We start from the raw sequence: 115,343 nt of genomic DNA on the forward strand, positions 1-115,343 counted from the left end.
GGCATAGCCGGCACCGAGCCTGGCGTCGATCAGTTGCTCGGTCAGGCGCATACGTTCGCTGCTGTACAGCTTGAAAAAGCCCTGCCGGGCACCGTTCTGCAGGTTGATATTGGCCTTGGCATGGCCGTGCTCGGCAGCGATGCGGTAAAGCCACTCGACCTGCACATCCACCGCCGGGTCTTCCTTGAGCTGGTTGTTCTTCTGCAACCAGCGGGCGTAGTGGAACAACGTGTCGCTGTCCGCCGTGGGCGTCGGGAAGTCTTCATGTTTACAGGTGAAGGCCAGGTTGGCGCGAATCTGGGTAAGCGGGTCCACGGTGAAATCCTTTTGCGGAACAGTGACGGCGCTGCCGGAATCACAGCCAGCGAGCAGCAGACAGACGAGCAGAAACAGTCGGTACATCAATCCTTGTTCTCCAGCGTTGTCGGGTCATAGAAGAACTCGATGATGGGGGCATCGGGCACACCATTCCTCTTGTCGTTCTGAAGGGCTTTGTTTCTATTGAGGATCTCACCCCATTCGTCGAACGCCTGTTTCGGGTCATCCTGCGCCCCCTTCCCACGGGTATGCAGACTCCAGAGGCGCTGCCGCATGGGCTGAGTCACCTCGGCATTCTCGTGGGCGATATTCATCTCGCTGTCCACCTGCATGCTGCGGGTGTTGATATTGGCCGAGCCGTGGGTGGTGAAGACGTCATCGACGATCAGCAGCTTGGAGTGGATGTACACCGGCATCCAGGCACCAGCAGGAGAGTCGTTGGCCACCAGGGAGCAGATATGGACCTTCAGGCCGGGACGCTCCGCTGGGCGCTGGACCGGGTTCCGCTCGATGGCTTCGATTTCCTGTTCGAGTTCGATCTGGCGTAGACGCGCGCGCTCGTCGACCTCGCGCTGCGCGTCACGCGCTCTTTCACCCAAGTCTGTCCCGCTCAGGGCATCAGGTAGCGCTGTCGCCCACTCAATGACCTTGCGCTCGACGCGCTCAGACCAGGCAGGCTCGAACTTGGCGGCACGCTGTTTGGCCTGTTCGATACGACGCAGCTTGGTGACGCTGGGCATACCGTCTTCGCGGCCCAACAGTTCGAGCATGCGCTGGGTGTTGACGATGCCGGGGCCCACACCGTCCTTGTTGGCGTTGGTGACCACGAACAGGTGCAAGGCGCCATGAGTGCCGGGGTCTCGACCCTTGTTGGTCTGGACCTTGGCGACGTTCAGGATGGCCTCTGCCAGGGCCGGCCAGCGGAAGTACTGGTTTTCGATGTAGATGAACTGGGTGGCGTTGTTGATCGCCTGCAAGTAGAGCTGCTCAATATCGCGCTTGCCTTCCTGAGGTTGGGTGCGCAGAAGTTGGGCCATGGTCAACGCGTCTTCCTCGCCCAGCGGCAACTGCTGCGCGACTGTATCGGCGTTGCGCGATAGAAAGAGGTCTTCTCCGGTTTCCCGACGCCAGGAGGAGGCGAAATTGTGGTGCAGGTGTGCCAGTATCGGCCCGGTGACACGGCAGGAAATATCCTGGCGCGGCAGGCGACCGCGCGCACCTCGGTTGGGGAGAGGTCGGTCGGTGTAGGTACGCCCCCAGGCCGAGTGCTGGTCAGTGTCCCAATACTCGTCAAGCATGTTGTGGCCCATGACGAAACCGACGGCAAGCTCGGGGACTTCGTAATCGACAAGAACCGTCTTCTGGTGGTGGCTGGGGGCCCCAGCCATCATAGATATCGTCGTTTTGCTGAGGTCCGGGTCAAGGCTGTGCAGAGCCGCCTGATAGGCGATTTCGGCGCGTTGCAGCGGGTCGAAGCCACGGCTGACGAACACCGGGCAATCCTTGGTCCAAAACGTCGCCTCCAGACCCCAGGCGGAACACTCACGGAACCAGTGGCGGTCAAAGGCATATTGTTCGTCTGTGGCGGTTTGCCCCTCGCGGTCACCGATTCGCACCGTCCCCTTGCCCGGCAGGTTGGATTCCCCCGTCGCCTTTCCCGTCAAATTGAAAGGTGCTTCCCAACCCAGGATTCGCACACGCACCGGGTTTTTCTTGTCCTTTGCCTTGGCCATGAGCAGTTCGCCAATGCTTGGGTGCTCGCCATCACGAATGAAGTACATCGAGGGCTGAAAGCCCCAGCAAATGATGTCCACGGACTTCTTCGCATTGGCGATGGCTTTATGTACGGCGTGAAAGGCTTCCTCGCCATTGATCAAAGGCTTGTAGGTGGCAGGCAGGGGCCGGTATTCGGTGTCGAAGACGAACCAGGGGTTCATGCACATCACTTCCTGGGTGTGCTTCAGCGCCAGCGGGGCGACAATTTCGCGCGGCTTCATGAGGCTTCTCCTTTGCGCTTGTTCTTTTCTTCCAGTAGCCCGGCGTAGTCGTTGCGATGATCTGTGTGCGAAGCGGGCAGGCCGATCTCGGGATCGTCGCTGGCCGCGGGGTGATGGTTGAAGCCACGATTGGCCAAGTGCCCCTGCTCGGGATTGCGGTACTCCTCGGGCACTGGAATCTGGTAGGTGACGCCATTGGCCATCTCCAGCCGGTACTGGCGGGTAATCACCTGATGCTCGAAGGTCAGGAAGCCGGTTTGGTCCAGAACGCCCTGCTCAATTGGCGCACCATCAGCGAATAGGGTGTAAGGCATACCCGCCCAGTTTGATTGCAGCGCGCCGGGCGCTCGCGATATGCGGACCTTTATGCGCTGCGCGGATTCGAGCTTCGGATACTCGGGATGCGTAGCCAGCATGCTGGCCGGCCCTTGATGATCGAACTGCGCCGACTTGATCAGGTAGTCGCCCTGGGTGCCGGACTCGATACCGTGCTGGTCAAGGGCGATGTAGGTGCCAGCGGCGTTGAGGAGGATTTTCTTCTTCGCGGTGATATGGATTTCATCCTCGCTGCTGACGATGTCCAGCCCCATGCGCGCGAGAATTTCCATGCGGTCGTTCTGCGCCTGAATCTGCACCGCACCCTGGTTGGCGATGAGCTTCATGCCCAGCTTGCGCACGAACAGGCTCAGGCCTTCGCCCACGCCGATGAACAGGCGCTTGACCACGCTGATGTCGGCTTCGTTGCCGGCGTTGAGCATCAGATTGCGCTCGGCGGCCAGTTGCAGGTGCTGGCCGCTGGTCACGGCAATGCCCTGCGGGGCGCTGATCAGCGCCACCGCGGCTTGCAGGTTGTCCAGGCGTTCGCTGAGCAGGGTCAACTGCGCCTGAACATCCGCCGGGTCGGCTTTGGCGGTTTCAGCGTCGGCGGAGAGCTTCCGGATTTCATCGCCGGCCTGCTTGAGCCGAGCGACGGCTTCCTGCATGGCGAGTACTTGCCCCTGCGCTCCGGGCTGCACATCGGCACTGATGAACACACCCTTGCCGGCGCGCACCGAGCCCCAGCCATCGGTGCGCAGCTCGAAGCCTTCGCCGCGTTTCTGCTTCTTGGCATCCACCAGATGCCCCAGGTTGAGCTGGCTCTTGCCGGAGTACTCGGTGCTGACCTTGATGTGTTCCTGCCCGCGCGTGTCGTCCAGGCGAATTTTGTTGTTGGTGGGCGTTCTCAGTACGTTGCGCTTGTGGTTGTGGATGGTGACGTGGTCAGGCTCGAGGTTGGTGTGCAGGGCATGGGCGATGAACGGCCTATCCGGGTCGCCCTGCTCGAAGGCCACCGCCACTTCGGTGCCGGCCAGCAAGGGCATGTGCAAGCCGTAGGTGTCGCCGGCATAGGGCCGCGCCAGGCGCAGCCACATGCTCTCGCGGCCGGCTGGCCAGGTATCCCGGTCGAACAGGAAGTTGACGCGGTAGCGCCCTTGTCCATCGATATGGCTGTAGGGGTCGTTGCGCTGCGGGCTGGTGATGCGCGCGGGCACGGTGCCGGCGATGCGCGGCTTGCTCGGCACCGGCGGGCGGAAGGCGATGTGGCCGTCGGGGATGGCTTCGAAGCGGAGGTCGAAGCTGCGATCACGGGCAGCCGTGCAGTGGCTGCGGACGATCAGCGCGCCTTGGCTGAACGCTGCCGGTGCGCCGCCTGTCACCTTGAGCACCCAGCCGGGGGCCAGGGCGGCGTCGCTGCTGGCACCGCTCAGGCGGAGCTGGTCATTCAGGTAGCGCTCGTGGGCCAGCTGCGCGTAGAAGACGCCGCTCTCGGCGTGGTCTTCCTCATCGCCACGGGCATGGGGATCGCCGAGGCTCTGGTAGTGCTCGTCGGCGTAGTGGTAGGCCTCGCCGTAGGTGGTGGCGGCGCCACGCGTCAGGTCGGCCTGGCCGTCAAGGTTGGCGCCGGCATCGCGCGAGTAGTAGGCGCGGGTGCTGACCACTTGCTGGACGACCTGGTGGCTGGCCTGCAGGTCCCAGACGGCATCCTGGCCGGTGGCTTGCAGCCCGCTCAGGGGCCGCAGCGGCAGGCTGATATCACGTTGGTAGTGCATGGGCGAGTCCTTGAACTCGACCACGTCGATTCTCAAGCGCGCGTCCATGCTGAAGCTGAACCAGATGCCGCGCTCGGCGCAGAGCCGCTTGATGTAGGCCAGGTCCGACTCGCCGTACTGCAGCAGTTGGTCATGCTGCTTGTAGGTTCTGCCGAGGTCGATGAGAAAATCCTGCCCGCGCCAGCCATGTCGCCGCAGGATGGTTTCCACCACCTCGGGCACGCTCTGGTTCTGGTAGATGCGGTACTGGCAGGTCTTGTCCAGCAGCGACAGGCGCGGCTCCAGCCTGAGCTCGTAACGGGCTTCGTCCCTGGAGGCCGAAAGCCGCCGGAATCCTGTGATGACCCCGTGCAAGGTGCGCAGCGGCGCGAGCGCTGGCGGCGTGTAGCCGCGAATGATCAGCGCGGGCGGCGCTGCGTGCAGACTGAAGCTGGCCTCCTTGCCGAGCAGGGTGTCGGCGGCAATGTCGAGACTCGGGCTGGTCACCTCGATGGCGTAGCAGAAGGTCTCGCTGAGTGCCTCGGTGCCGGAAAACGCGAGCACGTCCAACGGGGCGCTCTGGTCAGCCACCGTGAGCCTATGCCGGCTGTGGTCGAAGAAGGGGCGTATCTCGCTGAGCATGGATCAGACCTCCGCGCGTTCGAGAGCCAAGGGCTCTTCGCTGAATGCCAGGGCGATGCCGTCGTCAGCGCTGTAACCCAGGCTGACGGCGGTGGCTTGGCGCTGGCTGGCTTGGCGCTGCAGCAGTTGCTGGCTCAGCACCGGCAGGATTTGCTGGTTGAGCAGGCTGTCGATGTTGCGCGCGCCGCTGTCGGGCAGCAGGCAGGCATCGACGATGGCCTGGTTGAGGCCATCGTCGATACGGCAGGTAATGCCGTAGGCGCTGCTATTGGCGATAGTCGATGCGCGCTATGACCTGAACTCCGGCCCAGCGACGCTTTGTAGGTGATAAAAACCCAGCGATATATAAGATTTTTCTTAAAGCTCGATCTTGTTGCGGTATCGCCAGAACTTACTGTCACTCGGGCGGATTTCTATACAGAGGTTGCGTTCATCACTGAGCTTGCACGGCTTATCACAAGGCGTGGCCCGGCAGATCTGGAGACCGGCCAACGCCGTGACGGGTATCTCTGGCAGGTGGCACGCCCCACTTGAATACCCGTTTTTTCATTGCTGCACCGGCACGCCGGAGGATGGTGTCGGACACAGACGCCGCGCAGACCTTGGCCTTGCTGGATGCTGGGACGTAAACAGGGTGCGCATATGAACGAAAAGCCCCGCTAACTGCGGGGCTTGTGCTTTTGATAGTCGCGGCTAAAGCCCCTCCCACAGGTCATCATGAACTCCGTGGGAGGGGCTTCAGCCGCGACAGTCACCTGCCCCGGATTGAATCCGGGCTAGCGCCGGGCCACCAGAAACAGACGCGGAAATGGCAGCAACACCCGACCATCGGCCTGCGCCGGATAGGCTTCGCTGATCGCCGCCTGATAACGCTCGAGGAAAGCAGCCTGCTGCTCGGCATCCAGCGGCTGCAGGAACGGCAGCAACGCCGTTGACTTGAACCACTGCACCACCGCCGTGGCATTGTCCAGCACATGGAAGTAGGTGGTACGCCAGATATCCAGTTCGCAGGCCTGGGCGCCGAGGATGTCGTAGTAGGCTTGCGCACTGTGCCGCTCGGCATGGCGCACCTCGCCGATTCGCGCAGCCCAAGGTCCTTCGGCGGCCACTTCACGGGCCAGGCGATGCGCCGGCTCCTGCAGGTTGTCCGGTGTCTGGGTCGCCAGCCAGCCACCCGGCGCCAGTTGCGCCAGCAACCTCGGGTAGAGCTGCGCGTGATCGGGCAGCCATTGCAGCGAGGCATTGGCCAGGATCAGCTGCGGTGCGCTGTCGGCCCGCCAGTGCTGGATATCCGCCAACTGGAAGCTAACCTGGGGCAGCCGCTGACGCGCTGCCCGCAGCATGTCTTCACTGCTGTCGATACCTATCACCCGCGCTTGTGGCGCATGAGATTGCAATACGGCAGTTGAATTACCGGGGCCGCAGCCCAGGTCGACAGCCAGCTCGAGGTCATCACGCGGCACCGCCGCCAGCAGATCATGCACAGGGCGGGTACGCTGGCGTTCGAACAGGGAATACTGCTGGGCGGACCAACTCATCGCATCACTCCTCGATTTCAATCATGGGCCGCAGGATAACAGGCTGACCGAACCCACAAGGTTTTCGCTGAAACCGGCAAGTTTCCGCTTTCGCCCGGCATGGACATGGCGGATATCCGCCACCCACTGTGCGACACGTCACACCCCTTTCCACACGCCAGACAGCCTTGGCGGAAGTTCGCCACACTGGCATAAGCCTTGCGATGGTAAGTCGCCAGCTTCGCTCAAGCCACGATAGCTACCAGGGACTGAGCGACCGCCAAAGTGACCAACACGACGTGGCCGAAAAGGCTCCGCAACCTGATAAGAAGAAAAGGAAGCAGTATGTTCAATACCCTTCGTGCCATGGCCGTGTGCGCCATGGCGTGCGCCTCTCTCAGCGCCACCAGCGCGCTGGCCGATGAACCTATCCTGATCAAGTTCTCGCACGTCGTGGCCGATGCCACTCCCAAGGGCCAGGGCGCGCTGCTGTTCAAGCAGCTGGTCGAGGAACGTCTGGCCGGCAAGGTGAAGGTCGAGGTCTACCCGAACTCCAGCCTCTACGGCGACGCCAACGAGCTGGAAGCGCTGCGCAACAACGATGTTCAGTTGCTGGCGCCGTCTCTGGCGAAGTTCGAGCAGTACACCAAGCAACTGCAGGTGTTCGACCTGCCGTTCCTGTTCGATGATCTGGATGCGGTCAACCGTTTCCAGAAACGCGCCAAGGGCCGCCAACTGCTGCGCTCGATGGAAGAGCACAATATTGTCGGCCTGGCTTACTGGCATAACGGCATGAAGCAGCTTTCCGCCACTCGCGCGCTGAACATGCCCGGGGATGCCAATGGTCTGAGCTTCCGCATTCAGCCCTCGGCGGTGCTGCAGGCACAATTCGGTCAGGTGGGCGCAAATAGTCAGAAACTGCCCTTCTCCGAAGTCTTCAAGGCGCTGCAGAGTGGCCAGGTGCAGGGGGCGGAAAATCCCTGGTCGAACATCTACAGCCAGAAGCTGCATGAAGTGCAGCCCTTCATCAGCGAAACCAACCATGGCGTGCTGGACTACATGCTGGTGAGCAATTCGCGCTTCTGGTACGGCATCCCGCATCAGATCCGCATGGAGCTGGAAGGCATCATCGATGAGGTCACCTACGCGGTGAACAAACAGGCCGAAGCCGCCAACCAGGCCGATCGCCAGCGCATCGTGGATTCCGGTCGCAGCCAGGTCATCAACCTGACGGCCGAGCAGCGTCAGGCCTGGCGCGATGCGATGCGTCCGGTATGGCAACAGTTCGAAGGGCAGATTGGCAGTGACGTGATCAAGGCGGCGCAGACGGTGAACCGCAAGCATCGCGAGTGACTCTCAGCCGGCATGGCGGAAAACCGCCGTGCCGGTTGCTTGCTCCCTTCACAGACTAAGGCGCCTGCTGCAGTCGCTCCACCTGCCAGCCGCCACCCAGGGCAGCGATCAACTGCACACTGGCCGTCAGTCGGCTACCGAGAAGCGTGAGGTTGCTGCGCTCGTTGTTCAGTGCGGTCGCCTGCACGGTGACCACGCTGTTGTAGTCGACGGTACCGGCACGGTACTGGTTCTCGATCAGGCGCAGCGACTCACGCGCCGCATCCAGCGCCTCCTGCTGCACCCCGCTCTCCTGCTCCAGCACGCGCAGCTGCACCAGGTAATCCTCCACCTCACGGAAGCTGTCCAGCACGGCCTGGCGGTATTGCGCCACGGTCTGGTCATAGGCGGCTTCGCTGCGCTCCAGCTCCGCACGTCGCGCGCCGCCGTCGAACAGGGTCAGTGCCAGTTGCGGGCCAAGCGACCAGAAGCGGTTTGGCACCTCGATCCAGTCGGCGAAGCTGCTGCCACGATAGCCACCGCCGGCCGAGATGCTCAGGTCGGGGAACCAGGCTGCCTCCGCCACGCCGATCTGCGCGTTGGCCGCCATCACCCGGCGTTCGGCAGCGGCAACGTCAGGGCGGCGTTCGAGCAACTGCGACGGCAGCGCCACGGGTACCTCGGGCAAAGCTGGCAGACTTTCGCGCGGTGCGATGGACAGCTCCGCCGGGCTGACGCCGACCAGCACGGCAATGGCATGTTCGAGCTGCGCGCGCTGCCACTCGAGATCGATGGCCTGCGCCTGCGTGCTCTTGAGCTGGGTGGTGGCCTGGCTCACGTCGGACCTGGGCACGATGCCGGCCCGATACTGGTTCTCGGTCAGGCGCAGCGAGCGCGCGTAGGCGGCCACTGTCGCGTCGAGCAAACGCTTCTGCTCATCGAGAATGCGCAGTTGCAGGTAGTTCTGCACCAACTCGCTCTGCAGACTCAGCCGCGCAGCGGCAAGGTCGGCGGCGCTGGCCTCGAATTCGGCGCGGCTGGCCTCCAGGCCCCGGCGCAGCTTGCCCCAGATATCCAGCTCCCAGGCTGCATTGAGGCTGAGGTCATAGCTCTTGGAAATGCTCGATGCTCCAGAACCGCTGACGGTGACGCCATCGGCGGTACGGAGGGTGCTGTCACCGCCGCCCTGCCCGGCTCGGGTCACCCCGGCGCTGCCGGACAGCGTTGGGTAGAAGCTGGCCCGCGCACCGCGCACCAGTGCGCGCGCCTGGCGGTACTGGGCCTCGGCTGCCGCCAGGTTCTGGTTGGACAGCTGCAGGCGCTCGGCCAGCGCATCGAGCTCGGCATCACCATACAGTGCCCACCAGTTGCCACGCTCCAGGGCGTCTGCCGGCGCGGCCGCCTTCCAGCCCTCGACCTGTTTGAACTGCACAGGTGCCGCCAGTTCGGGGCGCTGGTAATCAGGGCCCAGGGTGCAGCCGCCAAGCACGCCGGCCAGCAGCAAGGAGACGAGGGTTCGGGCGAAAGTAACTTGGTTCATAGCGGATTTTCCAACGAAGCATCGGTGCGCACGCCGCGCCAGCGGTTGACGCGATGGCGCAGGCGGTCGAAGTAGAGGTAGACCACCGGAGTGGTGTAGAGGGTCAGCATCTGGCTCAACACCAGGCCACCGACGATGGTGATACCCAGCGGCTGGCGCATTTCAGAACCCTCGGCACTGCCCAGCACCAGCGGCAAGGCGCCAAGAATCGCGGCCAGGGTAGTCATCATGATCGGCCGGAAACGCAGCAGGCAGGCCTGACGAATGGACTCCTGCGGGCTGAGGCGTTCGCCCCGCTCCAGTTGCAGGGCCAGATCGACCATCAGAATGGCGTTCTTCTTGACGATACCGATCAGCAGGAACAGCCCCAGCAGCGAAATCAGGCTGAACTCCATGCCGACCAGTTGCAGCGCGAGCAAGGCGCCAACCCCGGCAGACGGCAAGGTCGAGAGGATGGTCAGCGGGTGCACGTAGCTCTCGTAGAGCACGCCCAGCACGATGTACACCACCACCAGTGCCAGCAGGATCATCAGCGGCTGATTGCCCTGGGTCTGCTGGAACGCAGCGCCAGTGCCGCCCAGCATGCCCTGCACTTCGGTGGGCAGGCCGACCCGCGCCACGGCGGTCTCGATGGCGCGGCTGGCCTTATCCAGGCTGACGCCCTCGGCCAGGGAGAAGCCGATATTCTCGGCGGCGAACTGGCCCTGGTGGTTGACCCGATCCTCTTCCAGGCTGCGTTCCCAGCGGGCGAAGGTGGACAGCGGCACCCGAGCGCCATCGGCGGTGATCAGCTGAATCTGGTCCAGCGCCTCGGGATGCTGGGCGTAGCGCGGGTTGATCTCCATCACCACGCTGTACTGGTTCAGCGCCTCGTAGATGGTGGAAACCTGGCGCTGGCTGAAGGCGTTGTTGAGCACGGCGGTGATCATGCTCATCTCTACGCCCAGACGCTGCGCAGCCTCGCGGTCGACGACCAGGCGAATCTGCTGGGCGCCCTCGTTCTCGTTGGCGTCGATATCGGTCAGCTCGGGCAGCGCGCGCAACGCCTCACGCACCTCCGGCAGCCACGTCCGCAGGAGGTCGAGATCGCCCGAGAGCAGCATGTATTCGTTCTCCGAGCTGCGCCCCTCGCGCCCACCGATCTGCAGATCCTGATCCGGCATGAGGAACATGCGCCCACCGGGCACCTTCGGCACAGTGGCGCGCAGGCGATTGATGACCTGCTGCGACGACACGCCGCGCGCCTCCACCGGCTTCAGCCGCACGATCATGAAGGCGTTGTTGATTCCCCCCGAGCCACCGATAAAGCCCGCGACGCTTTCCACCGCCGGGTCGGCCAGTACGGCATTGCGGAAGATCTCCATCTTCGGCTGCATGACCTGGAACGACAGGCCGTCATCACCACGGATGAACCCGATCAATTGGCCGGTATCCTGCTGCGGCATGAAGGTCTTGGGGATGCTGACGAACAGGTAGACGTTCAGCGCGATGGTGGCCAGCAGGCTGATCACCATCAGCAGCGAATGGCGCAGCGCCCAGTCCAGCGAACGCCCGTAGACGGCCAGAATCCGTGCCTGCAGGCGGTCGCCCCATTGCTGCAGAGGTCCGCGTGGCTGTTCGTCCTCGGCCCTGAGCCAGCGCGCGCACAGCATCGGCGTCAAGGTCAGCGACACCAGCAGGGAAATCACCACCGCCACTGCCAGGGTGATGGAGAACTCGCGGAACAACCGTTCGACGATACCGCCCATGAACAGGATGGAGATGAACACCGCCACCAGCGACAGGTTCATCGACAGCAGGGTGAAGCCCACCTCGCGCGTGCCTTTGAAGGCCGCTGCCATCGGTTTCTCGCCGTTATGGATGTGCCGGGCGATGTTCTCCAGCACCACGATGGCATCGTCCACCACCAGCCCGGTGGCGATGATCAGCGCCATCAGCGACAGGTTGTTCAGCGAGAAGCCCAGCAGGTACATGGCGGCGAAACTGCCGATCAGCGACACCGGCACCGCCAGCGCCGGAATCAGCGCTGCGCGCCAGCGCCCGAGGAACGCCAGCACCACCAGGATCACCAGGCCCACGGCAATCAGCAGGGTCTGCTCGGCCTCATGCAGTGTGGCGCGGATCACCGGCGAGCGATCCATCGCCACCTCCAGTTCGACGCTGGCGGGGATCACTTCGCGCAGCGCCGGCAGCTCGGCGCGGATGTCGCTGATGGTCTGCAGGATATTCGCCCCGCTCTGCCGGTTGATCACCAGCAGCACCGCCTCCTTGTCGTTGTAGAAGCCGCTGTTGTAGCGGTCCTCGACGCCATCGGTAACCGTGGCTACATCGCCCAGGCGCACGGCGGCGCCGTCCTGGTAGCGGATGATCATCGGCAGGTAATCGGCGGCCTTGGCCAGCTGATCGCTGGCCTGCACCTGCCAGCGGCGCTGCGCATCCTCGACCGCGCCCTTGGGCCGCAGGGCGTTGCTGGCCGCGATGGTCTGGCGCACTTCGTCCAGCGCGATGCCATAGTGATCGAGCAGGCGCGGCTCCAGGGAAACCCGTACCGCCGGCAGCGAACTGCCACCGACCTGCACCTCGCCCACGCCACCGACCTGGGACAGCTTCTGCGCCAGGATGGTCGAGGCCACGTCGTACAGCTGGCCCTTGTTCAGCGTGGCACTGGTCAGCGACAGCACCATGATCGGTGCCTGCGACGGGTTGATCTTGCGATAGCTGGGCATGGTGCGCATGCCGCTGGGCAGCAGTTCGCGCGCCGCGTTGATCGCCGCCTGGACCTCGCGCGCGGCGGTGTTGATGTCCTTGTCCAGATCGAACTGGATCATGATCCGCGTGCTGCCCTGGCTGCTGCGGCTGTTCATCTGGCTGACCCCGGCGATCGAGCCGAGCGAGCGCTCCAGCGGCGTGGCCACGGTCGACGCCATGATCTGCGGGCTGGCACCTGGCAGGCTGGCCTGCACGGTGATGGTGGGGAAATCCATCTGTGGCAGCGGCGCCACCGGCAGCAGGCCGAAGCTGACGCCACCGAGCAGCATGATCGCCAGGCTCAGCAGCAGGGTCGCCACCGGGCGACGAATGAAAGGCGCGGAGAGGTTCATGCGTGATGGGCCCCGCCAAGGCTTCGCCAATCCTGTAGGAGCGGCTTCAGCCGCGAACAGGCCGACGCAGGAAATTCGCGGCTGAAGCCGCTCCCACGCCGGAGGCTCATACCGCCACCCCGGCGGCGCTGCGCCCGCTGACGCGCCGCGACAGGCGGTCGAAGTACAGGTAGATCACCGGCGTGGTGAACAGCGTCAGCACCTGACTGACCAGCAGGCCGCCGACCATCACCAGGCCCAGCGGCTGGCGCAGCTCGGCGCCGGAGCCCGAGGCGAGCATCAGCGGAATGGCGCCGAACAGCGCCGCCAGGGTGGTCATCAGGATCGGCCGAAAGCGCAGCAGCGCCGCCTGGTAGATCGCCGCCTCTGGCGCCATGCCCTGGTTGCGCTCGGCCTCGAGGGCGAAGTCGATCATCATGATCGCGTTCTTCTTGACGATGCCGATCAGCAGGATGATGCCGATGATGGCGATCAATCCCAGGTCGTTACCCGTCAGCAATAGCGCCAGCAGTGCCCCGACCCCCGCCGAAGGCAGGGTGGAAAGGATGGTGATCGGGTGGATGTAACTCTCGTAAAGCACACCGAGCACGATGTACATGGTGATGATGGCCGCCAGGATCAGCAGCAAGGTCGACGACAGCGATGCACGGAACGCTTCGGCAGCCCCCTGGAACTGGGTGTCGATGCCACCGGGCAGGCCGATTTCCTGCTCGACACGCTCGATCACGGCAACCGCCTCGCCCAGCGAGACGCCCGGCGCCAGGTTGAACGACAGGGTCACCGCCGGGAACTGACCGATATGGTTGATCAGCAGGCTGGCCGGGCGCTCCTCTATGTGCGCCAGGGACGACAATGGCACCTGCTGGCCGTCACCGGTGGCCACGTGAATCTGGCGCAGTGCGGCCAGGCCGATGCGCCCGCCATCGCGGCTTTCCAGCACCACGCGGTACTGGCTGGCCTGGGTGTAGATGGTGCTGATCTGGCGCTGGCCGAACGCGTCGTACAAGGCATCGTCGATGCTGCCAACGTTGATGCCCAGGCGCGCGGCGGCGTCGCGGTCGATGTCCAGGTACACCTGCAGACCACGGTTCTGCAGGTCGCTGGCCACGTCGGTCAGCTCCGGCTGCTCGCGCAGCGCTTCGACCAGACGCGGCGTCCAGGTTTCCAGCAACTGGCTGTCAGGCGACTCCAGGGTGAACTGGAACTGGGTGCGGCTGATGCGATCTTCGATGGTCAGGTCCTGCACCGGCTGCATGAACAGCTCGATACCGGGAATCTGCGCCAACTCCGGACGCAGACGCTCGATCACCTCACTGGCGGTGACATCGCGCTCGGCGTGGGTCTTCAGGTTGATCAGCAGGCGGCCGCTGTTGAGCGTCGGGTTGTCGCCGTCCACGCCAATCGAAGAGGACAGGCTTGCCACTGCCGGATCGCGCAGGATCACATCCGCCAGGCGCTGTTGACGCTCGCTCATGGCAGCAAAGGAGATCGACTGCGGGGCCTCGGAAATGCCCTGAATCACGCCGGTGTCCTGCACCGGGAAGAAGCCCTTGGGCACCGCCACATACAGCAGCACGGTCAGCCCCAGGGTCGCCACGGCCACCAACAGGGTCAGCGGCTGATGCTTGAGCACCCACTGCAACCACACGCCATAGCGCTCGATCATCGCATCGATGGCGCCACCGGCGGCACGATAGAAGCGCCCTTCCTGCTCGGGTTTCTCGGCCTTGAGCAGGCGCGCGCACATCATCGGCGTGAGAGTCAGCGACACCACCAGGGAAATCATGATGGCCACGGCCAGGGTGATGGCGAACTCGCGGAACAGGCGGCCGACCACATCGGCCATGAACAGCAACGGAATCAGTACGGCGATCAGCGACAGGGTCAGCGAGACCAGGGTGAAGCCGATCTGCCGGGCGCCCTTGAGCGCAGCGTTCAGCGGCGTCTCCCCCTCCTCCAGATGTCGGGCGATGTTCTCCAGCATGACGATGGCGTCGTCGACCACGAAACCGGTGGCGATGGTCAGCGCCATCAGCGTCAGGTTGTTGATGGTGAAGCCTGCCAGGTACATCACGCCGAAGGTGCCAATCAGCGACAGCGGCACGACGATGGACGGGATGATGGTCGCCGACAGCTTGCGCAGGAACAGGAACGTCACCATCACCACCAGGGCGATGGCCAGCAGCAGCTCGTGCTGCACGTCACGTACAGCGGCACGGATGGTCTGCGTACGGTCGGTCAGCACCTTGACCTCGACGCTAGCCGGCAGGCCTTCGGTCAGGTGCGGCAGCAGGGTCTGGATGCGATCGACCACGTCGATCACGTTGGCACCGGGTTGGCGCTGCACGTTGACCAGCACCGCCTGATTGCGGTTGGCCCAGGCAGCCAGGCGCTCGTTCTCGGCGCCATCGATGATCTCGGCGACATCCTTCAGACGCAGCGCCGAGCCGTTCTCGTAGTGGAGGATCAGCTCGCGGTATTCCTCGACGGATTTCAGCTGGTCGTTGGCATCGAGCTGGGATACCCGCGTGGGGCCATCGAAGTTACCCTTGGGCTGGTTGACGTTGCTGGCGGTGATCAGGCTGCGCACGTCGGCAAGGCTGAGCCCATAGGAAGCGAGTGCCTCCGGGTTGACGCGAATGCGCACCGCCGGACGCTGCCCGCCGGCCAGGGTCACCAGGCCGACACCGCTGGTTTGCGCCAGTTTCTGCGCCAGCCGGGTATCGACCAGATCGTTGACCTGCGGCAGCGGCATCGTCGCCGAACTTATCGCCAGGGTCAGTACCGGCGTGTCGGCCGGGTTGACCTTGTTGTACACCGGCGGCGCCGGCAGATCGCCGGGCAGCAGGTTGCTCGCCGCGTTGATCGCCGCCTGCACCTCCTGCTCGGCCACCGCCAGGGAAACGTCCAGGTTGAAGCGCAGGGTGATCACCGACGCGCCGCCCGAGCTGGTCGAGGACATCTGCTTGAGCCCGGCCATCTGCCCGAACTGGCGCTCCAGCGGCGCCGTCACGGCACTGGTCATCACATCCGGGCTGGCGCCGGGGTACAGGGTCAGCACGCGGATGGTCGGATAATCCACCTCCGGCAGCGCCGACACCGGCAGCAGGCGATAGGCGATCAGGCCGCTGAGGAAGATCGCCACCATCAACAGCGTGGTGGCGACCGGCCGCAGGATGAAGGGACGGGAGATGTTCATGCGTCGTTCCGCGCGGCGGCCCGGCTGGGCTCCCCCTGCCCTTCGCTGCCGGATTCCTGCACGGCAGTCGGGTCGACCACCTCCACTTCGCTGCCGTCACGCAGGCGGTCGGTACCTTCCATGACCAGCCGTTCGCCCTGCTGCACGCCCTCGTTGACCATGCTGCGTTCAGCATCGCTGGCCACGATGGTGACCGGGCGGATGCTCACCTTGTTATCGTCACCCACGACATAGACGAAGGTGCCCTGAGTGCCGAACTGCACCGCAGCGGACGGAATGATGGTGGCGGCCTCGCGGGTTTCAACGCGCAGACGCACGTTGACGAACTGATTGGGGAAGAGCATCTGCTCGGCGTTGTCGAAGCGCGCCTTGAGCTTGACCGTACCGGTGGTGGTGTCGATCTGGTTATCCAGGCTTTCCAGCACGCCTTCGGCCAGTTTCAGGCGCTCGCCACGGTCCCAGGCCTCGACGGCCAAAGTGGCGCCGTCGCGGCGGCGCTGCAGCACGGCAGGCAGGTCACCCTCGGGGATGGTGAAGATCACCGAGATGGGATCGGCCTGGGTTATCACCACCAGCGGCGTGGTATCACCGCTGCTGACCAGATTGCCGACATCCAGCTGGCGCAGCCCCAGACGACCGTCGATGGGGGCGCGAATCTGGGTGAAGTCGAGGTTGAGCTTGGCCGTGGCGACGTCGGCCTGGTTGCTCTGCAGGCTGCCACGGTACTGATTGACCAGCGCCTGCTGGGTGTCCAGGGTCTGCCTGGCGATGCTGTCTTCGTCGTACAGGCCCTTGTAGCGCTGCAGATCCAGCTCGGCATTCTTCAGCTGTGCCTGGTTTTCCTGCAGCGCCCCCTGCGCCTGCTGCAAGGCCACCTGATAAGGGCGTGGGTCGATCACCGCCAGCAGGTCGCCGGCCTTGACCTGCTGCCCCTCGTCGAACAGCACCTTGACCAGTTCCCCATCGACCCGCGAACGCACATTGACCGTGTTGTAGGACGTTACCGTGCCGAGTGCCTTGAGCTCGATGGCGAACTCACCCTGCCTGACCTCGGCCAGACGTACCGGCACCGGGCCCATGTCGCCGAAGCGACCACGGCCCATCTGCTGGCTTTCTGGCTCGCTCGGCCAGAACCACCACAGCAGCAGAAGCAAAATGGCGAGCAGCGTCAGGCCGATCAGCCATTGGCGGGAGGAATTCGAGGAGGAAGGGGAAGCATTCGACATGGCAGGCGCAATATCACTTTTGATGGGAGTCGGCACGATAAGCACTGGCCCGCGTCAAGCAAAGCCCATTTACCCGCTTTTTACCCTCCCCTTACGTTACTAAGTGTTTGTGTCCGCGATAAATTCTTGAGCTGGCAGTGCCCCGAAGGTTCGCCTGAGTACACAAATAAAAACGGCCTGCGAGGCAGGCCGTCCGTTTTTTTGCTTGCCGCTTACTTGAGCACGGCCAGGGCAGCTGCATAGTTCGGCTCGTCGGCGATTTCGCCGACCAGCTCGCTGTGCAGCACCTTGTCGTTTTCATCCAACACGACTACCGCACGAGCAGCCAGGCCGGTCAGCGGGCCGCTGGCAATGGCCACGCCGTAGTTCTTGAGGAAGTCGGCGCCACGCAGGGAAGACAGGTTGACCACGCTGTCCAGGCCTTCGGCACCGCAGAAGCGCGCCTGGGCGAATGGCAGATCGGCGGAGATGCACAGCACCACGGTGTTGTTCAGTTGGCCGGCCTCGGCGTTGAACTTGCGCACGGAGGTGGCGCAGGTCGGGGTGTCGACGCTGGGGAAGATGTTCAGCACCTTGCGCTTGCCGGCCAGGCTGGCCAGGGTGACGTCGCTCAGGTCACCAGCGACCAGGCTGAAGGCGGGCGCCTGTTGGCCGGCCTGCGGCAGTTGACCATCGACCTGCACCGGGTTGCCTTTGAGAGTGACTTGCGCCATGGGAGTTTCCTTATCGTTCAGGGAGTTGAAGGGCAAAAGTGTGACATGGGATTCGCCGAGGCGAAGGGTCCATCGAATGGCAGGTCACGGCCCGACCATGCGACCAGACTAGCGCAGAAGCGCCGGCGATACACCCGCAGCCGAGTAGGGATTTAGCAAGAGATCGCGCGATCATCAGAAATCCCGTCGATAGAACAGGTCGAGCGAACTGGCCAGGCCGCTGGCCGCTTCCAGATAAAGACGCCGGCTCAGCTCGTAACGCAAGGCGATGGTGTTGGCCGGCTCGAACACGCCTACGCCATAACGAAGACTGAGCCGCTCGGTGATATTGCCGCTGGCCACCACGCTGGTCGTCACGCCACTGCCCTCGGTGTCGAGCTGGAAATCCTGAATGCCCAGGCTGTTTGCCAGGCTGGTGGTGATGGAGCTGCTACCAGCCAGACCGAGCGCCAGCGCGGCCTGACCGAGCATGCTGTTGTCACCCGCACCTTGCCCCACAGGCCGGCCCAGCACCAGATAGGACAGCGCCTGCTCCTGGCTCATGGCCGGTTCGGCGAAGACCGTGGTACTGGGCCGCTCGGCACTGCCGGACAGGCGAATACCGGCCACCACCGTGTCAACCCGGCGAATCGCTTCCACATCGAGAAACGGCTGATCGATAGGTCCGGTGAACAACAGGCGCGCGCGCCGAATGGTCAGGCGCTGGCCGTAGGCGCTATAGCGCCCCTTGACCAGATCCAGCTCACCGCGGGTATCGAGGTTATCGCCGATGTGCACACGCCCACGCAGGTCGGCAGTCAGACCGAAACCGCTGAACGCCAGCTTGTCCTGCCCCACTTCGACATCGACATCCATGGCGATACCCAGGCCCTGCTCGACCTCGGGCACTTCACGCCCGACCACCCGCGCATCAGCGGAGACCTTGACGGTGGAAGGCGGCAGTTCACGTACGCTGATCAGGCCACGCGGCACACCCACCTTGCCGCTGACGGCCAGACGCTGGGCGCGCAGCTGCAATTGCAGATCGGGCTCGACTTCCAGCTCGGCATAGGGCTCGACCTTCACCGGCAAGCGCTGCCCCTGCACCGCCAGGTCACCGCTCAGCCCCTCGGCCCAGGTCAGTTCGCCACGCAGATTGCCACGCCCCTGCTCACCGCTGCGCCAGTCGCCGGAGAGCTGCACCTGCTCGCCCGCGATCAACGCCTGCAACTGCAGGTTCTCCAGGCTGATCGGCAGTTCGCTCCCGGACAGCTCGCCGCCATCCAGACGCAATTGGCCATTGATCTGGGGGTCCAGCAGATGGCCGGTTATGCTGCCGTTGCCCTGCAGTTTGCCTTCAAGCTTTTCCGCCATCGGCACGAAAGGACGCAGTACGGCCAGATCGAAACCACCAAGACGAAACTCACCGCTGACCGGCTTGCTCGCCGGGCGCGGATCGATCTGCGCTTGCAACACCAACTCACCCAGGCGGGCGCTGACGAAACGCAGTTGGCTTTCTACCCGTCGCGGGCGCAGCGTGCTGTCCAGACGCAGGCTGTCGTAAGGAAAATCCAGCCACTGCTCTTCATCCGGCTGACGAATACGCAGATTGCCAGCACCGGCATCGAGCACGACTTGGCCATTGGGGCCGCTCTCGGGTAGATCGACCTTGAGCTGACCATCCAGGCGCCCCTGCCAGGCGAAATCCTCAGGCAGCCAGGGTTGCAGGCTGGCCAGGGGGAAATTCTGCAGACGCCAGTCCAGGCTGGGCTGCGGCATCAGCCGTTGCTGCCCGCCGCACAGGCTGGCATCGCCGGCTTGCCAGCAATGCGCGCCGAGATTCAGGCGGCCGCTGGCCAGGCGCTCCAGCGTCGCAGCCTGCTGCAGTTGCCAGTCCTGGCCACCGCTCTGCACGCGACCACTGGCGATGCGCCCGCGCCAATCGCCCTGCTCGTTGAGGCTGCCGTCCAGGGCCAGGGCCAGTTGCAGCAGCGGGCCTTGCAACTCCACCTCCAGCGCCTGGCGGCGCTGATCGCCACGGCCATCGGCCTGCAAGCGCCCAAGATAGGTGTCGCCAATGCGGATACCGCGCACGTTCAAGGCGATGCGCGCCTGCTGACGGGCATCCAGCGTCGCGTCCAGTTGCAGGCGCCGCAGGCTGGGGTCACCAAAGGCCAGGCGCTCACCGCTCAGCGCAAGCTGGCCTTGCGGCGCCTGCAAGGTGCCGGCCAGGGACAGTTGGCCCTGCATCTGCCCTTGCAGACCGGGCCAGAGCCGTCCAAGACGCGGCAAGGCCAGCTCCAACTGCCCCCGCAGACGCGAATCCAGCGAGCCCTTGCCGCTGATCCGGTTGTCGCCCATGCGCACCAGCAGCCGCTCGAGCTGCCACTGCTCACCAGCGCCGGCACCCTTTATCTGCAATTGCGCCGGCTGGCCACGCAGGCGGCCATTGAGGTCGATATTGGCCGTGGCCTGTAGCGCACCGGCATTGAAGCTGCCCGAGCTGTTCAGCGGACCGGCGAGGCTGCCCGGCATCTGCGCCAGCCAGTAACCCGGGTCGAGGGCGCGAAGCTGCAGCATGGCCTGCCAGTCGAAACCTTCGGCAAAACCGACCTTGACCACACCCTCGGCGCGACCCTGGCCGGCCACCAGCTGCAGTTGCGGCAGACTGACCTGCTCGAGATCGCCACTGACCGGACTGCTCAGGCTGAAGTCCCCCGCCGGCCCCTGCAATTGCGCGGCGAAATTCCCCAGGTAATTGCCTTCGCTGTAGCTGACTTCGGCCTGAAGTTGCTGCAGTGCCACGGGCGGCGGCTGGTCCAGCGGGTACAAGCGCTGCCAGGGGAAGTCCAGCCAGTCGAGCGTGGCGTCGGCCTGAAACGCCTCGCTCCAGGCCAGCACTCCGGTGAGCTGCAGGTGCTGCTGATCCTCGGCCTCGATACGCAGCAATTCGATGTCCGCGCCCTTGGCATCGACCCGTCCGCGCAAGCTCAGCGGCATCGACGCCTGCTCGGCGGGCAGATTGGCGCTACCGTCGATTCGATAGCCGCTGCTCAGATCTCCCTTTGCCGACAAGGTCAGCGCCTGCAGGTGCAGCGTCTGCGGCAAGGCGCTGCTGGCCTGGAAATCCTGGCTGGTCAGGCGCAGTTCGGCGGGCAGATGCTCGGCCAGCGCCTGCACCTGCCCTTCGAGACGGGCGTCGAGATAGCCGCTGCTATCGGCCTCGACCTTCAAGCTGCGTTGCAATTCGCCGCCCACCTGCAGCGCCACCTGCCAGGCCTTGCCATCGACTTCCGGCAACTGCAGGCGGCCGCTCAGGGCCATCGGCCAATTGCCCTGCGGTGTCAGTTGACCGCTGACGTCCAGGCTCAGGTCATCGCGCTGCAAGGCCAGGCGCTGCAGCTCCATGCCCTGCTCGTTCCAACTGGCGATCAGTTGCAGATCGCTCAGTTGCGCCTGGCCGTCCAGACGCAGTTCGCCCAGCTGAATATCGCCCATCTGCAAGCGCAGTGGCAGTTTGAGATTCGGCAGGCTCAGCGGTTCGCTGCTCGGTTCACCGTTTGGCGGCAGGTTTAGTGCCGCCTGCTGCAGATGCAGACGCTCGACGCACAGCGTCAGACGCAACAGACAGGACGGCGACCAGGCCATATCCAGCTGCTGCAACTCCACACGCAGCTCGCCCTGCTGCCAGATCAGCGCATCCGCCTGCCAGGCACCGCCCAGGCGCCCGGCGAAGCTGTCGACCTGCAGGCCCGGCACCTGCGCCAGCAGCCAGCGGCTGCCCGCCTGGGTGCCGAGCAGCGTCCACAACAGGGCGACGACCACCAGCACCAGACACAACAGGCCGGCAGCCAGGCCTTTCAGCAGGCGCCGGGTCATAGCTCAGGCCCCATGGAGAAATGCAGGCGTACGCCGCCGTCGTCATCCAGCGCATGGGCGAGGTCCAGGCGCAGCGGGCCAACCGGCGAAACCCAACGCACGCCGAAGCCGACCCCGGTCTTCAAGGTGGGAATGTCCAGCGAATTGAAGGAATTGCCCTGGTCGATGAAGGTCGCCAGACGCCATTTGTCGGTGAGGCTGTACTGGTACTCGGCACTGGCGGCGAACAGGTAGCGGCCACCGATCTTGTCGCCCTGGTTATTCTCCGGCGACAGGCTCTGGTAGTCGTAGCCGCGCACACTCTGATCGCCACCGGCGAAGAAACGCAGCGACGGCGGTACGGCGGAGAACCCATTGGTTTCAGTACCGCCGAACTGCACCCGACCCAACAGGCGATGATTGTCGAATACGGTGGTCAGGCCCTTGAGCATCACATTGCCATGCAGCACATTGGCATCGGACAGCACGCCATCGACAGCGCCGCTCAGGTCGAACTGCACACGATAGCCCTGGTTCGGGTCGAGGCGGTTGTCGCTGTGCAGCAACGAATAGCTGACGCCCGGCATCAACAGGGTGCTCAGCCCTGAATCGTCACCCAGGCGATATTCCTCACGCTGCCATTTCACCGACAGCACGCGTTGCCAGCCACCGGGACGCTGGCTGTACCATTCCGGGCCGAGGGTGAGCAGCCGGCTCAGGCTGTCCTTGCTGGCCAGTTCTTCATATTGATAGCCGCCGGCCAGGCGCAGCTTGTCGGTCAGCGGCGGATCACCGGGAATGTCGTACCACAGACCGACGTTCTGCCGCGGGGCGGACAATTCGCTTTCAACCCCGTAGCTATGCCCCTGCGGATTGCGCCAGTGACGCGTCCAGTTGGCACGCAGGCGCGGCCCGACGTCGGTGGAAAATCCCAGCCCCAGCCCCATGCTGCGCGGCTCACGCACCTGCAGCGCCACCGCCACGGGAATGCGCAACTGGTCGGCCTGGGTCGGGATGGCATCGACCCGTACCGACTCGAAATAGCCGCTGGACTGCAGCGCCTGATACAGCTCGGCGATCAACTCGGAGTCGTAAGGTGTGTCCGCCTCGAACGGCACCATGCGCAGCAGCAACTCTTCATCGAACGGGAAGTCGCCGCTGAAGGCGATATCGCCCAGGCTGTAGCGCGGCCCGCTGACGAACACCAGTTCGATATCGGCAATCCCGGCCGGCGGATCGATTTCCAGGCGCTGCCGCGAGAATCGACCGTCGAAGAAGCCGTAGCGCGAGGCCTGATTCTGGATCAGCCGTTTGGCGTCTTCGTAACGTCCATGGTTGAGCGCCGAACCGGCTTTCAAGCGGCTGGCACTGGGGACGCGAAAGGCTGGCAGTTCCCTGGCCGGACCTTCGATGCGGATGTCGACGTTGCGCAGGCGAATGCGTTCGCCTGGCTCCACCTCGAGCACCAGGCGCGGCGTTTCGCCCTCCTCGATACGGCTACGAATGCGCGCCTGGTAATAGCCCAGGGCCTGAGCCGCCTTGTCGGCCTCGCTCTCGGCGATGCGACGCAAACGCCGCAACGACTGTGCATCGCGCCCGTCGAAGGCGCCGACATAACCTTCAATATTGGCCTTGAGAGCCGAATTGTTCGGGGTGATTCGTACGTCCAGCTCGCCCGCTGCGAAAGCGCCGGTACTGATCAGCAGCAGCGCCAGGCTGCACCGAAAATGTCCATATACACTCATGGCGGAGGATGCTACCACGGAGCAGAGCCCTTGCCAGAGCCGTTGCATGTGCGCCAGCCAGCCGGAGTTCAGGCGCTGGCTCTGACCACCGGTTGCGGGTTGGGGTGAAAGAACACGTGTTCGACCACCGGGCCAATGGCCAGCTCGCCGATTTCCTCGTAGCCCTGGCGCCGGTAGAACTCCAGATAGCGAGCATTGCCGGTGTCCAGCACTACGCCTTGCGAGCCGCTGTCCTGCGCGCACCAGTCATGCAGCGCTTCGAGCAACTGCTCGCCGCGATGTTGCCCCTGAAACTCGGGGTGAATACCCAGTAGCGGCAGCACGTGGTAAGGCCCGGGCGGCAGACTGGTAAGCACCGCATCGTGGTATTCGAGATAGCGCTTGGTGCAGCTGAAGCCGGTGCTCAGCAGCATGCGCAGACGCCAACCCCAGCTTTCGGTGATATCCAGGCGGCGCTGCGGTGGAGCGATCAGTGCCGCGCCGATCAGACGATCATCGATCAGCAGGCCGATGGCCGGCAGATCTTCGGCGAAGTGCCGCTGCACCAGTTCGCGAATCGTCGCGCGTACACGCTGATCAAAACCCGGTCGCTGCGCGTCGAACAGATAAGCGAAGGTCGGCTCATGACGATAGGCATGGTAGAGCAGCGAACGGACCTCGCGGGCGTAACCCCCATCGAGCATGCGCACTTCTGCTGGAGCGTTGTTGGGCATGGCGGACCTCTGTTGTTATGCGTTGTGGGTCAAGCGCGTTCCAGCCAACTTAGCACCAGCGCATGACACCCGCCAGGCGCTGGCCGCGAGCGCCGAGGATCGGCTAGCATCGCCGTTCAATCTGAAAGTCACGCAGCGACGTCCTCCTTGCACCCTTCGCCCTCCGGCAGAAGGTGGCGCGAAGCGCCGGATGAGGGAGGGCATGCTGCGCAGGCGTTCGTCATCCGGGGTGTCTCTCGTGGCATACCCGTCAGCCCAGGACCTGCTGCCCATGAAAATCGTCTCCTTCAATATCAACGGCCTGCGTGCGCGCCCTCATCAATTGCAAGCCTTGATCGAAAAACACCAGCCGGACGTGATCGGCCTGCAGGAAACCAAGGTGGCCGATGAGCAGTTCCCCGAAGCCGAGATCCGCCAGCTCGGCTACCACGTGCATTACCACGGCCAGAAAGGCCACTACGGTGTCGCCCTGCTCTCGCGCCAGGAGCCACTGAGCCTGCACAAGGGTTTTCCCGGCGATGCAGAAGATGCTCAGCGCCGCTTCATCTACGGCACCTTCGCCGATGCCAATGGCAACCCGGTCACCGTCATGAACGGCTATTTTCCGCAGGGCGAAAGCCGTGATCACCCGGTGAAATTCCCGGCCAAGCAGCGCTTCTACGCCGACCTGCAGCAATTGCTGGTGGAGCGCTTCGATCCACAGCAGGCGCTGGTGGTGATGGGCGATATCAACATCAGCCCGGAAGATTGCGACATCGGCATCGGCGAGCCCAATCGCCTGCGCTGGCTGAAAACCGGCAAGTGCAGCTTCCTGCCAGAAGAACGCGAGTGGCTGGCAACCCTCAAGAGCTGGGGCCTGGTGGACAGCTTCCGCCATCTCAACCCCGCCGTGAATGACCGCTTCAGCTGGTTCGACTACCGCAGCCGCGGTTTCGAGGACGAACCCAAGCGCGGCCTGCGCATCGACGTGATTCTCGCCAGCCAGCCGCTACAAGCGCGCCTCAAGGATGCCGGCATCGATTACGACCTGCGCGGTATGGACAAGCCATCGGACCATGCACCGATCTGGCTGGAACTGGCCTGAGACCGCACCCGTAACATGACTGCAATCTGACTGACTTAATCTGCGTGGCACTTTCTCTCACCCACTAGAAGGTGCCTGCCGCATGCCGCGCGCCCTGCCTGCCATCGATCGTGACCTCTGGGGTCGCACCCTGTCCCTGCTGCTGATCGGCTTCATCTGCTACGCCCTGCCCCTTTCCGTGTTCGCCGCCCTGCCCGCTTCCCAGGGTAACCAACCGGTGCTGCGCATCCAGGGCTCCAACACCATTGGTGCCAAGCTCGGCCCGGAGCTGGTCAAGGGGCTGTTCGAAGCCCAAGGCCTGCGCGATATCCGCAGTGAAGACGGCGCCCGGGAAAACGAGCAGCGCATCGTGGCCCGCCAGGCCGATGGTCGCAGCGTGATCGTCGAAGTGGCCGCCCATGGTTCCAGCACCGGCTTCGCCTCGCTGCACAATGGCAGCACCGACCTGGCCGCCTCGTCTCGCCCGATCAAGAACAGCGAGGCCGCCAACCTGGCGAACCTGGGCGATCTGCACAGCCCGCAGAGCGAACAGATCATCGCCATCGACGGCCTGGCGATCATCGTCCACCCCGGCAACCCGATCAGCGCCCTGAGCGTTGATCAGATCGCCCAGTTGTTCTCCGGCGAGATCAGCGACTGGGCCGCCCTTGGCGGCAAGCCTGGCAAGGTGCAGCCGTACGCACGCGACGACAACTCCGGCACCTACGACACTTTCAAGGAGCTGGTCCTGGCGCCTGGCGCACGGGCACTGGCCGCGAACGCCCGGCGCTTCGAGTCCAGCAACCAGCTCTCCGACCTGGTCAGCAGCGACCCTAACGGCATCGGTTTCATCGGCCTGCCCTACATTCGCCAGGCCAAGGCCGTCGCCGTGGCGGCAGGCGAGTCGCATCCGATGCTGCCGACTACCACGCTGATCGCCACCGAGGATTACCCGCTGGCTCGCCGCCTGTTCATCTACAACGATCCGCAACTGGAGAACCCCTGGGCCCGCGCATTGATCGACTTCGCTCACAGCCCTCGCGGCCAGGCGATCGTCGACAACACCGGCTTCATTGCCCAGACCGTCCAGGCGGTAAAGGTCGCCCCGCAAGCGCAGATGCCGGACGACTACCGCCAGCTCGCCGAGCAGGCGCAGCGTCTGTCGGTGAACTTTCGCTTTCAGGAAGGCAGCGCGACCCTGGACAACAAGGCCTATCGGGACCTGCAACGCGTAATGGACTACCTCAAGCAGCACGACAAGCTGAGGAACAAGGTGGCACTGGTCGGCTTCGGCGACCCCAAGAGTGATCCCGAGCGCGCCGAACTGCTCTCCAAGCTGCGGGCGATGGCCGTGCGCCGGGAACTGGCCAAGCAGGGTGTGCTGTTCCGCGAGATCACAGGCCTGGGCAGCGAGCTGCCGGTGGCGGCCAATGATCAGGACAGCGGCCGCATCCGCAATCGCCGCGTCGAGGTCTGGGTCTATTAGAAACGGGCGGTGTCTGCAACAGCTAACCCACGCTTGAGGCTTTCCGGATTAAACGCTAGTCTTCGCACCGCGTGACGCCGGGCCCCTCTGGCGGTGAGTTTCTCACCGTGATGTCGGAGTCACTGAGTGGATTTCTTTCAACTCAGGCAGACATAAGGGAGGGCTCATGGACGCTCTACTTGCCTTTTTGACATCCCCCATCTTCGGTACCCCCGGCTGGTTCTGGCTGGCTTTTCTGGTACTGATCATCGTATTGCTGGTGCTCGACCTCGGCGTGTTGCATCGCGATCAGCATGAAATCGAGATGCGCGAGAGCCTGCTGCTGTATTCGGGCTACTTCAGTGTCGGCGTCGCCTTTGGCGGCTGGATCTGGTGGCAGCTCGGCGGCACCAAGGCGATGGAGTACTACACCGGGTTCCTGGTGGAGCAATCGCTGTCGATGGACAACGTCTTCGTCATGGCGATGATCCTCGGCTACTTCAATATCCCGCGTAAATATCAGCATCGCGTACTGTTCTGGGGCATTCTCGGCGTGATCGTGCTGCGCGCGATCATGATCGGCCTGGGCACGGCTCTGGTGCAGCAGTTCGACTGGATTCTCTACATCTTCGGCGCTTTCCTGCTGTTCAGCGGCATCAAGATGCTGCGCAGTGGTGGTGACGAGGAGTCGCACCCGGACCTGGCGCAGAACCCGGTGATCCGCTTCGTGCGCAAGCACATTCGCGTCACCGACGAGCTGCACGAAGGCAAGTTCCTGGTACGCCTGAAGGACAAGGTCAGCGGTCAGCCGCTGCTGTACGCCACCCCGCTGCTGCTGGCGCTGGTGCTGATCGAGCTGGCCGACCTGGTGTTCGCGGTGGACAGCGTGCCAGCGGTACTGGCCATCTCGCAGGACCCGTTCATCGTCTACACCTCGAACATCTTCGCCATTCTCGGCCTGCGCGCGCTGTACTTCGCCCTGGCCGCACTGATGCACCGCTTCATCTACCTGAAGTACGCCCTGGCGCTGGTGCTGATGTATATCGGCGGCAAGATCTTCCTGCATGACCTGATCAAGGTTCCCGCCCTGCTCTCGCTGGGCGTCACCCTGGGACTGCTGGCAGGCGGGGTGATCCTGTCGCTGCTCAATACCCGCGACCAGAAAGCCCCGGAACACTGAGAAACGGCGTTTCCTGAGTGCGCCTGGAGCCGACCGAGCAGTAAAGTCGATGGCTCATGAACAAAGAGGCCCGCAGATCCGGGCCTCTTTGCTTTCAGCTGCGGGATCAGCGGCTGGGCACGTACTTGCCGATCTCGAACTTGCCGATGGCTGCGCGATGCACCTCGTCCGGGCCATCGGCCAGGCGCAGGGTACGCTGCATGGCGTACCAGTAGGCCAGCGGGAAGTCGTTGGAGACGCCCGCGCCGCCGTGCATCTGGATCGCACGATCGATCACCTTGAGCGCCACGTTGGGCGCCACCACCTTGATCTGGGCAATTTCGCTAGCGGCGATCTTGTTGCCCACGGTATCCATCATGTAAGCCGCGTTCAGGGTCAGCAGACGCGCCTGGTTGATCTCCATGCGCGAATCGGCGATGTGATCGATATTGCCACCCAGGCGCGCCAGCGGCTTGCCGAAGGCGGTGCGCGAAACGGCGCGCTTGCACATCAGCTCCAGGGCGCGCTCGGCCATGCCGATCGAGCGCATGCAGTGGTGGATACGGCCCGGGCCGAGACGACCCTGGGCGATCTCGAAACCACGCCCTTCGCCCAGCAGCACGCTCTCGTAAGGCACGCGCACGTTCTCGAACAGCACTTCGGCATGCCCATGCGGCGCATCGTCGTAACCGAATACCGGCAGCGGACGCAGCACGGTGACGCCCGGCGCATCCATCGGCACCAGAATCATCGAATGCTGCTGGTGACGCGGCGCATCCGGGTTGGTCAGGCCCATGAAGATCATTACCTTGCAGCGCGGGTCGCAGGCACCGGAGGTCCACCATTTGCGACCGTTGATCACCCACTCATCGCCCTCGCGGCGAGCATTGGCCTGCATGTTGGTGGCGTCGCTCGAGGCCACGCCCGGCTCGGTCATGGCAAAGGCGGAACGAATCTCGCCGGACAGCAGCGGCTCCAGCCATTGCTGCTTCTGCGCCTCGTTACCGTAGCGCACCAGCACTTCCATGTTGCCGGTATCCGGCGCGGCGCAGTTGAACGGCTCCGGGCCGATCAGCGAGCGACCCATGATCTCCGCCAGCGGTGCGTATTCGGTGTTGGTCAGGCCAGCGCCGTAGTCGGACTCGGGCAGAAACAGGTTCCACAGGCCTTCGGCTTTGGCCTTGTTCTTCAGCTCCTCCATGATCGCGGTCGGCTGCCAGCGATCACCCTCGGCCACCTGCTGCTCGAATACCGTTTCGGCCGGATAGACGTGCGCTTCCATGAATGCACTGACACGCTCACGCAGCTCTTGAACCTTCGGGGAATAGGCGAAATCCATGGAATTACCTGTTTGCAATAAAGGGTGAGAGGTTGTGGAAATGATGCTAGAACAGCGCTTAAGATTTATCTAACCTATTTTCAGCGTGTATGAACATTCATAACCTATATATGATCGATTGATATCGACGCCCCCTGGAGCACTGCCGGCATGAACCTGACCAAGGTGGATCTGAACCTCTTCATCGTCTTCGACGCCATCTACACCGAGGCCAACCTGACCCGTGCCGGGCAGATCGTCGGCATTACCCAACCTGCGGTTTCCAACGCCCTCGCCCGCCTGCGCGAAACCTTCAACGATCCGCTGTTCGTGCGTACCGCCCAGGGCATGGTGCCGACGCCGATGGCGCAGAACATCATCGGCCCGGTGCGCAACGCCCTGCAGTTGCTGCGCGTTTCCGTGCAGGAAAGCCGAACCTTCAACCCGCAGCAGGCCGGCAAGACCTACCGCATCAGCATGACCGACCTGTCGGAGCAGATCCTCCTGCCGCCGCTGTTCCAGCGCCTGCGTCGCCTGGCGCCGAGCGTGTGCATCGAGAGCTTCCTGGCCAAGCGCCGCGAAACCACCAAGGAACTGGCCGCCGGCCGTCTCGATTTTGCCGTCGACGCGCCACTCAATACCGACCCGCAGGTGCGTCACGTCAAGCTGCTGGATGATCGCTACGTCTGCGCCATGCGCCAGGGGCATCCACTGGCCAAGGAAAAGATCAGCCTCGACGAATACCTGTCGCTGAGTCACATCCATATCTCCAGCCGCCGCAGTGGCCTCGGCTATGTCGATCTGGCCCTGGGCAAGATGGGCATCCAGCGCAAGATTGCCCTGCGCTCGCAGCACTACCTGATGGCCGGTAGCGTGTTGCAGCACACCGACATGGTGATGACCGTGCCGGAGCGCTTCGCCCGCCGCCACAACCTGCATCATGTGGCCCTACCGGTCGGTGATGTACCGGCGCTGGAAACTCACCTGTACTGGCACGAAAGCACCGACCAGGACCCGGCCAACCGCTGGATGCGCGAGCAGATGATCGAGCTGGCACAGCAAGTCGCCGCGCAGGAGAAAAAGGCCGAGCAAGCTGCTACGGCCTGATAGTTCGCGACTGAACGCAAGAAGGCCCGCGTGTGCGGGCCTTCTCGTTGTTGCGGATTGAATCAGCGGGCGAGTTTGCTATCGATCGACAGCTTGCCGGCGCCTTCGAACACCAGCGCTACGCTGATGGCCAGCAGAGCCAGGGCGAACTCGTAACCGTTGTTGCTCATGAAGAAGCCGTTGGCGAAGTGCACGGTGAAGATGGCCACCAGCATGGTCACCGCCAGTACCACCGCAGCCGGACGCACCAGCAGACCGATGATCAGCGCCACGCCGCCGAAGAACTCGGCGCTACCAGCCGCCAACGCCATCAGGTAGCCCGGGGCCAGGCCGATGCTCTCCATCCACTGCGCCACGCCAGCCAGGCCATAACCACCGAACCAGCCAAACAGCTTCTGCGCGCCATGGGCGGCGAAGGTGATGCCGGCGACGATACGCAAAATGGTGATGCCGAAGCTGGCCTGGGTGGCGGTGACGTTCTTGATCAGGTTGTTCATTGCAGCGCTTCCTTCGTGTGTGGGGATTGATGGCGCAGAGAATAGCCAATTTATTCGATCAAAAAACAGCAAAATACCGCTAATAGATATCGAACGAACAAATATTTAGTTGGCCGTCAGACGCCGTCCCTGCGGTTCGAGCAGATAGCGCTCACGGTCATAAGCAAGGTAGTACTTATTCACCGCATTCACATAACTCACCACGCCCATGCCCATCTGCTCCATGGCCACACGTTCGACCTGGAAGAACCACTGATTGGGATTGAGGCCACGCCTGCGTGCCTCGGCGCGCAGGCTCTGCACCCGCTGCGGGCCCATGTTGTAGCCCGCCAGGATGAACGCCATGCGTTCGCGCTCGTTGAGCTGCGGGCTGTTGAAGAAGTTGCGGCGGATCATCGCCAGGTACTTGCTGCTGGCCTGGACATTACCCTCGAGGTTCTGGATGTTGCTCACCCCGACGCTACGCGCCGCCGCCGGGGTGATCTGCATCAGCCCGGTCGCGCCGCTGGCGCCGCGCGCCGACGGGTTCAACGTCGACTCCTTGAATGCCAGCGCAGCCAGCATCAGCCAATCGAAACCCTGCTGCTCGGCATGCTGCTGCAGCACCGGGCGCACCTTCTCCAGGCGCTGTCGTTCAGTGCGCCCCAGTGGCGAATGCACTTTGTACAGGCGGCGATAAACACGCTGAAACGCCACATCCTGGTCGGCCGGGCTCTCATAGCTGCTGAAGAAACGGTCGATGCTGGCACGCAGCATCGGCGCATCGGGGCGCACGAACCATTTCATGTCGCCATCGCGCGCCAGGATCAGATGTTTGTCGACGCGCAGCTTGGGCATCACCTTGGCCCAGCGCTCGGCTATCGGCAGCTCTACCGCCGTACGTTCGAAGATGCCGGCCTGGACCATTTCCAGTACGTCTTCGACCGCCAGGCTGGGGTCTACCCACTCGACCACGATGGGCGGCAGTTTGCGATCGGCCAGTTGCTGGTTGATCAACCGCAGCGCCTCTCCCACCGCACTGCCTGCGGGCAATGAAAGACTGCGCCCGGCCAGTTGTTCGAGGCTGCGGTAATGCCGGTTGCCCTGTTTCGACACCAACACCAATGGCACTTCCCGGCGAATCGCCGTGCTGGCACTGACATCGTGCCCGGTGCGCACATTGAGCAGTTCGCCGGGCGCGACCAGATCGCCCTCGCCGCGCTGCAATGCGCCAAGCAGCTGATCCTTGGCTTTGGGGATGATCTTCAGCCTGAGGCTGCGCCCATCGCGGGCATTGCGGTTGAGGTATTGCTCGAACGCGCGCAGGCGGTGGTACTCGACGCCGATGCTCTGGCCCTTGACCGAGCCCGAGCTGTTGCGACTCTGATTGACCAGCACCCGCAGTTCGCCACTGCTGCGAATCGTCGGCAGGTCGCGAGCACTGCGAGACTGGCTGCCGACCTCAGGCGGGCCGGCCACGCGCGCACTGACCGACAACGGCAGCGCAGCCAGCAGGCACAGGATCAGCAGCAATCGCGACATCGATTCTCCAGGGAAGGTGGTTGGCCGCCGAAGCCTCTTGGGGCACCTCTAAAAACTACCTCGGCTTTGGCTTCCTGCGTCGCTCTACCTCCTGCATCCATGCAGTCGTCGCCTACGTTCTTAGAGGCGCCCCTTGGTGGGCTGCTGTGCGCCGATGCGCGACAGACGGTTACCGACCGTGAACCCGCCAGACACGTTCGCAAGGTCGGCAGGGGCGCGGAGAGTGGCACAGCAGAACGCTGCAGCGCCACCCCACAACCTTGCATCAACCTTAAAAACAGCGAACAACTTATTGTTTTAAATCGACTTCCTGACGAACGGAGACCATCTGCTATTCTGCCCCATTCGCGTTCAACAGGTGGCACCATGCAACTCATCGATATTGCCGTCAATCTCACCCACCCCAGCCTCGCGGTGCAGGCCGAGGCGCTGCTCGAACGCGCCTATGCAGCCGGCGTGTGTCAGTTGGTGCTGACCGGCACCAGTCTGAACGAAAGCGAGGCGAGCCTCGCACTCTGCCGACAGCTGGATAGCAGCGGCCAGCGCCTGTTCAGCACCGCCGGGGTCCATCCGCACGATGCCAGTTCGTGGAACGGCGCCAGCAGCGATGCCCTCAAGGCGCTACTGGCGCAACCGCAAGTGCGCGCCGTGGGTGAATGTGGGCTGGACTTCGATCGTGATTTCTCGCCACGCCCGGCACAGGAAAAAGCCCTGGAAGAACAACTGGCACTTGCCGTCGAGTTGCAGATGCCGGTGTTTCTGCATGAACGCGAAGCCAGCCAGCGCCTGCTGGAGATCCTGCGCAACTATCGCGATCAGTTGCCCGCAGCGGTGGTGCACTGCTTCACTGGTGAGCGCGCTGCACTCTATGCCTACCTCGACCTCGACCTGCATATCGGCATCACCGGATGGGTCTGCGACGAACGTCGCGGTACGCACCTGCATCCGCTGCTCAAGGACATCCCCGGCGAGCGCCTGATGCTGGAGACCGATGCGCCCTTCCTGCTGCCGCGCAGTCTGCGACCCAAGCCCAGGAGCGGGCGGAACGAGCCCGCCTTTATCGGCGAGGTCCTGCGCGAGGTGGCGTTGCACCGCGGGCAAAGCGAAGAAACCCTGGCAGCGCAAACCACAGCCTGTGCCAGGAGGTTCTTCCAGATGCCGGCCATACGGGATGAAGCCACACCAGAGTATTGATTGACGTCAAGACTCTGGTTGCTTTCCACGGCATACTAATGGCACTTAGCCGGCAGTTGAAAAACTACCTACGTTGCCATTGCTGCGTTAAAAACAGGCTCACAGTCGCAGACTGAACGCGCTTTAGCGCGGCCCCGAAGGGGTGAGCGAAGCGAATCAAGTGCTCATTTACAGCACGTAAAGTCGGGCGCGACCCCGGTCGTTTTGACTCGCTGCGTTCGCCCTTCGGGCCAGCCTTCGGCTGTTACTCCCGCTGGTCGTAGCGCCTGTTTTTGCGGGGCCGCCATCGGTATTGCACTGGCTGCCTCGTCTACGTTTTTCAACGGCCTGCTAGCCAATAGTGAACGCAACGAGACGGACAATCACAGCATGGGCGCCTGGATCAGCGATCTTTCTCTCAAGTACAAGTTCTGGGCGGTCAATGCCGTGGCTTTGGTCATCAGCCTGATGCTGGTGCTGTTCGCCCTGCATACCGAGCAGCAGGCACGCAGTGCCGATGCCAGGCAGGCTGCGACCGAGCAGGCCCGCCTGTTCCAGCAGTGGCCGCAGCAGGCGCCATTGCCCGGCTCGAGCAACATCCAGGTGCTGCAAGGCAACGCCAGCCTGGCGGGCGCTCAAGGCGCCCCCGACGCCAGCGGCTGGCAGGCCGTGGAGCATGACGCGCGCCTTGGCGATTCCCCCGTGATCGGTGCCCAGCGCGTCACCCTCAGCGATGGGCGCACCCTGGCGATCATTGCGCGCGCGCCCAGCCTGCTCGACCTGTTCGCCCAGCACGCGCTGACCTATGCCGTCGCAGTCGCCGTGTTGATGCTGTTGCTGCTGGCTGCCTCGCAACTGCTGATCCGCTTTCTCTTGAGCCACCTCAACACCCTCAAGGATGTGATGCTGCAGGCCGAGCGCAGCGGTGACCTGTCCCTGCGCGTGCCACTGAACAGCCGTGACGAGGTCGGCCAGATGGCCGCCGCCTTCAATGCCATGCAAGCCGGCTATCAGCGTGTGGTCGGTACCGTCGGCCAGGTAGCCAGCGAACTGGACAGCAGTACCCGCGACATGGCCCAGCGCATGGGATCCGTACGCCAGGGCATGCTCAGCCAGCAGAGCGAAACCGATCAGGCCGCTACCGCGATCAACGAGATGTCGGCGACCGTTCAGCATATTGCCGATCACGCCGGCACCACCCGCGACCAGTCGCTCACTGCCGATCAGCTGGCCCGCGCCGGCCAGCAGGTGGTCGAACGGGTCGAGCAATCCATCGCGGCCCTGTCGCAAGGCGTGCGCCAGAGCGCTGCCAGCATCGAGCGCCTGGCTGAAGACAGCCAGCACATCAGCCGCGTGGTCGGCGTGATTCATGGAATTGCCGAGCAGACCAACCTGCTCGCCCTCAACGCCGCCATCGAGGCCGCTCGCGCCGGCGAAATGGGTCGCGGCTTCGCCGTGGTCGCCGACGAAGTGCGCAACCTGGCCAAACGCGTGCAGGACTCCACCGACGAAATCACCCAGATGATCGGCAACCTGCAGGGCGGCACCCGCGACGCGGTGGAGTTCATGCGCGAAAGCTCGGAGAACGCCAACCACTGCGTACAACTGGCGCAAGAAGCCGGCGAATCGCTGGCGGCGATCACCGCTGCCGTGGCACTGATGCGCGACAGCAATACGCAGATCGCCGTGGCCGCCACGCAGCAGAGCCAGGTGGCCGAAGAGATGAGCCGCTCGGTGGTGGGCATCCGTGACGTCACTGAACGGACCGTCGGGCAAACCCTCGAGTCGGCCGCCACCAGTCAGCAACTCGCTCAGTTGGCAGGCGAGCTGAACAAGGCCATCCGCCAGTTGCGCCTATAACGGCGCCGTTTAGACATAAGCCTATCTGCGCCATAGCCAGGAGCAATTCGCTCTGTATGGGCGGCGCTCCTAGACTCGCTTCATCGAGTCGAGGAGCGTGCCATGAGCAAACGTCACCCCAACCTGCTGGCCTGGCAATGGCGCCATTACGCCAGCCAGCATCGGCATCCCACCAATCTGCTGCTGCACCTGATCGCCGTGCCGCTCTTTCTGCTGTCGCTGATACTGCTGCTGATCGGCCTGTGGCATCTGCGGTTCGTGCCGTTGGCACTGGGCAGCATCGGCCTGATCGCCGCCCTGGCGCTGCAAGCTCACGGCCACAGACTGGAACAACAACCCGCTGAGCCCTTCGCCAGCAAGGGCGATGCGGTGAAGCGCCTACTGCTGGAGCAGTGCGTGACGTTCCCGCGCTTTCTTTTCAGCGGCGCGTGGTGGCGCGCCTGGCGCCAACACCGGCGCCACTGAATCAGGCAAAGACGGTCACGGTCTGCCGGCTCAAGGCGATCAGCTCGCCTGCAGGTGTCCACATCGCCGCCGCCACATGCCCGTAACCGTCGCGGGCATGTTCGATGTCCGCGCGATACAGGCACCAGTCTTCACTGTTGAGGGTGTGTAGCGGCTGGACGAACTCGATGGTCCAGGTCAGCGAGCTGCCCGGCGCAGGGCTTTTCAGATACGGCAATACCGCTGGCGGCCAGGCATCGACCAGTGCCAGCACATGCGCCTCGCTGAGCGCCTGTGGCTCGCGCTCACCGCGCAAGCGCACCCAGCCGCCCATCTGCCGCGAGGGCGTGTTGCTGAAGGGCATGCCGCCAATCCCCCAACGCATGGCCAGAAAGCGGGTGAACTCTGGCGTGACATTGCGCACGTAGTGCAACTCCTGGCACTGCTCGACCGGCGTGATCTGCGGCGCGGCAAGCGCCTCCACGGCAATCGCCGAAGAACGCGACGCGCCAAAGCTGCCCTGCACAACGGTCACCACCTGGCCATCCTGAACTGCACGCAGGGACATCTGGCTGACCGCCTTGCCCTCGCGCAGCACCTCGGCCAGGAAACTGACAGGAACATCCGGCGCCACTGGTCCGACGAAGGTGATGGCCAGCGAGCGCACCGGCCGCCCCTGCGGCACCTTGGCGCGCATGGCCTCGAACGCCAGCGCCGCCACCAGGCCGCCGAAACTGGCGCGGCCCTGCCCCCATTCAGCCGGAATCACCACGGCATCGGGATCGCGGCGCACCGCTTCGAGCATTTCGGAAAAGATCATACGCACCTCGGCATTCATCGATGGCGACGATCTTAGGGGATGCTGGCAACTGAACGATAGCCTGCAAGGGTGCCTATTCGGTCATATTTGCGGCGAAAATGTCGCCTTATTCCACATTGGGAAAATCGCCATACAGCGCCAACAGGGCTCCATCGGCACGTTGCTCGGCGGCCTGCTGAGCCTGCAGCCAGATTGCCCGGCAAGGGCTCAGCGACACCTGCGCATCGGCCTGCGCCAGCCATTGCAGGTGGTCATGCCAGTCGCCCAAGGCGCTTTGCGCTCGTTTGAGCCTGAGCTGCGCCGCCTTGCTCAGGCGACTTTGTGCCGGATAGGTTTCAGCGGCGTAACGCACACGCTTGATCAGCAGGCGCAGGCGATGGCGGTCATGCGCCGGATCGCGCAACGCGCGGGCCAGCTGTCGCTGCTGGCGTCGCAAACGACGCCGGATGCGCTTGTCAACGTCATTCAATTGGCCTTGCCTGGCTGCTTCACGCCAATTCGCCGGCCAGCCGTCGAGCAACAGCATCAGGTCGGCCAACTCACGGCTGCTGGCAATGGCAGCGTAACCTGCGGCGCGCTGCGCCTCATCGGCAGGCGCCAGATGCACCAGGCCCAGACGCGCCAGCTCGGCCACCAACACCTCACGGTCACGCAGCGGTCCGCTGAGGCGCCCCAGCACTGCGGCGCCCTGCTCCAGTGCATCCACAGCCGGCAGACCGCGCAGCGGACGCAACAGGCTGCGCAATTGCCGCAGGGCAATGCGCAGGTCGTGCAATGCCTCGGTGTCGGTGCAGTCGGCCAGTCGCGCCTGACAGGCATATATCCGCACCTGCAGAGCCAGGACACGCTCCAAACAATGTTCGATGAAATCGCTCATGCTCGCTCCTCTCAAACGGCGATGCGCCCAGGCCGATAGCCCTCTCACGTACTCACACAAGTGGCCCAAAGGCCGTTGAAAAACCACCTGCCAACGGTCGCTAACGCGACAGACGCCAGGGCAATGCGCTGCGCAACTCACTCAAGGCCTGCCGCAGAGCGTCACGCGAACCGGGCTCGCCGGCATAGCGCTGCTGCTCGAAGCAACGGGCAAATGTCTCGATCTGCGCCGCCTGCTCAGGCAACTGCCGCGCCGCGCGCAACGCAAAGGAGCGTGCGCCCTCACCCGCTTCTAGGCGCACGTCATGGCGCGCCAGCAGCCGCTCGAACCGGCGAAAAGCCTGGCGTTGCGGATCAGGTCGTTGCTGCCAGGGCTTGAGCAAGCACAGCGCCAGCAGGCCAATCAGAAGGCTTCCAGTGCCCACCAGAGCGAGCGCCAGACGCTGCCAGTCGAAGCTGCCGAACCAGTTCTGCAGCAGTTTCAGCTGCTGCTCGCCCTGGTAACCCAGCACCCAGCGCTGCCAGCCGTAATTGAGGTTCTCCCAGCTCATGCGCAGCTGATTGAGCCAGGCCAGCTCACGGTAGCGCAGCGGCGAGAAGGGCTGGTCATCGAGAAAGCCATCCTCCTCGGTCAGGGCCTCTTCCAGACCTTGTTCGATACGTTCCGGCGCGACCTGAAAGGTCGGATCGACGCTGCGCCAGCCTTGCCCCGGCTGCCAGTACTCGACCCAGGCATGGGCGTCGAACTGGCGTACCTGGACGTAGTTGCCACTGGGATTGAGCTCGCCGCCCTGATAACCGGCGACCACCCGCGCGGGAATACCTGCGGCCCGCAGCACGAAGGTCATGGCGCCGGCATAGTGCGCGCAGAAACCGCGCCGGGTGTTGAACAGGAAGTCGTCGATGCTGTCGCTACCCAGAGGCTGCGGGCGCAGGGTGTAGACGTACGGTTCACGGTTGAAATGCTGCAGCACTGCCGCCACCAGCGCGTCGCTCTGTGGATACTGCGCCTTCAGTTCAGCCGCCCAGGCGCGACTGCGCGGGTCGCCCTGCTGAGGCAATTGCAACGCCTGACGAATACCTGGCGGTTCGGCCTGCGCCTGCCGCGCGGCCTCTGGCCAGGAGCGCACCTGGTACAGCAGTGGCCGATCTACCGGTCTTAGCCGTTGCCAACGGAAGTCGTTCATCATCCGCCCGCTGTCCTGCGCCATCTCGCCGACATCCAGGGCGTACAGCCAGCGCTTGCCGCTGGGCTGCATGATGATGCTGTAGTCGAGCGGCGCGCCGGCCTTGCTCCACTGCGGAGCGACGGGCACATCAGCGTAGCCGGACTGCGACCAGCGCCTGCCATCGAAGCGCTCCAGCGTCAGAGCACGCCAGTACAGTTGCCCTCTTGGCGGCACTTCACTCTCGAAACTGGCGCGAAAGGCCAGTGCCGAGGAACGACTGAGCTCGGCGATATCAGCCGGCTCCATGCTGTCCGACAGCCCGGTGACGCCCTTGTCGCTGGGCAGTGGCAGCGACCACAGCGGCCCCATGCGCGGAAAGAACACGAACAGCACAAGCATCAGCGGCACCGCTTGCAGGACCAGGCCACCAGCCAGGCGCAGAGGCGGCCAGGGGCGCTCAGCAAAACCACTGTGCTGCAGGCCGACCAGCGCGGTCAGCAACGCCGTGACCGGCAGCAGGCTGTAGAGCGCGGCCAGAATGCCGTCCTCGAACAGATACGCGGTCACCACGCAGAAGAAACCCAGGAAGATCAGCACCAGCGCATCACGCCGCGTGCGCATCTCCAGCAGCTTGAGGGTGAAGGTAGCGATCAGCAGCACCGACGCTGCATCCAGCCCCACCAGGGTGCCGCGCGAAAGCAGGATGCCCGCCAGCACCAGCAGCACCAGGCCACCCTTGGCCCAGCCATTGGGATAGCGTGCACGCATGCGAAAGATCTGCACGCGCCAGCCGGCAGCGCCCAGCCATAGCGCGATCATCCACAGCGGCAGATGCACCAGATGCGGCACGATCACCAGCACCTGGGCGACCAGCAACCAGGTCAGGGCAATTCTCGGGATACCCGGCAGGCTGCTCATGCGCGCGCTCCGAACAACGCCAACGCGCGCAGGCAGGCATCGCGATGACCTTCACCATAATCCGGGGCGATCACCTGCCCGGGCAATTGCAGGCCGAACGCCTGTTGCCGCTCGGTGAACTGCAGCACCCAATGGCAGAGCAGCGACAGACGCATTTCGCTGTCGCCCCCCAGGCTGTCGAAGTCCAGCCACAGATCGCGGCCGCTGAGCATGGCGAAATCCTTGACCAGCAGGCCCTGGCCACGTGAATAGGCCTTCCAGTCCAGACGCCGTTTCGAGTCGCCTGGCTGATACTCGCGCAGGCCCTGGAAATCATCGGCGCCCTGGCCGCGGGCACGCATGCCCTCTTCCTCCTCGTCGCCCAGGCCCGCCGACAACGGCAACGCCCCCTCCAGCGGCCGCGGGTAGACCAGCACCGCCTGATCCAGATCGACCCAGCTCCAGGCCACCAGCAAGCCCAGCGGGAAACGACTCTCCACCCGTAGGCGCTCGGGCCGTAGCCAGCCACGCCGCACGGCTGGCTGGCTCAGTTCCACTTCGGTCTGCCCCTGGCGCGGCACGTCGCGCACCACCAGATCAGAGGGTGGCCAGCCCAGCGCCACGGCCTGGCGCTCACGCTCGGGGCTCTCCAGGCGTACGCGAAAACGCGCATGTTCGCCGACGAACACCGCACCACCACCACCGGCCTTGAGCACCAGCCCGGCCAGGTTGCGGTAGGTATGCAAGATGGTGACGACGAACACCGATACCAACAGGAAGGTCAGGCCGTAGGCCAGGCTGTTCTGGTAATTGATGCCCACCAGCAGCATCAGCAGCAGGGCCACGGCAAAGACCGCCCCTACCCGGCTGGGCAGAATGAAAATGCGCCGCTGATTCAGGCGCACGCTGGCCGCTGGCGGAATACGCCTGGCCAGCCAGCGCCGCCAGAGCGGCTTCAGCGCTGCACGCATCAGAGCGCCGGCACTTCGCGCAGCAGCCATTGCACCAGACTGCCGCCACCGTGACCGGTGGGGTCGGCGCGCTCGCGCAGGCGATGCCCCACCACCGACGGCAGCACTGCTTGCACGTCTTCGGGAATGACGTAATCACGCTCGGCCAGCAAGGCCCAGGCCCGTGCAGCAGCCAGCAACGCCAGACTGGCGCGCGGCGACAAGCCCCAGGCGAACTGCGGCTGGCTGCGCGTCGCCTCGACCAGGCGCAGCACATAGTCGATCAGCGCATCGCTGGCACGCACCTTGGGCACTTGCGCCTGCAGGCGGGCCAGTTCGGCATGGTCGAGAATGGATTCCATGCGCGGCAACAGATCGCGTCGGGCATCGCCCAGCAACAACGCCCGTTCCGCAGCTTGCGCCGGATAGCCCAGCGACAGGCGCATGAGAAAACGATCGAGCTGGGATTCGGGCAAGGCGAAGGTGCCGCCACTGCTGACCGGGTTCTGCGTGGCGATGACGAAGAATGGCTCGGGCAGCGGCCGGGTCGCGCCCTCGATGGTCACCTGCCCCTCTTCCATGGCCTCGAGCAGCGCGCTCTGACTCTTCGGCGTGGCACGGTTGATTTCATCGGCCAACACCAGCTCGGCGAAAATCGGCCCCGGATGAAAGACGAACTGCCCGCTGTCCTTGTCGAACACCGAGGTGCCAAGAATGTCGCCCGGCAGCAGATCAGAGGTGAACTGGATGCGCTGGAAGCTCAGCCCCAGCACACGTGCCAGGGCATGGCTGAGGGTGGTCTTGCCCATGCCCGGCAGGTCTTCGATCAACAGGTGACCACGCGCCAGCAGGCAGGTCAGCGCGAGGCGCACCTGCGCCTCTTTGCCCAGCAAGACCTGATTGACCGAGTCGAGACAGGTGTCCAGTTTGGTTCGCATCGTTCGCTCCTTATGCAGAACGCCGATGCTACTGGGGCGCCGGGGCGTGGCATAGCGCTATGCAAAGTTTGCTCACGAAACTGTGAGGGCAGACGCTATGTCAGGCGAAAGTGCCCTGCCATACCCTGCAGCTCACGCCCCAGCTCAGCCAGCTGGATACTCGAGGCAGCGGTTTCGTCCATGGCCGTGGCTGACTGATCGGCGATATCGCGGATCGAGGTGACGCTGCGGTTGATTTCCTCGGCCACGGCGGTTTGCTGCTCGGCTGCCGCAGCGATCTGCTGGTTCATCTCCGAGATAAGGCCCACCGCCTCGGCAATGGCCGCCAAGGCGCCTTCGGTCTGGTTGGCGTCGCCAACCGTCAGGTTCACCAGGCTGGCGCTCTGCTCCATGTCGGTCACGGCGCGGCGGCTGCCTTCACGCAAGGCCGCGATCAGCGACTCGATTTCCGCCGTGGATTGCTGAGTGCGCTTTGCCAGTGCCCGTACCTCATCGGCGACCACCGCGAATCCACGCCCCTGCTCTCCCGCGCGCGCCGCTTCGATGGCCGCGTTGAGCGCCAGCAGGTTGGTTTGCTCGGCAACGCTCTTGATCACGTCGAGTACGGCATCGATGCGCTGAGTGTCCTGACTCAGGCGCTGAATGCTCTCGGTAGTGGCGTCCATGGCGCGCGCCAGTTGCTCGATACGCTGCAGGGTCTGGCGCACCACCTGACTGCCCGCACCGACACGCTGGTCAGCGCGCTCGGTGGAAGCCGCTGCGGCCTCGGCATTGCGCGCCACCTCGTGCACCGTGGCCGTCATCTGGCTCATGGCGGTGGCGACCTGATCGGTCTCCAGCTTCTGCCCATTGACGCCCTGGCGCGTCTGCTCGGCGGTTGTCGAAAGGCTCTGGGCGGAGCTGGATATCTGCGCCACACCGCCCTGCAGGCGGCCAACCATATCTCTCAGGTTGGCGGACATGCCGTGCATGGCAGCCAGCAGTTGACCGATTTCATCGCGCCGATCCTGTTCGATGTGCACGCTGAGGTCACCACTGGCGATGGATTCGGCGAGGCCGATCACCCGTTTGAGCGGACGCACGATGGCCAGACTGATCATGATCGCCGCGCCAAGACCGAACAGCAGCGCCAGGGCCGCTGCCACGATGATCAGACCGCTGCTGGCCTGGCGCTCGGCGCGCATGACCTGACGTTGCGTGTCCAGCGCCAGCTCGACTTGCTGCAGCAGTTGCTCGACCTGGGCGACCAGTTGGCCGTAAACCTGTTTCTGTTGCTGCAACTGGGTGGCGTATTCCTTCAGGCGCTCGTTGAAGGAGTCGACGTTGACCACCACCTCGCCGAGCACCGCAGCATAACCGGGGTCGTCCAGCGCATCGCGCAACTCGGCAGCCATGGCTTGCGCCTCACCGGCCTGGGCAATCTCCGCCTGCTCACTGCTATCGCTGCGCCGGCTGGCCTCCAGGCGCTGGCGAGCCTGATCCAGCGCCTGCAGCAGCAACTGATGAATCTTGCCGACCTTGCCAGCCTGCAGAACCGAATCGCCGCCCTGCTCGCCCTGGGTACTCTTGAGCAGGTCGACGCCGTCTTCCGCCAGCCCTTCCTGCAGCAGGTCCAGACTGTTGGCCGCGCTGACCACCAGCCAGTCGGCGGCCTGCAGAGACAGCTGCATGTTGTCGGTGAGTTCAACGTAGCGGGCAAAGGCGCTGCGGTAGTCGGCCAGCGCAGGCTCGACCTGCGCCAGAATCGCGGCCGTGTCGCTGTCGAGCTCACCTTGCAGTGCCTGCCCGGTCTGCAAAATGCTCTCAGCCTGTTCGGCCAGGCGCTCGGCGTGCTGACCGTCGCCACTCAGCGCGAACGTCTGCTCGCTCTGGCGCATGCGCAGCACCTGCTCGCCGAGCGCACTCATGCGCTGCTGCAGCTCGGCGCCAGCACTCACTTCACGCAAGGCCAGCAAACCGGTAACAGCCACCAGAGCGGTCAGCATCAATACCAGAGCAAAACCCGTCATCAACTTGCTGGTCGTGCTCAGACTGGCCAGCCGCTTGCTCAATGAGCCCCCCATGACATCCCCCTGCCTACTGCAGCCAGCCCTAACAGGCTGTTGAAAAACCACCTCGGCTTTGGCTTCCTGCGTCGCTCTACCTCCTGCATCCATGCAGTCGTGCGTTGGCAATACTGCCTCGCCTACGTTTTTCAACGGCCTGACAATTCTGGAACATAAGAGCGCAACGCTACTGGCGACAAGCCAGCAGGCAGCAAGATGACCGGGAGAGTTAACTGGACGTCGTTTTCAGAACGGGTTCAGGGCCGCTGCATCTGGAAAAGATCCCGTGTGCGGCAATAGGCGCTGCCACCGAGGCGACCCACCAGGTCGAGTTTGAGCGGGTCGATGCGCCCCTGCTGGTTGAGCACTGCGTCATCGATATGCGCCAGCAACACTTCGGCGAAGATCAGATGGCAGTTGGGTCGTTGCGCCGGATAGGGCTGGATTTGCGCCACACGGCATTCGAAGGTCACCGGTGCGCCGACGACACGCGGCACGTCGATGCGCTCGCACGGCTGGCTGGCGATGCCACAGTGGGCGAACTCGCTGACTTCATGAGGCAGGATCGCGGCGCTGGCGTTCATCGCCTCGGCCTGTGCGAAGCTGACCAGTTGAATCGCCAGTTCGCCGCTGGCCTGGGCATTGCGCAGGCTGTCCTTGAGGCTGCCATCGTCGCGGGTGTTGACGTTGACCAGCAAGGTCGGCGGGTTGTCACTGATCACCTGAAAGAAGCTGAACGGCGCCAGGTTCGCCACGCCGTCGGCGGAACGGGTGGAGACCCAGGCGATGGGCCGTGGGGTGACACTGGAAGCCAGCCAGCGATAAGCCTCGAGCGGGCTCAGATCGGAAAAGTCGAGCTGCATCAACGCCCCGCTCGCGATTCGCGGATGTAGAAGCGCGCACGCTCGGCCTTGCTGGTGCAGCCTTCATAGGCTTCGAACTGCTGCTGAGTCTTGGCAGCGGTGAGCAGCGAAAGTGCCTTGGAATAGCTCACGGTACCGGCGAAGCCTTCGGCCTCGGCGATGCTCAGCTCTTTCCATGCGGCATCCAGTTGATTGGCACAGGTATCACGGTAGACGGTCTTGCCGGCGCAGCCGGTGAGCACCACCGCAAGCAGCGGCAAACAGATCCAGTGTTTCATCGACCACACTCCTCGAACGGATATGACTACGTGTAGCAGGTTGTTGAAAACGTAGGCGAGGCAGCCAGCGCAATACCGATGGCGGCCCCGCAAAAACAGGCGCTACGACCAGCGGGAGTATCAGCCGAAGGCTGGCCCGAAGGGCGAACGCAGCGAGTCAAAACGACCGGGGTCGCGCCCGACTTTACGTGCTGTAAATGAGCACTTGATTCGCTTCGCTCCCCCCTCGGGGCCGCGCTAAAGCGCGTTCAGTCTGCGACTGTGAGCCTGTTTTTAACGCAGCATTGGCAACGCAGGTAGTTTTCAACGCCCCGCTAGGCCCAGTGTATGACGCTACGGCAGAAGGAAAGTGCCCGCCTCACCCGCCGTTTCGCTTACGCAGGTATTGCACCACAGCCTGCTGCTCCCCGGCGAACTCAATTCGCCCGGATTTGCTCTCGCGCTGGAACACGTACATGGGATCGTAGTACTCGACCAGCAAGGCTTCGATCCAGCCGCGATGGGTATCCACCTGGCCATCGACCTGCTGCTCCTGCAGCGCCTGCTCCATGATAGTTGCCAGGCGCTGATAGCGCTCGCCACCCAGGCGACGGGTGATATTGGCCAGGCTCTCGCGCAAGCGTGCGGCGAACGCGGTGAAGCCCTCCTCGGCCCCCTGGGCTGCAACGAACTCGGCACACAACTCGACCACGTAGGCCTGCAGAATACGCTCCACGCGATTGGCCAGGCTGTCCTCCAACCACACCAGAGGATGATGCTGCATCGCCTGATACAGCGGCAATGGCAATGAACAGCGGCCGATCAGACGCGACTCGTCTTCCAGCACGAACTGCTGCAGCCCCGCGGCACGGCGCTTGAGCAGATCGATGGCCAGGGCATTCTCGAAATCGATCTGCTCGGGCTGGCCAGTGGCGCGCTTGCCGAAGCTGGAGCCTCGGTGATTGGCGTGCGCTTCCAGGTCCAGGCTGTTGCTCAACTGGCTGATCACCTCGGTCTTGCCGGTGCCGGTCATCCCGCCCACCAGCACGAAATCGCACGCTTGCACGGCCTCCTCGGTGGTCTGCAGCAGGAAGGTGCGCATGGCCTTGTAGCCACCGACCACGCGCGGGTAGTCGATGCCCGCCTCGCTTTTCAGCCATTGCTGGACGATCTGCGAACGCAGGCCACCGCGAAAGCAGTACAGGTAACCGTCAGGATTGGCCTTGGCAAAGGCGGCCCAGGCCTCGATACGCTCGGCCTTGGTATGGCCGCTGACCAGTTGATGGCCCAGTTCGATGGCCGCCTGCTGACCTTGCTGCTTGTAGCAAGTGCCGACCTTCTGTCGCTCGAGATCGGTCATCAGCGGAAGATTGATCACGCCGGGGAAGGCGCCTTTATGGAACTCGACCGGTGCACGGGTATCCATCATCGCCCGGTCATGCAGGAACAGATCGCGGTAGTCGGTGCAGTTGTCGCGCATCAGAGCACCTCGACCGCGTAACGCTGTCGCTCGACCATCTCACCGATGGGCGCCAGATTCAGCCCCAATTCGGCGGCCACGGCGAGGAACTCGGCCTCACCTTCCGGTGCCACGGCAATCAGCAGGCCACCGCTGGTCTGAGGATCACACAGCAGCAGCTTGGCCAGCTCGGGCAGCGGCGCGATCTTGTCAGCGTAACTGTCGAAATTGCGCAAGGTGCCACCCGGTATGCAGCCTTGTTCAAGATAGTGCTCGACACTCTGCAGACGCGGCACCCTGGCGAACTCGACGCGAGCACTCAGGCCGCTGCCATCGGCCATTTCCACCAGGTGGCCAAGCAGGCCGAAGCCGGTGACGTCGGTCATCGCGCGCACGCCGGCAAGCTTGCCGAAGCGGCTGCCCGGCTTGTTCAGGGTGCACATCCAGTCACGCGCCAGACCGATGTCCGTATCACGCAGCTTGGCCTTCTTCTCTGCCGTGGTGAGGATGCCGATGCCAAGGGGCTTGGTCAGGTACAGCTGGCAACCCGCCGTGGCGGTGTCGTTGCGCTTCATGTTGGTTTTGGCCACCAGACCGGTCACGGCCAGGCCGAAAATCGGCTCCGGCGCATCGATCGAGTGACCGCCCGCCAGCGGGATACCGGCTTCATCGCACACGGTGCGGCCACCGCGAATCACCTCTCGGGCAATTTCTGGGGCCAGCACGTTGACCGGCCAGCCAAGGATGGCGATGGCCATCAACGGATCACCGCCCATGGCGTAGATGTCGCTGATGGCGTTGGTCGCGGCGATACGCCCGAAATCGTAAGGGTCGTCGACGATCGGCATGAAGAAGTCGGTGGTGGAGACCACGCCGCGCTCTTCATCGATGGCATACACCGCTGCGTCATCGCGCGAGGCGTTGCCGACCCAGAGTCTGGGGTCGAGATTCTGCGCGCCGCTGCCGGCGAGAATCACCTCGAGCACCTTCGGCGAAATCTTGCAGCCGCAGCCGGCGCCGTGGCTGTACTGGGTCAAACGAATGGGGTCGCTCATGGTTTTTCTCTCACCGCGATAACTGGCGGCGGATTCTAGCAAAGACTGCCTTGGCTCAGCTCGATTGCACGAGTAAGGTCGAAGCTTCACTGGGGGAATTCGTCAATGAGCAAGAAAGTGGCGCTGGTGCTGGGCTCGGGAGGTGCGCGCGGCTATGCGCACATCGGTGTGATCGAGGAATTGCAGGAGCGCGGTTACGAAATCGGCTGCATCGCCGGCTGCTCGATGGGCGCTGTGGTCGGCGGCATCTTTGCCGCAGGCAAGCTGCGCGAATACCGCGAATGGACGGAAAGTCTGGATTATCTCGACGTGTTGCGCCTGCTCGATGTCAGCTTCCGCCTCGGCGCCATCCGTGGCGAGCGGGTATTCGGGCGCATTCAGGAAATCGTTGGCGAGGTGGACATCGAAAACCTCGCCATCCCCTTCACCGCCGTCGCCACCGACCTGACCAACCAGCAGGAAATCTGGTTCCAGGAAGGCTGCCTGCACCAGGCGATGCGCGCCTCGGCGGCGATTCCCAGCCTGTTCACGCCGGTCATCCAGGGCAAGCGCATGCTGGTCGACGGCGGCCTGCTCAATCCGCTGCCGATCGTGCCGGTGGTTTCCAGCCACTGCGACCTGATCATCGCGGTCAACCTCAATGCCACCAACCAGAATCACTATCAGTTGCCGGTAATCGAGCGCCCTGCGGCCCTCAAGGGTCGCATCGACCAGTTGATGACGTCGCTCGGCTCGCGCCTGCCCAGTTTTCGCCGCAAGAGCGAGGACGAAAGCCTGTTGCTCGCCGAGCAGCAGCGGCTCGCCGATGACATCAGCCCGGCCGCGGCGCCCAGCCACAAAGACGATGATGAACCCGCGCCGAAATCCGCCAGCGGCTCACGGGTAGCCGAATTCAGCGGGCCAGCTTCGCTGCTGGAGTTGGTCAACCAGAGCTTCGAGGTGATGCAGACGTCATTGGCGCAGTACAAGATCGCTGGCTACCCGCCGGACATCCTGATCAACGTGCCCAAGCGCGTCTGCCGCTTCTTCGAGTTCTACAAGGCGCCGGAGCTGATCATGCTGGGTCGGCAGATCGCTCGCGACACCCTCGACAAGTACGAAAGCGAACGCGGCTGATCAGCCGCGTGGCTCCTCGCCTGGCAGCGGTTTGTCCACTGCCGCTTCGGCCGCTGGCGTCTTGTCCGTCACCCAATCGCTGAGCAGGCTGTAAGCCACCGCCAGCAGCGTCGGGCCAAGGAACAGGCCCATGAAACCGAACGCCAGGATGCCGCCGAACACGCCGAGCAGCACCACCACCAGCGGCAGGTTGCCGCCACGGCTGATCAGGTAGGGTTTGAGGATGTTGTCCACCCCGCTGATGATGAAGAAGCCCCAGACACCGAGGAAGATCGCCATGCCGATCTCCCCCTGCCACACCAGCCAGGCCACGGCGGGGCCCCAGATCAGCGGCGGGATCATGATGAAGCTGAAGGCGAAGGTCAGCAGGCCCAGCACCAGCGCCCCCGGCACCCCGGCGATGACGAAACCGATGTAAGCCAGCACGGCCTGCGCGGCGGCGGTGCCGATCACGCCGTTGACCACACGCTGCACGGTGCCGGCAACCAGCTCCAGATAATGATCGGCACGCTCGCCGATCAGCCGCTCCAGCAGGCTGTGCACGAACACCGCCAGGCGCGGGCCATCACGGTAGAAGAAGAACACCAGCACCAGGCTCAGGGCCAGCTCGACCATACCCGCACCGATCTTCGCGCTACGCGCCACCAGCCAGTTGCCGACCTGGCCCAGGTAGGGCCGCAGCGTGTCGAAGAAGGCAGCGCCCTGCTGGTCGATGGTGCGCCACAGCTCCACCAGGCGATCACCGACCAGCGGAATGCTGGCCAGCCAGCTCGGCGGTGGCGGCAGGCCCTCGACCTGCAGATCCTTGACCAGGGCGTTGGCATCCTTGATGTGGTCAGCCAGGTTGAAGCCCAGCCAGACCAGCGGCACCGCGACCATGACCACCCAGACCCCCGTCAGGATGCCCGCCGCCAGCGACAGGCGCCCATTGAGCAATTGCGTCAGCAGGCGCATCAGCGGCCAACTGGCAAAGGCCAGCACGGCGGCCCAGAACAGCGCCGACCAGAACGGTGCCAGCACCCAGAGGCTGGCAGCCAGCAGGCCGAGCAGAAGAATCTGCACCAGCAGACGATCATTAGTGGCCATCAAGCGAAACTCCCTTCGACGAAACGACAAAGCGCCCTTACGGGCGCTCTGCGACAGGCGATTGCGAATGCTAGCTTAACGCAACAAACGCACACTCAGTGTTTCATCCGAGCGCTCACCCAACTCCAGGCGCGCTTCGCGCACGCGCTGCTCGATCAACGCCTCGCGCCAGGCCTCGGCCTGGCTGCCGGCAAGGCTGACACGCAAGGTGCTGTCGAGATTCAGGCTGCGCGCCAGCACCTGCACCCAGGCGCTGTCGGCCCTGGCTTCGTCGGGCAGTTTCAGTTGCCCATCGCTGCGCAACTGACGCAGCAAGGTCGCCGGCGTCGGCAGCAATACGCCCAGAGGGGCTTCGGCGTCCAGTTGCTCGGCATGCAGGTAAGCACGGCGATTACCACGGGTGATGCTGTAAAGCGCCAGCAGGCTTTCGTGATTCGGCTCGGCGAGGCGCAATAGCGCATAGGCCTGCTGGTCATCGGAGCCATACAGCGTGGCATTGCCGAATACCGAGTTGGCCCACAGGCTGCTCGCGCCGCACTCACGGCCCTGGCACCAGTAGAGCAGTTCGGCGCCCTGCTCCAGCAAAGTCTCCCGCGCCGCCGTGAATACCTGATCGGCACTGTGGGTGCGCGGCAGTTCATAGGTCACCACACTGTGCTGGCCTTGCACCAGAATTTCCCGCTCATAGCGCAACCGCCCGCTGATGCGGCGAATGGAGCCTTGCGGGTAGATACGCTCGACATCGGCCGCTTCCTTGAACGCGACGATGTGACTGGCGGGAAAACGTGGCAATACCTCGAGGTCGCGACTGCCAGGTAGATCGGCCGCCAGTGCGACACCGCTGCAGACCGTGGCAAGCACCGCAGAAAGAAACTGCACAGGCCCCTTCATGAGGTGGCAGTCCACTGAAGAAACACGGCGGGTGAGCTTGCTGTACAGCGAGTGGCGACTTTTAACGGGTCGATCATGCGATCCTCCATGGCAGACCGCCACACCTTTCCCCAGGGCCGCAGGCAAGTCAAGGCAAGCGCAGGAATGGATTGAAACAATCCGCTACGAGCTGCGCGCCGGTTTCATCATCCAGATGCAGGTGATGCCCACCGGGCAGACGGTGTACCTCGAACGGCAATTCCTGCAGCAGGGTCCGCACGGCCGACTGCGCCCCCATCATGCCCTGCTCCGCCAATACCAGACTGACCGGGCACTGCAGCGCACGAACGAACGCCTGCGCATGCGCCCAGCTCAGGCGCAGCGGCGACGGCAAGGTCAGGCGACTGTCGGTGCGCCAGGTGTAGCCGCCCGGCACCGGCATCAGGCCACGCTGCGCCAGCAACTCGGCCGCCTCACGGCTGACCGCGCCGACGCCCTTCATACGCGCTTCGACAGCGCGCGCCATTTCGGCGTACACCGGTTTGCGCTTGTCATTCAGTGCCTGCCTGGCCCGCAGCGCCTCACCGAGCTTGTGTGGCGCCTGTTCGGCTTCACCGGTATAGGGAACCAGGCCGTCGATCAGGGCGAGGCGCGCGATCCGCTCGGGCATCGCCCCCGCCAGCAACACCGCAGTGATCGCGCCCATGGAGTGGCCGAGAATGGAGAAACGCTCCCAGCCAAACTGCTCGGCGACCTGCAGCACGTCAAAGGCATAATCCCACAGCGCGTAACCGGCGCCAGCCGAACGATGCTCGGAATGACCATGACCGGCAAAATCCAGGGCGACGATGCGCAGCCCCTCGAGTTTCGGCGCCAGGCGCGCGAAGCTCGCCGCGTTATCCAGCCAGCCGTGCAGCGCCAGAACCGGCACACCGTCCTCTGGGCCGTAGAGATGAGCCGCCAACTCGATATGCGGCAGGCTCAGGCGAACTTCCTCGAAATCCATGCTCATGCACCTTGCTCCTGGCTACCAGCCCAGCGGGTGAACAGCTGACGCAGCAGATCGGCAGTGACCTGCGGACGTTCCAGAGGGAACATATGGCCGCCAGGCAGGTTGTGATATTCCGCGCGCGGCATGCGCCGCAGCAGGCGCGCATGATGCGGCAACACCACCCGACTGTGGCGACCGCGCACCATGGCCAGCGGCACCGCCAGCTGCTGTGGCAGCCCTGGTGAGGTGTGCGGCACGCTGCGATAGATACTGATCTCGGTGGCCGGATCGAATTTCAGGCGCAATCCCTGCTCGCTCAGTTGCAGACCATGACTGACATAGGCGTCCAGGCACTCGGGATCGAAACGCCGAAACAGGCTCTTGCCGGCGAAATAGTCTCGCGCCTCGACGAGATCGACAAAGGCTTCACGGCGCCCAAGCGTGCGGCCGGCTGGCGTGATGCGGTCGATGAAGCCAAAACGCTTGGCGGCGCGAATCACCATGCGGTCGGCCAGGGTCAGCACCGGCGAATCGAGCATCACCACCCCACGGTACAGCTCGGGACGAAGCAAGGCGGCGTGATAATGCAATACGCCGCCGAGCGAATGGCCGACGCCCCAGACCGGCTCGTCGCCGCCTTCGAGGTGATGGATCAGCTCATCGACCAGATTCGACCAGTTGTCATTGACCGGAAAACGCGGGTCATGGCCGTGCTGTTCCAGGTGTCGAATCTGGAAATCCGGCGCCAGCGCGGCGAACAGCTTGCCGTAGGTGGCGGACGGAAAGCCGTTGGCATGAGCGAAGAAGATCGGCTGCGGCATCATGGAACTCGAAAAGGCGAATAAGCCCGGATTCTCCGGCAGCCGTGAACCGGCGGCAATGACCGTAACGGCCATTGATTGCGGCGCAATGGCCAGGGCTATAGCAGCAGACGTCCAACGATGCTGGCAGCCACCAGCAGAAATACCAGGCCGCAGAGGAAGTCGATGGTCGGCGCCACCTGCAGCAACCGCTGGCGCATCAGCGGCCGGCTCAGGGTCAGCCCCAGCAGGCCGAACCAGAACAGGCTCAGGCCGAACAGCAGCGCGGCGCAGGCCACCTTGCCGGGGAGCGACATGTCGGCGGGTACCAGGCTGCTGAGCAATGCCAGGAAGAATACCAGCGCCTTGGGGTTGCCCAGATTGGTGAACACGCCGCGCAACCAGGGGCCGAAGATCGAGGGCGTCAGCTCGCCATCCAGGCGCCTCGGGCCAGCACTGCCGCGCCACCAGGCACGCACCGCGCCGATCCCCAGCCAGCCCAGGTAGAGTGCGCCGCCGATCTGCACCAGATCGAACAACCACTGGGTACGACTGAGCAGCAGAGCCACGCCGCTGAGCACCAGCGTGCCATGCAAAAGAATGCCGCAGGCCAGGCCCAGCGCGCTAAGAAGGCCCGCACGCTGGCCCTGATGCAGCGCGGTACGCACCACCAGCGCCACATCGGGGCCGGGGCTGACAAGCGCCACCGCGAACACGGCGGCCAGCGACAGCAAGACGGATGTCTCCTGCATGGTGATCTCCAGGAAATGAAAAGGGTGAGACAGGCGGCTGAATCAGCCCTGACGCAAGCGCGCCGGTGGCAGACCGTAAGTGCGGCGAAACAGCCGCGAGAAATGCGCCTGATCGTAGAAGCCCAGCCGTAAGGCAATCTCGCTCAGAGGCTCACCTGCCAACAGCAGCGGCAACGCCCGCTGCAGACGCAGCTGGGTCAGCCACTGATGCGGCGGCAAGCCGGTGTGCTGGCGGAAACGCCGCAATGCCTGCCAGGGACTCATGGCACAGAAAGCAGCGATTTCCTCCAGCGTGGGCGGATCGTCCAGGCGGCTCTCCAGCCAATCGCGCAGACGCTGCCAGGTCTGCTGATCGAAGACGCGATGTGGCTCGCTGACACGCAAGGTCGAGCCCATCTCCAATAGATGAGCCAGCGCCTGCCAGAGCGCCTCTTCCTGGGCCAGTCTCGAGCCGCCCAGCATCGCCGCATGAAAGCGTTGCAGGTGCTGCGACAGCAGCGGGTGACGCAGACTGCTGGTGGTCAGGCGTGGTGCGCCCTGACGGCCGTCGCTCAGGGTACGACTGGCTTCATCCAGCCAGGAGGGATCGAACGCCATCACCCGGATGCGGTAACTCTGGCCGTCCAGGCAGGCGCCGTCATGAATCCCTTCCGGCGCCATCAGCAGCACGTCCCCCGCCCCGACATGCCGGCGCTCACCGCCATAGGCGTAGCGATGCTGCCCCTGAATCAGCAGGCCGACGTGGTACTCCAGATGAAAGTGCCGGGGAAAGGCGAAGCGGCGGTACTCGGCATCGATCAGACGAACGCCGGGCAAGCTGCTTTGAATATGAGTGATCTGGTCCATGGCGCGTACTGTAGCGCCACGGACCGGGCAAATCTTGGATGAAATTGCAGGCAGAAACTTAAAGTTTCGGGGGCTGATCACCCAGGGCAACGATGGCCATGGTCAGCCGCGAGATGCAGCTGACCTTGCCGTCATCACCGCTGAGGCGAATGTCCCAGACATGAGTGGTACGACCCAGATGCACCGGCCGCGCCACTGCATGCACACGCCCGCTGCGCAAACCGCGCAGATGGTTGGCATTGACCTCCAGACCGACGCAGTAGAAACGGCTGCTGTCGATGCACAGGTAGCTGGCGGTGGAGCCGAGGGTTTCCGCCAGCACCACCGAGGCGCCACCGTGCAGCAGGCCGTAGGGCTGGTGGGTACGCGAGTCGATCACCATGCTGGCGCTGAGCGATTCGTCGTCGAAGGCTTCGAAACGAATGTCCAGTACCTCGCCAATGCTGTTTTTCAGGGTCGTGTTGAGTGCATCGATATCAGGCGTTCGTTGCCACAGTCCCATGCAAGCGCTCCTTGTGCGTTGAAGACAGGGCCGGTCAGCCCGGCCCATTCAGGCTCAATCGTGCCAGAGCACGGCTTCGCTGCGCTGCTGCCACTCGGCGAAGCGCCCGCCGTAGGTGCCCTCGATCACCGCACGTTTGATTTTCAGGGTCGGCGTCAGGAAACCGTTCTCCACTGCCCAGACCTCCTTGACCAGTACCAGGCCTTGCAACCGCTCATGATGATCCAGACGGCCATTGACGTCGGCGAGCAAGGCCTTGAGGCTGTTTTCCAGTTCATCGCGGCTGTCGTTGGCCGCCTCCTGGCGCCCCACATCGGACAGCACGCAAAGGGCTATGGGTTGCGGCAGGCCGTCGCCGACCACGCAGACCTGCTCGATACGCGAGTGCTCACCGATGCGGTTTTCGATTGGCGCCGGCGCCACGTACTTGCCCTTGCTGGTCTTGAAGATTTCCTTGATGCGGCCGGTGAGGCGCAGGTTGCCTTCGGCGTCCTGCTCGCCCTTGTCGCCGGTACGCAGGAAACCATCGTCCGTCAGCGTCTCGGCGGTCTTGATGGGGTCCTTGTAGTAACCCTGCATGGTCGCGCCGCTGCGCACCAGGACTTCGCCATCCTCGCCGATGCGCACCTCGACGCCCGGATTGTTCTGACCGATCCAGCCCTGCTTGAACTTGCCCGGCAGACAGACGTGGGAATAACCACAGTTCTCGGTCATGCCATAGACCTCCTGGATCTCCATACCCAGGCGGCGATACCAGTTGAGCAGTGTCTCGGGCACCGGCGCGGCGCCGGACAGCGCATAGCGAATGGCGTCCAGACCCAGGCCTGCGAGTACCTTGCGACCGATGAAGCGGCCGATGATCGGCAGCCGCAGCAGACGGTCGAGCTTCTGCGCCGGCATCTTGCTGTACACACCCATCTGGAATTTGGTCCAGATGCGCGGCACACCGAACATCACCGTCGGCCGCGCGCGCTTGAGGTCTTCGAGGAAGGTATCCAGGCTCTCGGCAAAGAAGATCGTCTGCCCGGCATAGAGCGAAGCCAGTTCGACGAACATGCGCTCGGCCACATGGCACAGCGGCAGGTAGGAGATCAGTCGATCCTCCTCGCCCACCCCGAACAGCTTGATGGCGTTGCTGGCGGCGAAACCGAAATTGGAGAAGTTGTGCATCACGCCCTTGGGCGTGCCGGTAGTGCCGGAGGTGTAGATGATGGTGGCCAGCTGGTTGGCTGCGGGCTTGGGATCGTCCTGAATCGGTGCGCTGCGCTGCAGGTCATCCCAGCTGTAGTCGAAGCTGCCCTGCGGATGCAGCGGCAGGCTCACGGTCGGCAGCCCCTGCGGCAGGCCCGGGGCCATCGAAGCCCAGTCATCGAGCTTGCCGACGAAGGCCAGGGCTGCCTCGGAATGCTCCAGCACCTGGTGCATGGAATCGGCGGTGAGGTTGGGATACAGCGGTACCGACACGTAGCCCGCCATCCAGATCGCCAGATCGGCAACGATCCAGTGCGCGCAGTTCTTGGAGATGATGGCGATGCGACTACCCTGCGGCAGCTCGCGGCTACGCAACCAGCTGGCTGCACGACGAGCCTGTTCGCCCACATCGGCCCAGCTCAGCTCCAGCAGCTGGCCGCCGCCCAGAGGTTGCACCATGTAGCGTTTGTTCGGGTGCCTTGCTTCACGTTCGTAAAACAGCTCGAGCGGCAAACGGATTGCATCAGCCACAGGGCTTCCTCCTTTGTTGTTTTTGTAGGAATCAACCAAGCACTTGCTTGGTTGAATATTCCATGCAGACAAAAGAGGCGCAAGTTAAGAAATGTTTCTCGCCTGGACACATGTGCAGGTGTCAGCGCTACATCGGGCGGGGCGCCGACGCGGCGCCACAGCATGATGAATCAGCGAGGGTGGATCAGCGCCAGCAGCTCCATCAGCCCGGCAGCCGGGATATCGCCTTCCAGTTCAGCCAGACTGGCGGTACGCATGGGCAGCGGCTCCTGCCGATGACCGTGCACCAGCAGACCACCCAGCGCGCCGATCAGCGGTTGATGGCTGACCAGCAGTACCTCGGCACGCTCACGCTCATCGAGATACTTCAGGGCATCACGCGGATCGCTGTCCGGCGTCAGCCAGGCCACGGTGTTTATCTTGCCGGTGAACCCCAGCTCGCTGCGGACCAGCTCGGCCGTCTGCTGGGCACGCACGTAGGGGCTGGCGACGATGGCGGTCAAGGGCCGGCCGGCGAGCTGAGCGGCGGCCTGCTGCACTTCCTTGCGACCATGAGCGGTCAGCTCGCGGGCAGCATCACTGGCTGCCTGCGGCTCGGCCTCGCCATGGCGCAGCAGCCATAGCCTCACAGCTTGGGCTCCTCGTCGCGCACAGGGTGCGGCGCCGGCGGGATGCTGTGCGCGGTTTCGCCTTCGGGCGCACGCGGCGTCGGCCAATCGGCAAACGGCCAGGGCTTTTCATCGGTATTGAAGGTGCCGAAACGACCGATCTGCGCCAGGTACTGGCTGAGGCTGTCGCCAAAGCCCAGCAGGCTGGCATTCGGCGCCCCGTAGAACAGGCGGTAACCCAGTTGCAGCAGCACCACGGCGCCAAGCAGCAGCTCGGCCAGTTGCCAGACGATGACGAAAATCACCATCCACAGAATGCGCAGCAGAATCGACTCTCGCTCCAGTTCCTGCTTTTCATCGCTCATGACTCACTCTCCTTGATTGGCTGCAGGGTTCAGAAACCCGCAGTGGGGATGAAATCGACGTCGGTCTTGGGTTCACCGAGCATCAGCAATTCGATGACCTGAGCCAGCGTACGCCCCTCGAAGAGGATGGCATGCAGACCAGCGACCAGCGGCATGTAGACGTCCAGCTCTTCGGCACGGGCCTTGAGTACCTTGAGCGTATTGACCCCTTCGGCGACTTCGCCAAGGCGCTGCACCGCGTCTTCCAGGCTGAGGCCTTCGCCCAGGGCGAAGCCGACCTGATAGTTGCGGCTCTTGGGTGACGAACAGGTGACGATCAGGTCGCCGACACCCGCGAGGCCGAGAAAGGTCATCGGGTTGGCACCGAGCTTGACCGCGAAACGGGTCATTTCCGCCAGGGCGCGAGTGATCAGCATGCTCTTGGTGTTCTCGCCCATGCCCAGCGCCGCCGCCATGCCGGACATGATGGCGTAGACGTTCTTCAACGCGCCGCCGAGCTCGACGCCAAAGCGGTCGGCACTGGCGTAGACACGGAAGGTTCTGCCATGCAGAGCCTGCTGCACGCGCAGGCACAGCTCCTCGTCTTCACTGGCGATCACCGTCGCGGTCAGCGCGTGATCGGCCACTTCCTTGGCCAGATTCGGCCCGGACAGCACGCCGATACGCGCGTCGGGGGCGATCTCCTCGAGAATCTGGCTCATCAGCTTGAAGGTCTTGGCTTCGATGCCCTTGGTGGTACTGATCAGCATCTTGCCCGCCAACTGTGTCGCCACCGGTTGCAAGGCATCGCGCAGGGCACTGGAGGGCAGCGCCACCAGCACCAGCTCGGCCTGCTGCAGCACGCCGCTCAGGTCACTGGTCGGCTCGATACCGCTGTGCAGCTTGACGCCCTTCAGGTAGCGCGGGTTCTCGCCGCTCTGACGCATTTGCTCGGCCTGCTCGGGGTCACGCATCCACTGCAGGACGCGCTGGCCGTTCTCCGCCAGCAGATTGGCCAGGGCGGTACCGAAGCTGCCGCCGCCGAGTACGGCAATGGGTTGGAGCTGTGTCATAGGTCTTCCGAATGAGGCCATTCGTGATGGCGGTCCGCAGGCATTATACGGAGCCGAGAGTACCCGGCCAGGGCAAAAGTTCAGTGCATACCATCTACAGAGAGGGGCAAACGAGAATTACCGCAGAGTGCAGGCGCCTGACGCTGGCAAAGCGCGTTGGGTCGGTTAACATGCCGGATTGACCATAATTGCCAAGGACGATTCGTGCCCACAGGCAGCCCCTTGCCCCCGCCCTGCCCCTCTCGTCAGGCAGCAGCGCCGCTTTCCAGGGACGGTAGAACCATGAACCAGCGTCGCGGCTGGAACATTCACACCCGCACCCAGCTGATCAGCGTTGGCCCCGCCCTGCTGCTGACCCTGCTGCTGACCGGTTTTCTCACCTTCACCCGCCTGCAGGACCTGCGCCTGGAGCAGGGTCATATCGGCCAGTTGATTGCCAATCAACTGGCGCCAGCCACCGAATACGGCGTGCTCAACGACAACCTCAGTACCCTGGAAAGCCTGCTGCGCGCCACCCTCGGCACCCCCGACGTGCGTTTCGTTGAAGTACGCGACCGCGACGACAACATTCTGGTGTATGTCGAACGGCCCAAGGAACAAGGCCATAGCACGCCGCAGGTCGAGGTGTTCCAGGCACCGATTCGCCTGCAGGGCCAACCTGCGCGCACGCACGTGCTGCCACCTTTGGGCAAGACACTCGGCGACGGCTACCTGGGCCGGGTGGTGGTGGGCATGTCCAACGACACCTTCAATACGCGCCAGCAAGAGATACTGTTCAAGGCCGGTATTCTGTCGCTGTTGGCGCTACTGCTGACCTTTCTCCTCGCCAGACGCCTGGCCAGGCGTCTGGCGCAGCCGCTGAGTGCCATGGGGCAGGCCCTGGAGCGCATCCAGAGCGGCGACTATCAGCCCTCGCTGATCGAGCGCGGCAATGACGAACTGACCGACCTTGCCCGGCATATCAACAACCTCGCCTGCGCCCTCGAGCAGAGCGGTCGCGAGCAGCAACAGGCGATTGGCGAACTGATCCAGGCACGCGAGGAATCCGAACAGGCCAACCGGGCCAAGTCTGACTTCCTGGCCATGATGAGCCATGAACTGCGCACGCCCATGAACGGCGTGCTGGGCATGCTGCAACTGCTGGAAACCACCAGCCTGAACGACGAACAGAATGAATACGCCGCATTGGCCACCGAGTCCACCGAGCACCTGCTCAAGGTGATCAACGACATCCTCGATTTCTCGCGGATAGAACGTGGCGCCCTAGAGCTAGAAGCCATTCCCTTCAGCCTGCTGGAGCTGCTGCAAGGCTCGGTGCAGGTATTCCAGCACAGTGCTCAGCAACGCGGCCTGCAACTGCTGCTGGAAACCCAGCCAGGCCTGGAGCAGATGGAGATGCGCGGCGACCCCACGCGCATCCGGCAGATTCTGGTCAATCTGATCGGCAACGCACTGAAGTTCACCGAAGAAGGCCAGATTCGCGTGGAAACCCGCTGGCAGAAGCTGGATGACCAGGTGCTGTGGTTCACCTGCGCCGTACGCGACAGCGGCATCGGCATCGACGACGAGCGCCTGGAGCATATGTTCGATGCCTTCCAGCAGGCGGACACCTCGATTTCCCGCCGCTACGGCGGCACCGGCCTCGGCCTGCCGATCGCCCGCACCCTGGCCGAACGCATGGGCGGCACCCTGCGCGCGGAAAGCCAGCTGGGCGCGGGCTCGGTGTTCACCCTGGAAATACCGCTGCCCTTTCTGGCCCGCAACGAACCCGCACCACGCAGTGACAACCAGAACCTGGGCAGCGGCGACGGTCAGGCGGTGTTGCTGGTGGAGGACAATCCGGTCAACCAGACGGTCATCGAGGCCATGTTGCGCAGCCTGGGTTATCAGGTCAGTCTGGTCGGCGATGGTCAGCAGGCCGTACAGAACTGCTGCCGACACGAATACGCCGCTATCCTGATGGACTGCAGGCTGCCCCTGATGGACGGTTACGAGGCAACGCGGCAGATCCGCCAGTTCCAGCAATACCAACAGGTGCCGATCATCGCCCTGACCGCCAACGCCCTGCAGGGTGACCGCGAAGCCTGTCTGGAGGCGGGAATGAACGATTACCTGGCAAAACCGTTCAAACGAGCAGATCTGCAACGCATTCTGCTGCGCTGGCTGCCAGCCCGACCATAGGCGAGTGGCGCCCGTGACAAGGTGGCGTTACAAGGGGAAACTGCTGTGCCTGTGACAATGTAGAGCCGGCAGAGTACAACTGTACTCAGTGCGCTGTGACTTTCACCACAACGCAACAGTCTATGACTAGGCTGCCGGCAGACGCCTATGCAGGCGTGGCCGGCCAGGACGATTCGCCCAGCCTTAGAAGCGTGGGGACAATTGAGGAGCTCGCATGACAAGACAAAACGCCTACACCCGGGAAGATCTGCTCGCCTGCAGCCGCGGCGAACTGTTCGGCCCGGGGAACGCGCAACTGCCCGCCCCAAACATGCTGATGATCGATCGCATCGCTCACATCAGCGAAACCGGCGGCAAGTACGGCAAGGGCGAAATCGTCGCTGAGCTCGATATCAATCCGGACCTGTGGTTCTTCGGCTGCCACTTCGAGGGCGATCCGGTCATGCCGGGCTGCCTCGGTCTCGACGCCATGTGGCAGTTGGTCGGTTTCTACCTCGGCTGGCAAGGCAACCCGGGCCGCGGTCGTGCCCTGGGCAGCGGCGAAGTGAAATTCTTCGGTCAGGTACTGCCGACCGCCAAGAAGGTCACCTACAACATTCACATCAAGCGCACCATCAGCCGTTCGCTGATCCTCGGCATCGCCGATGGCACCGTGGCCGTCGACGGTCGCGAAATTTATAGCGCCGAAGGCCTGCGCGTCGGCCTGTTCACCTCCACCGACAGTTTCTGAAGGACTTGCACATGCGTCGTGTAGTGATCACCGGTCTGGGCATCGTTTCCTGCCTGGGCAATGACAAAGAAGCCGTTGCCGGCAGCCTTCGCGCGGGCAAATCAGGCATCCGTTTCAACCCCTCCTACGCCGAAATGGGCCTGCGTAGTCATGTCTCCGGTTCGGTCAACCTGAACCTGGAAGAGCTGATCGACCGCAAACTGCTGCGCTTCATGGGCGACGCTGCGGCCTTTGCCTATCTGTCGATGGAACAGGCGATCAAGGATTCCGGCCTCAGCGAAGAGCAGATTTCCAATCCGCGCACCGGCCTGATCGCCGGTTCCGGTGGCGCTTCCACCGTCAACCAGATGGAAGCCATCGATACCCTGCGCGAAAAAGGCGTCAAGCGCATCGGCCCATACCGCGTGACCCGCACCATGGGCAGCACCGTATCGGCGTGCCTGGCGACTCCGTTCAAGATCAAGGGCGTCAACTTCTCCATCTCCTCGGCCTGCGCCACCAGCGCGCATTGCATCGGCCAGGCCATGGAGCAGATCCAGCTGGGCAAACAGGACGTGGTCTTCGCCGGCGGCGGCGAAGAAGAGCACTGGAGCCAGAGCTGCCTGTTCGACGCCATGGGCGCCCTCTCCACCCAGTACAACGAAACCCCGGAAAAGGCCTCGCGCGCCTACGACGCCAAGCGTGACGGTTTCGTCATCGCCGGTGGTGGCGGCATGGTCGTGGTCGAGGAGCTGGAACACGCTCTGGCTCGCGGCGCCAAGATCTACGCGGAAATCGTCGGCTACGGCGCCACCAGCGACGGCTACGACATGGTCGCCCCGAGCGGCGAAGGTGCGATCCGCTGCATGCAGCAAGCGCTGGCCACCGTCGACACCCCGATCGACTACCTCAACACCCACGGCACCTCGACGCCGGTTGGCGACGTTGCGGAAATCAAAGGTGTGCGCGCCGTGTTCGGCGACAAGGCTCCGGCCATCAGCTCGACCAAGAGCCTGTCCGGCCACAGCCTCGGCGCTGCCGGCGTGCAGGAAGCGATCTACTGCATGCTGATGATGGAAGGCAACTTCATCGCCGCTTCGGCCAATATCGACGAGCTCGACCCGGAAGTCGCCGACATGCCGATCCAGCTCACCACCGTCGAGAACGCCAAGCTCGATACCGTGATGAGCAACAGCTTCGGCTTCGGTGGCACCAACGCCACCCTGGTGCTCAAGCGCTGGACTGGCAAGTAACAGCTGTCGCGGTAAAGAAAACGGCGCCTTCGGGCGCCGTTTTCGTTCGTGCTTCTTTCTCCCTTCCCCCACTGGCGGGAGAAGGGCTGGCCGCGCCTCAGACCTTGAAGCGCGCGACCAGGTTGTTCAGATCGATCGCCAGGCGCGACAGCTCCTGGCTGGCCGCGCTGGTCTGGTTGGCACCCGCCGAACTCTGCAGCGAAAGATCGCGAATATTGACCAGATTGCGATCCACTTCCCTCGCTACCTGAGCCTGCTCTTCCGACGCGCTGGCAATCACCAGGTTGCGTTCGTTGATCGAGGAAATGGCCTGAGTGATCAGCTCCAGTGCCGTCCCCGCCGCCTGGGCTACCTCAAGAGTGGAACGAGCGCGACTGTTGCTGCTCTGCATCGAGCCGACCGCCTGATCGGTGCCACTTTGAATGGCGCCGATCATCTGCTCGATCTCCTGGGTGGATTGCTGAGTGCGATGCGCCAGCGCGCGCACCTCGTCAGCCACCACGGCGAAGCCGCGCCCTGCATCACCGGCCCGCGCCGCCTCGATGGCCGCGTTGAGGGCCAGCAGGTTGGTCTGCTCGGCGATGGAGCGGATCACGTCGAGCACCTTGCTGATCTCACGCACTCGCTCGGCCAACTTCTCGACCTCCCCCGCAGTGCCGTTCACGTCATCGGCCAACTGACTGATCGAGCTCACGGTCTGGCGCACCTGCTCGCGCCCCTGCAGCGCCGTGGCATTGGATTCGCGCGATGCCTCGGAGGTGCTCACCGCATTGCGCGCGACCTCTTCGACCGCCGCAGTCATCTCGTTGACTGCCGTAGCGGCCTGCTCGATCTCGGTGTTCTGCTGATGCAGGCCGCGAGTCGAATCTTCGGTCACCGCATGTAGCTCTTCGGATGCCGATGCCAGTTGATTGGACGAGTCGGCGATGCTCTGGATAGTGCCGCGCAGACTCTGCTGCATGCTTTTCAGGGCGCTGAGCAAGCGCGCGGGCTCGTCGCTACCTTCAGCATGAATCACCTGCGTCAGATCGCCAGATGCCACCACCTCGGCCACCCGCACCGCTTCACTCAGCGGCGCGACAATGCTGCGCGTCAACAGCATCGCCAGCACGATGGTAGCCAGGGTCGCCAGAATCATCATGGCGATGACCCAGATACGTGCCGACTCCGCCACCTGCCTGGCCGATTCGCCTGCTGCCACAGCGCTCACACGATTCATCTCGATCAGCTTGGCGAGGCCCTGCATCATGGCATCGGCGTGCTCGTTGAGCACGCCGCCAGCCACCTCGATGGCTGCATCGAAATCACCCTGGCGTAGCGACTCCACGATTCGAGTCTGCTCCTGCAGGTATGCCGCCTCGGAGCGCTTGAACTCGTCGTAGATGCCGCGCTCCTCGGTGCTGGAAATCAGCGGCTCATAGGCCTCCTGACTCTTGGCAAGGGAGGCGCGTACGTCTTCAACCAGCCGCAGATTGGCCTGCACGTCTGCCGAATCGCGATTAAGCATCGAGCGCAAGGTAATGGCACGCAAACGCAAGATATTCTTGGACACATCGCCAATGGCCAAGACGCTTGGCAGCCAATTGTCATTGACCTCGTCGGACCGCTCGCGCATTTCGCCCATCTGCATCAATGAAAATACTCCAAGCAGCACGACCAGCAGAGCGACCAGTCCGAACCCCAGAGCCGCCCGGGGGGCGATAGAAAGATTACGCAGCGACATTTTTGAAGCTCCCATTGCGCGCAGAAATCGAGACATCCTCAGCCATACCTGGCCGAGGATCGGGTGAGATTGCGCTGATCCCTGACGGCTTATCGGCCTTGTGTCCGCGCGCTTTATAAGGAAAAGAAAATATTCTGTCGGCGCAATGCCTTGGCCATTGGCTGATCGACGAACCAGCGCCAGTACTGAACGCGCGACGCTTCATCCCGCTGCTTCTGCCCGTCACAGGCGCGCTGGCACCGACGAAAGCCCATGCATTGGCACGCCGTCAGCCCTGAAACAGGCTGGGTATGGGCAGGCGCTGCCGGCCACGACGTGCGGCCATGCAACGGAGTACGGTGAGGCGCTTGCGTCGCGCCTCAGCAAGGCATGCTGCAACGCCTGGCGATGACCTGGGCGCGTTGCATCCTGTTGGATAAGGGGCACGAATTTGCTTGCTGAAGCCCGTAGAGGCCATCGCCCTGCTTGATCGGGAGAAACGCCGGCAACGCAAATGTGGCGCCCGCGCGCCTTGGCGCACCTTGGGCAATTGAATCGGCACGCTAGCGCTATGCCCGACGCTTACCAGCGTCAGGCATGGCTGCATGCGCTGAACGATCCATGGGGTGTACTGCGGTCATGAAAGCCAGCCACCGATCTGGATAGACAGTGCGGCGAAAATGGCCATCGCGCCGATGATCAGCGCACCATAAAGCGCTGTTCGGCCAGTTTGCGATCGCCCTGATAGACGATGAAATGCCACTCACCGGGCACCACTTCGTGGTGTTCGGTGAATTCGAAAGCCATCACGTCCTGCGGGGCACCGACTACCAGCTTCTGCTGCACTTCGAACTTGTCATGGCGCTGACCATCCGGGGTGACCACACCCGGGGTGAGATACAGCAGCGTCAGCGGCGTATCACCCTCGCGCTTGTCGGCCAGGCTGTAGCGCATGCCGAACTTGGTGCCGAGCTTGGCGGGAATCTGCTCGGTACGCTGGATTTCCTGGTTGCTGCGAGTCAATACCCGCTCGCCGGGCTGATAGTCCTGATACTGGCTGCTGAAGATGCCGTATTCCACTGGCCCATCGACACGGACGTCAGCCTGGCTCAGACCTGCCCAGGCGAATAGACCGGCCATCATGGCCACTCGGGTGTAATGCATGGTGCGCTCCTCGTTGAGATGAGCGCGAGCCTATGACACCCGGGTGACAGCCTGATGACAACCGCGCTAAGGGGCATGCCTCCCTCATCCGGCGCCAAGCGCCAGCCTCTCCCGGAAGGAGAAGGGCATGGAAGGTCGTCACTACGGACTACCAGGCTATCGATCCAACTCGGCCTGCACCTTGCGCGGCAGCACGGAGAGGAAGTTGTCACGCGCCACCTTGTGCGCCACGTCTTCTGGCAAGGCGTCGAGGAAAGGGTCGAAACCCTTCATGTACTCGCCCAGGCTACCGAAGCGGCCGACCACATCCGAGCCCAGCATGAAGCGCTCCGGGTAACTGCTGACCAGATGCACCCACTGCGGATCAGGCGTGCCGTTTTCGTCCAGCAGATAGGGTCGCAGCATGGTCCAGGACAGATCGATATACAGGTTCGGGTATTGGCCGAGCATGCGCTCCAGAGTCTCCAGGAGGAAGTCGAGCTTCTCCTGATGACGATGAATCTCGGCACTGGTCCCAGCATGCGCCCAGATGAAACGCACATGCGGATGATTGCGCAGCGGCGCCTCGATCTCTTCCAGATAAAGCGGATTGCGCTCGCGCTTGGAAGTGATGTTCGAATGCAACATCACCGGCAGGTCATATCCGGCAGCCAGATGGAAAACCCGCGCCAGCGCCTCGTTGTTGGCGCGCGGTGCGCTGCCATGAATCAGCGCGGTGAGATCGTCGTGACGGGTGAAGACCTCACCGATGCCCTGCCACAGGCCGGGATCGAGCTCCAGCATGCGGCGGATATGGGCATCGGCGTTCTTGTCGTTGGGGTTGAAGCCGGAAAGAAAGGGATGAAAGCGTTTGCGCTGCTCGGCGGGCAGACGCTTGTAGGCGGCAGCGATGAACACGTCGGTAGCGCTGTACCAATAGGCATTGGCGTCATCACCGGCGTAATAACGCGGGCGCCTGGGCTCGTCCTCATCCCATTTCTTGGCCACCGGAATGCCGGAGAACATCACATGATCGACGTTGTTTTCCGCCATCTTCTCCAGCAGTTCGTCCATGCCGGCACTTTCCTGGAAGAAGTCCACGTAATGCAGGTGAGCGTCGCTGTAACGGTATTCGCGGGCCTGGGCGCTGCAGGCGACAGCGGCGCTGAGCGCGAGTATCCATGGCATCGTTCGAGATGTGAGCAAGGCGAGTCCTCCTGACGGTACGAGCAGCATAGACCGCCGACCCGCCAGGCAAGTTCGGCGAGCAGTCGCGCGCCTCGATGGAGCGTGCAATCTGCCTACGCACCACGTCAGCGCATCGCCAGCGCGCCAGCAGCCCGGGACGGCAATGGACACGGCCACCAATGATGGCACCTCGCTTGCAGTGCTCGAGACAGACCAGACAGGGGAATCATCATGTTGCAGTTGCTGCGCAAGCCAGCCCGCAAGGCCCAGGACGAGGCCGCATTGGACGCTCTGTTCCAACAGCACGACCTCACCATTCGCCTCCCGGAACACTATCACTGGATGACACGCCTGAACGACTTCAGCGCAGGTCTCCAGCAACGCATTCGTGCCAGCCTCGGCGCCGCCGTCGGCATCGCCGCGCATGCGCCACAACTGGCGCGCATTGCCGCTGCCAACCAGCAAAGCGGGCAAACGCTGGCACAGTCCTCGGAGTTGATCGCCAGCGCCAGCGAGCAGGTCACCACCACGCTGGACGCCGAACTGGTGCCCGGTGCCGGCGAAGTCGCGCGCTTGTCCGCCGAGGTATCCGCCACCCTCAACCAATGCCAGCAAAGTGGCCAGGCGGTGTTGCGCCAGGTCGAAGTGATCGATTCCAGCGAGGCGCAACTGGCTCAGGTGATCCAGCAACTGGCCGGACAGCTCGATGAAGTGAGCAAGGTCATCGGCGTGATTGCCAGCATCTCCCAGCAGACCAACCTGCTCGCCCTGAACGCCGCCATCGAGGCCGCACGCGCGGGTGAACATGGTCGCGGCTTCGCCGTGGTCGCCGAGGAAGTGCGGCGTCTGGCTGGCCATACCACCGATGCCACCGGCCAGGTCAGTGGCATCATCGAGCGCTTTCGCGAAGGCATGCAGCAGCTCGGCGATGCCGGCCAGCACATGAACCAGGCGGTGGCCGACGGCCGCACCGGTATTCTCGCCGTCAGCGGCGGGCTGGACAGTACCCGCCAGGCCATGGACCGCTTGGACGCTCAGGTCGGCCAGATCGCCGCAGGCACGGAGCAGATCGGCCAGGCCGTGCGCTCGATCAATGGCGATGTACAGAACATCGCCCAGGTCGCCAGTGAACTGCTCGGCAAGGCCGGCCAGGTGCTGCATCACAGCAAGGCCGTGCGCGAAGACGGTGATCGCCTGCTCGCAGGGCTCGGCGACTTTCGCCTGGAAATTCACGCCGCCGTGCGCGCCAGCGTCGAGCAACTGGCGACACGCCCCGAGCTGATCAGCGACATGACAGCAGCCGAACGACTGCTTGCCGATACGCTGGCGCGCGACAGCCGTTTCGAGCTGTTCTACCTGGTAGACAGCCGCGGCGTGCAGATTTCCGAGAACGTCTTCGCCGCCGATGTGGCGCACGGCGAGGATGCCAGCTGTCGCGGTCACGACTGGAGCCAGCGCCCCTGGTTCAGCGCCGTGGCCGAGCGAATGGAAAGCCATATCACCCAGGTCTACCGCTCCTCGGCGACGGACGATTTCTGCTTTACCGTTTCGGTTCCCGTTGTCGATCGACGCGGCCAACTGCTGCGTGTGCTGGGAGCGGACGTGAGGCTCTCGGCGCTGGTGTGATCGGTGCCGACTGGGCTAGGCTGGCCGCTGTCGATTCGTCACACCTCAAGGGAAGTGCCATGATCCGCATTCACAACAACAAGGGCCTGCAGCAGCAGATCGAAATCGGTTCGCACCTGCTCATCGGCGACGTCTCGCCCGAGCAGGGCGGGGATGGCGCCGGACCGGAACCGCACGACCTGTTCGACGCGGCCCTCGGTACCTGCAAGGCCATGACCCTGCTGCTCTATGCACGCCAACGCGGCCTGCCGCTGGAAGGTATCGACGTGCAGATCGAGCGTGACGACAGCGAGGAGCGCCAGGGCAACTACCGCCTGATCGTCGATCTGGCGCTCAAGGGACCATTGGACGAGACCCAGCGCCAGCAACTGCTGCGCGTGGCGGACAAATGCCCGATCCACAAGCTGATGACCACCACCGACATCCAGGTCGAGACCCGCCTGGCGGGAGCCCAGGCATGAGTGAACTGCAGCTGATTCGCCCGCGCGCCGAGGACATTTCCGGCCAGCCGATCCTGCGTCCCCTGCCCTCGGCACGCGTTCGCAGCATCGGCCCCTTCGTGTTCTTCGATCACATGCTGGAGCATGACTACCCGGCCGGCAAAGGCATCAACATCGCCCAACATCCGCATATCGGCCTGTCCACCCTCACCTACCTGTTCGAGGGCCAGTTGCAGCACAAGGACAGCCTGGGTTCGGATCAACTGGTGGGGCCCGGCGATGTCAGCTGGATGACCGCAGGGCGCGCCGTCGCTCATGTCGAGCGTACGCCGCCCGAGCAGCTCGGGCAGAACAAGCGAGCCCACGGTCTGCAGGTCTGGCTGGCCTTGCCGGAAGCCGAGGAACAGTGCGAACCGGCTTACAGCCATCACCCCGCAGCGAAGCTACCCCGCAGCGAAGCCATGGGCGTGCAGATCACCCTGATCGCCGGCCGTGGCTTGTGCCTCGAATCGCCCGTGCCGGTTCGCTCGCCGACCCTCTATGCCGAACTGCGCCTGGCCGCCGGTGCCAACCTGCTGATACCCGCCGAACACAGCGAACGAGCGCTGTACCTCATCGATGGCGAAGCGGAGCTGGATGGCGAGCCCCTGCCCCGGCATACCATGGCGGTCATCCCGACAGGCGAAACGCCCGTGCTCAGCGCCTGCGGCGAATGCCACCTGGCCCTGATCGGCGGCGAGCCCATCGGCCCACGACGGATCAACTGGAACTTCGTCGCCACGACGCCGGAGCTGATCGACCAGGCGCGCCAGCGCTGGGCTGCAGGCGACTGGCCGCAGGTGCCAGGTGAAACCACGCGCATCGAACTGCCGCGCTGAGACTGCTGTTCAAACACAGGCGCTGAAAGGCGCCTGCCGCTCGCCAAGGATTGCCATCTTGCCCCTGCATCGCTCCCTCGCTGGCCTGCTGCTGTTGCCCACGCTGGCACTGGCCGCTCTACCCCATTTCGAACCCGAGCCCGGGCGGCATGCCCAGGTACAACAGCAAGGCGAACGCTATTTTCTGCAGCAACCCGACGGTAGCCGCCTGGAACTGAGCATCCCCGAAGGCAACGACGCAGAAGCGCCGAGCTTTGCCGTCGAGGACTACGACTTCGACGGCCACCCGGATCTGGCGATCAGCGTGCCGGCCGGGATGGTCAACTCCGCCTACCAGGTTTACCTCTACCGCCCGCTCCTACAACGCTTCGAGTGGTTAGAGATGGCGCCGACGCTGATGGAACGCGTCAATTGCTCATGGCTGTCGGAGCTGCAGCCCAACAATGAGGAGCGGGCGCTCTACAGCCACTGCCGCAGCGGGCCACGCTGGTACTACGACGCCTACCGCTTCGATGAGTCCGGAGCCCCCTGGCTGTACAAGACGCTGCAGGTGCGCCACGACTACGATCCGCATGCACCTGTATTTTTCCCGGTGTTCGAGAAGACGTTCGACCCTCAGGGCCGGATCATCGCCAGTCGCGCACTCGACGACGATGATCAGCCACTCACCTGGACGGTGCCCGCTGCGCGCCTTTACCTCCACGCACACCCGGACGCGACCAGCCGGAGCAAGGCCTACCTGATCGCAGGGGACGTCTGCGAAGTCCTGGATCAACAGGGGCGCTGGCTACAGATTCGCTACGTCTCGCGCAAGGGTCCATTGGAGCGCTGGGTTTCACTCGATCAAGCCTATGCCCAGGCTCAACCCTGAATACACAGCAACCCCTTCGCAGTTTTTTGTTACCTGTGCGTGATCCAGAAACTCAGTAGCCGGGTATAAGCTGCATGCGGATTTTTCAGGCCAACGGATGACCCATGGCAGATCGCGAGTTCGATTACGAAAGCACCCTGGAAGCCTGCGCACGCGGCGACGAACGTGCCTTCCAGACGCTCTACCGGCAAGAGGCCGGGCAATTGCTCGGCCTGGCCATCAGCATGCTGGGCCGGCGTGACGTTGCCGAGGATTGCCTGCACGACGCCTTCGTGCGCATCTGGCAGCACGCCGCGCGCTATCGGCGCGAACTGGGCAGCGGCCGCGCCTGGGTGCACAGCATCTTGCGCTACCGCGTGCTCAATGCCTTGCGCAGTGGCAACCGGCATGCCGAGGTGGACGATGACTTCATCGAACGCGTGCTGGACGACAGCCCGCAGGCCGAAGCGCAGGCGCTGGAGCAATCCGAACAGCGCCTGCTGCGTCGCTGCCTGCAGCGTCTGGAAAAGCCGCGCCGCCATCCGATTCTGCTGGCGTTCTACCGGGGTCTGACACACGAGCAGATCGCCAGCCGCCTGAGCACACCGCTGGGCACCATCAAAGGCCGTATCCGCGCCGGCCTGCGCGCGCTGCAGGAGTGTCTGCAAGCATGATTACGCACGATCCCGAAGAACGCCGTGCCCTGATTGGCGAGTACCTGCTCGGCCTGCTCGACGAACACGAAGCGGCCGAGGTGCGCCAACTGCTCGAAGAGGATGAGAGTGCCGCCCGTATGGCCCTGGAATGGGAACGGCACTTTCTCGAACTGAGCGACCGGCTACCGGCACATGCACCCTCCCCGGCACTCTGGGCACGCATTCGGCAGAGCCTGGGTCTACTCGACGAGCCTCGCTCGAGCCCGCTGGCCAACTGGTGGAACAGCCTGCTGACCTGGCGCCTGACTGCCGCCGCGCTGGCCGTTGCCCTTTTGCTTGCCGTGCTGATGCCGCTGTTGCGCGCCCCGGATATCGCTGGCGAACGCTTTACCGTGGTGCTGCAGCAGCCGGGCGAAGCGGCCAAGCCGGGTTGGGTGATCCAGGTCGGTAGCGATGGCACGCTCTCGCTCGATCCGCTGGTCGCCGATCAGGTCCCAGAAGGCCGCGCCTTGCAATTCTGGACGCTGATCGACCCAGCCGACGGTCCACGTTCGCTGGGTCTGGTCGAAGCCGGCCAGCCACTGCGCCTGCCTGCCGAGCAGATCGGCGCCGTACAGGCCGGGCAGTTGTTCGAGCTGACCCTCGAACCTGAAGGCGGCTCGCCATACAACCGACCTAGTGGTCCGGTGCTTTACATCGGTCGCGCCGTGCTGGCCAGCGCCAACTGAGTGGGTTGCCGGCCGCAAGGCCGGCAACCTTTGCAGCAGCCGATCACCCTCCGAAAAATATTTTCATCCGCCGACATCCAACGCCGTTCCTCGCGGGTATAGCTCACAGGTGTTTCGTCGAGGCACCTGCGAAACCGGCCAACCGGCTTCGTCTCGATGCTGAAACCTTTATGAGGAACAACCATGAAACGCATCACTACCCTTTGCACTGCCAGCCTGCTGACCCTGAGCGCAGGTGCCGCCAGCGCCACCGAACTGCTCGCACTGGGCGCCGATGGCAAGTTGTTCAAGGTCGATGTTGCCAGCCTCAAGGTCACCGCCAGCATGGCCGTCAGCGGCGCCAGCGACCTGCGCGGCCTGGATGTGCGCCCGGCCAGCGGCCAGGTCTACCTCCTCGGCGGCACCGATCAGCTTTACACCCTGGACGCAGTCAGCGGTAAGGCCACTGCAGGCAGCAAGCTGCAAACCGCGTTGCCAGGCAGCGGCCAGGCCGTGGTCGACTTCAACCCGGTGGCCGACCGCCTGCGCCTGATGAGCCCGGACGGCACCAACCTGCGGGTAAATGTCGATAGCGGTGAAGCGGCCGTGGACGGCAAGCTTGCCTATGCCACCGACGGTCCCTACGCCGGCAAGCAGGCACAAGTCGTTGCAGGCGCCTACACCAACTCCTATGCCGGCACGAAGAGCACCGCGCTGTACAACATCGACCTGGCCAGCAGCAGCCTGATACTGCAGAACCCACCAAACGATGGCGTGCAGCAACTGGTCGGCAAGGTCGCCGATGGCCTCGAAGCGGCCGCCATGGACATCGCCAGCGATGGCATGGGTGGCAACATGGCCTATGTACTGACCGGCAAGACCCTGCACCAGCTGGATCTGGCCAGTGGCAAGCCCACCACCCTGGGCGACGTCGCCGACCTGCCGGACGGCATCATTGATATCGCCGTACTGCCCGCGAAGTAAGATGAAAAAAGGCTGCGCCCACTGGACGCAGCCTTTCGTTCAACGCGCGCGCAAAACAGGCGTCACTGCTCGGCGAATACCTCATCGAACAGATCGTTCATCGCCTTGAATGCCCGCGCGGCGACCACCGGGTGGTATTCGTTGCGCCCCGGCACGTTGGCCTTGGGATTGGTGAACGAGTGCACGGCGCCGCCGTAGCTGACCAGTTGCCAGTCGGTCTTGGCCGCCTTCATCTCGGCGACGAAGCCGTCGACCTGCGCCTGCGGTACAGCGGGGTCATCGGCCCCATGCAGCACCAGTACTGGCGCCTTGATGTTCTTGGCATCTGCCGGGTTGGGCGTATCCAGATTGCCGTGGAAGGATACGAAGCCTTTCAGCGGCGCCCCGGAACGGGCGAGTTCCAGCACCGTGCCTCCACCGAAGCAGAAGCCGATGGCGCCCAGCTTGCTGAGGTCCAGTGCCACTTCGCCGTTCTGCGCCTTGAGCACCTCGACTGCAGCCTGAGCACGCTTGCGCATCAGCGGGCGATCTGCGCGCACGGCAGTGGCCGCAGCCCCCGCCTCTTCGGCATTACCGGGACGGATGGATTTGCCGTACATGTCGGCGAGAAACACCACGTACTTGTCGCCCGCCGCACGCGCGGCCTTGGCTACGGTATCGTCGTTCACGCCCATCCAGTTGGGAACGGCGAGCAGCCCGGGGCGCGGCGTGGTGACCGAATCGTCATAGACCAGTACGCCTTCGAAGGCTTCGCCATCGATTTCGTACGCAACGGTCTTGGTCACGACGGCCGCCTCGGCAAGACCGGCGAATGCGGCGCACAACAGGGGAACCAGTGTCTTCTTCTGCATGGTGAGGCCTGCCCTTGGCATTGGTAGGCCCCTGACAATAGCCTCACCGTCGACAATCACCAAGTCGAGATGGGGCGGATTTCAGACAGGAGGTTTCAAGCGGCTGGTTGTTCGGCCCAGCGTTCCTTGATCTGCAGAATCTCGGGCAGGCAAGCGATGAACAGCTCGACCAGGCGTGGATCGAAGTGGCGCCCACTCTGTTCACGCAGGAAAACGACCGCATCCTCCACGGACCAGGCCTGCTTGTAAGGACGCACGCTGGTCAGCGCATCGAACACGTCAGCGATGGCGACGATGCGGCCTTCCAGGGGAATCTCCTCGCCACTCAGACCGTTCGGATAACCGCTGCCATCCCACTTCTCATGGTGCGACAGGGCAATGCGCTGCGCCGTGCGCAGCAGCCCCGAGCTGTGCTCGCCGATGATCCGTGCACCAATCTCCACGTGCTGGCGCATCACCTGCCATTCCGCATCGTCCAGCTTGCCCGGCTTGCGCAACACCGCGTCGGGAATACCGATCTTGCCGACATCGTGCATGGGCGCCGCATTGAGCAGTTCCTCGGCCGCGCTTTCGCTGAAGCCGGCGGCCAGCGCCAGCACCTTGGAGAAATGGCTCATGCGAATGACGTGCAGGCCGGTCTCGTTGTCCTTGTACTCGGCAGCCATGCCCAGGCGCTGGACGATCTGCAGGCGGGTCTGCTTGAGCTCATCGACACGTACCAGCGACAGATGAGTGCGCACCCGAGCACGCACGATGGGCGGACTGACGGGCTTGGTGATGTAGTCCACCGCGCCAACCTCGAAACCGCGCGCCTCATCCTCGACATCGCCCAGAGCGGTCACGAAGATCACCGGAATCGTCTTCAGCCGAGGACTGCCCTTGAGCTGCTCGCATACCTGGTAGCCGGTCATGCCCGGCATCATGACATCGAGCAGGATCAGGTCGGGCCGTTCACGCTCGGCCATTTCCAGCGCGCGCGCGCCCTCCTTGGCGAACAGCAGGCGATAGTCCTCCTGCAGGATATGGCGCAGCACCTGCAGGTTGGTGGGTTCGTCATCGACCAGCAGCAACAGCGGACGCGTATCGGCAGCCAGAGTCATGATGGGGTCGTTTCCTCGCCTTGCAGTTGTAGCAACAGTTGATCGAGCACCCGCAGGGCCTGATCGAAATCGAAGTCATCCAGCGCCTGACGCATATCGTTCAGAGCGGCGCCATAGGCCGTACCCCTGGCGGCCTGCTCCATCATGGCAAGGCTTTCATCATCCAGGCCGCCTCGCTGCAACGCCCGTCGCAGCTGACCGGCCTGTTCACGCAGCGAGCGCAGGTCGACAGCCGAGCGTTCAGCCGAAGATACGGCCTCCGGCACCTGCGGCACCACCTCCCTGACGGTCAGAAGAGCCTGCTCGAGTTCCGCGATCAGTGCAGGCAAGGCTTGCTCGTCCTGCGCCTGAAACGCCCGCTCGACCAACTGCCCCAAACCGGCCAGGCTGCCCATCGCCAGATTGCCGGCGGCACCGTGCAGTCGATGCGCGAGCGCCTCACCCTCGTGCCAGTCGCGCGCCGCCAGCAGTTGGCTGAGGCGCGCCGCCAGATCATGCTGTTCGGCAATGAAGGTATTGATCGCCTGCGCCATGCGTAACGGCCCGCCCCACAGGCTGCTGCCACGGACCCAGTCGAACAGGCCATCGTCGGCAACACGGGTGGCACTGACCACTGCGCTGGGTACATCGGTCAGCCCGAGCAGTCGGGCGATTTCCCAGAGCAGCGCGTTGACATCCAGTGGCTTCGAAGCAAAGCCATTCATGCCCGAGTCCAGCGCTGCCTGACGATCCTGGTCGAGCACGCTGGCGGTCAGCGCAATGATCGGAGTCGGCTCGCGTACCGCGGCGGCTTCCAACTGACGAATCCGCCGCGAGGCTTCCAGGCCGTCGACACCCGGCATCTGCACATCCATCAGGATCAGATCGAAACGTTGCTCGGTGAAAGCCTGCAGCGCGCCTGCACCATCGGCGACGCAGTGCACGCGATGGCCGAAATGCTCCAGGGTCAGTTGCAGCAGTTCGAGGTTCTGCGGCACGTCATCGGCCGCAAGAATGTTCAACTGCCCCAGCTCAGGCAGCACGGCACGTTGCTGCGAGGCCAGACGCTTGCCGGCACGCAGCGGCAACTCGACGCTGAAGCAGCTGCCCTGCCCTTCGGTGCTTTCGACCCGCAAGCGCCCCCCCATCAACTCGACCAGTTGCCGGGAAATGGTGGTGCCGAGGCCGGTACCGCCAAAGCGCCGGCTCATCGAGGCATCAGCCTGAGCGAAAGGCTCGAAAATCTTCTCCAGCCGGTCGGCTGCGATACCGATGCCGGTGTCCTTCACCGCCAGGCGCATTGCGCCCGGCTCACCCGTCACTTTCAGGCGAACCTCGCCGTGCAGGGTGAACTTGACCGCATTGCCGAGCAGATTGATCAGGACCTGTTGCAAACGCAGCGGGTCGCCGCAGAAGAACTCGTTGATCGTTGCCGGGTAATCCAGATGCAGCTGCAGGCCTTTGCTCTCGGCCGTCAGCCGCTGCGTCGCGAGCACCTGCTCGCACAGCTCGCGCAGGGAGAAATCCAGTTGTTCCAGTTCGATGGCACCACGGTCGAGCTTGGCCGTGTCGAGGATGTCATTGAGCAAACCCAACAACGAACGCAACGAATGCTGCACGGTGCTCAGATGGCGACGTTGCTCGCTGGAAAGCGGCGTTTCCAGCAGCAGGTCGGTAAACCCGATGATGGCATTCATCGGCGTGCGAATTTCATGGCTCATATTGGCCAGGAAGCTGCTGCGCGCGGCAGCGGCGGCTTCTGCGCGATCACGGGCAGCCCGCAGATCCTGTTCCATGACGCGGCGCGGGGTCAGGTCGGTCGCCAACTTGACGACCTTGAACGGCTTGCCGTCGGTATCGAGGATCGGGTTGTAGCTGGCCTGAATCCAGACTTCCCGTCCACCCTTGGCGAAGCGGTGGTATTCACCTGCACGAAAATGACCTGCACGCAGATCCATCCAGCCCTGGCGATAAGCATCGCTTGCCACCACTTGAGGATCGCAGAACATGCCGTGGTGGCGCCCTACCACCTCCTCCTTGGCATAACCAAACAACGCCAGGGCATTGTCGTTGATGTCGAGGATATTGCCGTCGAGGTCGAACTCGATCAGCGCCATCGCCTTGCTGATCGCAGTGACCTTGCCTTCATATTCGGCATTGCGTCGCTTGGTTTCGGTCTGGTCGAGCAATACGCCATCGATCCAGCGCGGCATACCGCTTTCATCGCAAACCGCACTGCCACTCTCCCAGATCCAGTGCTCCGCGCCATCGCGGTCGAACAAGCGGTATTCGACAACGTAGTTGCGGCCTTGCTCGATGGCCTGCATCACCTCGTCGGCGACTCGCTGATAGTCGTCCGGGTGATACATATCGGCAATCGAACAGCGACCACTGATGAAATCCTCTGCACTCCAACCGGTGAGGGGCTGCACCGCATCGCTGATGAAGATCATGGTCCAGTCTTGATCCAGCGTGCAGCGGAACGACACCCCGGGAATGTTGCTGATCAACGAGCGGTACTGCTGCTCGCTGTCACGCCGGGCCTTCTCCATGGCATGTCTTTCGCTGATATCGGCGACGAATACCACGAACAGCGGACGACTCCCTGAGTGGGTAATGCCAACGCTGATGCGTACCGATTTCTCGTTGCCGTCACGGGTCAGGCACATCAGTTCCTGCTCACCGGCCGGCATCGTCAGGCGACCTGTCCTGAGGTAATCGGCCAGCAGGACTTCGACCTGCTCAATGTAGCGAGCCGGCATCAGTGAGCGCATGTGCATGCCCACCAGCTCATGCGGCGTCCAGCCAAACAGACGCGAGACAGCGCGATTGGCCGAGCGCAACGTGCCGGTGTGATCGACGGTGATGATGGCATCCAGAGCCGTATCGAAGATCGAGCGCAGATGCTGCTCGCTGGCCTTGAGCTGAAGACTCATGCGCCGGTAGCGCAGCAGCGTATTGACCGCTACCACGAAGACCGTCAGCGCGACGGTCAGCAGCGTGATGGCAATGGCGATATAACCACTGTCGACCACTGCCATTGGCGCCTCGAACTCCGGCGTGCCGACGAAACGCGCCGCCGCCATGCCGGTGTAGTGCATGCCACTGATCGCCAGGCCCATCACCAGGGCGCTGAGCGCAAGCGCCCAGAGCGTCGGCAAACGCCCTTCCAGACCGAAGCGCACCCACAACGCCAGAATGGCCAGGGCAACGGCAACGACGATGGACAGGCCGAACATCCAGGGGTCATAGCGCAGCAGTGGCGCCATCTGCATCGCCGCCATACCGCTGTAGTGCATGGCACCGATACCGGCTCCGACCAGCACCCCGCCCACACACAGTTGCACAATGCTCAGGTCACGCCGCGCCAGCAGGCTCAGCGCGACCCAGGAAGCAGCCAGGCTCGGCAGCATCGACAACAGCGTGATGCCCAGATCGAATTGCACCGCCGCGCACAGCTCGAAGGCAAGCATGCCGAGAAAATGCATGGACCAGATGCCACCGCCAAGGGCGAGCGATCCGGTGAGAATGGTGATTTGCCTGGCAACCGGATGCGAACTGTCACGTGCTTCACCGGCCAGTTGCAGCGCCATGCCGGCGGCGAACACGGCAATGGCCAGCGACAGCAGCACCAGGGAAGTGTCGTAACGACTGAGCACAAGGACACTCGGGTCCGCACCCATCAAGAAGAACAACTCGAAAATCGACATACCACCCCAAGGCACTGCAGAACGCCAGCCAATTGCCAGCATCTGAAACGACAGGGTCGCACTTGTCAATCAAAGCCGATCTATCGCGCCCATAGAAAAGCCCGCCGAAGCGGGCTTGTTCTGAAGCCAGATCAATCAGGCGGAGAGTTCCACCAATAGCTTGTTCAGGCGCTGCACGTAAGCGGCAGGGTCTTTCAGACTGTCACCGGCGGCCAACGCAGCCTGGTCGAAGAGAATGTGCGACAGATCGGTGAAGCGATCCTCGTCCGGCTCGGCATCCAGGCGTTCGATCAGCGGATGCGCGGGGTTGAACTCGAAGATCGGCTTGGCATCCGGCACCTTCTGCCCGCTGGCCTCGAGAATCTGGCGCATCTGCAGACCGAGATCCTGCTCACCGATGGCGAGAATCGCCGGTGAATCGGTCAGGCGATGCGACACGCGAACCTCGGCGACCTGCTCGCCCAGCGCCCCCTTGAGGCGCTCGATCAGCCCCTCCTTGGCCTTGGCGACTTCTTCCTGAGCCTTCTTGTCCTCTTCCGAGTCCAGTTCACCCAGATTCAGGTCACCACGGGCCACATCGACGAACTGCTTGCCGTCGAACTCGGTCAGGTAGCTCATCAGCCACTCGTCGATGCGATCGGTGAGCAGCAGCACCTCGATGCCCTTCTTGCGGAAGACTTCCAGGTGCGGGCTGTTCTTGATCTGTGCATAGCTTTCGCCCGTGAGGAAGTAGATCTTGTCCTGACCTTCCTTGATGCGACCCAGGTAGTCGGCGAGCGAAACCGCTTGCTCGTCGCCTTCGCCGGCGGTGGAGGCGAAACGCAGCAGACCGGCGATCTTCTCCTTGTTGGCGAAGTCTTCGGCCGGGCCTTCCTTGAGCACCTGGCCAAAGGCCTTCCAGAAGGTCTTGTAGTCGTCCGGCTTGTCCTTGGCCAGCTTCTCCAGCATGTCCAGCACACGCTTGGTCAGTGCCGATTTCATCGAGTCGATGACCGGGCCGGACTGCAGGATCTCGCGGGAGACGTTCAGTGACAGGTCGTTGGAGTCGACCACACCTTTGATGAAGCGCAGGTACAACGGCAGGAACTGATCGGCCTGATCCATGATGAATACGCGCTGCACATAGAGCTTGAGGCCCTTGGGCGCTTCGCGGTGGTACAGGTCGAACGGCGCACGCCCCGGCACGTAGAGCAGCGAGCTGTACTCCAGCTTGCCTTCGACCTTGTTGTGGCTCCAGCTCAGCGGGTTCTCGAAGTCGTGGCCGACGTGCTTGTAGAACTCCTGGTACTCCTCGTCCTTGATCTCGGTACGCGGACGGGTCCACAGGGCGCTGGCGCGGTTGACGGTTTCCCACTCGACCTCAGCAGGCTTGTCTTCACCCTGATGCTCTTTCGGCAGTTCGATCGGCAGCGCGATGTGATCCGAGTACTTCTTGACGATGTTGCGCAGGCGCCAGCCGTCGGCGAACTCTTCTTCGCCGCTTTTCAGGTGCAGAACGATGCGCGTGCCACGCTCGGCTTTCTCGACGGTCGCGACCTCGAACTCACCCTCGCCTTTCGAGGACCAGTACACGCCTTCGCTGGCCGGGCTACCGGCTCGGCGGCTGAACACCTCGACCTGATCGGCAACGATGAAGGCCGAATAGAAGCCCACACCGAACTGGCCGATCAGGTGCGAATCCTTCTTCTGGTCACCGGAGAGATTCTTCAGGAAGTCGGAAGTGCCGGACTTGGCGATGGTGCCCAGGTGCGCGATGACTTCCTCGCGGCTCATGCCGATACCGTTGTCTTCGAGGGTGACGGTCTTGGCATCCTTGTCGAAGGACAGGCGGATCTTCAGCTCGGCGCCACCTTCGAGCAGCTCGGGCTTGGCCAGCGCCTCGAAGCGCAGCTTGTCAGCGGCGTCGGAAGCGTTGGAGATCAACTCGCGCAGGAAGATTTCCTTGTTCGAGTACAGGGAATGGATCATCAGGTGAAGCAGTTGCTTCACCTCGGTCTGGAAGCCCAGGGTTTCTTTTTGAGTTTCCACACTCATGGTCTGCTAACTCCATCTGTAGGACAGGAACCGCTATCGCGGCGATGACCTACAGATGGGGCCTGCTGGATGAATTTCAAGGGCTTGGAGCAGGCGCATCATCGTCTCGGGCAGGTAAAACCTCCCGCTAGCCGAATATGGCGGGTTGCACCCGCCCTAAGGCTCCAGCAGTTCCAGGCGACCGATTTCCTCCGGCTTGAAACTGAAGCTGGCCTGGCCGCCGCCACTGCCCATCTGCTGACTGAGGCGAAGGCTGCCATCGTCATCGACACCAACGAAACGCCCCTCTACCGTGCCGCCACTGGCGCGGCTCAGGCGCATGCGGAGGTTGCGGTACTGCTCCGGGTTGCGCTGCAAACGTGCCAGGCTGAAACGCTGACGACGGTCGAGCGGACGACTGAGACGCTCCTCGACGGCCGTCACTTCAATTTGCTGTGCCGGTTGCCTGGCCGCAACGGAGGGCAATGCCGGGAAGTGATCGCCATCCACCATCCAGCCTTGTTCAGGGCGCTTGTGCAGACGAATTGGCAAGCGCTCACCACGCCCGTCGATCTGCGCGTCAACCTGCAATTCCAGGGTATCGCCCTCGAAGGTGAACACCGGCAGTTTCAACTCACGCACATCGCGCGTGGCGAAACGTCGTTGCAGATAGTCCTGCAGGACATGGACGATGGTGTCACTCGAGTCGTACCGGGCATCGACCTTGCCATCGACATAGCGCAGGCGATCACGATACAGCTCGACCCGGCCGCTCAGGCTGGTCTTGAAGCGTGGCGGCAGGACCAGGTGGAAATCACCGACCAGACGATTCGGTTCCTGCGGCTGCAGGTCCAGATGCAGGGTGTAGCCACGACTCAGGCGACGAGCCTCGGGCAGATCCTGCTCCGGCAACAGCCAGTTCAGCTCTACCTCTGGCAGGTTACCGCTGTCCTGGGGCAATACGTCGATACGCACCGGACCATCGACTGGCTGCGGCAGTCGGATGCTCAACTCGCGCAGGGCGAAGAAATCCAGGCCCTCGCGCAGCACCAACACCCCATCGATCAGCTCAGCCTGCTGCGGGCGAAACGGCTGGCCGTTGAGCTCACCGTCCAGATCGATGGCCAGCTCTGCCGGCACCTGCACCTCGGGCTTGAGCCAGTCCAGACGGACGATCGCCGCCAGACGCTCGGCATCCTTGCTGGCCAGCAAGGTCAAGCCCACCACCAGCGGGATGACGCCAAGCCCGATCAGCGTGACCGCGCTACACGCTCGCCGCCAGTGGCGTACCACGTAGATCAAGGTGATCGGCGGGATCAGACTGCCCCAGCCCCACAACAGACTGGTGGCGAACGCGCGCATGACCAGCCATACCAGACCGGCCAGCATCAGCACCAGGCCACCAATTATCAGCAACGCATCCATCTACAGGGTCCTTGTCATGATTTCGCTGCGCTGCCGATCCGCTCCGACTGCCGGGCAAGTCTCAAGAACTCAGGGCTCATCGACCTTGAAGTGGGCACGGGCGGTGGCAATCGGTTCGGTCTGCTTGGTCTGCCAGGCGGTGATCGCCACGTTGGCCACCCGACGCCCCTGCCGCCAGACCTGGCACTGCGCATAGGTGTCACGATAATGGCCGGCGCGCAGGTAATCTATCGAGAAGTCGATGATTTTGGGCAAATGTGGAATGCCCATGAACATCAACAGATGAAGCATGGCCGCATGCTCCATGAAACCAGCGATTACACCGCCATGTAACGCCGGCAGTACCGGGTTACCGATGCTGTCGCGGTTGGCTGGCAGACGAAAGACCATGTCATCGCCCAGACGCAGGCATTCGATGCCCAGCAGCTTGGCGTAGGGGATCAGGTTGATCAGCGAGTCATAATCGTTCTGCTGGTGCGCACGCGCCACCAGTTGCTCCAGGCTCAGCTCGCTCATGCACCACCGCCTTGCTGGATATTGCGCTTCAGCTCACCGCCGCCCTGCACTGCCTTGCCCATGCGCATGAAGGTACCAACCACGTGGGCAATCGGCTGCTCGGGGTCATCCTGATAGGCATAGCCGCGAGTGAAGATGATGTTGGGCGTGACCCGGTAACACTCGGCAAAGCCGAAGACGTCCTTGTCGGGCTCGGCCGGGTGCATGTAATCGATGCGCAGATCGAGTGTCGGGCAGATCTCGAATTCCGGCAGCACACAGACCGTGGAGATACCGCAGGTGGTGTCCATCAGCGTGGTAATGGCGCCACCGTGGATCACACCAGTGTCCGGGTTGCCGACAATATGCGGCGCGTACGGCAAGCGCAGCGTCAGTCCTTTGCCATCGGCCGACTCGACACTCATGCCCAGCACCTGACAATGACGCAATGCTGCCAGAAACCGCTGCGCCCGCTCCTCGATCGACTGCTCACTCATCACACTGCCGCTCTGCCGCAAAAAAGGCTGCGCATGATAGCGCCTTGCTCCCGGACTCACACCCGTCCGGGGCTTGCTCTCAAGTCCAGGGGAACTTATTGGCATCGCCGACATTCGAAGTGACTGTGTGCTCTGGGGTCAGCCCAGCCACTTATAACTCTCACACATGGAGTGATGACCGTGAACAAACCTCTGACTTATGCCCTGCTGCTTGCCACTGCCCTGGGTCTCGCCGCCTGCGAGAAAACCCCGGAAGACAAGATGGAGTCGGCCAAGGAGTCAGTCTCCGAAGCGATGGAGAACCTGGGCGATGCAGCCAAAGACACTGGCGATGCTATCGAACAGAAGACCAACGAAGCCTTGGGTAATGAACCTACCACTGGCGAAAAAATTGAGGATGCGGCCAGCGATGCGGCCGACGCCATCGAGGATGCCGGCGACGAAGCCAAAGACGCAGTCGACGGCCAGTAACCTCCGCTGAAATGAAAGAAGGCCCGCATTGCGGGCCTTCTTTCATTTCAGCGCCGGGCTGATCATCAGCAGCAGGCTACAGGCCAGGCCCACCACCCAGACCAGGCTGCGCTGCCAGTGCAGATCCCACCAGTAGAACAGCAGGTACAGCACGCGGCTGACGACGAAGGTGACGGCCAGAATGTCGACCAGAAAGCCGTAAGTCTGCGTGGTGTGCGCCATCAGCACACCTGCCGCGAACAGTGGGAAAGCCTCGATGCTGTTCAGATGCGCTGCCAGGGCACGCGCGCCGAAACCCGTCAGACGCGCCTGCTGGGCGCGTGGGTGATGGTTGTCGTAACGACCACCGCCCTCCTTGGCCATGGCCTTGGCCACCGGGGCCTTGGCGATGAAGATCAACAAGGCGCTGATAAAGACGCACCAGAACGGCAGGCTCATTCACTCTTCTCCTTGGCCACCTCGGCGGCCGGCGTTGGGGTATACACCATCACTTCCAGCACATCCGAGTGGAACTCGCGGCGATACAGCACCACGACCACGCCAGCAGTCACCAGCATGAAGAACCAGGGGTTGATGAACCAGGCCAGGGTTGCCATACCAAAATAGTAGGCGCGCAAACCGAAGTTGAACTGGTTGGCGGCCATCGAGATCACCCGCGCTGTGCGCTCTGCGAAAGCCTTGCGCTCCTGCTCGGTGACATGCCGCTCACCCACCATTGGCGCCGAGCCCACCAGCACCGCTGCGAAGTTGTACTGGCGCATACACCAGCTGAAGGTGAAGAAGGCATAGACGAAGATGATGCCCAGGCACAGCAGCTTGATCTCGGATAAACCACGACTGGCCTGCTGCACGAAAGGAATGTCGGCCAGCAGCGACAGGGCGCGGTCGGAAGCGCCCAGCACGGTGAGGATACCGGCCAGGATAATCAGCGTGCTGGAGGCAAAGAACGAGGCGTTGCGCTCGAGGTTGCCGATCACGTTGGCATCGGCAATGCGATTGTCACGCAGCAGCATGCGGCGCATCCAGTCTTCACGGTACAGGTGCAGGACGCTGGCCAGACAGGGCGTGGTTCGCGCCTTCAAGGAGGCATAGCGGGTGTAGCCGCCCCAGCACAGAACGAACCACAGAGCGGCCAGAAAATGAGGCAGATACGGATAGCTGTTGAGCATGCCAACTCCTTGCAAGACTGCTGCGGATTATAGCCAGGCTGCCTCTTTCCTTGTTCGACAAAAAAGGTTCTTCGCATTTTCGTGGGGCGGATACGCTTGACACCGGACTGGCAATTACGTGTTAGCTGTCGATGACCTGGCACTCTCCATTAGCACGCCGCCTGGCTTGATGGGTTTCGCCCCTTACGGGCGACTCACTTTCTTTGCTTGTGCAAAGAAAGTAAGCAAAGAAACACACCCCTACATACGGCCCCGGCTGCGCCGGGGTTCCCTCGCTCCATCACCACTCCAGGGGCACGCTGCGAAGGGCCATCCCTGGCCCATCGCAGCTCTCGCGACATCCATGTCGCTCAACCCCTTACGCGGTGATTCCACTCGGCCTCCTGAAGGGGACTTGGGCGTCGTCTGTGAGATCGCGTTTCAAGAGCAAAAACCAAACGCTACCGACTTTGATCTTCCGAAGATTTTGCAAGCTCGCGAACCGGTCCCCTTCAGGAGGCCGAGCGGAGGTGTTGCGTAGGGGGATGAGCCGCATGGATGCGGCGAAATACCGATGGCGGCCCCGCTTAATGGGCCAAGGATGGCCCATGTAAGCCGGCCCCCGGAGCGGCACCGGAGCGAGGAAACGCAGCGAAGCGAAGTAACAGCCGCAGGCTGGCCCGAAGGGTGAGCAAAGCGAATCAAGTTTCGCGCAGCGAAACCCGGATGTCGGGGTGCCCTTCTTTGGCACACCTTTCTTGGGCAAGCAAGAAAGGTGTGGCGCCCGTAAGGGGCGCAACCCAAACGCTCAGCGCACGCAGTAACGGACAATGCCAAGCCCGTGAGCAAAACGCACACAAACTTGCCAGTCCGGTTTCAACCCGGACGCTCCCCAAACTATGCGAAGAACCAAAAAAAGGCCGCCTCGTGGGCAGCCTTTTTTTGTTTCGAGGGTCTCTTACGCAGTGGTAGCGCTCTGACGCAGACCCAGAATGCGGTCCAGCACCACCACCAGAACCAGCGTCACCGCTACCGGCAGCAGCCAGCCCAGGCTTTGACCGGCCAGCGGTAGTTGCCCGAACCAGGCTGGAACCTTGTCGGCCCAGGGGGTCGCGGCAACACCATCGGCAACGCCGAAAATCAGCGTAACGGCCATCACCGGCACGAACACCAGCGCCTGGGAAACCCACAGCCGGTTGGCCAGGCTCAGGGCAACCAGCACGATAGCCAGCGGATACAGACCCACCAGAACCGGAATCGAGAAGCTGATCAGTTGGGTCAGGCCCTGATTGGCCACCACCAGGCTGAACAGGCCGAACAGAATCACCACACTGCGGTAGGAAACCGGCAGCAATTTGCTGAAGAACTCGCCACAGGCAGTCAGCAGACCAACCGCCGTGGTCAGACAGGCCAGGGTGATGACCACCGCCAGCAGCAGGCTGCCGGTAGTGCCGAACGTGTGCTGCACGTAGGTGGTCAGCACCTGCACGCCATTTTGCGCATCACCCGCAATGCCCTGGCTGGTAGCGCCGAGATAGAACAGCGCCAGATACACCAGCGACAGACCGATGGCCGCGATAACGCCGGCGATTACCGAATAACGCGTGACAAGGCCTGCGTCGCTGACACCTCGGTCGCGAATGGCGCTGGCGATCACGATGCCAAACACCAGCGCGCCCAGGGTGTCCATGGTCAGGTAGCCCTGCAGGAAGCCCTGCACCAGCGGCGCCTCGCGGTAGCTGTCGGCGACCACGCCAATCTCGCCAGCCGGCGCGAACAGCGCAGCACCGCCCAGCACTAGCAGCGCAGCCAGCAGTACCGGCGTGATGAACTTACCGATACGGTCGACCAGTTGACCGGGATTGAGCGAGAGGAACAGCACGGCCGCGAAATACACCAGGGTATAGATCAGCAGCGGCGCGCCTTCGTTACCGGTGAACGGCGCGATGCCCATCTCGAAGGACACCACGGCGGTACGCGGCGTGGCGAACAGCGGGCCGATGGCCAGGTAAACCGCTACCGCGAGGATTGCACCCGCGACCTTACCCAGGGGAGCAGTGAGCAGATCCATACCGCCGCCCACTCGGGCCAGGGCCACCACAGTCAAAAGCGGCAAGCCGACACCGGTCAGCAGGAAGCCGAGTGCCGCGGGAAGCAGATTCTCCCCGGCGGCAAGACCAGCACTGGGCGGGAAGATGATATTGCCTGCGCCGAGAAACAACGCAAATGTCATGAAGCCGAGGGCCAGGAGGTCCGAGCCTTTCAAACGAGTCATAAAGGGAAATACCACAAGCAGGAAATCGAAGAGTTGCGGGGGTTTCCTTGAGGGATCGGGGAAACGTCGCCCGAGCGTTTGGCTCGAACCACTGCAGGCATCGCCAGGCGCTTGTGGCGCCACGGACACGATAAGGCGCGCATACTAACGAAAAGCGTCCGTCAGCAGCACAGTTGGCGGACGAGCTGTCGAACTGGCGTAACTGACTGTCGCATCGGCAAAAGTTATGAGAAATCTGACCGCCACACTTTCGCTGCCTGCCTGGACCGCCCCTTATAGGACTCGGCAGCCCGCTCGCGGTGCAGGAGAAACCGAAAAATGAAAAAGGCCGCTCGAGAGCGGCCTTTGTCGTTGAGCGCGAGGCTTACTCGGCCAGGCGCCAAGTGGTGCCGCCCTTGCCGTCTTCCAGCACCACGCCCATGGCAGTGAGCTGGTCGCGGATACGGTCGGATTCCGCCCAGTTCTTGTCGGCGCGGGCCTGCAGACGCGCTTCGATCAGTGCATCGACCTCAGCAGCATCGACCTTGCCGGCGGCACCCGCCTGCAGGAAAGCCTCGGGTTCGAGCTGCAGCACGCCAAGCACGCTGGCCAGTTGCTTGAGCTGAGCGGCCAGCCCGGCGGCGGCCTGCACATCGGATTCGCGCAGGCGGTTGACCTCGCGGATCATCTCGAACAGCACGGCGCAGGCTTCTGGCGAGTTGAAATCGTCGTCCATCGCCGCGCCAAAGCGCTCGACGAAGGCCTCGCCACCGACAGGCACGGCGTCCGGCAAACCTTTCAGGCCGTTGTAGAAGCGCTCCAGGGCGCCCTTGGCTTCCTTGAGGCTCTCTTCGGAGTAATTGATCGGGCTGCGGTAGTGGCTGGACACCAGCAGGTAGCGCACCACCTCCGGGTGGTACTTCTCCAGCACCTCGCGGATGGTGAAGAAGTTGCCCAGGCTCTTGGACATCTTCTCGCCGTCCACGCGCACCGCGCCGGCGTGCATCCAGGCGTTGGCGTACTGCTTGCCAGTGGCCGCCTCGCTCTGCGCGATCTCGTTCTCGTGGTGCGGGAACACCAGGTCCGGGCCGCCGCCGTGGATGTCGAAGGTCTCGCCCAGGCAGCAGGTGGACATCACCGAGCACTCGATGTGCCAGCCTGGCCGGCCCTTGCCCCAGGGCGAATCCCAGCTCGGCTCACCCGGCTTGGCGCTTTTCCAGAGCACGAAGTCCAGCGGGTCTTCCTTGATTTCGTCGACCTCGATACGCGCGCCGATCTTAAGCTCGTCGATCTTGCGCCTTGAGAGCTTGCCGTAGGTCTCGAATCGGGTGACGCGGTAATACACGTCGCCATTGCCCGGCGCATAGGCGTAGCCCTTGTCGATCAGGGTCTGGATCATCTGGTGCATGCCGGCGATATGGCCGGTGGCGCGCGGTTCGATGTCCGGGCGCAGCACGGACAGGCGCGCCTCGTCCTCGTGCATGGCCGCGATCATGCGCTCGACCAGCGCCTCGAACGGTTCGCCGTTTTCGTTGGCGCGACGGATGATCTTGTCATCGATGTCGGTGATATTGCGCACGTAGGTCACGTCGTAGCCGCGCTGACGCAGCCAGCGGGTAACCACGTCGAAGGCGACCATCACGCGGGCGTGACCGATGTGGCAGAAGTCATAGACGGTCATGCCGCACACATACATGCGTACGTGATTGCCTTCCAGCGGTTTGAACCCTTCCTTGACCTTGCTCAGGGTGTTGTAGATTGACAGTGCCATTACTGCCCCCAGGAGTCGCGCAGGGTCACGGTGCGATTGAACACCAGGGCAGCGGCGGTCGAATCCTTGTCCAGGCAGAAATAACCTTCGCGCTCGAACTGGAAGCGATCGTCGGCAGTGGCCTGAGCCAGCGACGGCTCGGCGCGGCAACCGGTGAGCACCACCAGAGACTCGGGGTTGATGTTGTCGAGGAAGCTGCCGCCCTCTTCGCTCTTCTCCGGATTGGCCGAGCGGAACAGGCGATCATACAGGCGCACTTCGCACGCAACGCTCTCGGCCGCAGGCACCCAGTGGATCACGCCCTTGACCTTGCGGCCTTCCGGGTTCTTGCCCAGGGTGTTCTCGTCATAGGAGCAGCGCAGTTCGACGATGTTGCCGGCGGCGTCCTTGATGGCTTCGTCGGCGCGGATCACGTAACTGCCGCGCAGACGCACTTCGCCACCAGGAATCAGGCGCTTGAAGCCGTCCGGCGGGGTTTCCTCGAAATCGCTGGCGTCGATGTAGATCTCGCGGGAGAACGGCAGCACGCGGGTGCCGATGTCCTGCTTCGGGTGACGCGCCAGCTCCAGATGCTCGACCTTGCCTTCGGGGTAATTGCTGATCACCACTTTCAGCGGCTTGAGCACGCACATGGCGCGCGCGGCGTTGGCGTCCAGATCATCGCGGATGGCGAATTCCAGCATGCCGATATCCACCAGGCCGCCGGCACGGTTGACGCCAATCATGTCGCAGAATGCACGGATCGACGCCGGGGTATAGCCACGACGACGATAACCGGACAGGGTCGACATGCGCGGATCGTCCCAACCGTTGACGTGCTTCTCGTCCACCAGTTGCTTGAGCTTGCGCTTGCTGGTGATGGTGTAGTTCAGGTTCAGCCGGGCAAATTCGTACTGGCGCGGCTGCGCCGGCACCGGCAGGTTCTCCAGGAACCACTCGTACAGCGGGCGGTGATCTTCGAACTCCAGGGTGCAGATGGAGTGGGTGATGCCCTCGATGGCGTCCGACTGGCCGTGGGTGAAGTCGTAGCTCGGGTAGATGCACCACTTGTCACCGGTCTGGTGGTGATGGGCGTGGCGAATGCGGTAGAGGATCGGATCGCGCAGGTTGATGTTCGGCGACGCCATGTCGATCTTGGCGCGCAGCGAACGGGCACCGTCCGGGAACTCACCGGCTTTCATGCGGGCGAACAGGTCGAGGTTCTCTTCCACGGAGCGCTCGCGGAACGGGCTGTTCTTGCCTGGCTCGTTCAGGCTGCCACGGTATTCGCGCATCTCTTCGGCATTGAGGTCGCAGACGAAGGCCTTGCCAGCCTTGATCAGCTCGACGGCCCAGGCGTGCAGTTGATCGAAATAGTTGGAGGCGTAGCGCTCTTCGCCGGCCCACTTGAAGCCCAGCCACTCGACGTCCGCCTTGATCGCGTCGATATATTCCTGGTCTTCCTTGGCCGGGTTGGTGTCGTCGAAACGCAGGTTGCACTGGCCGCCGAACTCTTCGGCCAGGCCGAAGTTCAGGCAGATGCTCTTGGCATGGCCGATGTGCAGGTAGCCGTTGGGCTCCGGCGGAAAGCGGGTCACGATCTTGGCGTGCTTGCCGCTGTCCAGATCAGCCTGGACGATGGGGCGCAGGAAGTTGGCAGCTTTTTCGACGGTAGGCTTGCTCATGGTGTCCTTAACAATACTGGCGCGGCACAGGGTAGGCCGCTTCGGGCAAAGTCCGTATCATAACCAACCTGTCAAGCCCCTGACAGGGTGCATGCCACCCTGACAAGCGCTGTTTCTCCCCGAGCCACAGGCTCGAACCTGCCTCATCACGGATACGATCATGATCAAACTGCACACCAACCACGGCGTCATCACCCTGAACCTGTTCGCCGACAAGGCCCCGGAGACCGTGGCCAACTTCGAGCAATACGTGAAGGAAGGCCATTACGACGGCACCATTTTCCACCGCGTGATCGGCAATTTCATGATCCAGGGCGGCGGTTTCGAGCCTGGCATGAAGCAGAAGCCGACCCGCGCACCGATCAAGAACGAAGCCAACAACGGCGTCGCCAACAAGGTCGGCACCGTCGCCATGGCCCGTACCATGGAGCCGCACTCGGCATCCGCGCAATTCTTCATCAACGTCGCCGACAACGGCTTCCTCAACCACAGCGCACCGACCGTACAGGGCTGGGGCTACGCAGTGTTCGGTGAAGTGGTCGAAGGCATGGACGTGGTCGAGAAGATCAAGGGCGTCGCCACCACCATGAAATCCGGCCACCAGGACGTACCGGTCGACGATGTGATCATCGAGAAGGCCGAAGTCGTAGCCGAGTAAGTCGATGATCCTGCTGATCTCCGATCTGCACCTCGAAGAGAAACGCCCGGACATCACCCGGGCGTTTCTGCATTTTCTCGCCACTCGCGCGCGCCAGGCCGAGACGCTGTACATCCTCGGCGACTTCTTCGAAGTCTGGATCGGCGACGACGGCATGACGGCCTTCCAGCACGAAATCGCCTGCGCCCTGCGCGAGCTGAGCGACGCCGGCACGCGTATCTACCTGATGCACGGCAATCGCGACTTTCTCATCGGCCAGCGCTTCTGTCGTGAGGCCGGCTGCACCCTGCTGCGTGATCCGCACAAGGTGCAGATGAATGGCGAGCCGGTGCTGCTGATGCACGGCGACAGCCTGTGCACCCTGGACGTCGGCTACATGAAACTGCGGCGCTGGCTGCGCAATCCGCTATCGCTGCTGATCCTGCGCCACCTGCCGCTGAGCACGCGGCAGAAGCTGGCGCGCAAGCTGCGCAACGAAAGCCGCGCGCAAACGCGGATGAAAGCCAGCGAGATTGTCGACGTCACCCCGCAAGAAGTGATCAAGGTGATGGCCGCATATGGCGTACGCACGCTGATCCATGGCCACACTCACCGGCCGGCGGTGCATGAGCTGAAAGTCAACGATCAAGCGGCACGACGTATCGTGCTGGGGGACTGGGACCGCCAGGGCTGGGCATTGCAGGTCGATGACGAGGGCTTCAAGCAGGCGCCGTTCGAACTGACGAGCGCCTGACCGTAGCCCGGATGAAATCCGGGGAAGCAACCCTCAAGATCGCCCCGAATTTCATCCGGGCTACGACACTGCAGGGCTTTGCTCCCCTCTCCCGCTTGCGGGAGAGGGTCATCAGATGGCCGCTTCGCGGCCGCTCCCTGCGGGCACGCCGCTGTGAAAACGAAACTGCTCATCCGGCGTGGTGATCAGCTCCTGCTCCACGGCGCGCACCACCTCGATACGTGCATCGACATCAGCCGCATCACCATACAGGTAGGCGAGCTTGAGATAACCCCGGTAGTGGCGCCCTTCGCTCTCCAGCAACCCGGCGTAGAACTTGGCCAGTTCGGCATCCAGACGCGGCACCAGCGCGGCGAAGCGCTCACATGAGCGCGCCTCGATGAACGCGCCCACCACCAGCACATCCACCAACCGTTCCACTTCACCTCCACGCAGCAACGCGCGCAGACCGGCGGCGTAGCGCGAGGCGGAAACATGGCGGACCTCGATGCCACGTCCGCGAATGATCTTGCTCACCTGCTCGAAGTGCACCAGTTCCTCACGAGCCAAACGCGACATTCTCGCGGTCAATTCGGTCTTGGTCAGGTAGCGCCCCATCAGGCTCAGGGCCGTCTGCGCGGCCTTGTATTCCAGATTGCGGTGGTCGAGCAGGAGGATTTCCTGCTGGCGCAGGGCCTCGTCCAGCCAGGCATCCGGGGTGGCGACGCCCCCGAGAAACCCAAGAATTTCCTGCAGGATCGACACAGGTTCCTCACCATTACTCGGAACATGCTCGTAATTTGACATCATATCTGAAGCGCTCTAGGTGCTGGCGAGGTTGAAAATGGCGGGCCATTATACGAGTGGCAGGCCGGACGACCAGCACGCCGTTGATGCAGGTCAAGAAGCCGCTGGCAACGACGCACCTATAGTTGAATAAGTGCTATTCATTTTCAGGGAGACGACCATGCAAGCGATCCGTAGCATTCTGGTGGTGATGGAGCCCCAACACCCCGAAGGTCTCGCACTGAAGCGGGCAAAACTGATAGCCGGAGTCACCCAATCGCATCTGCACCTGCTGGTCTGCGACAAGAAAGGCGAGCACAGCGCCTGGCTCGAAGCTCTCAGCAGCAGCCTCGGCGAAGAAGGCTTCAGCGTCTCCACTCAGCAGTCCTGGCATGACAACCCGCACCAGACCATCATTGCCGTGCAGCAGGCCGAAGGCTGCGGGCTGGTGATCAAGCAGCACCTGCCGGACAATCCGCTGAAAAAGGCCCTGCTGACCCCCGAGGACTGGAAACTGCTGCGCTACTGCCCGGGTCCGGTGCTGATGGTCAAGACCGAACGCCCCTGGACGGGCGGCAACATTCTCGCCGCCGTGGACGTGGGCAACGCCGATGGCGAGCACCGCACCCTGCATGCCGGGATCATCAGCCATGGCTACGATATCGCCGGCCTGGCCAAAGGCACCCTGCACGTGACCACCGCGCATCCAACACCGATGCTGTCGGCTGCCGACCCGACCTTCCAGCTCAAGGAAACCATCGAGGCGCGCTACCGCCAGCAGTGCCGCAGCTTCCAGGCCGAGTACGACATCAGCGACGAGCGCCTGCATGTGCTCGAAGGCCCGGCCGACGTGGTAATTCCGCAAGTTGCCCACCGGCTCGATGCCGCCGTCACGGTAATCGGCACGGTTGCGCGCACCGGGCTTTCCGGGGCACTGATCGGCAACACGGCCGAAGTCATACTCGACGCGCTGGAAAGTGACGTGCTAGTGCTCAAACCGGACGAAGTCATCGCCCACCTCGAAGAGCTGGTAGCGCAACACTAGGACGCAGGGTGCGCCGTGCGCACCAGCAGCTTGCCAAAGCACTGAAGCCTGCCGCGCAAGCCGGTGCGCACAGCGCACCCTGCGGGGCTGAAGCACCGGCAGAGATAAAAATGCCGCCCTTGAACGAGCGGCATTTCTATTCAACCTGCAAACAGCACTACACCCTCAGTTCCAGCCCTTCGCGCAAGAACTTCGGCGCGATGTAGCGCTCGTAATGCGCCTCGGAGAGCAGGAAGAACTCACGATCGATGGCATCGCGCAGCTCGGGCAGCGCCCAGTTGCGAAACTCGGGCAGCATCACCATGCCGTAGGCTTCCAGCTGGTTGATCACCCGAGCGCCCCGCGCGATCAGCTGGTAGGCCCAGCAATATGGCGACTGCTGCGGCACGAAGCGAATCTGTCGCTGCTCCAGCTGACCACGCAGGCGCTGCTCATCGAACACTTCCACCTTGGCAGCCATCACCTGCACCAGCAGCACTTCCAGACGCGTCCAGACGGCGCGCTTCTCGTCGTCGTTGTAGCTGTTCCAGTTGATCACCTCATGGTGGAAGCGTTTGCAACCGCGGCACACGACATCGCCGTAAACGGTCGAACACAGCCCCACACAAGGCGTCTTGATGCGCTGATTGGACATGGCAAAACAGAATAGACAGCAGAATGGCCTGGCATCTTAGCCCTTTGTCTAATCCAGATCACCCCTGCCGACAGGCCACTGAAAACCACCTGCATTGGCATTGCTGCGTTAAAAACGGCCTCAAAATGCTCATCTGGAACAGCTAAATTGCACGTTTTCAGCCATTTTTGCCTTGTACTGCCGGCCTCACCCAGGTTTTCAGCAACCTGTCGATACCGGGACATCGGCTTAACTTTATTCGCGCTTTCCATTAGAATCGGCCCGCCTTTTAAGGCACCAATGTCCGTTGGAAGCTGTTTTCAAAGCGTCACGAGCACAGTCGATCCTGCAGGTACGATGGCGGCGCAGCCACTTGGAGTCCCCCCGAGCGTCTGCGTCAGCCCTCATCAGAAACCGTCCTGCCGGCGTAAAACTTTGAAAGCAGCTTCTACAAGAGACTCGTGAAACCTCGGCTGATCGGCTCATAAAGTCGAAAAAGCGCCTGGTTCATGAGTATCTGGATCGCGTCCCGGACAACCCTTTGGGACCACTGATGAGGGTAATAACTGTGCTTGAAGCCTATCGCAAACACGTAGCAGAGCGTGCCGCTCAGGGTATCGTGCCCCAGCCGCTGAACGCCGAACAAACCGCAGGTCTGGTTGAGCTGCTGAAAAACCCGCCGGCTGGCGAAGAAGAATTCCTCGTAGACCTGATCACCAACCGCGTACCACCAGGCGTCGATGAAGCCGCCTACGTCAAGGCCGGTTTCCTCTCTGCCGTTGCCAAGGGCGAAGCCACTTCCCCGCTGATCAGCAAGCAACGCGCTGTCGAGCTGCTGGGCACCATGCAGGGCGGCTACAACATCGCCACCATGGTCGAACTGCTGGACGATGCGGCTCTGTCCACCGTTGCCGCCGAGCAACTCAAGCACACCCTGCTGATGTTCGACGCCTTCCACGACGTCGCCGAGAAAGCCAAGGCTGGCAATGCCAACGCCAAGGCCGTCATGCAGTCCTGGGCCGATGGCGAGTGGTTCACCAACAAACCGGCCATCGCCGAGAAGTACAGCCTGGCCGTGTTCAAGGTCCCTGGCGAAACCAACACCGATGACCTGTCGCCTGCCCCGGACGCCTGGTCGCGCCCCGATATCCCGCTGCACGCCCTGGCCATGCTGAAAATGGCTCGCGACGGCATCGTGCCGGAGCAGCAAGGCGCCATCGGCCCGCTGAAGCAGATCGAAGAGATCAAGGCCAAGGGCTTCCCGGTCGCTTACGTCGGGGACGTGGTCGGTACCGGCTCTTCCCGTAAGTCCGCCACCAACTCGGTGCTGTGGTTCTTCGGTGACGACATTCCTTACGTTCCGAACAAGCGCGCTGGCGGCTTCTGCTTCGGCACCAAGATCGCCCCGATCTTCTACAACACCATGGAAGACGCCGGCGCTCTGCCGATCGAGTTCGACTGCAGCAACCTGGCCATGGGTGACCTGATCGACGTCTACCCCTATGCCGGCAAAGTCTGCAAGCACGGCACCGACGAAGTCGTCACCACCTTCGAACTGAAGACCCCGGTGCTGCTCGACGAAGTCCGCGCTGGCGGCCGTATTCCGCTGATCGTCGGCCGCGGCCTGACCGAGAAAGCGCGTGCCGAACTGGGCCTGGGCGCTTCCGATCTGTTCAAGAAGCCAGACCAGCCTGCTGCCAGCACCAAGGGTTTCACCTTGGCGCAGAAGATGGTCGGCAAGGCCTGCGGCGTCGAAGGCGTGCGTCCGGGCACCTACTGCGAACCGAAGATGACCACCGTCGGTTCCCAGGACACCACCGGCCCGATGACCCGCGACGAGCTGAAAGACCTGGCTTGCCTGGGCTTCTCCGCCGACCTGGTCATGCAGTCGTTCTGCCACACAGCCGCCTATCCGAAGCCGATCGACGTCACCACCCACCACACCCTGCCGGATTTCATCCGCACCCGTGGCGGCGTGTCCCTGCGTCCGGGCGACGGCATCATCCACAGCTGGCTGAACCGCATGCTGCTGCCTGACACCGTCGGCACCGGTGGCGACTCGCACACCCGCTTCCCGATCGGTATCAGCTTCCCGGCCGGTTCCGGTCTGGTCGCCTTCGCCGCTGCCACCGGCGTGATGCCGCTGGACATGCCGGAATCCGTGCTGGTGCGTTTCAAGGGCAAGATGCAACCGGGTATCACCCTGCGTGACCTGGTTCATGCCATTCCCTACTACGCCATCCAGAAGGGCCTGCTGACCGTCGAGAAGAAAGGCAAGAAGAACATCTTCTCCGGCCGCATCCTCGAGATCGAAGGCCTGGACAACCTGACCGTCGAGCAGGCGTTCGAGCTGTCCGACGCCTCCGCCGAGCGTTCGGCTGCCGGCTGCACCATCAAACTGCCGGAAGCGGCCATCGCCGAATACCTGCAGTCCAACATCACCCTGCTGCGCTGGATGATCAGCGAAGGCTACGGCGATGCCCGCACCCTGGAGCGTCGTGCTCAGGCGATGGAAGCCTGGCTGGCCAACCCGGTACTGATGGAAGCCGACAAGGACGCCGAGTACGCCGAAGTCATCGAGATCGACCTGGCCCAGCTCAACGAGCCGGTACTGTGCGCCCCGAACGACCCGGACGATGCCCGCCTGCTGTCCACTGTGGCTGGCGACAAGATCGACGAAGTGTTCATCGGTTCGTGCATGACCAACATTGGTCACTTCCGCGCTGCCGGCAAGCTGCTGGACAAGGTCAAGGGCGGTATCCCCACTCGTCTGTGGCTGTCGCCGCCGACCAAGATGGATGCTCACCAACTGACCGAAGAAGGCTACTACGGTATTTACGGCAAGGCCGGTGCGCGCATGGAGATGCCGGGCTGCTCGCTGTGCATGGGTAACCAGGCACGCGTGGCTGCCAACTCCACCGTGGTCTCGACCTCGACCCGTAACTTCCCGAACCGTCTGGGCGATGGCGCCAACGTGTACCTGGCTTCTGCCGAACTGGCAGCGGTCGCTTCGATTCTCGGCAAGCTGCCGACTGTCGAGGAGTACATGGTCTACGCCAAGGATATCGACAGCATGGCTGGCGACATCTACCGCTACCTGAGCTTCGACCAGATCGCCGACTTCCGCGAAGCGGCAGCGAACGCCAAGATCCCGGTCGTTCAGGCCTGATCAAAGCGTCGTAGACAGAGCCCCGCCTAGTGCGGGGCTTTTTCATGCGCGCGCACAAAGATCATTTTGCCGAACCCCGCTTGCAGCCGATGCGCCACCGTCTACCGTCTGAAATGGGGAGTCCCCCGACAACCATTCAGGAGCCCATCATGAAGCCATGGATCATTGCCGCCCTGTGCCTGTTCGGCCTGGCCGGTTGCAGCAGCGAGTACATCATCACCACCACCGATGGCCAGATGCTCACCAGCGACGGCAAACCGGAACTGGACAGGGACACCGGCATGCTCGAATTCACCGATAGCGAGGGCCGCAAGCAGCAGATACCGCAAAGCAACGTGAAGCAGATGCTGGAGCGCTGAACGCGTCTTCCGGCAGCGCACATTCTGCGCACTGGCATATGCCTTGCTTTCTCTCCATGCAGTGAGCCCCTCCGGCGACGGACAAGGCCCGAACGACAACGGCGTCGTATCCGAACTCAGGCCTTTACGGCAGTGATCGGTACGGCGCCTTTTTTGTGGGCCACCCGCACAGCCCTGCAAACCTCAGCCGGCGGCTCGGAACCCAATGCGTGGATGAAGGAAGCGACATGAGCGAACAGCATATCCCTCGCGGCGACGCCCTGGCCTGGGTCGGCGGCAGCGATGCACCGGAAAAGAGCGTGCTGAACATCGGCTTCATGGCCCTGAGCGATTCCGCCTCGGTGATAGTCGCGGCCACCCAGGGCTTTGCCGAAAAATACGGGCTGAGCCTCAAACTGCAACGCCAGGCCTCCTGGGCCGGCCTTCGCGACAGGCTGCTCAGCGGCGAACTGGACGCCGCCCACAGCCTGTATGGATTGATCTATGGCGTGCAGCTCGGCCTGGGTGGCGCAACGGCCACCGACATGGCAGTGCTCATGGGGCTCAACCAGAACGGCCAGAGCATCAACCTGTCGCACACGCTGCAAACCGCTGGCGTGACCAGTGGCGAAGCACTGCATCAGCATGTGCACCAGAACAGGGCGAAACTGACCTTCGCCCAGACCTTCCCCACGGGCACCCATGCGATGTGGCTTTACTACTGGCTGGCCAGCCAGGGCATCCACCCACTGCGCGATGTCGACAGCGTCGTGGTACCGCCACCGCAGATGATCGAACACCTGGAGGCCAAGCGCATCGACGGCTTCTGCGTCGGCGAACCCTGGACCGCCAAGGCCGTCGATGAACAGCTTGGTTGTACCGTTACCACCATCCAGGCAATCTGGCCGGATCACCCCGAGAAGGTGCTTGGCTGCACCCGCGCCTTCGCCGAACAGAACCCCAACACTGCCCGCGCGCTGATCATGGCGGTGCTCGACGCCGCACGTTTCATCGACGACAGCGAAGAAAACAGGCGCAGCACCGCCCTGCTGCTCAGCGGCAGCGAATACGTCAACGCGCCAGTTTCGGCGATCACTCCACGCTTCCTCGGCCAGTACCAGGACGGCCTCGGTCACGCCTGGCAGGACGAGCATCCGTTGCGCTTTCATGCCGGCGGCCTGGTCAACCAGCCGTACCTGTCCGATGCCATGTGGTTCATGACCCAGTTCCGCCGCTGGGGCCTGCTGCGCAGCGACCCCGACTACCTGGGTGTAGCCCGCCAGGTTCAGCAACTGACCCTGTACCGCGAGGCCGCCACGGCACTGGGGATTGCCGTGCCAGGCGAAATGCGCAGCTCCATCCTGCAGGACGGAACCTGCTGGGACGGTAGCGACCCTGCCGCGTACACGCGCAGCTTCCGCCTCCACGCCCTGGCCGACAGCCCGGCTGTCGCGCTGTAACCGCCGGGAGAGCCATCGATGCTGCGTATCCTGCTGATCAACGACACCCCGAAGAAGGTCGGCCGCCTCAAGTGCGCGCTGATCGAGGCGGGCTTCGAGGTCATCGACGAATCCGGGCTGACCATCGACCTGCCGGAGCGGGTCGAGGCCGTGCGCCCCGACGTCATCCTGATCGACACCGAGTCCCCAGGCCGCGACGTGATGGAACAGGTGGTGCTCGTCAGCCGTGACCAACCGCGCCCGATCGTCATGTTCACCGACGAACACGATCCCGGCGTGATGCGTCAGGCGATCCAGAGTGGCGTCAGCGCCTACATCGTCGAAGGCATCCATGCTCAGCGCCTGCAACCCATCCTCGACGTCGCCATGGCCCGCTTCGAGAGCGATCAGGCTCTGCGTGCCCAGCTCCAGGCACGCGATGCCCAACTGGCCGAGCGCAAGCGCGTCGAGCTGGCCAAAGGCCTGCTGATGAAGATGAAGAGCTGCAACGAGGAAGAGGCCTACACCCTGATGCGCCGCCAGGCCATGAGCCGCCAGCAGAAGCTGATTCAGGTGGCCGAACAGATCATTGCGATGCATGACATGTTGGGTGGTTGAGCAACTGTACCGCTAATACAGTGCACTGTATCGGTTCAGACTGTATCACTCAGTCAACTGTAGCAGCCGCCTTCGTTGGCGCCTGTGTATGCCGCGCCCCGATGGCCTCGGCTAGGGTAAACGGTCTCAGCCCTTTACCGAGCACAGCCCATGAACGAACGCAATCTGCTGGCAGAAGCTGATCGACGAGCTCTCGCCTATCTGGACGGCCTTGCCGTGCAACGGGTCTTTCCCGACGACAAGACCATCGCTGCCCTGGCCGCTTTCGACCAGGCACTGCCGGAGGACGGCAGCGATGCCGATCAGGTGCTACGCCAGCTCGACGAAATTGGCTCACCAGCCACCGTGGCGAGTAATGCCGCGCGTTACTTCGGCTTCGTCATCGGCGCGACGCTGCCAGTGGCAGCAGCTGCCGAACGCCTGGTACTGGCCTGGGATCAATGCGCCTCGTCTTTCGACAATTCTCCAGTCGCTGATCGGCTGGAGAAAATTGCCGGACGCTGGGTCTGCCAAGCACTGGGGCTACCAGATCAGAGCGCCGTAGGCTTTGGCACCAGCGCAACCGCCTGCACCCTGGGCTGTATTTCTGCCGCACGGCGCGTGCTGCTGGCACGCCAGGGCTGGGATTTCGACGGTGACGGATTGCTCGGCGCACCGCAGATCCGTGTCGTGCTCGCAGAAACGGCACACATCACGGTGAAGAAAGCGCTGCGCGTGCTCGGCTTCGGCATGAACCACCTGCACTATGCGCCCGTGGACGAGTACGGGCGCATCGATCCGACCCGACTCCCTGACCTGGATGAACGCACGCTACTGATATTGCAGGCCGGAGAGGTCAACACCGGCGAGTTCGACTGTTTTGCCGAACTGATTGCCATCGCCCGCGAGGCCAACGCCTGGGTGCATGTCGATGGTGCATTCGGCCTATGGGCACGCGCCTCATCCTCAGCGCATTTGCTCGAGGGCGTCGAGCTGGCAGATAGCTGGACGACCGATGGACACAAGTGGCTGAACACCCCTTACGACAGCGCCATGGCGATCTGCCGTGACGCCGATGCACTGGCCGCCGCGATGAACAGCGATGCTGCCTACGCCTCGGCGAGCAAGGATGCGCAGAAGAACCTGACACTGGAGTTCTCTCGTCGCGCCCGAGGCATCGCCATCTGGGCGGCCCTGGCCCACCTGGGCCGCACTGGCCTGAAAGCGATGATCGACCGCCACATCCGCCAGGCTGAAGAGCTGGCCAGCACACTGCGCAACGCCGGCTATCAGGTACTGAATCGGGTTGTACTGAACCAGGTATTGGTGCGTGGCGATACGGACGAACAGACCATCGCCATTCGCCAAGCGGCCCAGGCATCCGGCGAAGTCTGGTTCGGACCAACTGTCTGGCAGGGGCGCCCCGCCTTTCGCCTGAGCCTTTGCTCCTGGCGCACCGAAGACGCCGATGTGGAGGCACTGGGTGCCTTGCTGCTGCGCTTGAAAGATGAGTTGAGCTGAAGCGACTGATTCGCTGTTTTCGCCTGCAACTGCGCTGGACAGCGCAGTTCGGCAGCCCTTATCTTTAGCCGGCCACACATGTGGCCAACGTCGCTCGGACGGTTCCGGGCGCTTACGTACCTCGAGGAAGCCATGGCTGATAACGCCAAGCGCCGCTTTGCGCGCATCGATCGTCTCCCCCCCTACGTCTTCAACATCACCGCCGAACTCAAGATGGCTGCACGCCGTCGCGGCGAGGACATCATCGACTTTTCCATGGGCAACCCCGATGGCGCGACGCCGCCGCACATCGTCGAGAAGCTCGTGCAGGTCGCCCAGCGTGAAGACACCCACGGCTATTCCACTTCTCGCGGCATTCCCCGCCTGCGCCGCGCCATCTCGCGCTGGTACAAGGAGCGCTACGAGGTGGAGATCGACCCGGAAAGCGAAGCCATCGTCACCATCGGCTCCAAGGAAGGCCTGGCGCACCTGATGCTGGCCACCCTGGATCATGGCGACACCGTACTGGTGCCCAACCCCAGCTACCCGATCCACATCTACGGCGCGGTGATCGCCGGCGCCCAGGTGCGATCGGTACCGCTGGTGCCAGGCGTGGATTTCTTCGCCGAACTGGAGCGGGCGATTCGCGAATCGATTCCCAAGCCGAAGATGATGATTCTCGGCTTCCCCTCCAACCCCACCGCACAGTGCGTGGAGCTGGACTTCTTCGAGCGCGTGGTGACCCTGGCCAAGCAGTACGACGTGCTGGTGATTCACGACCTGGCTTACGCCGACATCGTCTATGACGGCTGGAAAGCCCCGTCGATCATGCAGGTACCCGGCGCCAAGGACATCGCGGTGGAGTTCTTCACCCTGTCCAAGAGCTACAACATGGCCGGCTGGCGGATCGGTTTCATGGTCGGCAACCCCGAGCTGGTCAGCGCCCTGGCGCGGATCAAGAGCTACCACGACTACGGCACCTTCACCCCGCTGCAGGTGGCGGCCATCGCCGCACTGGAAGGTGACCAGCAGTGCGTGCGCGATATCGCCGAACAGTACCGTCAGCGTCGCAACCTGCTGGTCAAGGGCCTGCACGAGATCGGCTGGATGGTGGAAAAACCCAAGGCCTCGATGTACATCTGGGCCAAGATTCCCGACGCCTACGCTCACCTGGGCTCGCTGGAGTTCGCCAAGAAGCTGCTGGCAGAAGCCAAGGTCTGCGTCTCGCCCGGCCTGGGGTTTGGCGACTATGGCGACGACCATGTGCGCTTCGCCCTGATCGAGAACCAGGACCGCAGCCGTCAGGCGCTCCGCGGTATCAAGGCGATGTTCCGAGCAGACGGCCTGCTGCCGGGCAAGCCGGCCAAAACCGAATAAGCCTTGAAGGGCGCCGTGAGGCGCCCTTTCTGCATGGGCATGGAAACCGACAACTTCTGCGACAATTCAGGACGTTACGCACGCCAAGCGGTAGTTTCGAGCAATTGCCCGGCAGAGTGAACGCCCGTACACTGCGCGCCCCTCCTCTGACGGTTTTCCCCAATGCTCTTCGTTTTGCGCATGCTGCTGATGGGCGTGCATTTCATCCTGGCTGGCCTGCTCGGCTTGCTGCTTGGCCTGTGCCGCCCGTTCAACCCGGACAACAGCCGCCTCTGCGCACGCCTCTATTCGCTGCCCGCCCTGTGCCTGCTGCGCCTGAAGCTGAAGACCGACGTACGCCCGCTGCTGGAACACCAGCGCTCCTGCGTGATCATCGCCAACCACCAGTCCAACTTCGATCTCTACGTGCTTGGCCGCGTGGTACCGGAGCGCACCGTGAGCATCGGCAAGAAGAGCCTCAAATGGGTGCCATTCTTCGGTCAGCTCTACTGGCTGGCCGGTAACGTGCTGATCGATCGCAGCAATGCCGTCGCGGCCAAGCGCGCAATGCTGACCACCACCGAAACCCTGCGCAATCGCGACACCTCGATCTGGGTCTTCCCTGAAGGTACGCGCAATCTTGGCCGAGGCCTGCTGCCGTTCAAGAAAGGCGCGTTTCAGATGGCGATCACGGCCGGCGTACCGATCATCCCGGTGTGCGTGAGCAACTACAGCAAGGCCATGCGCCTGAATCGCTGGAACAGCGGTCGCATCCTGATTCGCTCGCTGCCGGCAATCCCCACTGCCGGCCTGAGCCTGGACGACATGCCCGCACTGATAGAGCGCTGTCAGCAGGCCATGAGCGAATGCATCAGCAGCATGGACAAGGAACTGGCGTCAGTGTGAGGCGTGACGCGGGATGCCGGAGCGAGCAGGCAACCCGCGCCAGCTATCAAATCCATCGATAGTTACTCTGCAGAGCATCCATTATTCAATCGAAATGACTTCGACGATTCTGTGCCCACACCCACTCCTGACCTGGAGCACAGAACATGTCCCGCCTCTCTCAAGCTGCCCGCAACGGCGCCCTCGCTGCCATCGGCCTCTACCTGATCAGCACCTCGACGGTGCTGGTGGTGAGTTACGCCACCTTGCAGCCAGGCACTCCAACCCTTGAACAACCTGGTCCACTGCAAAGCCTGATCACTCATCTGCCCGCCCTGCTCGGCGCGCGCTCACAGGGCTGAGTGAACGGCCATGATCAGAACTCAACGCACTCGCCTGCTGATGCTCGCCAGCCTGTCCCTGCTGACCACGCTGCTCGCGCTCGGCGGTATTGGCAAAGGCTCGGCCGGTGCCGTGGCGCGCAATATCGAATCCTGCCACAAACTGGCTCATCACCTGGATCTGGCCGAAAACCTCAAGCGAGGCCGGAGCAGCCCGCCACCGAACAAGAGCGAAAGGCTCTCGCCCTACTTCGTACCCACTGCGCAAACGTGAAAAGCCCGGAAAACCGGGCTTTTTTCATGGCTCGCATCAGGCTCAGGCTTTGCTTTCCTTGCCTTGAGCGACAAAGCGCATCATCCACTCGGCCACTGCGCTGCCCTGCTGCGAATGTTTGAGGCTGTCCACGCCCTGCTGATAGACCTGCTCACCAAGATGCTCCTGGCGCAGATCGAGCAATGCTCGCGAGTAGTCGTGAACGAACTCCGGATGCCCCTGGAAGCACAGCACCTGATCCTCGATGTGGTAGGCGCCAATCGGACAGAAGTCGCTGGAAGCAAGCAGCGTGGCTTTCTCCGGCAGGCGGGTGACCTGATCCTGATGACTGATCAACAGCTGCAGCTCGTCCAGAGCCGGGCTCATCCACTCGGGTTTGTTCTCCAGGCGATAGCTGTGCACGCCGACACCCCAGCCCTGCTCGGCACGCTCGGCCTTGCCGCCGAGCAAGAGCGCCAGCAGTTGATGACCAAAACAGATGCCCAGCAGCTTGTCGCCGCGCTTGTAGCGCTCGAGCAGATACGCCTTGAGGGTCTGAATCCAGGGATCGCTGCCAAAAGAATCGGCCTTGCTGCCAGTCACCAGATAGGCATCGAATTTCTCGCTATCGGGCGGGTAATGCCCTTCCACCACGTTATAGACACTGAACTCTGCCGTAACCGGCTGTTGAGCGAACAGCTGCTCGAACATGCGGCCATACCCCTGATACTGGTCGACCAGTTCGGGACGGAGGATGTCAGTTTCCAGGATGCAGATACGCAGTGACATGAGGTTTCCTGTGGTGAACACGCGGGCGGGTTATTTGTGCGTTTTTCTTAACACATCATGCAGCCCAATGAAATAGCGCCATAGCCCTGGGCGCCGATAGAAGTGCCACACACCACGTTCCGAGTGGAGCCGGGCCCTCGTCAAGAAAATTTTACAGCCTGCCGAACATCCCCCCACCAAGCGCCGTTAGCGCATGAGCGAGCCAAGACCTCGGGACCACCGAAACGACCTGATTGATTAAAAAATGCTCAACAGGTCACAGCACGAGAGCCCATGAACGACGAACGGTTGATCAAAAAATGAACTACAGCGCTTACCATTGCTCATATAGTCGTGGGCCTTCCCCCGGCTCGAGCACACACCCTGTCCATCGCTTCATCGCCCCCCCGAATCTGGAAGATTCCTTGACTGCAAGAGATTGCGTCGGTGGTTTGCTATTGCCCAGATAAAAGAGGTTTTCTGCAGTTCATGATTACCAGAAAGTGATTAGCGATCAGTAACTACACAAAAAATCAAAGTCAGTGCCAATTAAATATGCCCTGACGCACGGCTATTTTTATTTATTTTTTGCAGAGTCCGAGGTATCTACATGGACCTTTACACCCTTCTCATTTCAGCTCTCCAGAATAAAGAAGCGATGGAACTCTTACGTCTAGGGATCATTTATATACATCTTATCGCCTGCTGCGTCGCCATTGGCCTGATACTGACCAGCGATTTCGCCATGATTAAACAGTTACTAAAAGGTGAAGGTGCCAAACAGTGTCGCGAACATCTGGCACACCTGAAAAGCGTGGTTGGCATCTCGCTTATCGCCCTGTGGATCAGCGGTATCGCCATCATTGCGCTCGACGCTTCCAGCGCCGGTATGCAGTACTTCATGAACCCCAAACTGCAAGCCAAGATCAGTATTGTCGTACTCTTGACCCTCAACGGCATGGTCTTGCACAACGCCGTACTGCCAGCACTGCAAAAAGCCGGGTCTCTGCTCAAGCTATCAGCGAACATGCGCCACCTGGCTATCTTTACCGGCGCACTATCGGGTGTGTCCTGGTTCTATGCTGCCCTTCTCGGTGTTGGCCGCCCGCTGGCCTGGAAGTATTCACTGGCCGAACTAACAGCAGCTTATCCCCTCATGATTATTGGCGGCACCGTGGCCATGCTGGCACTCACCAACTGGTCGATGAACCGCAGCGAAAAACATCATCACAGTTGGATGCAGAACAACTACGCCTTGGCCACTCGCTGAAACAAAACCATGAACAAGGATGTTCATGCTCACCTCGTCCCGCGCCGTAACTTCTTATAACAGCCCTCGCACAACTCAGCCAAAGATTACCCCCTGGCCAGAGACGCCACGCAACGTCTTATCAGCATGCTCGATAGTCATCATAAATACCTTTCACTTCTGCGCCTCGTGCATGTACCGGATGATTTCGTCATCGGGCCCTGCCCATCAGCACAGAAGGAAATCGATCATGAGCATCTACGCTGCACTCGCCAGCTTCGCCGCCGCCTCCGCCTTCCAGGCCACTGCACCGGTTCGTCCCGAGCACGCTGCAACTGCAGCCCGCGACGTTCGTCCGAGCTGAGACTACCCAGGAGAGCAGCCATGCACAGCCAACTCAGCCTGGACGCCTACGGCGTCACCTACGCCCACCTGCAAGATGGCAGCCTGCAATTCGAAACCGAAGCCGCCCTGCAGCTCGATGATGGCAGCATGCTGACCCTGCGTATGCCGACCCGTCACAGCGAGATGCTGGCGATCCACGAGGCCGTGTGCATTCGCCAGGGCTGGTGCCAGGCAGCCTGAAGTCACGATGATCTAGACTCCTCCGGGTATCTTCAACGGAAAGAGGAACCAGTCCATGCGTACACGCAACCTGATCACCCTGCTCGCAGGCAGTCTCCTGCTGGCCGGTAATGCCCTGGCGGACCGCCCCGGCAGTGACTGGATCAGCATCGAGGATGCCCTGAGCAAGGCCCGCGCAGCTGGCTACACCGAACTGCACAAGATCGAAGCCGACAATGATGGCTACTGGGAAGGCGAAGGTCTGAAACAGGATGGCCGTCTCCACGAGTTTCGCATCGACGGCAAGAGCGGCCAGGTGCTTCGCGACCAGTTGGAAGACTGACCCAAATGGAAACGGCCCTTGCGGGCCGTTTCTCGTTACGTGCTTGCTGATGCCTGGTGCGCATCGCGCACCCTACGGAGGCCGGCTGAGCCTGCAGCTTAGAACGCCTCGCCCTTGGCGGCCTTCTCCAGCAACAGCGCTGGCGGCAGAAAGCGCTCGCCGTACTGCTCGGCCAGGTACTGCGCACGGGCGACGAAGTCCTTCACCCCATACTGATTGATGAACTGCAGTGCACCGCCGGTCCAGGCGGCGAAGCCGATGCCGAAGATCGAGCCGATGTTGGCGTCGGCCACCGACGTCAGCACGCCCTCCTCCACACAGCGCACCGTCTCGATGGCCTGGATGAACAGAATGCGGTCGCGCACGTCCTCCTGCGAGATTTGCGCATCGGCCTTCTCGAAACGCGCCTTGAGTTCGGGCCACAGGTGCTTCTTGCCGCCCACCGGGTAATCGTAGAAACCGCCCCCGGCCGCCTTGCCCGGTCGTTTGTACTCAGCCAGCATGAGATCGATCACGGCAAAAGCCGGGTGCTCGGGGATGGATTTGTCTTCGGCGGCCAGATCCTTGATGGTCTGCTGGCGGATATGATTCATCAGGCTCAGCGACACTTCATCGCTGATCGCCAGCGGGCCGACCGGCATGCCGGCCTTGCGCGCTTCGTTCTCGATCATCGCCGCGCTGACGCCTTCGCCGAGCATGGCCAGGCCTTCATTGGTGAAGGTGCCGAACACCCGCGAGGTGAAGAAGCCACGGCTGTCGTTGACCACGATGGGGGTTTTCTTGATCTGCATGACGTAGTCGAAGCCACGCGCCAGCGTCTCGTCGCTGGTCTTCTCGCCACGAATGATCTCCACCAGCGGCATCTTGTCCACCGGACTGAAGAAGTGCAGGCCGATGAATTTCTCGGGGCGCTGAACCGCGCCAGCCAGGCCGGTGATCGGCAGGGTCGAGGTGTTGGAGGCGATCAGCGCATCACTCAGCGCCGCGGCCTCGGCGGCAGCGGTGACCTTGCCCTTGAGCGCACGGTCCTCGAACACCGCCTCGATGATCAGGTCACAGCCCTCGAAGTCTGCCTCGCTATCGGTGGCTTTGATCAGCGCCAGGAAGGCTTCACGTTGATCCGCGCTCATATGGCCCTTGCCGACTTTCTTGTCCAGCAGCTTGGCCGAGTAGCTCTTGCCCTTCTCCGCCGCGTCGACGGACACATCCTTGAGCACCACTTCGATGCCGGCCGCTGCCGAGACGTAGGCGATACCGGCGCCCATCATGCCGGCACCGAGCACGCCAACCTTCTTCGTCTGAGTTTTCGGATAGCCCTGCGGGCGCGAGCCGCCGGCGTTGATCTCATTGAGCTGGAACCAGAAGGTGCCGATCATGTTCTTCGCCACCTGGCCACAAGTCAGCTCGGTGAAGTAGCGCGCCTCGATGATCTGCGCGGTATCGAAGTCGACCTGCGCGCCTTCTACGGCGGCGCACATGATCTTCTCCGGTGCCGGGAAACAGCCCTTGGTCTTGTCGCGCAGCACGCTCGGGGCGATGGCCAGCATCTGCGCCACGTTCGGCGAGCTCGGCGTGCCACCAGGGATCTTGTAGCCCTGCACGTCCCACGGCTGCTTGGCAGCCGGGTTGGCGGCGATCCAGGCACGCGCTTTGGCCAGCATCTCGTCACGGTCGCTGGCCAGATCGTGGATCAGCCCGGCCTTGTGCGCCGCGTCCGGGCGCACCTTCTTGCCTTCAGCCAGGTACGGCAGCGCCTTTTCCAGGCCAAGCAGGCGCACCATGCGCACTACCCCACCGCCGCCAGGGAGCAGGCCGAGGGTGACCTCCGGCAGGCCGAGCTGCACGTGGCTCTCGCTCAGCGCGATGCGGTGGTGGCAGGCCAGGGCGATTTCCCAGCCGCCGCCCAGCGCTGCGCCGTTGATGGCGGCGACCACGGGCTTGCCGAGGGTTTCCAGGCGACGCAGCTGACCCTTGATCTTCAGGATCATCGCGTAGAAGCCCTGGGCCTCGGCCTGGGTGACCTTGATCAGCTCATTGAGATCGCCGCCGGCAAAGAAGGTTTTCTTCGCCGAGGTGACGATCACCCCGGCGATCGAATCCTTTTCCGCCTCCAGGCGGTCGACGATCTGGCCCATGGCCTCGCGGTACACCGCGTTCATGGTGTTGGCGCTCTGGCCGGGCATGTCCATGGTCAGGACGACGATATTGTCCTGGCCTTTTTCGTAACGGATGGCGTCAGTCATTTTTGTATTCTCTTCCCAAAGCTGCGGGAGCTGCGCAGGGCGGGTGCAACCCGCCCTGCCGATCAGATTCTCTCGATGATGGTGGCGATACCCATGCCACCGCCGACGCAGAGCGTGGCCAGGCCGTAACGCAGCTGACGCTTCTCCAGCTCGTCGAGCAGCGTGCCGAGGATGGCGCAACCGGTGGCGCCCAGCGGGTGGCCCATGGCGATGGAGCCACCGTTGACGTTGACCTTGCTCTCGCTCACGCCCATGTCCTTCATGAACTTCATCACCACCGAGGCAAAGGCCTCGTTGACCTCGAACAGGTCGATGTCGTCGATGGACAGTCCGGCCTTGGCCAGCGCCTTGCGCGTGGCCGGCGCCGGGCCGGTGAGCATGATGGTCGGGTCGGTGCTGGTCACGGCGGTGGCGACGATGCGCGCACGAGGTTTCAGGCCAAGTTCCTTGCCCTTGGCCGCCGAGCCGATCAGCATCAGCGCGGCGCCATCGACGATGCCGGAGCTGTTGCCTGGCGTGTGCACGTGCTCGATGCGCTCGACATGGCTGTATACGCGCAGCGCGGTGGCGTCGAAGCCCATCTGCCCCATCATCTCGAAGCTGGGCTTGAGCTTGCCCAAACCGTCCAGAGTCGAGTCGCCGCGAATGAACTCGTCATGGTCGAGCAGCACGATGCCGTTCTGGTCGGTCACCGGCACCAACGACCTGGCGAACGCACCATCGGCACTGGCACGCGCGGCCTTCTGCTGCGAGCGCAGGGCGAAGGCATCGACATCGGCGCGGCTGAAGCCCTCCAGGGTGGCGATCAGGTCGGCGCCGATGCCCTGCGGCACGAAGTTGCTGTGGATATTGGTTTCCGGGTCCATCACCCAGGCGCCGCCATCGGAGCCCATGGGCACGCGCGACATGGACTCCACGCCACCGACCACCACCAGATCCTCGAAGCCCGAGCGCACCTTCATCGCGCCCATGTTCACCGCCTCCAGCCCCGACGCGCAGAAACGGTTGAGCTGCACGCCGGCGACGCTGACGTCCCAGTCCGCGACCAGGGCGGCGGTCTTGGCGATATCGGCGCCCTGATCGCCCACCGGTGTCACGCAGCCCAGAACGATGTCGTCCACCTGGCTGGTATCCAGGTCATTGCGCGTTTGCAGGGCGTTGAGCAGGCCGGCAACCAGCTGGACGGGCTTGACGCTGTACAGCGCACCGTCCTTCTTGCCCTTGCCACGGGGCGTGCGCACCGCGTCGAAAATATATGCTTCGGTCATGGCGTCCTCGGAGACTATTACGGCGCTGGCGGAACATCATGCCCTGGCCACGCCTGTTCTTATTGAGCCTGCTTACCATAACGCCGGGACATCAGCGCTCAATGACCTAAGCGCTCAGCACCATTGACCGCTGAGCTCAGACGAACGGTCGTTTGCTCGAACTGACCACGGCAAGGGCGAGCAAGCTGTCTGCCTCAAGGTCTGCGGCATGTTCAACGACGACGCACATAGCTCGAGCTTTCTAGAAAGCCCTGGCTAGAAACCAAGTCATCTAAGCAGGTTGTGACGCCAACCCTAGAGTTATTCATGCGCGCAGCAGAAAGCGGCGCAGGGAGCCGCCGCCGGGTCATGCCGGGGTGGTGAATCAGAACAACGCCCAGACGTGACGCTGCGACCCGCCAGGCAGTACGGCAGGCGCCCGGCGCCACCCCCATAACAAAAAATTGCCGGGAGCAATTCTTGACGTCGCTGGCGACGACCCGAAGGGTTGACGCCGGAGATGGCAGGCAACAACAAAAGGCATACGGCCATGTTCAAGCAGCCGAAATACCGCCAGGCTGGCGTCATCCTGTTCGCCACGGCGGTCATCCTGATCCTTCCCAATCTGACCCGTCTGGTCAGTTGAACCTCCACAGCTCCCGCCACTGTGCCGACGCCGTAGCGCGCTCAGCGCAGTGCGGGTATCCACCACGCCAACAGCAGCGGAATCAACACGAAGGCCAGCAGCGTCGAACAGAGCACCAGACTGGCGACCTGCTCCGGTGAACGACCGGCGCGCACGGCGAACAGGTAGTTGAACACCGCCACCGGCATCGACGATTGCAGCACCAGTACGGCATGCGCCAACGGCTGCAGGCCGACAGCCCAGCCGATGATCCAGCCCAGTGCCGCACCACAGAGAATGCGCAGCAAGCCCAGCAACAGGCCATCGCCCAGATGCTGCACGCGAATACTGGCCAGCGAAACGCCCAGCGTGATCAGCATCATGGGAATGGTCATCCCACCCAACAGGTCGACAGTGTTGGCCAGCCAGCGCGGCAGTTCGAAATCGAGAAACAGTACCGCAAGCACCAGCGCCAGACTGATCATGATCGGGTTGAGCAACAAGCCCTTGAGTGAACCCTCAGCTCCGGACAGCAGCATACCGATACTGAAATGCCCCACCGACAGCACCAGGAAGAACGCCACCGCCAACGCCAGGCCGGGCTCACCGAAGGCGAAAAGCGCCATCGGCAGGCCCATGTTGCCCGAGTTCGGGAACAGGTAGGCCGGCACCAGGACTTTCCAGTCTATGGCGAACAAACGACTCAGCAACCAGCCAATCGCGCCCATGGCACAGGTCACCAGTACGCAGGCCAGCGCCATCTGCGAGAACGCGCCAAGATCCAGTTCCGCCCGGCTCAGTGTCGACAGCACCAGGCAGGGCGTACCGATATTGAGCACCAGGCGCGCGACGAAATCGGTGGGATAGGCGTGACCGCTGCGCACCCAGCCATAGCCAATGCCTGCAGCAATCAAAACCGGGGCCAGAACAGCGAAAAGCTCGGCTAACATCTACCACTCCCGTCACGTCGAGCGAGGCATCCTAGACTGCACGCAAGGCTCGGGCAATGATGACGGGCTGATCAATCCACTCTGGAGTACGCCATGCGCCTGATTCTCCTATTCGCCGGCCTCCTCGGCCTGCTCACTGCCCAAGCGAGTGAAATCGACCAGGCTGCCGCCATTTCCGCTTTGCAGCAAAGCGACAGCCTGCTGATCGATGTACGCAGCGCCGAGGAGTTCGCTGACGGTGCGCTGCCTGGTGCGATCCGCATCGGCCACGAAGACATCGCTGCACAGATCGCCAGCGTCGCGCCGGACAAGGACCGCCCGTTGGTGCTGTATTGCCGCAGTGGGCGCCGCTCGGCCCTGGCCCAGCAGAGCCTGGAAGAAATGGGCTACACCCGGGTGATCAATGCCGGCGCCTATGACGAGCTGCTGCCATTGATGAACAATGACGAATGAAAGCCGCCCTGCTTCTGGCGTTGACCATTCTGAGCAGCGTTGCGCAGGCTGCCGAATTCGAGGTGCAGCTCAACGACGGCCAGCACAGGTGGAGCAGCAGCGAACTGCTGAATCACCCACAAGCTCGGGATATCGATATCGCCGATGACGTCAGCTACAAGCGCCCCATGCAGTACCGCGCCGTGCCGATAAGTGCATTGCTGGAGGGTGTTGCGCCCGGCGACCACCTGCAGGCCGTGGCCCAGGACGGCTTTGCCGCAGAACTACCCGCCGCGATCCTGCTGGCCAAGGAAGGCGCGAAAGCCTGGCTGGCCATCGAAGATCCACAACATCCCTGGCCGCCACTGACGCAGGGCAAACCCAGCGCAGGCCCCTTCTATCTGGTCTGGACCGATCCCGCCGCCAGCCAGATCGGCCCCGAGCAGTGGCCCTTTCAGGTTGTCAGGATTCGTCAGCTGGCGCCGGTCGAGCTGCGCTTCCCTGCCCTGCTACCGGCACCGGATGCCTGCGCTGACATCCTGGCAGGCTTCGCGGCCTACCAGAAGAACTGCATGGCCTGCCATCGCCTCAACGGCGCGGGCGACTCCGAGTTCGGCCCTGACCTGAACATCCCGCACAACCCGACCGAGTACTTCGCCGGCGATTTCCTGCGCCAGTACATCCGTGACCCGCAGAGCCTGCGGCGCTGGCCGCAGGGGCGCATGCCGGCGTTCAACGAGCAGCTATTGCCACCTGCCGAACTGGAGCAATTGATCGCCTACCTGGGGCACATGGCCCAGCGCAAGAACGCCCCGTAACCTGCGGGTAGGGTGCGCCGTGCGCACCGGTGTGGTGGCGCGGCGTCTGCGCTGCACGCGGCGCACCCAACGTCATGACCGCCTATCGGCGCCTCACTGCTGGCGCACCTGCAGCAAGGGCGCGACCTGCACCTGCGCGTGCATCTGCTCGCAACCGCCGCCACGGCGCATGCCGCGTACCGGGCAGGCATCGAGGTAATCCAGGCCCACAGCCAGCTTGAGGTGACGTTCCGGGCGCGCCAGGCAGTTGGTCACGTCGAAGCTGTACCAGGCGTCGCCCACCCAGGCCTCGGCCCAGGCATGGCTGGCCAGGTGCTCGGCGTCATCGGTGTACAGGTAGCCCGACACATAGCGCGCCGGCACGCCGAGGCTGCGCGCACAGGCAAGGAAGGCATGGGTGTGATCCTGGCAAACGCCACGCCGGCCAGCGAAAGCCTCGGCGGCACTGGTGTCCACCTCGGTGATGCCCGGCTGGTAGGCGATATGGGCATTGAGCGCATGCATCAGGTCGATCAAACCGTTGCGATCCGCACGTGCCTTGCTCTGCTGCGCGGCGAATTCGCGGATGGCGTCGTCGGCCTGGGTCAACCGGGTGAAACGCAGGAACGGCAGCGCCGACTGGCGCTCATGCTCGGCCTCGCAGGTTTCGTCGATGTCCACCTGACCACGGGCGCCGATGACGATGGACTCGTGCGGCTCGTCCAGGGTCAGCACATGCAGGATGTTGCCGTAGGGATCGAGCTGAGCATGCACCGGGCGCGGCAGATCGAGCTGCCAGCTGAGCACCTGCTGGCGCTCGCTGTCGTGCGGGGTCAGGCGCAGGTACTGGATGCTCGCGCGCACCTGATCATCGTAATGGTAGGTGGTGTCATGGCTGATCGAGAGTCTCATGCGACCTCCAGGTAGGACGTATGGATGGTGTTGCCCAGCTGGCGCACCAGCAGGATGAAGTCGGTAAGCCAGGCGTGCAGGCCTTCGTCGAGCACTTCGTCGATGCTGGTGTAGCGCAGCCGCGCATCCAGCTCGGCAGCCAGGCGCTGCGCCGGTCGACCATTCTCTCCAGGTAGACCGGCGAGCATCAGGTTCAGTTCTTCCATGCAGGCCCGCAGCGATCGCGGCACGTCCGGGCGCAACAGCAGCAGTTCGGCAACCTTGCGCGTGCGTGGCGAACCGCGATAGCTCTCGGCGAAGGCCTCGAACGAGGACAACGCGCGCAGCAGCGCACTCCACTGGTAGTAGCTGCGCGCGGTGCGCTCTTCCAGCTCGTCGATCTCCTCGCCGAGCATTTCGTAACGCGCATCGAGCAGGCGCAGGGTGTTGTCGGCCCGCTCGATGAAGGTGCCCAGGCGAATGAAGCGATAGGCCTCGCCACGCATGATGGTGCCGAAGGTGGCGCCGCGAAACAGGTGCGAACGCTCCTTGACCCACTCGCAGAAGCGGCTGATGCCGTAGCGCCCCAGGCCCTGCTCGGCAATGCCACGCATCTCCAGCCAGCTGGCGTTGATGTTCTCCCACATGTCGGCGGTGATCCGTCCGCGCACTGCATGGGCGTTGCTGCGTGCAGCCTGCAGGCAACAGTAGATACTCCCGGGGTTGCTGGCATCGAGCGCGAAGAAGTGCAGCATGCGCTCGCCGTGCAGCGGGCCGTGACGTTCCAGGTAGTCGTCCAAGGTGCCGGTGATCAGCAGCGGCATGGCCAACTCATCGAGGCCGTCGCCACGGCCGTCCTGCGGCATCAGCGACAGCGAATAGCTGACGTCGAGCATGCGCGCCAGGTTCTCGGCACGTTCCAGGTAACGCGACATCCAGTACAGATCGGAGGCAGTTCTCGACAGCATGATCAGTCCTCCACTACCCAGGTATCCTTGGTCCCGCCGCCTTGCGACGAGTTGACCACCAGCGAACCTTCACGCAGTGCCACACGCGTCAGGCCACCCGGCACCAGGCGGGTTTCGCGACCGGTCAGGACGAACGGACGCAGGTCGATATGGCGCGGTGCGATACCGCGTTCGACGAAGGTCGGGCAGGTCGACAGGCACAACGTCGGCTGGGCGATATAGGCCTCCGGCGTGGCGATCAGGCGCGCGCGAAAGCTCTCGATCTCGGCCTTGCTCGCCGCCGGGCCGACCAGCATGCCGTAGCCGCCAGAGCCTTGAGTCTCCTTGACCACCAGTTCGGACAGGTTGGCCAGCACGTGGGACAGCTCCTCCGGCTTGCGGCACTGCCAGGTCGGCACGTTCTTGAGGATCGGCTCCTCGTCCAGATAGAAGCGGATCATGTCGCCGACATAGGGGTAGATCGACTTGTCGTCGGCCACGCCAGTGCCGATGGCGTTGGCCAACACCACATTGCGTGAACGATAGGCCGACAGCAACCCGGCGACGCCGAGCATCGAATCGGGATTGAAAGCCAGTGGGTCGAGGAAGGCGTCATCGAGGCGGCGGTAGATCACGTCCACCTGACGGGCGCCGGCGGTGGTGCGCATGTAGACCTTGTCGTCGCGCACGAACAGGTCGGCACCTTCTACCAGCTCCACCCCCATCTCGCGGGCGAGGAAGGCATGCTCGAAGTAGGCACTGTTGAAACGGCCCGGCGTCAGCACCACGACCGTGGGGTTGTCCAGCGGGCTGGAGCTCTTCAGCGCATCGAGCAGCAGATTGGGGTAATGGTCCACCGGCGCCACGCGCTGCGCAGCGAACAACTCGGGGAACAGGCGCATCATCATCTTGCGGTCTTCGAGCATGTAGCTCACGCCGCTGGGGGTGCGCAGGTTGTCTTCCAGCACGTAGTAGCTGCCGTCGCCATCGCGCACCAGGTCGACCCCGGCGATGTGCGCATAGATGTCGCGGTGCAGGTCGAGGCCCTGCATGGCCATCTGGTAGCCCTCGTTGGCCAGCACCTGCTCGGCCGGAATGATGCCCGCCTTGATGATGCGCTGGTCGTGGTAAAGGTCGGCGAGGAACAGGTTGAGCGCCTGCACGCGCTGGATGCAGCCGCGTTCGACGACGCGCCATTCGCTGGCAGGGATGGAGCGGGGAATGATGTCGAAGGGGATCAGGCGCTCGGTGCCCTGATCATCCCCGTAAAGGGTGAAGGTAATCCCGGCGCGGTGGAACAGCAGG

Annotated in this window: 97 protein-coding genes and 5 pseudogenes (1 of these 102 running past the window's edge); 39 read left to right on the forward strand and 63 right to left on the reverse strand. The window is 63.1% G+C overall.

Going from position 1 to position 115,343, the window contains the following annotated elements:
- The 5 genes and pseudogenes from ACN0X6_RS11170 to tam form a co-directional block, all read right to left on the reverse strand.
- Positions 1-402, reverse strand: a pseudogene (locus ACN0X6_RS11170) (sel1 repeat family protein); the annotation flags it as partial.
- The gene (locus ACN0X6_RS11175) at positions 402-2,315 is read right to left on the reverse strand and encodes a phospholipase D-like domain-containing protein (RefSeq protein WP_417703942.1); all 1,914 of its coding nucleotides are present in this window, start codon (positions 2,313-2,315) and stop codon (positions 402-404) included. The gene ACN0X6_RS11175 and the pseudogene ACN0X6_RS11170, both read right to left, overlap by 1 nt.
- Positions 2,312-5,026: a type VI secretion system Vgr family protein gene (locus ACN0X6_RS11180; RefSeq protein ID WP_417703944.1), complete on the reverse strand. Its 2,715-nt coding sequence runs from the start codon at positions 5,024-5,026 to the stop codon at positions 2,312-2,314. The genes ACN0X6_RS11175 and ACN0X6_RS11180 overlap by 4 nt, the downstream gene beginning before the upstream one ends.
- A 3-nt stretch (positions 5,027-5,029) precedes the next feature.
- A pseudogene (locus tag ACN0X6_RS11185) lies at positions 5,030-5,284 on the reverse strand (hypothetical protein); the annotation flags it as partial.
- A gap of 518 nt (positions 5,285-5,802) precedes the next feature.
- Positions 5,803-6,564, reverse strand: a complete 762-nt coding sequence (tam, locus tag ACN0X6_RS11190) for a trans-aconitate 2-methyltransferase (protein ID WP_417703946.1) — start codon at positions 6,562-6,564, stop codon at positions 5,803-5,805.
- A gap of 324 nt (positions 6,565-6,888) precedes the next feature.
- Here tam and ACN0X6_RS11195 point away from each other — a divergent pair, with 324 nt between their 5' ends.
- Positions 6,889-7,896 (forward strand): TRAP transporter substrate-binding protein, encoded by a 1,008-nt coding sequence (locus tag ACN0X6_RS11195; protein ID WP_417703948.1) that lies wholly within the window; start codon positions 6,889-6,891, stop codon positions 7,894-7,896.
- 55 nt (positions 7,897-7,951) lie between these two features.
- On the opposite strand, the gene ACN0X6_RS11200 is transcribed toward ACN0X6_RS11195, so the two are convergent.
- The 8 genes from ACN0X6_RS11200 to ACN0X6_RS11235 form a co-directional block, all read right to left on the reverse strand.
- Positions 7,952-9,415 (reverse strand): efflux transporter outer membrane subunit, encoded by a 1,464-nt coding sequence (locus ACN0X6_RS11200; protein ID WP_417703950.1) that lies wholly within the window; start codon positions 9,413-9,415, stop codon positions 7,952-7,954.
- Positions 9,412-12,516: an efflux RND transporter permease subunit gene (locus ACN0X6_RS11205; protein WP_417703951.1), complete on the reverse strand. Its 3,105-nt coding sequence runs from the start codon at positions 12,514-12,516 to the stop codon at positions 9,412-9,414. The genes ACN0X6_RS11200 and ACN0X6_RS11205 overlap by 4 nt, the downstream gene beginning before the upstream one ends.
- Positions 12,517-12,622: 106 nt before the next feature.
- Complete coding sequence (locus ACN0X6_RS11210; RefSeq protein ID WP_417703953.1) at positions 12,623-15,715, reverse strand: MdtB/MuxB family multidrug efflux RND transporter permease subunit; 3,093 nt, start codon at positions 15,713-15,715, stop codon at positions 12,623-12,625.
- Entirely contained in the window at positions 15,712-16,941 is a 1,230-nt protein-coding gene (locus ACN0X6_RS11215; protein ID WP_417703955.1) for an MdtA/MuxA family multidrug efflux RND transporter periplasmic adaptor subunit, read from the reverse strand. Before ACN0X6_RS11215 ends, ACN0X6_RS11210 begins: the two co-directional genes overlap by 4 nt.
- Positions 16,942-17,153: 212 nt before the next feature.
- On the reverse strand, positions 17,154-17,654 hold the full coding sequence (gene tpx, locus ACN0X6_RS11220; RefSeq protein ID WP_417703957.1) for a thiol peroxidase: 501 nt from the start codon (positions 17,652-17,654) through the stop codon (positions 17,154-17,156).
- A gap of 174 nt (positions 17,655-17,828) precedes the next feature.
- On the reverse strand, positions 17,829-21,512 hold the full coding sequence (locus ACN0X6_RS11225; RefSeq protein ID WP_417703958.1) for a translocation/assembly module TamB domain-containing protein: 3,684 nt from the start codon (positions 21,510-21,512) through the stop codon (positions 17,829-17,831).
- Positions 21,509-23,236 carry an autotransporter assembly complex protein TamA gene (locus ACN0X6_RS11230; protein ID WP_417703960.1) on the reverse strand — a complete coding sequence of 576 codons (1,728 nt, stop codon included), beginning with the start codon at positions 23,234-23,236 and terminating at the stop codon, positions 21,509-21,511. Before ACN0X6_RS11230 ends, ACN0X6_RS11225 begins: the two co-directional genes overlap by 4 nt.
- A gap of 68 nt (positions 23,237-23,304) precedes the next feature.
- A complete protein-coding gene (locus ACN0X6_RS11235; protein WP_417703961.1) occupies positions 23,305-23,949 on the reverse strand; it encodes a GNAT family N-acetyltransferase in 645 nt (214 codons plus the stop codon).
- Between the two features lie 271 nt (positions 23,950-24,220).
- Between ACN0X6_RS11235 and xthA the strand changes: the two genes are divergently transcribed.
- The 3 genes from xthA to ACN0X6_RS11250 all read left to right on the forward strand — a co-directional run bounded on the left by xthA (position 24,221) and on the right by ACN0X6_RS11250 (position 27,657).
- Positions 24,221-25,033: an exodeoxyribonuclease III gene (xthA, locus tag ACN0X6_RS11240; protein WP_417703963.1), complete on the forward strand. Its 813-nt coding sequence runs from the start codon at positions 24,221-24,223 to the stop codon at positions 25,031-25,033.
- A gap of 82 nt (positions 25,034-25,115) precedes the next feature.
- A complete protein-coding gene (locus ACN0X6_RS11245; protein WP_417703964.1) occupies positions 25,116-26,498 on the forward strand; it encodes a substrate-binding domain-containing protein in 1,383 nt (460 codons plus the stop codon).
- Between the two features lie 166 nt (positions 26,499-26,664).
- Entirely contained in the window at positions 26,665-27,657 is a 993-nt protein-coding gene (locus ACN0X6_RS11250) for a TerC family protein (RefSeq protein WP_417703966.1), read from the forward strand.
- Between the two features lie 106 nt (positions 27,658-27,763).
- On the opposite strand, the gene ACN0X6_RS11255 is transcribed toward ACN0X6_RS11250, so the two are convergent.
- Complete coding sequence (locus ACN0X6_RS11255; RefSeq protein WP_417703968.1) at positions 27,764-28,975, reverse strand: acyl-CoA dehydrogenase; 1,212 nt, start codon at positions 28,973-28,975, stop codon at positions 27,764-27,766.
- Positions 28,976-29,125: 150 nt separating this feature from the next.
- Here ACN0X6_RS11255 and ACN0X6_RS11260 point away from each other — a divergent pair, with 150 nt between their 5' ends.
- Positions 29,126-30,061 (forward strand): LysR family transcriptional regulator, encoded by a 936-nt coding sequence (locus tag ACN0X6_RS11260; protein WP_417703970.1) that lies wholly within the window; start codon positions 29,126-29,128, stop codon positions 30,059-30,061.
- Positions 30,062-30,123: 62 nt separating this feature from the next.
- Here the strand turns inward: ACN0X6_RS11260 and ACN0X6_RS11265 are convergent, their stop codons facing one another.
- Both ACN0X6_RS11265 and ACN0X6_RS11270 read right to left on the reverse strand, forming a co-directional pair.
- Positions 30,124-30,558: a DoxX family protein gene (locus ACN0X6_RS11265; RefSeq protein ID WP_417703971.1), complete on the reverse strand. Its 435-nt coding sequence runs from the start codon at positions 30,556-30,558 to the stop codon at positions 30,124-30,126.
- Positions 30,559-30,663: 105 nt separating this feature from the next.
- Positions 30,664-32,079, reverse strand: a complete 1,416-nt coding sequence (locus ACN0X6_RS11270; protein ID WP_417703973.1) for a transglycosylase SLT domain-containing protein — start codon at positions 32,077-32,079, stop codon at positions 30,664-30,666.
- Positions 32,080-32,445: 366 nt separating this feature from the next.
- Between ACN0X6_RS11270 and ACN0X6_RS11275 the strand changes: the two genes are divergently transcribed.
- The 3 genes from ACN0X6_RS11275 (at position 32,446) to ACN0X6_RS11285 (ending at position 35,577) form a co-directional block, all read left to right on the forward strand.
- Positions 32,446-33,273: a TatD family hydrolase gene (locus tag ACN0X6_RS11275; RefSeq protein ID WP_417703974.1), complete on the forward strand. Its 828-nt coding sequence runs from the start codon at positions 32,446-32,448 to the stop codon at positions 33,271-33,273.
- A 369-nt stretch (positions 33,274-33,642) separates the two neighbouring features.
- A complete protein-coding gene (locus tag ACN0X6_RS11280; RefSeq protein WP_417703976.1) occupies positions 33,643-35,112 on the forward strand; it encodes a methyl-accepting chemotaxis protein in 1,470 nt (489 codons plus the stop codon).
- A gap of 102 nt (positions 35,113-35,214) precedes the next feature.
- Entirely contained in the window at positions 35,215-35,577 is a 363-nt protein-coding gene (locus ACN0X6_RS11285; protein WP_417703978.1) for an Mpo1-like protein, read from the forward strand.
- A 1-nt stretch (position 35,578) separates the two neighbouring features.
- Here the strand turns inward: ACN0X6_RS11285 and ACN0X6_RS11290 are convergent, their stop codons facing one another.
- From ACN0X6_RS11290 to selD, 11 genes and pseudogenes are all read right to left on the reverse strand, one after another.
- The gene (locus tag ACN0X6_RS11290) at positions 35,579-36,376 is read right to left on the reverse strand and encodes an acyl-CoA thioesterase (protein WP_417703980.1); all 798 of its coding nucleotides are present in this window, start codon (positions 36,374-36,376) and stop codon (positions 35,579-35,581) included.
- Between the two features lie 106 nt (positions 36,377-36,482).
- Positions 36,483-37,253, reverse strand: coding sequence for a CHAD domain-containing protein (locus ACN0X6_RS11295; protein WP_417703981.1), 771 nt, complete (start codon positions 37,251-37,253; stop codon positions 36,483-36,485).
- Between the two features lie 100 nt (positions 37,254-37,353).
- The gene (locus tag ACN0X6_RS11300; protein WP_417703983.1) at positions 37,354-39,339 is read right to left on the reverse strand and encodes a transglutaminase TgpA family protein; all 1,986 of its coding nucleotides are present in this window, start codon (positions 39,337-39,339) and stop codon (positions 37,354-37,356) included.
- On the reverse strand, positions 39,336-40,289 hold the full coding sequence (locus tag ACN0X6_RS11305; protein ID WP_417703985.1) for a DUF58 domain-containing protein: 954 nt from the start codon (positions 40,287-40,289) through the stop codon (positions 39,336-39,338). The genes ACN0X6_RS11300 and ACN0X6_RS11305 overlap by 4 nt, the downstream gene beginning before the upstream one ends.
- Positions 40,289-41,206: an AAA family ATPase gene (locus ACN0X6_RS11310; protein ID WP_160018171.1), complete on the reverse strand. Its 918-nt coding sequence runs from the start codon at positions 41,204-41,206 to the stop codon at positions 40,289-40,291. The genes ACN0X6_RS11305 and ACN0X6_RS11310 overlap by 1 nt, the downstream gene beginning before the upstream one ends.
- Before the next feature lie 95 nt (positions 41,207-41,301).
- Positions 41,302-42,177 carry a methyl-accepting chemotaxis protein gene (locus ACN0X6_RS11315; RefSeq protein WP_417704231.1) on the reverse strand — a complete coding sequence of 292 codons (876 nt, stop codon included), beginning with the start codon at positions 42,175-42,177 and terminating at the stop codon, positions 41,302-41,304.
- Positions 42,160-43,362, reverse strand: a pseudogene (locus ACN0X6_RS11320) (HAMP domain-containing protein); the annotation flags it as partial. The pseudogene ACN0X6_RS11320 and the gene ACN0X6_RS11315, both read right to left, overlap by 18 nt.
- 146 nt (positions 43,363-43,508) lie before the next feature.
- Positions 43,509-44,114: a flavin reductase family protein gene (locus ACN0X6_RS11325; protein WP_417703987.1), complete on the reverse strand. Its 606-nt coding sequence runs from the start codon at positions 44,112-44,114 to the stop codon at positions 43,509-43,511.
- Positions 44,114-44,392, reverse strand: coding sequence for a hypothetical protein (locus ACN0X6_RS11330; RefSeq protein ID WP_192985162.1), 279 nt, complete (start codon positions 44,390-44,392; stop codon positions 44,114-44,116). Before ACN0X6_RS11330 ends, ACN0X6_RS11325 begins: the two co-directional genes overlap by 1 nt.
- 358 nt (positions 44,393-44,750) lie before the next feature.
- Complete coding sequence (gene mnmH, locus ACN0X6_RS11335) at positions 44,751-45,851, reverse strand: tRNA 2-selenouridine(34) synthase MnmH (RefSeq protein WP_417703989.1); 1,101 nt, start codon at positions 45,849-45,851, stop codon at positions 44,751-44,753.
- Complete coding sequence (gene selD / locus ACN0X6_RS11340; RefSeq protein WP_417703990.1) at positions 45,851-46,885, reverse strand: selenide, water dikinase SelD; 1,035 nt, start codon at positions 46,883-46,885, stop codon at positions 45,851-45,853. The genes mnmH and selD overlap by 1 nt, the downstream gene beginning before the upstream one ends.
- 105 nt (positions 46,886-46,990) lie before the next feature.
- Here selD and ACN0X6_RS11345 point away from each other — a divergent pair, with 105 nt between their 5' ends.
- Positions 46,991-48,001 (forward strand): patatin-like phospholipase family protein, encoded by a 1,011-nt coding sequence (locus ACN0X6_RS11345; protein ID WP_417703991.1) that lies wholly within the window; start codon positions 46,991-46,993, stop codon positions 47,999-48,001.
- Here the strand turns inward: ACN0X6_RS11345 and ACN0X6_RS11350 are convergent, their stop codons facing one another.
- The 11 genes from ACN0X6_RS11350 to ACN0X6_RS11400 all read right to left on the reverse strand — a co-directional run bounded on the left by ACN0X6_RS11350 (position 48,002) and on the right by ACN0X6_RS11400 (position 57,595).
- On the reverse strand, positions 48,002-49,087 hold the full coding sequence (locus ACN0X6_RS11350; RefSeq protein WP_417703992.1) for an AI-2E family transporter: 1,086 nt from the start codon (positions 49,085-49,087) through the stop codon (positions 48,002-48,004). It abuts the gene before it with no gap.
- A 75-nt stretch (positions 49,088-49,162) separates the two neighbouring features.
- Positions 49,163-49,978 carry a DUF4892 domain-containing protein gene (locus tag ACN0X6_RS11355; RefSeq protein ID WP_417703994.1) on the reverse strand — a complete coding sequence of 272 codons (816 nt, stop codon included), beginning with the start codon at positions 49,976-49,978 and terminating at the stop codon, positions 49,163-49,165.
- Between the two features lie 127 nt (positions 49,979-50,105).
- Positions 50,106-50,969 (reverse strand): alpha/beta fold hydrolase, encoded by an 864-nt coding sequence (locus ACN0X6_RS11360; protein WP_417703996.1) that lies wholly within the window; start codon positions 50,967-50,969, stop codon positions 50,106-50,108.
- Entirely contained in the window at positions 50,966-51,769 is an 804-nt protein-coding gene (locus tag ACN0X6_RS11365) for an alpha/beta fold hydrolase (RefSeq protein ID WP_417703997.1), read from the reverse strand. Before ACN0X6_RS11365 ends, ACN0X6_RS11360 begins: the two co-directional genes overlap by 4 nt.
- 98 nt (positions 51,770-51,867) lie before the next feature.
- Entirely contained in the window at positions 51,868-52,500 is a 633-nt protein-coding gene (locus tag ACN0X6_RS11370; protein WP_417703998.1) for a LysE family translocator, read from the reverse strand.
- 42 nt (positions 52,501-52,542) lie between these two features.
- Positions 52,543-53,346, reverse strand: a complete 804-nt coding sequence (locus tag ACN0X6_RS11375) for an AraC family ligand binding domain-containing protein (protein WP_417703999.1) — start codon at positions 53,344-53,346, stop codon at positions 52,543-52,545.
- Between the two features lie 58 nt (positions 53,347-53,404).
- Positions 53,405-53,848, reverse strand: a complete 444-nt coding sequence (locus ACN0X6_RS11380) for a hotdog fold thioesterase (protein WP_192985135.1) — start codon at positions 53,846-53,848, stop codon at positions 53,405-53,407.
- A gap of 54 nt (positions 53,849-53,902) precedes the next feature.
- Positions 53,903-55,570 (reverse strand): AMP-binding protein, encoded by a 1,668-nt coding sequence (locus ACN0X6_RS11385; RefSeq protein WP_417704001.1) that lies wholly within the window; start codon positions 55,568-55,570, stop codon positions 53,903-53,905.
- Positions 55,571-55,740: 170 nt separating this feature from the next.
- Positions 55,741-56,199 carry a phosphohistidine phosphatase SixA gene (sixA, locus tag ACN0X6_RS11390; protein WP_075747337.1) on the reverse strand — a complete coding sequence of 153 codons (459 nt, stop codon included), beginning with the start codon at positions 56,197-56,199 and terminating at the stop codon, positions 55,741-55,743.
- Positions 56,196-56,543 carry a DUF4389 domain-containing protein gene (locus ACN0X6_RS11395; protein WP_147809721.1) on the reverse strand — a complete coding sequence of 116 codons (348 nt, stop codon included), beginning with the start codon at positions 56,541-56,543 and terminating at the stop codon, positions 56,196-56,198. The genes sixA and ACN0X6_RS11395 overlap by 4 nt, the downstream gene beginning before the upstream one ends.
- A 29-nt stretch (positions 56,544-56,572) precedes the next feature.
- Positions 56,573-57,595, reverse strand: coding sequence for an NAD(P)H-dependent glycerol-3-phosphate dehydrogenase (locus ACN0X6_RS11400; protein WP_417704004.1), 1,023 nt, complete (start codon positions 57,593-57,595; stop codon positions 56,573-56,575).
- Between the two features lie 282 nt (positions 57,596-57,877).
- Here ACN0X6_RS11400 and ACN0X6_RS11405 point away from each other — a divergent pair, with 282 nt between their 5' ends.
- From ACN0X6_RS11405 to fabB, 3 genes are all read left to right on the forward strand, one after another.
- On the forward strand, positions 57,878-59,776 hold the full coding sequence (locus ACN0X6_RS11405; RefSeq protein ID WP_417704006.1) for an ATP-binding protein: 1,899 nt from the start codon (positions 57,878-57,880) through the stop codon (positions 59,774-59,776).
- Between the two features lie 214 nt (positions 59,777-59,990).
- Positions 59,991-60,506: a 3-hydroxyacyl-[acyl-carrier-protein] dehydratase FabA gene (gene fabA / locus ACN0X6_RS11410; protein WP_003240795.1), complete on the forward strand. Its 516-nt coding sequence runs from the start codon at positions 59,991-59,993 to the stop codon at positions 60,504-60,506.
- A gap of 11 nt (positions 60,507-60,517) precedes the next feature.
- Positions 60,518-61,738 (forward strand): beta-ketoacyl-ACP synthase I, encoded by a 1,221-nt coding sequence (gene fabB / locus ACN0X6_RS11415; protein ID WP_417704009.1) that lies wholly within the window; start codon positions 60,518-60,520, stop codon positions 61,736-61,738.
- Positions 61,739-61,835: 97 nt separating this feature from the next.
- Here fabB and ACN0X6_RS11420 read toward each other — a convergent pair whose 3' ends face one another.
- From ACN0X6_RS11420 to ACN0X6_RS11435, 4 genes and pseudogenes are all read right to left on the reverse strand, one after another.
- Positions 61,836-62,699: a methyl-accepting chemotaxis protein gene (locus tag ACN0X6_RS11420; RefSeq protein WP_397428109.1), complete on the reverse strand. Its 864-nt coding sequence runs from the start codon at positions 62,697-62,699 to the stop codon at positions 61,836-61,838.
- Positions 62,694-63,497: pseudogene (locus ACN0X6_RS11425) on the reverse strand (MCP four helix bundle domain-containing protein); the annotation flags it as partial. The gene ACN0X6_RS11420 and the pseudogene ACN0X6_RS11425, both read right to left, overlap by 6 nt.
- 642 nt (positions 63,498-64,139) lie before the next feature.
- The gene (locus tag ACN0X6_RS11430; protein WP_417704011.1) at positions 64,140-64,604 is read right to left on the reverse strand and encodes a DUF3859 domain-containing protein; all 465 of its coding nucleotides are present in this window, start codon (positions 64,602-64,604) and stop codon (positions 64,140-64,142) included.
- Between the two features lie 156 nt (positions 64,605-64,760).
- Entirely contained in the window at positions 64,761-65,771 is a 1,011-nt protein-coding gene (locus ACN0X6_RS11435; protein WP_417704233.1) for an amidohydrolase family protein, read from the reverse strand.
- A 342-nt stretch (positions 65,772-66,113) separates the two neighbouring features.
- On the opposite strand from ACN0X6_RS11435, the pseudogene ACN0X6_RS11440 reads away from it, so the two are divergent.
- The 8 genes and pseudogenes from ACN0X6_RS11440 to ACN0X6_RS11475 all read left to right on the forward strand — a co-directional run.
- Positions 66,114-66,833, forward strand: a pseudogene (locus ACN0X6_RS11440) (methyl-accepting chemotaxis protein); the annotation flags it as partial.
- A gap of 228 nt (positions 66,834-67,061) precedes the next feature.
- Positions 67,062-67,397, forward strand: a complete 336-nt coding sequence (locus ACN0X6_RS11445) for a PDC sensor domain-containing protein (protein ID WP_417704235.1) — start codon at positions 67,062-67,064, stop codon at positions 67,395-67,397.
- A 59-nt stretch (positions 67,398-67,456) separates the two neighbouring features.
- Complete coding sequence (locus ACN0X6_RS11450) at positions 67,457-67,858, forward strand: OsmC family protein (RefSeq protein ID WP_417704013.1); 402 nt, start codon at positions 67,457-67,459, stop codon at positions 67,856-67,858.
- Entirely contained in the window at positions 67,855-68,715 is an 861-nt protein-coding gene (locus ACN0X6_RS11455; RefSeq protein ID WP_417704015.1) for a pirin family protein, read from the forward strand. Before ACN0X6_RS11450 ends, ACN0X6_RS11455 begins: the two co-directional genes overlap by 4 nt.
- A gap of 58 nt (positions 68,716-68,773) precedes the next feature.
- Positions 68,774-69,586, forward strand: a complete 813-nt coding sequence (locus ACN0X6_RS11460) for an XAC2610-related protein (protein ID WP_417704017.1) — start codon at positions 68,774-68,776, stop codon at positions 69,584-69,586.
- A 104-nt stretch (positions 69,587-69,690) separates the two neighbouring features.
- Positions 69,691-70,239: a sigma-70 family RNA polymerase sigma factor gene (locus ACN0X6_RS11465; RefSeq protein WP_417704019.1), complete on the forward strand. Its 549-nt coding sequence runs from the start codon at positions 69,691-69,693 to the stop codon at positions 70,237-70,239.
- Positions 70,236-70,949 carry an anti-sigma factor domain-containing protein gene (locus tag ACN0X6_RS11470; RefSeq protein ID WP_417704021.1) on the forward strand — a complete coding sequence of 238 codons (714 nt, stop codon included), beginning with the start codon at positions 70,236-70,238 and terminating at the stop codon, positions 70,947-70,949. The genes ACN0X6_RS11465 and ACN0X6_RS11470 overlap by 4 nt, the downstream gene beginning before the upstream one ends.
- A gap of 183 nt (positions 70,950-71,132) precedes the next feature.
- A complete protein-coding gene (locus ACN0X6_RS11475) occupies positions 71,133-71,912 on the forward strand; it encodes a DUF4394 domain-containing protein (RefSeq protein ID WP_417704023.1) in 780 nt (259 codons plus the stop codon).
- A 62-nt stretch (positions 71,913-71,974) separates the two neighbouring features.
- On the opposite strand, the gene ACN0X6_RS11480 is transcribed toward ACN0X6_RS11475, so the two are convergent.
- The 7 genes from ACN0X6_RS11480 to ACN0X6_RS11510 all read right to left on the reverse strand — a co-directional run bounded on the left by ACN0X6_RS11480 (position 71,975) and on the right by ACN0X6_RS11510 (position 81,982).
- Entirely contained in the window at positions 71,975-72,763 is a 789-nt protein-coding gene (locus tag ACN0X6_RS11480; protein ID WP_417704025.1) for a dienelactone hydrolase family protein, read from the reverse strand.
- Positions 72,764-72,858: 95 nt separating this feature from the next.
- A complete protein-coding gene (locus ACN0X6_RS11485) occupies positions 72,859-73,863 on the reverse strand; it encodes an HD domain-containing phosphohydrolase (RefSeq protein ID WP_417704027.1) in 1,005 nt (334 codons plus the stop codon).
- Entirely contained in the window at positions 73,860-77,501 is a 3,642-nt protein-coding gene (locus ACN0X6_RS11490; protein ID WP_417704029.1) for a PAS domain S-box protein, read from the reverse strand. The genes ACN0X6_RS11485 and ACN0X6_RS11490 overlap by 4 nt, the downstream gene beginning before the upstream one ends.
- 186 nt (positions 77,502-77,687) lie before the next feature.
- Positions 77,688-79,586: a molecular chaperone HtpG gene (htpG, locus tag ACN0X6_RS11495; RefSeq protein WP_417704031.1), complete on the reverse strand. Its 1,899-nt coding sequence runs from the start codon at positions 79,584-79,586 to the stop codon at positions 77,688-77,690.
- 156 nt (positions 79,587-79,742) lie between these two features.
- Positions 79,743-80,990 carry an MFS transporter gene (locus ACN0X6_RS11500; RefSeq protein WP_417704032.1) on the reverse strand — a complete coding sequence of 416 codons (1,248 nt, stop codon included), beginning with the start codon at positions 80,988-80,990 and terminating at the stop codon, positions 79,743-79,745.
- A gap of 69 nt (positions 80,991-81,059) precedes the next feature.
- Positions 81,060-81,506 carry a PaaI family thioesterase gene (locus tag ACN0X6_RS11505; RefSeq protein ID WP_417704033.1) on the reverse strand — a complete coding sequence of 149 codons (447 nt, stop codon included), beginning with the start codon at positions 81,504-81,506 and terminating at the stop codon, positions 81,060-81,062.
- Positions 81,503-81,982, reverse strand: coding sequence for a PaaI family thioesterase (locus tag ACN0X6_RS11510; protein ID WP_417704035.1), 480 nt, complete (start codon positions 81,980-81,982; stop codon positions 81,503-81,505). The genes ACN0X6_RS11505 and ACN0X6_RS11510 overlap by 4 nt, the downstream gene beginning before the upstream one ends.
- 174 nt (positions 81,983-82,156) lie before the next feature.
- On the opposite strand from ACN0X6_RS11510, the gene ACN0X6_RS11515 reads away from it, so the two are divergent.
- Entirely contained in the window at positions 82,157-82,453 is a 297-nt protein-coding gene (locus ACN0X6_RS11515; protein ID WP_003460576.1) for a hypothetical protein, read from the forward strand.
- A 42-nt stretch (positions 82,454-82,495) separates the two neighbouring features.
- Here the strand turns inward: ACN0X6_RS11515 and ACN0X6_RS11520 are convergent, their stop codons facing one another.
- From ACN0X6_RS11520 to ACN0X6_RS11540, 5 genes are all read right to left on the reverse strand, one after another.
- Positions 82,496-82,891, reverse strand: coding sequence for an MAPEG family protein (locus ACN0X6_RS11520; protein WP_160018217.1), 396 nt, complete (start codon positions 82,889-82,891; stop codon positions 82,496-82,498).
- A complete protein-coding gene (locus ACN0X6_RS11525; protein WP_160018218.1) occupies positions 82,888-83,622 on the reverse strand; it encodes a DUF599 domain-containing protein in 735 nt (244 codons plus the stop codon). Before ACN0X6_RS11525 ends, ACN0X6_RS11520 begins: the two co-directional genes overlap by 4 nt.
- Before the next feature lie 937 nt (positions 83,623-84,559).
- The gene (gene brnQ, locus ACN0X6_RS11530) at positions 84,560-85,876 is read right to left on the reverse strand and encodes a branched-chain amino acid transport system II carrier protein (RefSeq protein WP_417704037.1); all 1,317 of its coding nucleotides are present in this window, start codon (positions 85,874-85,876) and stop codon (positions 84,560-84,562) included.
- 364 nt (positions 85,877-86,240) lie between these two features.
- Positions 86,241-87,626, reverse strand: a complete 1,386-nt coding sequence (gene cysS / locus ACN0X6_RS11535; RefSeq protein ID WP_417704039.1) for a cysteine--tRNA ligase — start codon at positions 87,624-87,626, stop codon at positions 86,241-86,243.
- The gene (locus ACN0X6_RS11540) at positions 87,626-89,290 is read right to left on the reverse strand and encodes a glutamine--tRNA ligase/YqeY domain fusion protein (protein WP_417704041.1); all 1,665 of its coding nucleotides are present in this window, start codon (positions 89,288-89,290) and stop codon (positions 87,626-87,628) included. Before ACN0X6_RS11540 ends, cysS begins: the two co-directional genes overlap by 1 nt.
- Positions 89,291-89,450: 160 nt before the next feature.
- Between ACN0X6_RS11540 and ACN0X6_RS11545 the strand changes: the two genes are divergently transcribed.
- Together ACN0X6_RS11545 and lpxH are read left to right on the forward strand one after the other, a co-directional pair.
- Entirely contained in the window at positions 89,451-89,948 is a 498-nt protein-coding gene (locus tag ACN0X6_RS11545) for a peptidylprolyl isomerase (protein ID WP_074678802.1), read from the forward strand.
- Between the two features lie 4 nt (positions 89,949-89,952).
- A complete protein-coding gene (gene lpxH, locus ACN0X6_RS11550) occupies positions 89,953-90,681 on the forward strand; it encodes a UDP-2,3-diacylglucosamine diphosphatase (RefSeq protein ID WP_417704043.1) in 729 nt (242 codons plus the stop codon).
- Positions 90,682-90,792: 111 nt separating this feature from the next.
- Here lpxH and ACN0X6_RS11555 read toward each other — a convergent pair whose 3' ends face one another.
- Entirely contained in the window at positions 90,793-91,470 is a 678-nt protein-coding gene (locus tag ACN0X6_RS11555) for a tRNA-(ms[2]io[6]A)-hydroxylase (protein ID WP_417704045.1), read from the reverse strand.
- Between the two features lie 157 nt (positions 91,471-91,627).
- Between ACN0X6_RS11555 and ACN0X6_RS11560 the strand changes: the two genes are divergently transcribed.
- Complete coding sequence (locus tag ACN0X6_RS11560) at positions 91,628-92,491, forward strand: universal stress protein (protein ID WP_417704047.1); 864 nt, start codon at positions 91,628-91,630, stop codon at positions 92,489-92,491.
- A gap of 157 nt (positions 92,492-92,648) precedes the next feature.
- Here ACN0X6_RS11560 and ACN0X6_RS11565 read toward each other — a convergent pair whose 3' ends face one another.
- Complete coding sequence (locus ACN0X6_RS11565) at positions 92,649-93,125, reverse strand: DUF1289 domain-containing protein (protein WP_417704049.1); 477 nt, start codon at positions 93,123-93,125, stop codon at positions 92,649-92,651.
- A gap of 547 nt (positions 93,126-93,672) precedes the next feature.
- Here ACN0X6_RS11565 and acnB point away from each other — a divergent pair.
- From acnB to ACN0X6_RS11610, 9 genes are all read left to right on the forward strand, one after another.
- Positions 93,673-96,273 carry a bifunctional aconitate hydratase 2/2-methylisocitrate dehydratase gene (acnB, locus tag ACN0X6_RS11570; protein ID WP_417704236.1) on the forward strand — a complete coding sequence of 867 codons (2,601 nt, stop codon included), beginning with the start codon at positions 93,673-93,675 and terminating at the stop codon, positions 96,271-96,273.
- Between the two features lie 149 nt (positions 96,274-96,422).
- Positions 96,423-96,632, forward strand: a complete 210-nt coding sequence (locus tag ACN0X6_RS11575) for a YgdI/YgdR family lipoprotein (RefSeq protein WP_122109788.1) — start codon at positions 96,423-96,425, stop codon at positions 96,630-96,632.
- Between the two features lie 227 nt (positions 96,633-96,859).
- Positions 96,860-98,071, forward strand: coding sequence for a CmpA/NrtA family ABC transporter substrate-binding protein (locus ACN0X6_RS11580; protein ID WP_417704051.1), 1,212 nt, complete (start codon positions 96,860-96,862; stop codon positions 98,069-98,071).
- A gap of 18 nt (positions 98,072-98,089) precedes the next feature.
- On the forward strand, positions 98,090-98,668 hold the full coding sequence (locus tag ACN0X6_RS11585) for an ANTAR domain-containing response regulator (protein WP_036999951.1): 579 nt from the start codon (positions 98,090-98,092) through the stop codon (positions 98,666-98,668).
- Positions 98,669-98,818: 150 nt separating this feature from the next.
- Positions 98,819-100,168, forward strand: coding sequence for a pyridoxal phosphate-dependent decarboxylase family protein (locus ACN0X6_RS11590; protein WP_417704054.1), 1,350 nt, complete (start codon positions 98,819-98,821; stop codon positions 100,166-100,168).
- Between the two features lie 132 nt (positions 100,169-100,300).
- A complete protein-coding gene (gene alaC, locus ACN0X6_RS11595; protein WP_417704056.1) occupies positions 100,301-101,524 on the forward strand; it encodes an alanine transaminase in 1,224 nt (407 codons plus the stop codon).
- Between the two features lie 162 nt (positions 101,525-101,686).
- On the forward strand, positions 101,687-102,409 hold the full coding sequence (locus ACN0X6_RS11600) for a 1-acylglycerol-3-phosphate O-acyltransferase (RefSeq protein WP_417704057.1): 723 nt from the start codon (positions 101,687-101,689) through the stop codon (positions 102,407-102,409).
- Positions 102,410-102,555: 146 nt separating this feature from the next.
- Positions 102,556-102,750: a hypothetical protein gene (locus tag ACN0X6_RS11605; protein WP_417704059.1), complete on the forward strand. Its 195-nt coding sequence runs from the start codon at positions 102,556-102,558 to the stop codon at positions 102,748-102,750.
- 10 nt (positions 102,751-102,760) lie between these two features.
- Positions 102,761-103,003: a hypothetical protein gene (locus tag ACN0X6_RS11610; RefSeq protein WP_417704060.1), complete on the forward strand. Its 243-nt coding sequence runs from the start codon at positions 102,761-102,763 to the stop codon at positions 103,001-103,003.
- Positions 103,004-103,045: 42 nt separating this feature from the next.
- Here ACN0X6_RS11610 and ACN0X6_RS11615 read toward each other — a convergent pair whose 3' ends face one another.
- On the reverse strand, positions 103,046-103,771 hold the full coding sequence (locus ACN0X6_RS11615; RefSeq protein WP_417704061.1) for an amidotransferase: 726 nt from the start codon (positions 103,769-103,771) through the stop codon (positions 103,046-103,048).
- Between the two features lie 589 nt (positions 103,772-104,360).
- Here ACN0X6_RS11615 and ACN0X6_RS11620 point away from each other — a divergent pair.
- The 4 genes from ACN0X6_RS11620 to ACN0X6_RS11635 all read left to right on the forward strand — a co-directional run bounded on the left by ACN0X6_RS11620 (position 104,361) and on the right by ACN0X6_RS11635 (position 105,906).
- On the forward strand, positions 104,361-105,020 hold the full coding sequence (locus ACN0X6_RS11620) for a hypothetical protein (protein ID WP_417704062.1): 660 nt from the start codon (positions 104,361-104,363) through the stop codon (positions 105,018-105,020).
- 229 nt (positions 105,021-105,249) lie between these two features.
- Positions 105,250-105,363 carry a PA2485 family small membrane protein gene (locus tag ACN0X6_RS11625; protein WP_306109746.1) on the forward strand — a complete coding sequence of 38 codons (114 nt, stop codon included), beginning with the start codon at positions 105,250-105,252 and terminating at the stop codon, positions 105,361-105,363.
- A 20-nt stretch (positions 105,364-105,383) separates the two neighbouring features.
- Complete coding sequence (ptrC, locus tag ACN0X6_RS11630) at positions 105,384-105,584, forward strand: type III secretion system co-regulatory protein PtrC (RefSeq protein WP_003461392.1); 201 nt, start codon at positions 105,384-105,386, stop codon at positions 105,582-105,584.
- A 55-nt stretch (positions 105,585-105,639) separates the two neighbouring features.
- On the forward strand, positions 105,640-105,906 hold the full coding sequence (locus ACN0X6_RS11635; protein ID WP_417704063.1) for a PepSY domain-containing protein: 267 nt from the start codon (positions 105,640-105,642) through the stop codon (positions 105,904-105,906).
- A 98-nt stretch (positions 105,907-106,004) separates the two neighbouring features.
- Here the strand turns inward: ACN0X6_RS11635 and ACN0X6_RS11640 are convergent, their stop codons facing one another.
- The 3 genes from ACN0X6_RS11640 to ACN0X6_RS11650 form a co-directional block, all read right to left on the reverse strand.
- The gene (locus tag ACN0X6_RS11640; protein WP_417704065.1) at positions 106,005-108,149 is read right to left on the reverse strand and encodes a 3-hydroxyacyl-CoA dehydrogenase NAD-binding domain-containing protein; all 2,145 of its coding nucleotides are present in this window, start codon (positions 108,147-108,149) and stop codon (positions 106,005-106,007) included.
- 62 nt (positions 108,150-108,211) lie between these two features.
- Positions 108,212-109,417, reverse strand: a complete 1,206-nt coding sequence (locus tag ACN0X6_RS11645) for an acetyl-CoA C-acetyltransferase (protein ID WP_417704067.1) — start codon at positions 109,415-109,417, stop codon at positions 108,212-108,214.
- Between the two features lie 666 nt (positions 109,418-110,083).
- Positions 110,084-110,971, reverse strand: coding sequence for an AEC family transporter (locus ACN0X6_RS11650; RefSeq protein WP_417704069.1), 888 nt, complete (start codon positions 110,969-110,971; stop codon positions 110,084-110,086).
- A gap of 93 nt (positions 110,972-111,064) precedes the next feature.
- On the opposite strand from ACN0X6_RS11650, the gene ACN0X6_RS11655 reads away from it, so the two are divergent.
- Positions 111,065-111,424 (forward strand): rhodanese-like domain-containing protein, encoded by a 360-nt coding sequence (locus ACN0X6_RS11655; RefSeq protein WP_417704070.1) that lies wholly within the window; start codon positions 111,065-111,067, stop codon positions 111,422-111,424.
- Positions 111,421-112,221, forward strand: coding sequence for a c-type cytochrome (locus tag ACN0X6_RS11660; RefSeq protein ID WP_417704072.1), 801 nt, complete (start codon positions 111,421-111,423; stop codon positions 112,219-112,221). The genes ACN0X6_RS11655 and ACN0X6_RS11660 overlap by 4 nt, the downstream gene beginning before the upstream one ends.
- Before the next feature lie 93 nt (positions 112,222-112,314).
- Here ACN0X6_RS11660 and ACN0X6_RS11665 read toward each other — a convergent pair whose 3' ends face one another.
- The 3 genes in view from ACN0X6_RS11665 to ACN0X6_RS11675 are tightly spaced (at most 2 nt apart) and all read right to left on the reverse strand, a layout consistent with a single transcriptional unit that may run on beyond the window.
- Positions 112,315-113,112, reverse strand: coding sequence for a transglutaminase family protein (locus ACN0X6_RS11665; protein WP_196476074.1), 798 nt, complete (start codon positions 113,110-113,112; stop codon positions 112,315-112,317).
- Positions 113,109-114,059, reverse strand: a complete 951-nt coding sequence (locus ACN0X6_RS11670) for an alpha-E domain-containing protein (protein WP_036999933.1) — start codon at positions 114,057-114,059, stop codon at positions 113,109-113,111. The genes ACN0X6_RS11665 and ACN0X6_RS11670 overlap by 4 nt, the downstream gene beginning before the upstream one ends.
- A gap of 2 nt (positions 114,060-114,061) precedes the next feature.
- A protein-coding gene (locus tag ACN0X6_RS11675; RefSeq protein ID WP_417704074.1) for a circularly permuted type 2 ATP-grasp protein crosses the window boundary here: on the reverse strand, positions 114,062-115,343 show its 3' portion. Its footprint extends 128 nt past the window's final position; only the last 1,282 of its 1,410 coding nucleotides appear in the window; its start codon lies off the right edge, out of view; its stop codon occupies positions 114,062-114,064.

Origin of the sequence: Pseudomonas sp. (genome assembly GCF_048269965.1) — a bacterium.
Classification (GTDB): Bacteria; Pseudomonadota; Gammaproteobacteria; order Pseudomonadales; family Pseudomonadaceae; genus Aquipseudomonas.

Bases quoted from the DNA above. Each gene is read 5' to 3' on its own strand.
- ACN0X6_RS11655 (WP_417704070.1), top strand. From the start codon at position 111,065: ATGCGCCTGATTCTCCTATTCGCCGGCCTCCTCGGCCTGCTCACTGCC.
- ACN0X6_RS11395 (WP_147809721.1), bottom strand. From the start codon at position 56,543: ATGAGCGATGAAAAGCAGGAACTGGAGCGAGAGTCGATTCTGCTGCGC.
- ACN0X6_RS11555 (WP_417704045.1), bottom strand. From the start codon at position 91,470: ATGATGTCAAATTACGAGCATGTTCCGAGTAATGGTGAGGAACCTGTG.
- ACN0X6_RS11515 (WP_003460576.1), top strand. From the start codon at position 82,157: ATGACCGTGAACAAACCTCTGACTTATGCCCTGCTGCTTGCCACTGCC.
- ACN0X6_RS11400 (WP_417704004.1), bottom strand. From the start codon at position 57,595: ATGACACAGCTCCAACCCATTGCCGTACTCGGCGGCGGCAGCTTCGGT.
- ACN0X6_RS11480 (WP_417704025.1), bottom strand. From the start codon at position 72,763: ATGCAGAAGAAGACACTGGTTCCCCTGTTGTGCGCCGCATTCGCCGGT.
- ACN0X6_RS11330 (WP_192985162.1), bottom strand. From the start codon at position 44,392: ATGAAACACTGGATCTGTTTGCCGCTGCTTGCGGTGGTGCTCACCGGC.
- ACN0X6_RS11575 (WP_122109788.1), top strand. From the start codon at position 96,423: ATGAAGCCATGGATCATTGCCGCCCTGTGCCTGTTCGGCCTGGCCGGT.
- ACN0X6_RS11615 (WP_417704061.1), bottom strand. From the start codon at position 103,771: ATGTCACTGCGTATCTGCATCCTGGAAACTGACATCCTCCGTCCCGAA.
- ACN0X6_RS11195 (WP_417703948.1), top strand. From the start codon at position 6,889: ATGTTCAATACCCTTCGTGCCATGGCCGTGTGCGCCATGGCGTGCGCC.
- ACN0X6_RS11270 (WP_417703973.1), bottom strand. From the start codon at position 32,079: ATGTCGCGATTGCTGCTGATCCTGTGCCTGCTGGCTGCGCTGCCGTTG.
- ACN0X6_RS11660 (WP_417704072.1), top strand. From the start codon at position 111,421: ATGAAAGCCGCCCTGCTTCTGGCGTTGACCATTCTGAGCAGCGTTGCG.
- ACN0X6_RS11245 (WP_417703964.1), top strand. From the start codon at position 25,116: ATGCCGCGCGCCCTGCCTGCCATCGATCGTGACCTCTGGGGTCGCACC.
- ACN0X6_RS11600 (WP_417704057.1), top strand. From the start codon at position 101,687: ATGCTCTTCGTTTTGCGCATGCTGCTGATGGGCGTGCATTTCATCCTG.
- ACN0X6_RS11275 (WP_417703974.1), top strand. From the start codon at position 32,446: ATGCAACTCATCGATATTGCCGTCAATCTCACCCACCCCAGCCTCGCG.
- cysS (WP_417704039.1), bottom strand. From the start codon at position 87,626: ATGGCACTGTCAATCTACAACACCCTGAGCAAGGTCAAGGAAGGGTTC.
- mnmH (WP_417703989.1), bottom strand. From the start codon at position 45,851: ATGCGCGACAACTGCACCGACTACCGCGATCTGTTCCTGCATGACCGG.
- ACN0X6_RS11295 (WP_417703981.1), bottom strand. From the start codon at position 37,253: ATGAGCGATTTCATCGAACATTGTTTGGAGCGTGTCCTGGCTCTGCAG.
- ACN0X6_RS11580 (WP_417704051.1), top strand. From the start codon at position 96,860: ATGAGCGAACAGCATATCCCTCGCGGCGACGCCCTGGCCTGGGTCGGC.
- ACN0X6_RS11420 (WP_397428109.1), bottom strand. From the start codon at position 62,699: ATGCAGCAGAGTCTGCGCGGCACTATCCAGAGCATCGCCGACTCGTCC.
- ACN0X6_RS11250 (WP_417703966.1), top strand. From the start codon at position 26,665: ATGGACGCTCTACTTGCCTTTTTGACATCCCCCATCTTCGGTACCCCC.
- fabB (WP_417704009.1), top strand. From the start codon at position 60,518: ATGCGTCGTGTAGTGATCACCGGTCTGGGCATCGTTTCCTGCCTGGGC.
- ACN0X6_RS11520 (WP_160018217.1), bottom strand. From the start codon at position 82,891: ATGAGCCTGCCGTTCTGGTGCGTCTTTATCAGCGCCTTGTTGATCTTC.
- ACN0X6_RS11310 (WP_160018171.1), bottom strand. From the start codon at position 41,206: ATGCGAACCAAACTGGACACCTGTCTCGACTCGGTCAATCAGGTCTTG.
- ACN0X6_RS11380 (WP_192985135.1), bottom strand. From the start codon at position 53,848: ATGGGACTGTGGCAACGAACGCCTGATATCGATGCACTCAACACGACC.
- ACN0X6_RS11585 (WP_036999951.1), top strand. From the start codon at position 98,090: ATGCTGCGTATCCTGCTGATCAACGACACCCCGAAGAAGGTCGGCCGC.
- ACN0X6_RS11175 (WP_417703942.1), bottom strand. From the start codon at position 2,315: ATGAAGCCGCGCGAAATTGTCGCCCCGCTGGCGCTGAAGCACACCCAG.
- ACN0X6_RS11525 (WP_160018218.1), bottom strand. From the start codon at position 83,622: ATGCTCAACAGCTATCCGTATCTGCCTCATTTTCTGGCCGCTCTGTGG.
- ACN0X6_RS11560 (WP_417704047.1), top strand. From the start codon at position 91,628: ATGCAAGCGATCCGTAGCATTCTGGTGGTGATGGAGCCCCAACACCCC.
- ACN0X6_RS11610 (WP_417704060.1), top strand. From the start codon at position 102,761: ATGATCAGAACTCAACGCACTCGCCTGCTGATGCTCGCCAGCCTGTCC.
- tpx (WP_417703957.1), bottom strand. From the start codon at position 17,654: ATGGCGCAAGTCACTCTCAAAGGCAACCCGGTGCAGGTCGATGGTCAA.
- ACN0X6_RS11590 (WP_417704054.1), top strand. From the start codon at position 98,819: ATGAACGAACGCAATCTGCTGGCAGAAGCTGATCGACGAGCTCTCGCC.
- ACN0X6_RS11350 (WP_417703992.1), bottom strand. From the start codon at position 49,087: ATGGCCACTAATGATCGTCTGCTGGTGCAGATTCTTCTGCTCGGCCTG.
- ACN0X6_RS11565 (WP_417704049.1), bottom strand. From the start codon at position 93,125: ATGTCCAATCAGCGCATCAAGACGCCTTGTGTGGGGCTGTGTTCGACC.
- xthA (WP_417703963.1), top strand. From the start codon at position 24,221: ATGAAAATCGTCTCCTTCAATATCAACGGCCTGCGTGCGCGCCCTCAT.
- ACN0X6_RS11265 (WP_417703971.1), bottom strand. From the start codon at position 30,558: ATGAACAACCTGATCAAGAACGTCACCGCCACCCAGGCCAGCTTCGGC.
- ACN0X6_RS11280 (WP_417703976.1), top strand. From the start codon at position 33,643: ATGGGCGCCTGGATCAGCGATCTTTCTCTCAAGTACAAGTTCTGGGCG.
- alaC (WP_417704056.1), top strand. From the start codon at position 100,301: ATGGCTGATAACGCCAAGCGCCGCTTTGCGCGCATCGATCGTCTCCCC.
- ACN0X6_RS11180 (WP_417703944.1), bottom strand. From the start codon at position 5,026: ATGCTCAGCGAGATACGCCCCTTCTTCGACCACAGCCGGCATAGGCTC.
- ACN0X6_RS11375 (WP_417703999.1), bottom strand. From the start codon at position 53,346: ATGGACCAGATCACTCATATTCAAAGCAGCTTGCCCGGCGTTCGTCTG.
- ACN0X6_RS11430 (WP_417704011.1), bottom strand. From the start codon at position 64,604: ATGCATTACACCCGAGTGGCCATGATGGCCGGTCTATTCGCCTGGGCA.
- ACN0X6_RS11500 (WP_417704032.1), bottom strand. From the start codon at position 80,990: ATGGATGCGTTGCTGATAATTGGTGGCCTGGTGCTGATGCTGGCCGGT.
- selD (WP_417703990.1), bottom strand. From the start codon at position 46,885: ATGAGCGACCCCATTCGTTTGACCCAGTACAGCCACGGCGCCGGCTGC.
- ACN0X6_RS11625 (WP_306109746.1), top strand. From the start codon at position 105,250: ATGAGCATCTACGCTGCACTCGCCAGCTTCGCCGCCGCCTCCGCCTTC.
- ACN0X6_RS11640 (WP_417704065.1), bottom strand. From the start codon at position 108,149: ATGACTGACGCCATCCGTTACGAAAAAGGCCAGGACAATATCGTCGTC.
- ACN0X6_RS11215 (WP_417703955.1), bottom strand. From the start codon at position 16,941: ATGTCGAATGCTTCCCCTTCCTCCTCGAATTCCTCCCGCCAATGGCTG.
- htpG (WP_417704031.1), bottom strand. From the start codon at position 79,586: ATGAGTGTGGAAACTCAAAAAGAAACCCTGGGCTTCCAGACCGAGGTG.
- lpxH (WP_417704043.1), top strand. From the start codon at position 89,953: ATGATCCTGCTGATCTCCGATCTGCACCTCGAAGAGAAACGCCCGGAC.
- ACN0X6_RS11360 (WP_417703996.1), bottom strand. From the start codon at position 50,969: ATGAGCATGGATTTCGAGGAAGTTCGCCTGAGCCTGCCGCATATCGAG.
- ACN0X6_RS11300 (WP_417703983.1), bottom strand. From the start codon at position 39,339: ATGAGCAGCCTGCCGGGTATCCCGAGAATTGCCCTGACCTGGTTGCTG.
- ACN0X6_RS11260 (WP_417703970.1), top strand. From the start codon at position 29,126: ATGAACCTGACCAAGGTGGATCTGAACCTCTTCATCGTCTTCGACGCC.
- ACN0X6_RS11605 (WP_417704059.1), top strand. From the start codon at position 102,556: ATGTCCCGCCTCTCTCAAGCTGCCCGCAACGGCGCCCTCGCTGCCATC.
- ACN0X6_RS11505 (WP_417704033.1), bottom strand. From the start codon at position 81,506: ATGAGCGAGCTGAGCCTGGAGCAACTGGTGGCGCGTGCGCACCAGCAG.
- ACN0X6_RS11325 (WP_417703987.1), bottom strand. From the start codon at position 44,114: ATGCAGCTCGACTTTTCCGATCTGAGCCCGCTCGAGGCTTATCGCTGG.
- ACN0X6_RS11370 (WP_417703998.1), bottom strand. From the start codon at position 52,500: ATGCAGGAGACATCCGTCTTGCTGTCGCTGGCCGCCGTGTTCGCGGTG.
- ptrC (WP_003461392.1), top strand. From the start codon at position 105,384: ATGCACAGCCAACTCAGCCTGGACGCCTACGGCGTCACCTACGCCCAC.
- ACN0X6_RS11645 (WP_417704067.1), bottom strand. From the start codon at position 109,417: ATGACCGAAGCATATATTTTCGACGCGGTGCGCACGCCCCGTGGCAAG.
- ACN0X6_RS11635 (WP_417704063.1), top strand. From the start codon at position 105,640: ATGCGTACACGCAACCTGATCACCCTGCTCGCAGGCAGTCTCCTGCTG.
- ACN0X6_RS11620 (WP_417704062.1), top strand. From the start codon at position 104,361: ATGGACCTTTACACCCTTCTCATTTCAGCTCTCCAGAATAAAGAAGCG.
- ACN0X6_RS11510 (WP_417704035.1), bottom strand. From the start codon at position 81,982: ATGAGTGAGCAGTCGATCGAGGAGCGGGCGCAGCGGTTTCTGGCAGCA.
- ACN0X6_RS11230 (WP_417703960.1), bottom strand. From the start codon at position 23,236: ATGAGTGTATATGGACATTTTCGGTGCAGCCTGGCGCTGCTGCTGATC.
- ACN0X6_RS11210 (WP_417703953.1), bottom strand. From the start codon at position 15,715: ATGAACATCTCCCGTCCCTTCATCCTGCGGCCGGTCGCCACCACGCTG.
- fabA (WP_003240795.1), top strand. From the start codon at position 59,991: ATGACAAGACAAAACGCCTACACCCGGGAAGATCTGCTCGCCTGCAGC.
- ACN0X6_RS11465 (WP_417704019.1), top strand. From the start codon at position 69,691: ATGGCAGATCGCGAGTTCGATTACGAAAGCACCCTGGAAGCCTGCGCA.
- ACN0X6_RS11305 (WP_417703985.1), bottom strand. From the start codon at position 40,289: ATGCGTGCAGCGCTGAAGCCGCTCTGGCGGCGCTGGCTGGCCAGGCGT.
- ACN0X6_RS11235 (WP_417703961.1), bottom strand. From the start codon at position 23,949: ATGCCCAACAACGCTCCAGCAGAAGTGCGCATGCTCGATGGGGGTTAC.
- ACN0X6_RS11445 (WP_417704235.1), top strand. From the start codon at position 67,062: ATGACAGCAGCCGAACGACTGCTTGCCGATACGCTGGCGCGCGACAGC.
- ACN0X6_RS11470 (WP_417704021.1), top strand. From the start codon at position 70,236: ATGATTACGCACGATCCCGAAGAACGCCGTGCCCTGATTGGCGAGTAC.
- ACN0X6_RS11665 (WP_196476074.1), bottom strand. From the start codon at position 113,112: ATGAGACTCTCGATCAGCCATGACACCACCTACCATTACGATGATCAG.
- ACN0X6_RS11455 (WP_417704015.1), top strand. From the start codon at position 67,855: ATGAGTGAACTGCAGCTGATTCGCCCGCGCGCCGAGGACATTTCCGGC.
- ACN0X6_RS11355 (WP_417703994.1), bottom strand. From the start codon at position 49,978: ATGAAGGGGCCTGTGCAGTTTCTTTCTGCGGTGCTTGCCACGGTCTGC.
- ACN0X6_RS11205 (WP_417703951.1), bottom strand. From the start codon at position 12,516: ATGAACCTCTCCGCGCCTTTCATTCGTCGCCCGGTGGCGACCCTGCTG.
- ACN0X6_RS11540 (WP_417704041.1), bottom strand. From the start codon at position 89,290: ATGAGCAAGCCTACCGTCGAAAAAGCTGCCAACTTCCTGCGCCCCATC.
- ACN0X6_RS11285 (WP_417703978.1), top strand. From the start codon at position 35,215: ATGAGCAAACGTCACCCCAACCTGCTGGCCTGGCAATGGCGCCATTAC.
- ACN0X6_RS11670 (WP_036999933.1), bottom strand. From the start codon at position 114,059: ATGCTGTCGAGAACTGCCTCCGATCTGTACTGGATGTCGCGTTACCTG.
- ACN0X6_RS11650 (WP_417704069.1), bottom strand. From the start codon at position 110,971: ATGTTAGCCGAGCTTTTCGCTGTTCTGGCCCCGGTTTTGATTGCTGCA.
- ACN0X6_RS11450 (WP_417704013.1), top strand. From the start codon at position 67,457: ATGATCCGCATTCACAACAACAAGGGCCTGCAGCAGCAGATCGAAATC.
- ACN0X6_RS11365 (WP_417703997.1), bottom strand. From the start codon at position 51,769: ATGCCGCAGCCGATCTTCTTCGCTCATGCCAACGGCTTTCCGTCCGCC.
- ACN0X6_RS11315 (WP_417704231.1), bottom strand. From the start codon at position 42,177: ATGCACGGCATGTCCGCCAACCTGAGAGATATGGTTGGCCGCCTGCAG.
- ACN0X6_RS11485 (WP_417704027.1), bottom strand. From the start codon at position 73,863: ATGACTCTGGCTGCCGATACGCGTCCGCTGTTGCTGCTGGTCGATGAC.
- ACN0X6_RS11475 (WP_417704023.1), top strand. From the start codon at position 71,133: ATGAAACGCATCACTACCCTTTGCACTGCCAGCCTGCTGACCCTGAGC.
- ACN0X6_RS11345 (WP_417703991.1), top strand. From the start codon at position 46,991: ATGAGCAAGAAAGTGGCGCTGGTGCTGGGCTCGGGAGGTGCGCGCGGC.
- ACN0X6_RS11200 (WP_417703950.1), bottom strand. From the start codon at position 9,415: ATGAACCAAGTTACTTTCGCCCGAACCCTCGTCTCCTTGCTGCTGGCC.
- ACN0X6_RS11405 (WP_417704006.1), top strand. From the start codon at position 57,878: ATGAACCAGCGTCGCGGCTGGAACATTCACACCCGCACCCAGCTGATC.
- tam (WP_417703946.1), bottom strand. From the start codon at position 6,564: ATGAGTTGGTCCGCCCAGCAGTATTCCCTGTTCGAACGCCAGCGTACC.
- ACN0X6_RS11225 (WP_417703958.1), bottom strand. From the start codon at position 21,512: ATGACCCGGCGCCTGCTGAAAGGCCTGGCTGCCGGCCTGTTGTGTCTG.
- ACN0X6_RS11435 (WP_417704233.1), bottom strand. From the start codon at position 65,771: ATGCCATGGATACTCGCGCTCAGCGCCGCTGTCGCCTGCAGCGCCCAG.
- ACN0X6_RS11255 (WP_417703968.1), bottom strand. From the start codon at position 28,975: ATGGATTTCGCCTATTCCCCGAAGGTTCAAGAGCTGCGTGAGCGTGTC.
- brnQ (WP_417704037.1), bottom strand. From the start codon at position 85,876: ATGACTCGTTTGAAAGGCTCGGACCTCCTGGCCCTCGGCTTCATGACA.
- ACN0X6_RS11545 (WP_074678802.1), top strand. From the start codon at position 89,451: ATGATCAAACTGCACACCAACCACGGCGTCATCACCCTGAACCTGTTC.
- ACN0X6_RS11290 (WP_417703980.1), bottom strand. From the start codon at position 36,376: ATGATCTTTTCCGAAATGCTCGAAGCGGTGCGCCGCGATCCCGATGCC.